This window comes from Mangrovihabitans endophyticus (genome assembly GCF_014646155.1).
GTDB lineage: Bacteria > Actinomycetota > Actinomycetes > Mycobacteriales > Micromonosporaceae > Actinoplanes > Actinoplanes endophyticus.
The window spans coordinates 31,100-146,442 of record NZ_BMMX01000001.1 but is presented as its reverse complement, the minus strand read 5'-3'; the positions used below and the strand labels follow the sequence as shown (position 1 = coordinate 146,442).

General features: G+C 71.6%; 90 protein-coding genes, 1 tRNA gene, 2 pseudogenes and 1 riboswitch (1 of these 94 cut by a window edge). Of the genes and pseudogenes, 23 read left to right on the top strand and 70 right to left on the bottom strand.

Translation table 11 applies throughout. The features are described 5' to 3' along the window. From IEY73_RS00605 to IEY73_RS00565, 9 genes are all read right to left on the bottom strand, one after another. Positions 1–193 carry the start of an amino acid ABC transporter ATP-binding protein gene (locus tag IEY73_RS00605; RefSeq protein WP_306661458.1) on the bottom strand. Its footprint begins 575 nt before the window's first position, so the window shows 193 of its 768 coding nt (coding positions 1–193); the start codon lies at positions 191–193; the stop codon falls past the left edge of the window. Further along, on the bottom strand, positions 190–1,173 hold the full coding sequence (locus IEY73_RS00600) for an amino acid ABC transporter permease (protein ID WP_189077031.1): 984 nt from the start codon (positions 1,171–1,173) through the stop codon (positions 190–192). Before IEY73_RS00600 ends, IEY73_RS00605 begins: the two co-directional genes overlap by 4 nt. A gap of 13 nt (positions 1,174–1,186) precedes the next feature. Continuing rightward, positions 1,187–2,092 carry an ABC transporter substrate-binding protein gene (locus IEY73_RS00595; protein WP_189077030.1) on the bottom strand — a complete coding sequence of 302 codons (906 nt, stop codon included), beginning with the start codon at positions 2,090–2,092 and terminating at the stop codon, positions 1,187–1,189. Between the two features lie 29 nt (positions 2,093–2,121). After that, a complete protein-coding gene (locus IEY73_RS00590) occupies positions 2,122–2,832 on the bottom strand; it encodes an ABC transporter ATP-binding protein (protein ID WP_189077029.1) in 711 nt (236 codons plus the stop codon). Beyond that, a complete protein-coding gene (locus IEY73_RS00585; RefSeq protein ID WP_189077751.1) occupies positions 2,822–3,577 on the bottom strand; it encodes an ABC transporter ATP-binding protein in 756 nt (251 codons plus the stop codon). The genes IEY73_RS00590 and IEY73_RS00585 overlap by 11 nt, the downstream gene beginning before the upstream one ends. 205 nt (positions 3,578–3,782) lie before the next feature. Then, the gene (locus tag IEY73_RS00580) at positions 3,783–4,910 is read right to left on the bottom strand and encodes a branched-chain amino acid ABC transporter permease (RefSeq protein WP_189077028.1); all 1,128 of its coding nucleotides are present in this window, start codon (positions 4,908–4,910) and stop codon (positions 3,783–3,785) included. A 13-nt stretch (positions 4,911–4,923) separates the two neighbouring features. After that, positions 4,924–5,874 (bottom strand): branched-chain amino acid ABC transporter permease, encoded by a 951-nt coding sequence (locus IEY73_RS00575; RefSeq protein ID WP_189077027.1) that lies wholly within the window; start codon positions 5,872–5,874, stop codon positions 4,924–4,926. An 83-nt stretch (positions 5,875–5,957) separates the two neighbouring features. Further along, entirely contained in the window at positions 5,958–7,124 is a 1,167-nt protein-coding gene (locus IEY73_RS00570) for a branched-chain amino acid ABC transporter substrate-binding protein (protein WP_189077026.1), read from the bottom strand. 226 nt (positions 7,125–7,350) lie between these two features. After that, positions 7,351–7,968 (bottom strand): ANTAR domain-containing response regulator, encoded by a 618-nt coding sequence (locus IEY73_RS00565; RefSeq protein WP_189077025.1) that lies wholly within the window; start codon positions 7,966–7,968, stop codon positions 7,351–7,353. A gap of 133 nt (positions 7,969–8,101) precedes the next feature. Between IEY73_RS00565 and IEY73_RS00560 the strand changes: the two genes are divergently transcribed. Further along, positions 8,102–8,176: transfer RNA gene (locus tag IEY73_RS00560), tRNA-Leu, on the top strand. 382 nt (positions 8,177–8,558) lie between these two features. After that, positions 8,559–9,656, top strand: a complete 1,098-nt coding sequence (locus IEY73_RS00555; protein ID WP_229715303.1) for a DUF308 domain-containing protein — start codon at positions 8,559–8,561, stop codon at positions 9,654–9,656. Here IEY73_RS00555 and IEY73_RS00550 read toward each other — a convergent pair. The 5 genes from IEY73_RS00550 to gltB form a co-directional block, all read right to left on the bottom strand. Next, a complete protein-coding gene (locus tag IEY73_RS00550; protein WP_189077024.1) occupies positions 9,628–10,536 on the bottom strand; it encodes an acyl-CoA thioesterase in 909 nt (302 codons plus the stop codon). The two genes, IEY73_RS00555 and IEY73_RS00550, sit on opposite strands and share 29 nt — an antisense overlap. After that, a complete protein-coding gene (gene pyk, locus IEY73_RS00545) occupies positions 10,533–11,969 on the bottom strand; it encodes a pyruvate kinase (RefSeq protein ID WP_189077023.1) in 1,437 nt (478 codons plus the stop codon). The genes IEY73_RS00550 and pyk overlap by 4 nt, the downstream gene beginning before the upstream one ends. 128 nt (positions 11,970–12,097) lie before the next feature. Further along, positions 12,098–16,135 (bottom strand): nSTAND1 domain-containing NTPase, encoded by a 4,038-nt coding sequence (locus tag IEY73_RS00540; protein WP_189077022.1) that lies wholly within the window; start codon positions 16,133–16,135, stop codon positions 12,098–12,100. Positions 16,136–16,173: 38 nt separating this feature from the next. Next, entirely contained in the window at positions 16,174–17,652 is a 1,479-nt protein-coding gene (locus tag IEY73_RS00535) for a glutamate synthase subunit beta (protein ID WP_189077021.1), read from the bottom strand. Positions 17,653–17,664: 12 nt separating this feature from the next. Further along, positions 17,665–22,251 carry a glutamate synthase large subunit gene (gltB, locus tag IEY73_RS00530; RefSeq protein ID WP_189077020.1) on the bottom strand — a complete coding sequence of 1,529 codons (4,587 nt, stop codon included), beginning with the start codon at positions 22,249–22,251 and terminating at the stop codon, positions 17,665–17,667. A 158-nt stretch (positions 22,252–22,409) separates the two neighbouring features. On the opposite strand from gltB, the gene IEY73_RS00525 reads away from it, so the two are divergent. Then, positions 22,410–23,297: a GNAT family N-acetyltransferase gene (locus tag IEY73_RS00525; protein ID WP_189077019.1), complete on the top strand. Its 888-nt coding sequence runs from the start codon at positions 22,410–22,412 to the stop codon at positions 23,295–23,297. 50 nt (positions 23,298–23,347) lie between these two features. Here the strand turns inward: IEY73_RS00525 and IEY73_RS00520 are convergent, their stop codons facing one another. The 5 genes from IEY73_RS00520 to trpC are packed head-to-tail and all read right to left on the bottom strand — an operon-like array spanning position 23,348 to position 28,574. Continuing rightward, positions 23,348–24,538, bottom strand: coding sequence for an FAD-dependent oxidoreductase (locus IEY73_RS00520; RefSeq protein ID WP_189077018.1), 1,191 nt, complete (start codon positions 24,536–24,538; stop codon positions 23,348–23,350). Between the two features lie 7 nt (positions 24,539–24,545). After that, entirely contained in the window at positions 24,546–25,700 is a 1,155-nt protein-coding gene (gene lgt, locus IEY73_RS00515) for a prolipoprotein diacylglyceryl transferase (RefSeq protein ID WP_189077017.1), read from the bottom strand. Between the two features lie 11 nt (positions 25,701–25,711). Further along, positions 25,712–26,542 carry a tryptophan synthase subunit alpha gene (gene trpA / locus IEY73_RS00510; protein WP_189077016.1) on the bottom strand — a complete coding sequence of 277 codons (831 nt, stop codon included), beginning with the start codon at positions 26,540–26,542 and terminating at the stop codon, positions 25,712–25,714. Further along, positions 26,539–27,774: a tryptophan synthase subunit beta gene (gene trpB / locus IEY73_RS00505; protein WP_189077015.1), complete on the bottom strand. Its 1,236-nt coding sequence runs from the start codon at positions 27,772–27,774 to the stop codon at positions 26,539–26,541. The genes trpA and trpB overlap by 4 nt, the downstream gene beginning before the upstream one ends. Further along, positions 27,771–28,574: an indole-3-glycerol phosphate synthase TrpC gene (gene trpC, locus IEY73_RS00500; protein WP_189077749.1), complete on the bottom strand. Its 804-nt coding sequence runs from the start codon at positions 28,572–28,574 to the stop codon at positions 27,771–27,773. The genes trpB and trpC overlap by 4 nt, the downstream gene beginning before the upstream one ends. 386 nt (positions 28,575–28,960) lie before the next feature. On the opposite strand from trpC, the gene IEY73_RS00495 reads away from it, so the two are divergent. Next, positions 28,961–29,302: a hypothetical protein gene (locus IEY73_RS00495; RefSeq protein ID WP_189077014.1), complete on the top strand. Its 342-nt coding sequence runs from the start codon at positions 28,961–28,963 to the stop codon at positions 29,300–29,302. On the opposite strand, the gene IEY73_RS00490 is transcribed toward IEY73_RS00495, so the two are convergent. The 3 genes from IEY73_RS00490 to hisI are packed head-to-tail and all read right to left on the bottom strand — an operon-like array spanning position 29,200 to position 31,765. After that, on the bottom strand, positions 29,200–29,841 hold the full coding sequence (locus tag IEY73_RS00490) for a Trp biosynthesis-associated membrane protein (protein WP_229715302.1): 642 nt from the start codon (positions 29,839–29,841) through the stop codon (positions 29,200–29,202). The two genes, IEY73_RS00495 and IEY73_RS00490, sit on opposite strands and share 103 nt — an antisense overlap. Positions 29,842–29,852: 11 nt before the next feature. Beyond that, on the bottom strand, positions 29,853–31,394 hold the full coding sequence (locus IEY73_RS00485; protein WP_189077012.1) for an anthranilate synthase component I: 1,542 nt from the start codon (positions 31,392–31,394) through the stop codon (positions 29,853–29,855). Next, positions 31,391–31,765: a phosphoribosyl-AMP cyclohydrolase gene (gene hisI, locus IEY73_RS00480; RefSeq protein WP_229715300.1), complete on the bottom strand. Its 375-nt coding sequence runs from the start codon at positions 31,763–31,765 to the stop codon at positions 31,391–31,393. Before hisI ends, IEY73_RS00485 begins: the two co-directional genes overlap by 4 nt. 1,586 nt (positions 31,766–33,351) lie before the next feature. On the opposite strand from hisI, the gene IEY73_RS00475 reads away from it, so the two are divergent. The 4 genes from IEY73_RS00475 (at position 33,352) to IEY73_RS00460 (ending at position 36,560) form a co-directional block, all read left to right on the top strand. Beyond that, complete coding sequence (locus IEY73_RS00475; RefSeq protein ID WP_189077011.1) at positions 33,352–34,266, top strand: hypothetical protein; 915 nt, start codon at positions 33,352–33,354, stop codon at positions 34,264–34,266. 218 nt (positions 34,267–34,484) lie between these two features. Then, positions 34,485–35,225 (top strand): ABC transporter ATP-binding protein, encoded by a 741-nt coding sequence (locus IEY73_RS00470; protein ID WP_189077010.1) that lies wholly within the window; start codon positions 34,485–34,487, stop codon positions 35,223–35,225. Continuing rightward, on the top strand, positions 35,222–35,959 hold the full coding sequence (locus IEY73_RS00465) for an ABC transporter permease (RefSeq protein WP_189077009.1): 738 nt from the start codon (positions 35,222–35,224) through the stop codon (positions 35,957–35,959). The genes IEY73_RS00470 and IEY73_RS00465 overlap by 4 nt, the downstream gene beginning before the upstream one ends. A 1-nt stretch (position 35,960) precedes the next feature. After that, positions 35,961–36,560: a TetR/AcrR family transcriptional regulator gene (locus IEY73_RS00460; protein WP_189077008.1), complete on the top strand. Its 600-nt coding sequence runs from the start codon at positions 35,961–35,963 to the stop codon at positions 36,558–36,560. Between the two features lie 73 nt (positions 36,561–36,633). Here the strand turns inward: IEY73_RS00460 and IEY73_RS00455 are convergent, their stop codons facing one another. Beyond that, on the bottom strand, positions 36,634–37,365 hold the full coding sequence (locus IEY73_RS00455; protein WP_189077007.1) for a DUF2470 domain-containing protein: 732 nt from the start codon (positions 37,363–37,365) through the stop codon (positions 36,634–36,636). Positions 37,366–37,432: 67 nt separating this feature from the next. Here IEY73_RS00455 and rpsD point away from each other — a divergent pair, with 67 nt between their 5' ends. After that, complete coding sequence (gene rpsD, locus IEY73_RS00450; protein ID WP_189077006.1) at positions 37,433–38,041, top strand: 30S ribosomal protein S4; 609 nt, start codon at positions 37,433–37,435, stop codon at positions 38,039–38,041. A 90-nt stretch (positions 38,042–38,131) separates the two neighbouring features. Here the strand turns inward: rpsD and IEY73_RS00445 are convergent, their stop codons facing one another. Both IEY73_RS00445 and IEY73_RS00440 read right to left on the bottom strand, forming a co-directional pair. Next, positions 38,132–39,901 carry an ABC transporter ATP-binding protein gene (locus tag IEY73_RS00445; protein ID WP_189077005.1) on the bottom strand — a complete coding sequence of 590 codons (1,770 nt, stop codon included), beginning with the start codon at positions 39,899–39,901 and terminating at the stop codon, positions 38,132–38,134. Continuing rightward, complete coding sequence (locus IEY73_RS00440) at positions 39,898–41,661, bottom strand: ABC transporter ATP-binding protein (RefSeq protein WP_189077747.1); 1,764 nt, start codon at positions 41,659–41,661, stop codon at positions 39,898–39,900. Before IEY73_RS00440 ends, IEY73_RS00445 begins: the two co-directional genes overlap by 4 nt. Between IEY73_RS00440 and IEY73_RS00435 the strand changes: the two genes are divergently transcribed. From IEY73_RS00435 to IEY73_RS00420, 4 genes are all read left to right on the top strand, one after another. After that, complete coding sequence (locus IEY73_RS00435) at positions 41,618–41,761, top strand: hypothetical protein (protein ID WP_189077855.1); 144 nt, start codon at positions 41,618–41,620, stop codon at positions 41,759–41,761. The genes IEY73_RS00440 and IEY73_RS00435 overlap by 44 nt on opposite strands. Positions 41,762–41,884: 123 nt before the next feature. Further along, positions 41,885–42,514 (top strand): TIGR03085 family metal-binding protein, encoded by a 630-nt coding sequence (locus IEY73_RS00430; protein ID WP_189077004.1) that lies wholly within the window; start codon positions 41,885–41,887, stop codon positions 42,512–42,514. 126 nt (positions 42,515–42,640) lie between these two features. Further along, entirely contained in the window at positions 42,641–43,267 is a 627-nt protein-coding gene (locus IEY73_RS00425; protein WP_189077003.1) for a winged helix-turn-helix domain-containing protein, read from the top strand. After that, entirely contained in the window at positions 43,264–44,508 is a 1,245-nt protein-coding gene (locus IEY73_RS00420; RefSeq protein WP_189077002.1) for an MFS transporter, read from the top strand. Before IEY73_RS00425 ends, IEY73_RS00420 begins: the two co-directional genes overlap by 4 nt. Here the strand turns inward: IEY73_RS00420 and IEY73_RS00415 are convergent. Then, positions 44,493–45,746 (bottom strand): HNH endonuclease signature motif containing protein, encoded by a 1,254-nt coding sequence (locus IEY73_RS00415; protein ID WP_189077001.1) that lies wholly within the window; start codon positions 45,744–45,746, stop codon positions 44,493–44,495. The two genes, IEY73_RS00420 and IEY73_RS00415, sit on opposite strands and share 16 nt — an antisense overlap. A gap of 337 nt (positions 45,747–46,083) precedes the next feature. Here IEY73_RS00415 and IEY73_RS00410 point away from each other — a divergent pair, with 337 nt between their 5' ends. Next, positions 46,084–47,907 carry an AMP-dependent synthetase/ligase gene (locus IEY73_RS00410; RefSeq protein ID WP_189077000.1) on the top strand — a complete coding sequence of 608 codons (1,824 nt, stop codon included), beginning with the start codon at positions 46,084–46,086 and terminating at the stop codon, positions 47,905–47,907. Between the two features lie 22 nt (positions 47,908–47,929). Here IEY73_RS00410 and yczR read toward each other — a convergent pair whose 3' ends face one another. Continuing rightward, a complete protein-coding gene (yczR, locus tag IEY73_RS00405; RefSeq protein WP_189076999.1) occupies positions 47,930–49,384 on the bottom strand; it encodes a MocR-like transcription factor YczR in 1,455 nt (484 codons plus the stop codon). 59 nt (positions 49,385–49,443) lie between these two features. Here yczR and yczE point away from each other — a divergent pair. Continuing rightward, a pseudogene (yczE, locus tag IEY73_RS00400) lies at positions 49,444–50,091 on the top strand (membrane protein YczE); the annotation flags it as partial. A gap of 193 nt (positions 50,092–50,284) precedes the next feature. Continuing rightward, positions 50,285–50,740, top strand: a complete 456-nt coding sequence (locus IEY73_RS00395) for a hypothetical protein (protein ID WP_189076998.1) — start codon at positions 50,285–50,287, stop codon at positions 50,738–50,740. Positions 50,741–50,865: 125 nt separating this feature from the next. On the opposite strand, the gene hisF is transcribed toward IEY73_RS00395, so the two are convergent. Genes hisF through hisD form a run of 8 tightly spaced genes read right to left on the bottom strand, consistent with a single transcriptional unit; the run spans position 50,866 to position 56,678 of the window. Beyond that, on the bottom strand, positions 50,866–51,744 hold the full coding sequence (gene hisF / locus IEY73_RS00390; RefSeq protein WP_189076997.1) for an imidazole glycerol phosphate synthase subunit HisF: 879 nt from the start codon (positions 51,742–51,744) through the stop codon (positions 50,866–50,868). Continuing rightward, a complete protein-coding gene (priA, locus tag IEY73_RS00385; RefSeq protein WP_189076996.1) occupies positions 51,741–52,466 on the bottom strand; it encodes a bifunctional 1-(5-phosphoribosyl)-5-((5-phosphoribosylamino)methylideneamino)imidazole-4-carboxamide isomerase/phosphoribosylanthranilate isomerase PriA in 726 nt (241 codons plus the stop codon). Before priA ends, hisF begins: the two co-directional genes overlap by 4 nt. A gap of 8 nt (positions 52,467–52,474) precedes the next feature. Next, the gene (locus IEY73_RS00380; RefSeq protein ID WP_189076995.1) at positions 52,475–52,867 is read right to left on the bottom strand and encodes a hypothetical protein; all 393 of its coding nucleotides are present in this window, start codon (positions 52,865–52,867) and stop codon (positions 52,475–52,477) included. Positions 52,868–52,869: 2 nt separating this feature from the next. Further along, positions 52,870–53,490 carry an imidazole glycerol phosphate synthase subunit HisH gene (hisH, locus tag IEY73_RS00375; protein WP_189076994.1) on the bottom strand — a complete coding sequence of 207 codons (621 nt, stop codon included), beginning with the start codon at positions 53,488–53,490 and terminating at the stop codon, positions 52,870–52,872. Further along, positions 53,490–53,648 (bottom strand): CG2302 family histidine operon protein, encoded by a 159-nt coding sequence (locus IEY73_RS00370; protein ID WP_189076993.1) that lies wholly within the window; start codon positions 53,646–53,648, stop codon positions 53,490–53,492. The genes hisH and IEY73_RS00370 overlap by 1 nt, the downstream gene beginning before the upstream one ends. After that, positions 53,648–54,259, bottom strand: a complete 612-nt coding sequence (gene hisB, locus IEY73_RS00365) for an imidazoleglycerol-phosphate dehydratase HisB (RefSeq protein WP_189076992.1) — start codon at positions 54,257–54,259, stop codon at positions 53,648–53,650. The genes IEY73_RS00370 and hisB overlap by 1 nt, the downstream gene beginning before the upstream one ends. Further along, positions 54,256–55,344: a histidinol-phosphate transaminase gene (locus tag IEY73_RS00360; RefSeq protein ID WP_189076991.1), complete on the bottom strand. Its 1,089-nt coding sequence runs from the start codon at positions 55,342–55,344 to the stop codon at positions 54,256–54,258. Before IEY73_RS00360 ends, hisB begins: the two co-directional genes overlap by 4 nt. Continuing rightward, positions 55,341–56,678, bottom strand: coding sequence for a histidinol dehydrogenase (hisD, locus tag IEY73_RS00355; RefSeq protein WP_189076990.1), 1,338 nt, complete (start codon positions 56,676–56,678; stop codon positions 55,341–55,343). The genes IEY73_RS00360 and hisD overlap by 4 nt, the downstream gene beginning before the upstream one ends. Positions 56,679–56,837: 159 nt before the next feature. On the opposite strand from hisD, the gene IEY73_RS00350 reads away from it, so the two are divergent. Beyond that, positions 56,838–57,560: an LON peptidase substrate-binding domain-containing protein gene (locus IEY73_RS00350; RefSeq protein ID WP_189076989.1), complete on the top strand. Its 723-nt coding sequence runs from the start codon at positions 56,838–56,840 to the stop codon at positions 57,558–57,560. On the opposite strand, the gene IEY73_RS00345 is transcribed toward IEY73_RS00350, so the two are convergent. From IEY73_RS00345 to IEY73_RS00225, 25 genes are all read right to left on the bottom strand, one after another. Further along, on the bottom strand, positions 57,475–58,194 hold the full coding sequence (locus IEY73_RS00345) for a hypothetical protein (RefSeq protein ID WP_189076988.1): 720 nt from the start codon (positions 58,192–58,194) through the stop codon (positions 57,475–57,477). The two genes, IEY73_RS00350 and IEY73_RS00345, sit on opposite strands and share 86 nt — an antisense overlap. Continuing rightward, complete coding sequence (gene dnaE / locus IEY73_RS00340; protein WP_189076987.1) at positions 58,187–61,723, bottom strand: DNA polymerase III subunit alpha; 3,537 nt, start codon at positions 61,721–61,723, stop codon at positions 58,187–58,189. Before dnaE ends, IEY73_RS00345 begins: the two co-directional genes overlap by 8 nt. Positions 61,724–61,825: 102 nt before the next feature. Then, complete coding sequence (locus tag IEY73_RS00335; protein WP_189076986.1) at positions 61,826–63,544, bottom strand: MinD/ParA family ATP-binding protein; 1,719 nt, start codon at positions 63,542–63,544, stop codon at positions 61,826–61,828. A gap of 398 nt (positions 63,545–63,942) precedes the next feature. Further along, positions 63,943–64,827, bottom strand: coding sequence for an RluA family pseudouridine synthase (locus tag IEY73_RS00330; RefSeq protein ID WP_189077746.1), 885 nt, complete (start codon positions 64,825–64,827; stop codon positions 63,943–63,945). 38 nt (positions 64,828–64,865) lie between these two features. Beyond that, positions 64,866–65,537 (bottom strand): signal peptidase II, encoded by a 672-nt coding sequence (gene lspA / locus IEY73_RS00325; protein ID WP_373292714.1) that lies wholly within the window; start codon positions 65,535–65,537, stop codon positions 64,866–64,868. Beyond that, positions 65,438–65,962 (bottom strand): TraR/DksA family transcriptional regulator, encoded by a 525-nt coding sequence (locus IEY73_RS00320; RefSeq protein ID WP_505744143.1) that lies wholly within the window; start codon positions 65,960–65,962, stop codon positions 65,438–65,440. Before IEY73_RS00320 ends, lspA begins: the two co-directional genes overlap by 100 nt. 366 nt (positions 65,963–66,328) lie before the next feature. Continuing rightward, entirely contained in the window at positions 66,329–67,891 is a 1,563-nt protein-coding gene (locus tag IEY73_RS00315) for a potassium/proton antiporter (RefSeq protein ID WP_189076984.1), read from the bottom strand. 113 nt (positions 67,892–68,004) lie between these two features. Beyond that, positions 68,005–68,853: a hypothetical protein gene (locus IEY73_RS00310; protein WP_189076983.1), complete on the bottom strand. Its 849-nt coding sequence runs from the start codon at positions 68,851–68,853 to the stop codon at positions 68,005–68,007. A 35-nt stretch (positions 68,854–68,888) separates the two neighbouring features. After that, on the bottom strand, positions 68,889–69,713 hold the full coding sequence (locus IEY73_RS00305; protein ID WP_189076982.1) for a DivIVA domain-containing protein: 825 nt from the start codon (positions 69,711–69,713) through the stop codon (positions 68,889–68,891). 42 nt (positions 69,714–69,755) lie between these two features. Continuing rightward, on the bottom strand, positions 69,756–70,064 hold the full coding sequence (locus tag IEY73_RS00300; RefSeq protein WP_189076981.1) for a YggT family protein: 309 nt from the start codon (positions 70,062–70,064) through the stop codon (positions 69,756–69,758). Positions 70,065–70,094: 30 nt separating this feature from the next. Beyond that, the gene (locus IEY73_RS00295; protein ID WP_189076980.1) at positions 70,095–70,778 is read right to left on the bottom strand and encodes a cell division protein SepF; all 684 of its coding nucleotides are present in this window, start codon (positions 70,776–70,778) and stop codon (positions 70,095–70,097) included. A 174-nt stretch (positions 70,779–70,952) separates the two neighbouring features. Continuing rightward, the gene (locus IEY73_RS00290; RefSeq protein WP_189076979.1) at positions 70,953–71,669 is read right to left on the bottom strand and encodes a YggS family pyridoxal phosphate-dependent enzyme; all 717 of its coding nucleotides are present in this window, start codon (positions 71,667–71,669) and stop codon (positions 70,953–70,955) included. Between the two features lie 28 nt (positions 71,670–71,697). Beyond that, the gene (gene ftsZ / locus IEY73_RS00285) at positions 71,698–72,840 is read right to left on the bottom strand and encodes a cell division protein FtsZ (RefSeq protein WP_189076978.1); all 1,143 of its coding nucleotides are present in this window, start codon (positions 72,838–72,840) and stop codon (positions 71,698–71,700) included. Positions 72,841–73,123: 283 nt separating this feature from the next. After that, complete coding sequence (locus IEY73_RS00280) at positions 73,124–73,891, bottom strand: cell division protein FtsQ/DivIB (protein WP_189076977.1); 768 nt, start codon at positions 73,889–73,891, stop codon at positions 73,124–73,126. Between the two features lie 7 nt (positions 73,892–73,898). After that, the gene (gene murC / locus IEY73_RS00275) at positions 73,899–75,377 is read right to left on the bottom strand and encodes a UDP-N-acetylmuramate--L-alanine ligase (protein ID WP_189076976.1); all 1,479 of its coding nucleotides are present in this window, start codon (positions 75,375–75,377) and stop codon (positions 73,899–73,901) included. Between the two features lie 55 nt (positions 75,378–75,432). Then, complete coding sequence (murG, locus tag IEY73_RS00270) at positions 75,433–76,542, bottom strand: undecaprenyldiphospho-muramoylpentapeptide beta-N-acetylglucosaminyltransferase (protein WP_189076975.1); 1,110 nt, start codon at positions 76,540–76,542, stop codon at positions 75,433–75,435. Continuing rightward, positions 76,542–77,927 (bottom strand): FtsW/RodA/SpoVE family cell cycle protein, encoded by a 1,386-nt coding sequence (locus IEY73_RS00265; protein ID WP_189076974.1) that lies wholly within the window; start codon positions 77,925–77,927, stop codon positions 76,542–76,544. The genes murG and IEY73_RS00265 overlap by 1 nt, the downstream gene beginning before the upstream one ends. A gap of 68 nt (positions 77,928–77,995) precedes the next feature. Then, the gene (mraY, locus tag IEY73_RS00260; RefSeq protein ID WP_189076973.1) at positions 77,996–79,099 is read right to left on the bottom strand and encodes a phospho-N-acetylmuramoyl-pentapeptide-transferase; all 1,104 of its coding nucleotides are present in this window, start codon (positions 79,097–79,099) and stop codon (positions 77,996–77,998) included. Beyond that, entirely contained in the window at positions 79,096–80,496 is a 1,401-nt protein-coding gene (locus IEY73_RS00255; RefSeq protein WP_189076972.1) for a UDP-N-acetylmuramoyl-tripeptide--D-alanyl-D-alanine ligase, read from the bottom strand. Before IEY73_RS00255 ends, mraY begins: the two co-directional genes overlap by 4 nt. After that, a complete protein-coding gene (locus IEY73_RS00250) occupies positions 80,493–81,953 on the bottom strand; it encodes a UDP-N-acetylmuramoyl-L-alanyl-D-glutamate--2,6-diaminopimelate ligase (RefSeq protein WP_373292729.1) in 1,461 nt (486 codons plus the stop codon). The genes IEY73_RS00255 and IEY73_RS00250 overlap by 4 nt, the downstream gene beginning before the upstream one ends. A gap of 96 nt (positions 81,954–82,049) precedes the next feature. Continuing rightward, the gene (locus IEY73_RS00245; RefSeq protein ID WP_189076970.1) at positions 82,050–84,488 is read right to left on the bottom strand and encodes a penicillin-binding transpeptidase domain-containing protein; all 2,439 of its coding nucleotides are present in this window, start codon (positions 84,486–84,488) and stop codon (positions 82,050–82,052) included. A 6-nt stretch (positions 84,489–84,494) separates the two neighbouring features. Continuing rightward, complete coding sequence (gene ftsL / locus IEY73_RS00240) at positions 84,495–85,097, bottom strand: cell division protein FtsL (RefSeq protein WP_189076969.1); 603 nt, start codon at positions 85,095–85,097, stop codon at positions 84,495–84,497. After that, complete coding sequence (rsmH, locus tag IEY73_RS00235) at positions 85,094–86,161, bottom strand: 16S rRNA (cytosine(1402)-N(4))-methyltransferase RsmH (protein WP_189076968.1); 1,068 nt, start codon at positions 86,159–86,161, stop codon at positions 85,094–85,096. The genes ftsL and rsmH overlap by 4 nt, the downstream gene beginning before the upstream one ends. Positions 86,162–86,366: 205 nt before the next feature. Further along, positions 86,367–86,798 carry a division/cell wall cluster transcriptional repressor MraZ gene (mraZ, locus tag IEY73_RS00230; RefSeq protein ID WP_189076967.1) on the bottom strand — a complete coding sequence of 144 codons (432 nt, stop codon included), beginning with the start codon at positions 86,796–86,798 and terminating at the stop codon, positions 86,367–86,369. Positions 86,799–87,214: 416 nt separating this feature from the next. Beyond that, complete coding sequence (locus IEY73_RS00225) at positions 87,215–88,036, bottom strand: C40 family peptidase (RefSeq protein WP_229715293.1); 822 nt, start codon at positions 88,034–88,036, stop codon at positions 87,215–87,217. Between the two features lie 6 nt (positions 88,037–88,042). Beyond that, positions 88,043–88,160, bottom strand: a riboswitch (cyclic di-AMP (ydaO/yuaA leader). Between the two features lie 563 nt (positions 88,161–88,723). Here IEY73_RS00225 and IEY73_RS00220 point away from each other — a divergent pair. From IEY73_RS00220 to IEY73_RS00210, 3 genes are read left to right on the top strand one after another with little or no spacing between them, the layout of a single operon-like run. Then, the gene (locus IEY73_RS00220) at positions 88,724–89,944 is read left to right on the top strand and encodes a Mur ligase family protein (protein ID WP_189077743.1); all 1,221 of its coding nucleotides are present in this window, start codon (positions 88,724–88,726) and stop codon (positions 89,942–89,944) included. Next, positions 89,934–90,659, top strand: coding sequence for a type 1 glutamine amidotransferase (locus IEY73_RS00215; protein ID WP_189076966.1), 726 nt, complete (start codon positions 89,934–89,936; stop codon positions 90,657–90,659). Before IEY73_RS00220 ends, IEY73_RS00215 begins: the two co-directional genes overlap by 11 nt. 49 nt (positions 90,660–90,708) lie before the next feature. Then, the gene (locus tag IEY73_RS00210) at positions 90,709–91,476 is read left to right on the top strand and encodes a TVP38/TMEM64 family protein (protein WP_189076965.1); all 768 of its coding nucleotides are present in this window, start codon (positions 90,709–90,711) and stop codon (positions 91,474–91,476) included. A 247-nt stretch (positions 91,477–91,723) separates the two neighbouring features. On the opposite strand, the gene leuS is transcribed toward IEY73_RS00210, so the two are convergent. Continuing rightward, on the bottom strand, positions 91,724–94,534 hold the full coding sequence (leuS, locus tag IEY73_RS00205) for a leucine--tRNA ligase (RefSeq protein ID WP_505744142.1): 2,811 nt from the start codon (positions 94,532–94,534) through the stop codon (positions 91,724–91,726). A gap of 226 nt (positions 94,535–94,760) precedes the next feature. Then, positions 94,761–97,610, bottom strand: a complete 2,850-nt coding sequence (locus IEY73_RS00200) for a M36 family metallopeptidase (RefSeq protein ID WP_189076963.1) — start codon at positions 97,608–97,610, stop codon at positions 94,761–94,763. 300 nt (positions 97,611–97,910) lie between these two features. On the opposite strand from IEY73_RS00200, the gene IEY73_RS00195 reads away from it, so the two are divergent. Genes IEY73_RS00195 through IEY73_RS00185 form a run of 3 tightly spaced genes read left to right on the top strand, consistent with a single transcriptional unit; the run spans position 97,911 to position 102,758 of the window. After that, positions 97,911–98,960: an AAA family ATPase gene (locus tag IEY73_RS00195; protein ID WP_189076962.1), complete on the top strand. Its 1,050-nt coding sequence runs from the start codon at positions 97,911–97,913 to the stop codon at positions 98,958–98,960. Between the two features lie 2 nt (positions 98,961–98,962). Continuing rightward, the gene (locus IEY73_RS00190) at positions 98,963–100,264 is read left to right on the top strand and encodes a DUF58 domain-containing protein (RefSeq protein WP_189076961.1); all 1,302 of its coding nucleotides are present in this window, start codon (positions 98,963–98,965) and stop codon (positions 100,262–100,264) included. Positions 100,265–100,283: 19 nt separating this feature from the next. Then, complete coding sequence (locus tag IEY73_RS00185) at positions 100,284–102,758, top strand: transglutaminase TgpA family protein (protein ID WP_189076960.1); 2,475 nt, start codon at positions 100,284–100,286, stop codon at positions 102,756–102,758. A gap of 401 nt (positions 102,759–103,159) precedes the next feature. Here IEY73_RS00185 and IEY73_RS00180 read toward each other — a convergent pair whose 3' ends face one another. From IEY73_RS00180 to IEY73_RS00145, 8 genes and pseudogenes are all read right to left on the bottom strand, one after another. Next, positions 103,160–103,549 (bottom strand): SCO2097 family morphological protein, encoded by a 390-nt coding sequence (locus IEY73_RS00180; RefSeq protein ID WP_189076959.1) that lies wholly within the window; start codon positions 103,547–103,549, stop codon positions 103,160–103,162. Between the two features lie 103 nt (positions 103,550–103,652). After that, positions 103,653–104,963, bottom strand: a complete 1,311-nt coding sequence (locus tag IEY73_RS00175) for a DNA polymerase IV (RefSeq protein ID WP_189076958.1) — start codon at positions 104,961–104,963, stop codon at positions 103,653–103,655. A 112-nt stretch (positions 104,964–105,075) separates the two neighbouring features. After that, positions 105,076–106,275 carry an alkaline phosphatase family protein gene (locus IEY73_RS00170; RefSeq protein ID WP_189076957.1) on the bottom strand — a complete coding sequence of 400 codons (1,200 nt, stop codon included), beginning with the start codon at positions 106,273–106,275 and terminating at the stop codon, positions 105,076–105,078. Continuing rightward, the gene (locus IEY73_RS00165; protein ID WP_189077742.1) at positions 106,272–107,003 is read right to left on the bottom strand and encodes a methyltransferase domain-containing protein; all 732 of its coding nucleotides are present in this window, start codon (positions 107,001–107,003) and stop codon (positions 106,272–106,274) included. Before IEY73_RS00165 ends, IEY73_RS00170 begins: the two co-directional genes overlap by 4 nt. A gap of 64 nt (positions 107,004–107,067) precedes the next feature. Then, on the bottom strand, positions 107,068–110,508 hold the full coding sequence (locus IEY73_RS00160; protein ID WP_189076956.1) for an error-prone DNA polymerase: 3,441 nt from the start codon (positions 110,506–110,508) through the stop codon (positions 107,068–107,070). 108 nt (positions 110,509–110,616) lie between these two features. Next, a complete protein-coding gene (locus IEY73_RS00155) occupies positions 110,617–112,551 on the bottom strand; it encodes a Y-family DNA polymerase (protein ID WP_373292713.1) in 1,935 nt (644 codons plus the stop codon). Positions 112,552–112,676: 125 nt separating this feature from the next. After that, positions 112,677–113,447: pseudogene (gene imuA' / locus IEY73_RS00150) on the bottom strand (DnaE2-dependent mutagenesis accessory factor ImuA'); the annotation flags it as partial. 94 nt (positions 113,448–113,541) lie between these two features. After that, entirely contained in the window at positions 113,542–114,060 is a 519-nt protein-coding gene (locus tag IEY73_RS00145) for an SAV_6107 family HEPN domain-containing protein (RefSeq protein WP_189076955.1), read from the bottom strand. Positions 114,061–115,343 lie beyond the last annotated feature (1,283 nt).

Genomic DNA, 115,343 nt, shown 5'->3' with positions numbered 1-115,343 from the left:
CGAAGATCCGGCCGGCGTTGAGCTTCTCCAGGTGGTTGATGCAGCGCAGGAACGTGGACTTGCCCGAGCCCGAGGGGCCCAGCACGCAGCACACCTCGCCGGGCTCGACGACCAGGTCGACGCCCTTGAGCACCTCCAGCGACCCGAACGACTTGTGCACGTCCTGCGCGCGGACCATCGCCGTCTCACTCATGGGTTGACCTCCTGCCGGCGTTGCGCGTTCCGGGTGCGGGTCCGGGTACGGGTACGGGCGCCGTAGCCCCGGCCGAAGTGCCGCTCCACGAAGAACTGCACCACCATCAGCACACTGCACAGGACCAGGTACCAGAGACAAGCGGCCACCAGCACCGGCAGCACGATGAAGGTCCGCGAGCTGATCGCCTGCAACTGGAAGAACAGCTCCGTGCTCACCGGCACGAAAGCCACCAGCGACGTGTCCTTGACCATGGCGATGGTCTCGTTGCCGGTCGGCGGCACGATCACCCGCATCGCCTGCGGGAGCACGATCCGCCGCAGCACCTGCCCACGGGACAGGCCGAGCGCCGCCGCGGCCTCGGACTGCCCGGAGTCGACGGACTGGATGCCAGCCCGCACGATCTCCGCCATGTACGCCGCCTCGGACAGCCCCAGCGCGAGCATGCCGGCCACAAAGCCGGACAGCAGGTCGGTGGCCTTGATGCTGAAGAACTGCGCGTTCAGGTCGGTGATCCCGAACAACCGGCCGATCTGCGCGTCGAACGGCAGACCGAAGCCGATGCGTTCCCACAGGATGCCCAGGTTGCCGAACAGGATCGCCAGCACCAGCCGGGGCACGGCGCGGAAGACCCAGGTGTACAGCCAGGCCACCCAGGACAGGAGGGGATTGGGCGACAGCCGCATCACCGCGATCACCACGCCCAGCGCCACCCCGATGATCATCGAGAGGACGGTGAGCAGGATGGTCCCGCGCAGGCCGGCAAGCACCGGCCCGGTGAACATCACGCCGCGCCGGCCCTCGCCGATGCTGACGAAGATGAAGCGCCAATTGAACTGGTCGTTGGTCACCACGAGGTGCACGAACATGGCGGCGAGCACCGCCAGCACGGCGATCGTGATCCAGCGGCCCGGGTGACGAACGGGCACGGCCTTGATGGCCTCCGGCCGTGCCCGTTCGGTAGGTGTCTGCTCGGTCATCGGCGGACGCCGGTCAGCCCTGCGGGTTGACCGTCGGATCGGAGATGCCGCCGGCTTCCACGCCCCACTTGGCCAGGATCGACTTGTAGGTGCCGTCCGCGATCAGGGCGTCCAGCGCGCCCTTGATGGCGTCCCCGAACTCGGTCTGGTCCTTGGGCAGCACGTACCCGTAGGGCGCCGAGTCGTAGATCTCCCCCAGCAGCGCGAGCTGGCCGTTGGTCTGCTTGACCGCGTACGCGCAGACCGGCGAGTCGGCGAGCATCGCGTCGTCCTTGCCGGACACGACGGCGTTGGTGGCGTCGCTCTGCGCCTGGTACTGGTCGATCGTGATGGCCGGCTTGCCGCCGTCCGTGCACGCCTTGGACTTGGCCTTGATGTCGTCCAACTGCACCGTGCCGACCTGCACCGCGACCTTCTTGCCGCAGGCGTTCTCCGGGTCGATGCTGGCGCCCTCCTTCGCCGCCCACTGGGTGCCGGCCGAGAAGTACGAGATCATCGTGGCCTGCTGCAGGCGCTCGGAGTTGACGGTGAACGACGAGACCCCGATGTTGTACTTGCCGGAGCTGACGCCGGGGATGATCGCGTCGAACTTGGCCGACTGCCACTGCGTGGTCAGCCCCAGCTTCTGTGCGACCGCGTCGAACAGGTCGACGTCGAAGCCGACGACGGTGCTGCCGTCGGTGTCCAGGAACTCGCTCGGCGCGTACGTGGAATCGGTGCCGATGGTGATCTTGCCGGCCGACTTGATGTCATCCGGGACCTTCTCGGCGAGCGTGCTGTCGGCCGACGCCGACGGCGCGGGGGCGGCGCCGCCGGTGTCGTCGCCGGTCTCCTCGCCGCAGGCGGACAGCGACACGGTCATCGCCGCCGCGACGGCCAGGCCGAGGATCGCCCGGCGGCCAGGGGTGAAGCGGTACATGCGGATACTCCTCAAGGGGTGGCGGATCTCTAAGCGACGCCGAGATAGGCGTCCTTGACCGAGGGGTCACTCAGCAGCTCACTGCCGGTGCCGGACTTCACGATCCGGCCGGTCTCCAGCACGTACGCACGGTGCGCGCGGGACAGCGCCTGCTGAGCGTTCTGCTCGACGAGCAGGATCGTCGTGCCCTGCTGGTTGATCTCCACGATGATGTCGAAGATCTGCTGGATGAGCATGGGCGCCAGGCCCATGGAGGGTTCGTCCAGCAGCAGCAGCTTCGGGCGGCTCATCAACGCGCGACCCACCGCCAGCATCTGCTGTTCGCCGCCGGACATGGTGCCGCCCATCTGCCGTTCCCGCTCCTTGAGCCGCGGGAACAGGCTGAAGGCCCGGTCGAGATCCTTGTTGATCTCGACCCGGTTGCGCCGGGTGTACGCGCCCATCTCCAGGTTGTCGCGCACCGTCATGCCGGGGAAGATGCCCCGGCCCTCCGGCGACTGCGACACGCCGCGCACCACCCGCAGGTCGGCGCGCAGCTTGGTGATGTCCTGGCCGTCAAAAATGATCTTGCCGTGGGACACCGGGCGCAGACCGGAGACGGCCCGCATGGTGGTCGACTTGCCCGCGCCGTTCGCGCCGATCAGCGCGACGATCTCGCCCTGGTCGACGGTGAGGCTGATCTCGTGCAGGGCCTGGATCCGGCCGTACGACAGCGAAATCTCCTGCAGCTCAAGCAGCATCGGAGGGCACCCCCAGGTACGCCGCGATCACCTTCGGGTCGTCCCGCACCTGGGCGGGCGTCCCCTCGGCGATCTTCTTGCCGAATTCCAGCACCACGATCCGGTCGGTCACGTTCATCACGAGGCGCATGTCGTGCTCGATCAGCAGGATGGTCACCCCGGTGTCCCGGATCCGGCGGATCAACTGCAGCAGATCCTCCTTCTCCGCCGGGTTGAATCCGGCCGCCGGCTCGTCCAGGCACAGCAGCGTCGGGTTGGTGGCCAGGGCCCGCGCGATCTCCAGACGCCGCTGCTCACCGTACGACAGGTTGCGTGCCACATCGCCGGCCCGCTTGCCGATCCCCACGAACTCCAGGAGTTCCAGCGACCGGCGCCGGCCCTCGTGCTCCTCGTGCCAGAACCGGGGCAGCCGGAACAGCGCGGCGATCACGCTGGTCTTGTGGTGCGCGTCGGCGCCCACCATGACGTTCTCCAGCGCGGTCATCTCCGGGAACAGTCGCACGTTCTGGAACGTCCGGGCGATGCCGCCGCGGGTGATCTGGTGCTTCTTGCGGCCCACGATGGACCGGCCCTGGAACCGGATCGCTCCGCTGGTCGGCCGGTACACGCCGGTCATCGCGTTGAAGCACGTCGTCTTGCCCGCGCCGTTCGGACCGATCAGGCCGAAGATCTCGCCCTTGCGCAGGACGAAACTGACATCGTTGAGGGCCACCACACCGCCGAAGCGCAGCGTCACGTTCTGCATCTCCAGCAGCGCGTCGCCCGCCGGACCGGTGGGCGCCGGCGCGGACTCCGCCGGACCGGTGGGCGCCGGCGCGTCCACCGGACGCGCGTTGGCGTCGTCCATCTCCTGCGGCGACTCGATGTGCGGTTCGCTCATGCCTGCCTCCGCTCCGCGGCTCGGCGATCAATTACCGTCGTGGTCCAGGCCGCAGCCTCCCCGCTCCCGCTCATGACGGCGCCGCCTCCTTCTCCCGGTCCTTGAGCTCCATCGCCCGGCGCCGGCTGGGAATCAGACCCTGCGGCCGGAAGATCATGATCAGGATGATCACCGCGCCGAAGATGGCGAACCGGAAGCCGAACAGGTCGGTGTGGAAGATCGGGTCCTGGATGCCCCGCAGCCGGTCCGGAATGTACGAGATCAGCGCGCCGCCCAGGATGGCGCCCGGGATGTTGCCGGAACCGCCCATCACCACGCCCGCCAGCACCAGGATCGAGAACTGCAGCACGAACGTGCCGGAGTTCATGAAGCCCTGCTGCCCGGCGAACATCACGCCGCCCAGGCCACCGATGCAGGCGCCGATCGCGAACGCCCACAGCTTGTACTTGATGGTCCGCACACCCATGATCTCCGCGGCTTCCTCGTCCTCGCGGATCGCCAGCCAGGAACGGCCCACCCGGGACCGGTCCAGGTTCCGCACCCCGAGCACGACCAGGATGATCACCGTGAGACCGAGCCAGTAGTACGGGGTCGCGTCCCGGACACCGAACAGTGCCGAGCCGTCGGTCTGCTGGCCCGGCGGGTGCGGGATGTCGGTGAAGCCCCGGTCACCCCGCAACGTCTCGGTGGACTGCGCGACGATCCGGATGATCTCCGCGAAGCCGAGCGTCACGATGGCCAGGTAGTCGCCGCGCAGCCGCAGCGTCGGCCAGCCGAGGATCAGGCCGGAGATCATCGCCACCGCGATCGCGAACGGCACCGCCGCCAGCCACGGCCACTCGGTGCCCAGCCGGCTGTCCGGCGAGGTCAGCAGGGCGACGGTGTAGGCGCCGACCGCGAAGAAGCCGACGTATCCGAGGTCCAGCAGGCCGGCGTAGCCGACCACCACGTTCAGGCCGAGAGCCAGCAGAACGTAGTAGGACATGTTGAACAGCGCGGACGGCCAGTCGATGCCCTCGGTGACGATCTGCGGTCCGATCAGCGGGATCTCCGCGGTGTACGGCAGCAGATAGGCCAGCGCGATGACGGCCAGCACGCCGACGATCCGCACCCAGACGGGCTGACGAGCGAACCAGCCGCGCAGATTGCCATTCAGTCGCCGGCCGTTCTTGCCCGGCGTGGCAGCAGTCGAGCTCATGCCAGATCTCCCCTCATGCCCGTGCTCGGCCAAGCGACTCGCCCAGCAACCCGGTCGGCCGGAACAGCAGGATCACCACGAGCAGGACGAACGAGACGGCGTGCAGCCATTCGGTGCCGAACAGTCCGGCGCCGTAGTTCTGCAACACGCCGAGCAGCAGTCCGCCCAGCAGCGCGCCGCGCAGGTTTCCGATGCCGCCCAGCACGGCGGCGGTGAACGCCTCGATGCCGAGCAGGAAGCCCGCGTCGAAGCGGGTGACCCCGATCTTGAGGTTGTACATCACCGCCGCGATGCCCGCCATCAGGCCGCCGAGCAGGAAGACCAGCGAGATCACCCGGCCCTGGTTGACGCCCATCAGAGCGGCGCTGTCCGGGTTCTGGGCCACCGCGCGGATGCCGCGGCCCAGCCGTGACCGGTTGATGAACCGGTCCAGAAGGAACATCATCACGAGCGCCAGCACGACGATCAGAATCTGCAGGTTGGTGATGTGCGTGTTGCCGATCACGACGACGTCGGTCTGGCGGATCAGCCGCGGCACGCCACGGATGTTGCGCCCGGTGATCACGCCGACGGTCTCCGAGATGGCCAGCGAGGCGCCGATGGCGGTGATCAGGAATGCCAGCTTCGGCGCGTTGCGGCGACGCAGCGGGCGGTAGGCGATCAGCTCAACCCCGATCGCGGTGACGCCCGAGGCGACCACCGCCGCGACCATGCCCAGGATGATCAGGCCGATCACCGCGAACATGCCCGGGGTGGGTGAGTTCTGGTCCAGCCCGAAGAAGCCCCACACGATGATCGACGCGTAGGTGCCGAGCAGGAAGACCTCGGAGTGAGCGAAGTTGATGAGCCGCAGCACGCCATAGACGAGGGTGTAGCCGAGGGCGAACAGCGCGATGATCGCGCCCTGGGCGAGCCCGGTGACGGTGAGCGGCCCGAAATTGTGGATCAGACCGGAGAAATTCACAGGGGGACTCCTGAAACGAAGAGGTCGGTGCGGCCGGAGATCATCCGGCCACACCGGCCCTGCAAAGAGTTACCAGTTTTCGATCAGGAAGTCTTGATCTCCTGGTCGGCGACCGCGTCGCCGCTGTCGTCGAACTTGAAGGCCCAGACCTTGATCAGGCTGGGGTCCAGCTCACCGGTCGCGGTGAACTTGTAGGTGTTCGCGATGCCCTGGTAGTTGACCGAGCCCAGGTAGTCGTTCATCTTCTCGATCGTGGTGTTGCCCTGATCGATGCCCTGCAGGAAGATGTTCGCCGCGTCGAACGCCACGTCCGAGTAGGTGCCGGCCGCGGTGTTCCACTCCGCCTGGTAGTCCTTGACGAACGAGCCGCCCGCCTTCTCCGGCGGCGAGCAGGGGCAGGTCACCACGGTGCCGATCGCGGCGGAGTTACCGGCCGCCTTGGTGAAGCCCGGGTCCTTCATGCCGTCGCCACCGACCAGCGTGCCCTTCCAGCCGGCCGAGGTCAGCTGCTTACGGATCAGGCCACCGTTCTGGTAGTAGCCGCCGTAGAACATCGCGGTCGCGCCGGACGCGATGACCTTCTGCACGGTCGCCGAGAAGTCGGTTTGCTTGCCGTCACCCTCGGTCTTGTCCGTGCCGACCACGGAGGAGCCGAGCGTCTGCTTGACGACATCGGCCAGACCGGCGCCGTACGCGGACTGGTCGTCGGCCACGAAGACCTTCTCGGCCTTCAGGACGTCCTTGATGTAGTTGCCCGCCGCGGGGCCCTGCGCGTCGTCGTTGGCGACCGCGCGGTGGAAGGTCTTCCAGTTGTTCGCCGACAGCGAGACCCGGGTGGCGGCCGGGGTGACCGTCGGGATGCCGGCCTCCTCGAAGATCGGGTCGGCGGCCTCCGACTCACCGGAGAACGGCGGGCCCACGATGCCCAGAATCTTCGTGTCCGAGACCAGGTTACGCGCGACACCCGGCGCGACACCGGGGTCACCCTGGGAGTCGAACTTCGCGACCTGGATGCAGTCGGAGCCCTTCTTGTCGTTGTACTGCTTGATCGCCAGCTCGTAGCCCTGCTCGATGTTCACACCGAGGTTGGCCGCCGGGCCGGTCAAGGCGCCGAAGTAGGCGATCTTGAATCCGCAGTTGCCGTCGGCCGAGTCGCCGCCGCTGCCGGAGTCGCTGTTGCAGGCGGCCGTGCCGGCGAGAAGCCCGACGAGGGCCACCCCACCGATGGCTCGTGCGAGAACCTGCCTCAAGGTTGGAACCCTCCTCCATACCGAACCACCGAGCCACGGCTGTGCGATTGGCACTTGCGCACCGGCACGGCACAGCTCAAGCCCGTTATGGGGCGGGACGCTATCCCAGTACTCGCGTTTGTCGTAAGACTCCGACCCGGCATTCACCGAACCGTTACGTGGGGTGATTTCGCGGGCGGCTGCGATGTCACAACGGGCATGACCGCTCCGGTCGCCCCCGCGCGGTTCAGGAGGCCGAAGCGGTCCCCGGCTCATCCGGCTCGGCGATGATCCGATCGGCCACTTCACGCATCGTCATCCGGTGGTCCATGGCGGTGCGCTGAATCCACTTGAACGCCTGTGGCTCGGTCATCGAATACTTGGTCATCAGCTCGCCCTTGGCACGCTCGACCGACTTGCGGGTCTCCAAGCGGTCGCTCAGCCCGGCCACCTCGGATTCGAGCGCGGACAACTCGGAATAGCGTGACAACGCGATTTCGATGGCCGGTACCAGGTCCGATTTTTGGAACGGCTTCACCAGATAGGCCATCGCGCCCGCGGCGCGGGCGCGCTCCACCAGGTCCCGCTGAGAAAATGCGGTGAGAATCACGACCGGGGCGATGCGCCCGCCGGCTATCCGCTCCGCGGCGGCCAGACCGTCCATGATCGGCATCTTGATGTCGAGAATCACCAGATCCGGAGTCAGGTCCTCGGCGAGCCGCACGGCGGTCTCGCCGTCACCGGCCTCGCCGACGACGTCGTACCCCTCCTCCACGAGCATCTCCGCCAGGTCCAACCGGATGAGGGCCTCGTCCTCGGCGATCAGTACCCGCCTGCGCTCGGCGCTCGCCTGCGTGTCGGCCACCAGCCCCTACCCCTCAACGCTCGAGAAGATGCGACACCCGGGTATGTGGGTGTCACCGCCCTCAGCGTAGTGGGTAGGCTGTCCGAGGATCAGCCTGGCGCGGTCGTTCGCGACCGGTGAACCGGGCAGGCCTGTCCCCGTAGCCCAATCGGCAGCAGGCAATGGACTCAAAATCCATACAGTGTGGGTTCGAATCCCACCGGGGACACTCTTTCCGCCCGCGGGCGCGCAGCGCCGCGTCGGCGGGTGCGGCGATGTTGTGAAACCGCAGCTCATCCTGCCCTCGACGAGCTGCTCGCCGGGTGGCCGTCCGGCAGCGGCCCGGGGCCGCGGCACGGCACCTCCCCTGGCACATCGGGCCGGGCGCGACCGCAGGCCCGGGCCCCGGCGTTACATCTTCGTTAAAGCCTCCGCCGGCACGACACGCCCGAAGGTGTGGCATCCACACCTCCGACGATGCCCGGCACCGGTCATGGGTCGCCCAAGATCGGTCAGGCGAATGCCCGAAGACGCCGGTATTTCCGGTAAAGCGCCGGTCGGCGCACCGACGTGATGTTGTGATGGGGAGACGGCTGTGCCCGGGAGGCTTGATGTTGTGGTCCGGTTCCTCGCCCCTGACCGTGGTGCGCAACGGCATGTGGGCGCTGTTGCTCTGCACCGGCGTGACCTGGTTGGCGATCGGATGGACCGTGCTTCGGCTGGGCCCGGCGGACGTGGTGCGCGTCGGCGGCGCGGTGCTGATCTTTGCCGCCGCGGCTGAGGCGGTGCGCGCGCTGGCCAAGGCCAAGGCGTGGTGGCTCAACGCCGGCTTGACGGTGCTGTTCGCACTGACCGGGGCGGTGCTGCTGACCGGCAACGACTCGTCGTTCGCCACACCGGCGGCGCTGGTCGGCTGGTACCTCGTCGTCCGGGGTGCCGCGGACATCGCGGTGTCGATGATGGTGCGGGAGACCGACCGTACGTGGGGCATGCTGATGGTGGCGGGCGTGCTGGAAACCGGCCTCGGATTCTTCGCCTCGGGACCGTTCGGCCGCACCGGCGAGTTGCTCGTGGTGGTGCTCGGCGCGCTGGGCCTCTGCCGCGGCATCGTGGACCTGGTCGCCGCCCTGCGGCTGCACGAGTTGTCGGCGTTCCGCGCCGAGATCCTGAACCTGCCATCGGAGCGCGCCGTCGGTCTCACCGGCTATTCGGCCGGGCATCTCGACTTCGAGACCGGTCACACCGGCACCCCGGCCGGCAGCACCCCGGCCGGCAGCACCCCGGCCGGCAGCACCCCGGCAGACGGCACCCCGGCCGGCAGCACCCCGGCAGACGACGCCTCGGCAGCCAGCACCCCGGCGGCGGGCACCCCGGCAGCCAGCACCCCGTCGGACGACACCGGCGCGGACAGCTTCCACCAGGAAGTCCTGCGCACCACCGCCGACCTCGACGCGATGCTGGCCATGGCCGGCCTGACCGCACCGGCACCGGACGCGCACACCGGCGACGTCGACCTTCCCCCGGTGCCGGACACGCCGGAGGGCGTCGACCAGGGCGAGACCATCCCGCAGACGACGCCTGCGAGGGAGACGGATCAGACGAGCCGGGCGCGGCACCGGGCACCCGAGGCCGCAGACGACGAGGCGGACGCCACGCGGCCGGAACCGGACGAGACGTCCCTCACCGCCCGCGATCGTCGGGCCGACTGACCGGCGCGCCGACGCGGCGCAGCAAACCCTCCTGGGCCGCACTGGCGATGTGCAGACCGTTGCGGGTGAACATCCGACCCTGGGCGAAGCCCCGCGAGCCGCTCGCGGACGGGCTGGTGGAGTCGTAGAGGAACCACTCGTCGGCGCGGAACGGCCGGTGCAACCACAACGCGTGGTCGAGGCTGGCGCCGATGACCCCGCCCGGCCCCCACACCTCGCCGTGCATGGAGAGCACCGCGTCCAGCAGTGACAGGTCACTCGCGTACGTGAGGGCGCAGGCGTGCAGCAGCGGATCGTCCGGAAGCTCGCCGGCCACGCGCATCCACACCCGTTGCTGCGGTTCGGGACGGCGGTCGCCGGCCGGCACCCAGCCGGGCACGCCGACGTAGCGCACATCGACCGCCCGCGGGGAGCTGGCGAAGGCGCCGGCGCGGTCCGGGTACCGCGACAGCCAATCGGCCATGGTGGGCACCTCGTCCGGGCCGGGCACGTCCAACGGCGCCGGGGCGTGGTGGTCCAGGCCCTGCTCGGCCACCTGGAACGAGGCCGACATGAAGAAGATCGTCCGGCCGTGCTGTTCCGCGGTGGACCGGCGGACCGAGAACGAGCGGCCGTCGCGGATCGTCTCCACCCGAAAGTCGATCGGCACGCTGGGATCCCCCGGCCGCACGAAATAACCGTGCAGCGAATGCACCCGCCGGGCCCGGTCCACGGTGCGGCCGGCCGCCACCAGGGCCTGCCCGGCCACCTGGCCGCCGAAGACGCGCTGCGCGCCGACCTGGGGGCTCTCCCCCTGGAACGTGGCCTCGTCCAGTTGCTTGAGGTCCAACACCTCAAGCAACTGGTCGACGGCCGCCTGCCCGCGCAGCGGCGACGTCACACCAGGTCCGGCGCGGCCAGCGAGCCCAACTGATGAACCCGCAGCGTGTTGGTCGACCCCGGCGCGTTCGGCGGGCTGCCGGCCACCACCACCACGTATTCGCCCGGCTTGGCCAGGCCCAGACCCAGCATCTTGGCGTCCACCTGGCGGAACATGTCGTCGGTGTGGTGCACGAAGTCGGTCAGGAACGTCTCCACGCCCCACGAGAGGGCGAGCTGGTCGCGCACCTCGGGCACCGGGGTGAAGGCGAACAGCGGAAGCTCGCAGTGCAGGCGGGACAGGCGCCGGACGGTGTCGCCGGTCTGCGAGAAGGCCACCATCGCCTTGGCGCCGATGTTGCGGGCGATCTGCGAGGCGGCGACGGTCAGCGCGCCGCCGTGCGTACGCGGATCGTGCTGCAGGCGCGGCACGCCCAGCGAGCCGCCCTCCGTGGTGCTGATGATCCGCGCCATGGTGCTGACCGTGAGCACCGGGTATTTCCCGACGCTCGTCTCGCCGGACAGCATCACCGCGTCGGTGCCGTCGAGCACGGCGTTGGCGACGTCGGAGGCCTCGGCGCGGGTGGGCCGCGAGTTCTCAATCATCGAGTCGAGCATCTGGGTGGCCACGATGACCGGCTTCGCGTTCTCCCGGCAGAGCTGCACGGCCCGCTTCTGCACCAGCGGCACCTGGTCGAGGGCGAGCTCGACGCCGAGGTCGCCGCGCGCCACCATGACGCCGTCGAACGCCATCACGATGGCCTCCAGGTGGTCCACCGCCTCGGGCTTCTCCACCTTGGCCAGCACCGGGCGGGTCACGCCCTCCTCGCTCATGATCTGCTGCACGAGCTTCATGTCGTCGGGCGACCGGACGAAGGACAGCGCGATCAGATCCACGCCCATCCGCAGCGCGAAGCGCAGGTCCTCCTCGTCCTTGTCGCTCATCGCGGGCACGCTCACCGCGACGTTGGGTAGCGACACGCCCTTGTTGTTGGAGACCGGCCCGCCCTCCACCACCAGGCACCCGATGTCGTTGCCCGCGACGGCGGAGACCTCCACGGCGACCTTGCCGTCGTCGATCAGGAGCCGGTCGCCGACCTTCACCTCCTGCGGAAGCTTGCGATAGGTGCAGGCCACCCGCTCCGCGGTGCCGACGATGTCGTCGCCGGTGATGGTGACGGCGTCACCGGTGCGCCACTCGTGCGGCCCGTCGGCGAACCGGCCCAGGCGGATCTTGGGGCCTTGCAGGTCGGCCAGGATCGCGACGGCGCGGCCACTGTCCTGGGCGGCCGCCCGGACCAGATCGAAGACCTTCCGGTGGTCCTCATGGCTGCCGTGGCTGAAATTCAGACGGGCCACATCCATGCCGGCCTCGACGAGCCCGCGAACGCGCTCGGGTGACGAAGTGGCGGGACCCATGGTGCAAACGATCTTTACGCGGCGTGTCACGGCCATCAGGCTAGTCCCTCTTTCGGATCGGCCGGGCGGCCGACCCCTCCTCTGCGTGGAATCGTTCGCGGGCGTCGACGACCGCGCCGCTGAAGCCTATCGGCCGCGGAAGAGGACCGGGGGCAGGGCCGGGCTCATCCGCAGACCTCCGGCAGACCCTCCCCCGAAACGTGCGCCGAGGGCGCGAGCCGCTCGCACAGCAGCGACACGGCGACCGCCGGATCGAGCCGCCACTGCACCGCGGTCCAGTCGTTGGAGCCGGACGCCAGCACCGGCGCGTCCGGGGCGAACCGCAGATCCCCGGTGCGGCTGCTCTCCCCGCGCAACTCGGTGACCAGATCGCCGGTGCCGGTGTCCCAGACCCGGATCAGGTCGGTGTCGGAGTCGGTGCCGGTGGCGAGCAGGTGGCCGTCGGCGGAGAAGGCGACCTCGCTCACGTCGAACGGATGGTGGCCGAGGACGCCAGCCGGGGTGAGCCCGTCAACGCGCACCAGGTCGGCGCCCTGCCCACGCGGCAGGGCAACGGTGGCGGAGTCCGGGCTGACCGCGAAATGGTGCACCGCGCCGCCGAACGCCCGCGAATCGACCAGTGTCAGGCCGGGTGCCCGGAACCGCCACACGGCACCCTGCTGGGGCAGCGGATCCCGACTCCGGTTCGACGAGATCAACAGGTAACGCCCGTCCGGGGTGAACGCCGTGTCGATCGAGAGGTGCCCGGGAAGCCGCACCGGCGGCCGGGCCGCCCACGTCCGCGTGTCCCACACATAGGCGTCCGGGTCGTCGCGTTCCTGCACCGGGGCCCGGTCCTGGCCGGGGTCGAGCTGGGCGGTCGGGTTGGCGACGGCGACCAGCAGGGATCCGTCCGGAGAGAAGGCCACGGCGCTGGGGAACAGATCGGAGGCCATCCGCAGCGTGCGGCGCAGGCCGCCGTCGGGGCCGAACACCAGCACCCGGCTGCCCTGACGGACCGAGACAGCGAGCGAGCCGTCCGGGCCGTACGCCAGGCCGAGCGGCCCGTCGTCGGCGGCCAGCGGGAGGGTGTCGAGCAATCCACCGGTGTGCGCGTCCCAAATCCGGACCACCGGATCGCTGGAGCCGGTGGCCAGCCGCGCGCCGGCCGGGCCGTAGGCCAGCCGCCCGACCACCTGCGGGTGCGGCATGATCCGGTCCCGCCGGAACAGGGTGGGCGCCTCGCCGAGCCCGGCGACGGCCAGCAGGCCGCCGTCCGCGGACGTCGCGGCATCCGTCAACAAGCCGCGGAAGCCGGCGAGCGTCGGCCGCGGGCCACCGGCCGTCAGGCGGAGCACCTCGCCGGGGTCGTCGCCGGAAATGATCACGGTGCCGTCCGGGGTCACCCCGAAGCGGCTGCCCGCGTCGTCCAGCAGCGGGTCCGGCCCGTCGTACGCGGTGACCGGCGCCCAGTCGTCTGCCGCACGTCGCACCTGGACCAGCCCGTCCAGCCGCACGGTGAACAGCGTCCCGTCGGCGGCGAATCCCACGTCGGTCGCCTTGCCGAGCGTGGTCAGCAGATGGCCGTCCGACCAGCGCAGCAGCGCGCCGTCACCGCCGGTGGCCGCCGCCACATACCGGCCGTCCGGGCTGACCGCCAGGCTGGTCACCGAGGGCCGGTCCAGTTGCCGTGCCCCGATCGGGCGGCCGGTGGCCGGGTCCCAGGCGACCAGGCGCAGCGGTTCCTCGGTGCGCACCGCGAGCACCGCGCTGGAATCCGGCAGCCATGCCACCGCACCGAAGGCCGGCAGGTTCCGCAGCGGACGGCCGGTGATCCCGTCCCACAGGGCCAGGCCGTCCACCACGGTGACCGCGCCGGTGGCCAGGTAACGGCCGTCCGGCGAGAAGGCCACCGAGATCAGGTTCTCGCCCGGCGACCGGCGCGCCGGGCCGACCGGGCGCAGCGTCATCGCGTCGAACAGCCGGAGCTCGTTGGTGTCCCGGTAGCCCACGGCCACCCGGCGGCCGTCCGGGCTGACCGCCACGCTCGCTTCCGCGGCGCGCGCGCCGAGACGGCCCACCAATGAGGTCTGCTGGGCGAACATCAGCGCGTCCCGGGCCTCCCGGGTCGGCGCGGCCTGCCAGGCCAGCAGTGCCTTACGGACCGAGCCGAGCTGGTCCGGGAAGTGATCGGTACGCGACTCGGCCGCGAGCTGACGCGACAGGGCTTCCTGCCGCTGGTGGCGGGCTTCGGAGCCCTGCTGCACGGCGATCAGCGCGCCGGCCACGACGAGCAGCAAAGCCACCGCGAGCCCGCCGACCAGCCGGCGCAGCCGCCGCGTGGTGCGCAGCCTGGTCCGCTTCCGGGCCTGCGCGGCCTCCTGCGAGGCGGCCAGGAAGCGGCGCTGCTCGGCCGTGATGTCCGGGTTGTCGGCGGCCCACTCGCGGGCGGCGTCCAGCCGGGAACCGCGGTAGAGCACGTCCGGGTCGTCCCCGGACGCGGCCCACTCGGCCGCCGCCTGGCTCAGGCGTTGCCGCAGCAGGATCTCCTCACGGGCCTCCTCCATCCAGCCGGCGAGCCGCGGCCAGCCGATGAGCAACGCCTCGTGGGTGATTTCGACGAGGTCCTCACCGGCGGTGACCAGCCGAGCGTCGATCAGCGGTCGCAGCGCCTCGAGGTGCACCTCCGCCGGCGACCCGCGGCGGCGCACGGCCAGACCGTCGACCACGGTCACCAAGCCGAGCAGCGCGCGGCGCAGTCCGGCCCGGGTGCGCTCGTCCAGGTCCACATAGACGCGTTCGGCCGTCTCGGCGACCGCCCGTTGGATGCCCCCGGTGCGGCGGTAACCGGCCACCGTCAGGGTGCGGGCGTCCCGCCGCTCCCAGGTGGCTCGCAGGGCGTGCGCCAGCAGCGGCAGCGCCCCCGGCTCGTACCCGGGTGCGCCGAGGTCGGTGAGCAGCAGCTCGACCAGGCCGGGCTGGACGGTGAGACCGGCTTCGGCGGCCGGTTCCAGCACCGCCCGGCGCAGGTCGTCGGAGTCCAGCGGCCCGACCACGAACTGGCCCGCGCCGAGCATCGGCACCATCGGCGCGATCTCGGTGCAGTGCGCGTAGAAACCGGCCCGTAGCGCGACGATCACCAGGGCGGGGCGGACCGCGGCCAGCGCGGAGACGAACGCGACCCGTTCCCTCGGGTCGGCGCACTGGGTGAACAACTCCTCGAACTGGTCGACCAGGATGACGATCCGGTCGGTGCCCAGCGCGGCCATGCGCGTGGTGAACTCGGCCAGCGGGCGCGGCCCCGGCGTCATCACCAGCCACGGCCACCCGGCGACGTCCGAGCCGAGGCCGCCGTCCGCGATCGCCGGCAGCACCCCGGCCCGCAGCAGCGAGGATTTGCCGACCCCGGAGACGCCGACCACGACCAGCGGCGGACCGCCCACCTGCTGTTCGCTCAGCCGGCCCATCAGCTCCGCGACCAGGGTTTCGCGCCCGCGGAAGAACCGGACATCCAGGGCGTCGAAGCCGGCCAGCCCGGGATAGGGCGAGACGTCGTCGTCCGCGCCGCCGGACGGCGGTGCGGCAGCCGGTCCGGATTCGGATTCGGAGGTACGCCGCCCGTCCTGCACCGCCTGCCGCAACTGGACGGTGAGCACCAGGGACTGCCGCAGCAGGTCGGTCTGCTGACGCTGCTCCCGGCTCTGCTCGGCCAGGTGCCGCTGGATCTCGGTGAGCGAGACGGCGGCGTCCTCCGCGAGCAGGTGCAACCGGCCCATGTCGTGGCGGAAGGAGCCGAAGGCGGTGGCCAGTTCGAGCCGCAGGCTCTCGTCGGCGGCCTGCAGCGCGGCGTCCACCGCGCCGACCGCGTGCAACACCGCGGAGACCTCGTCGCGCAACGCGGCGTCGCCGCTCTCCAGCCGGGCCAGCAGCTCCTCGGCGACCGCGTCGCGCCAGGTCTGCTCGTCGGTGCCGCGCACCCGCTCCGCGGTCTGCGCCAGCAGACCGGCCAGGTAGTTGGAGCCGAGCTCGCCGATCTGGTCCAGCGCGGCGGCGTACTCCCCGGTCAGCCCCAGGCCCGCGCCGGCGACCGGCGCCACCGCCGAGGCGGTCAGGAAGGCGACGATGCCGTACGGCGTGGCCCGGCGCAGGCCGGAGCGGGCCGAGCGCACCCAGGCACGCACGCCGGAACGGGCGCGCTCGGCGGGCTCGGTCGTGACATCCATAGACCACTATGGTGTCACGTGCCGTCCACAGTGGGACCTCAGCGAGTAGCGGCCAAGGGTTGTGATGAGGGCTCCACCGGAGCCGGCAGGTCGCCGTGCGATCCGAGGTAGGTGTGCACCGCCGCGGCGGCTGCCCGCCCCTCGGCGATCGCCCAGACGATCAGTGACGCGCCGCGGTGCATGTCACCGGCCACGAAAACCCCGGGCGCGGAGGTCTGCCATCCGTCGTCGGTGTCCAGCACGCCGCGTCCGTTACGCCGCACGCCGAACTGCTCAAGCAACGGGGATTCCTCGGTGCCGTCGAAGCCGATGGCCAACAGCACCAGGTCCGCGCGGATGTCCCGCTCGGTGCCCTCGGCGACGGTCACGGTGCGCCGGCCGTCGACCCGCTCCACCATGACGTCGGCGACGCGGACGGCACTCACCTGACCGGACCCGTCGTCGACGAACTCCTGGACGGCGACGCCGAACACCCGGTCGCCGCCTTCCTCGTGGGCCGGGTAGTTGCGCAGGATGACCGGCCACGTCGGCCACGGGTGCACGGCGCCGGCGCGCGCCGAGGGCGGCAGCGGGTACTGGTCGAGCTGGACCACCGCGGCCGCGCCCTGCCGGTGTGCCACGCCGAGGCAGTCCGCCCCGGTGTCGCCGCCGCCGATGATGACCACGTGCTTGCCGGCGGCGTCCACCGGGGTGCCGTCCTGCAGCCCGGCCACCATCCGGTTCGCCGGTACCAGATGGTCCATCGCCAGGTGCACGCCGCGCAGCGCCCGGCCCGGGGTCTCCGGCGCGTCCCGGCCCGCCAGCGCCCCGCAGGCCAGCAGTACCGCGTCGAACCGTTCCCGCAGATCATCCGCGGTGACGTCGACGCCGACGTGCACACCGGTCTGGAAGATCACGCCCTCGGCCTCCATCTGGGCCAGGCGGGCGTCGATCACATGCTTTTCGATCTTGAAGTCGGGGATGCCGTAGCGCATCAGGCCGCCGATGCGGTCGTCCCGCTCGAACACGGTCACCGCGTGTCCGGCCCGGGCCAGTTGCTGCGCGGCGGCCAGACCGGCCGGTCCGGAGCCGACCACCGCGACGGACTTCCCGGACGACGAGGTGGCCCGCTGCGGCCGGACATATCCGAGATCGAACGCGTGGTTGGCGATCTCCACCTCGACCTGTTTGATGGTGACCGGGTCGTCGCCGATGCCGAGCACGCAGGCGGCCTCGCAGGGCGCCGGGCAGAGCCGTCCGGTGAACTCCGGGAAGTTGTTGGTGGCGTGCAGGCTCTCCGCCGCCGCCTCCCACGCCCCGGTGCGCACCAGGTCGTTCCAGTCCGGGATGCGGTTGCCGAGCGGGCAGCCGTCGTGGCAGAACGGGATGCCGCAGTCCATGCAGCGGGTGGCCTGGTCGCGGATCAGGTCCTCGCCGGCCGGGGGGTAGACCTCCCGCCAGTCCATGATCCGCACCGGCACCGGGCGCCGCTGCGGCAACTGCCGCTCGTAGCGCAGGAAACCGTTGGGGTCAGGCACGTCGCACCTCAGTCAACTCTGCACTCCCATAACCGCTTCGTCCACGTTGCGACCGGCAGCCTCGGCGGTCTTGATCAGTTCCATCACGCGCTTGTAGTCGCGCGGCACCACCGCGGTGAACTCCTCGGCCGCCGCGGGCCAGTCCTTGAGCAGCCGCCCGGCGACCGCCGAGTCCGTCTCGGCGAAGTGCCGCTGCACCATGTCGTGCAGGATGTCGCGTTCCGCGTCGGTCAGCGGCGCCAGGTCCACCAGCTCCGGGTTGACCCGGGACGGGTCGAGATCCAGCACGAACGCGGTGCCGCCGGACATCCCCGCGGCGAAGTTGCGGCCGGTCGAGCCGAGCACCGCCACCACGCCGCCGGTCATGTATTCGCAGCCGTGGTCGCCGACTCCTTCGACGACCGCCCGCGCCCCGGAGTTGCGTACCGCGAACCGCTCGCCGGCCCGGCCCCGCAGATAGAGCTCGCCGCCGGTGGCGCCGTAGAGGATGGTGTTGCCGGCGATGATGTTCTCCTCCGCGACGAAGGCCGCGTTCTCGTCCGGGCGCACGATCACCCGGCCGCCGGACAGGCCCTTTGCCACGTAGTCGTTGACGTCGCCGATCAGCCGCAGGGTCACGCCGCGCGGCAGGAACGCGCCGAACGACTGCCCGCCGGTGCCGCGCAGGGTGACGGCGATGGTGTCGTCGGGCAGTCCCTCGCCGCCGTGCCGCCGGGTGACCTGGCCGCCGAGCATCGCGCCCACGCTGCGGTGGTCGTTGCGCACCGCGACCTCGGCGCGGACCGGCGTGCCGTCAGCCAGGGCCGGCGCGGCCAGCTCGATCAGGCGGTTGTCCAGCGCCGTGTCCAGGCCGTGGTCCTGCTCGACGATCCCGCGGCGGGCGGTGCCCTCGGGCAGTTCGGGAACGTACAGCACGGAGCTCAGGTCGAGCCCGTGGGCCTTCCAGTGGTCCACGGCCGGCATCACGTCCAGCACCTCGGCGTGGCCGATCGCCTCGTCCATCGACCGGAAGCCCAGTTCGGCGAGGTACCCGCGGACCTCCTCGGCGAGGAACAGGAAGAAGTTCTCCACGAACTCCGGCTTGCCGGTAAAGCGCTCACGCAGTACCGGGTTCTGCGTGGCGATGCCGACCGGGCAGGTGTCCAGGTGGCAGACCCGCATCATGATGCACCCGGAGACGATCAACGGCGCGGTCGCGAAGCCGAACTCCTCGGCGCCCAGCAGGGCGGCCACGATCACGTCGCGGCCGGTCTTCATCTGCCCGTCCACCTGCACGGTGACCCGGTCGCGGAGCCGGTTCAGCAGCAGCGTCTGCTGCGCCTCGGCCAGGCCCAACTCCCACGGTGAGCCGGCGTGCTTGAGCGAGTTCAGCGGGGACGCTCCGGTGCCGCCGTCGTGGCCGGAGATCAGGATGACGTCGGCCTTCAGCTTGGCGACGCCCGCGGCGACCGTGCCGACGCCGATCTCGGACACCAGCTTGACGTGCACCCGCGCGTCCGGGTTGACCATCTTGAGGTCGTGTACGAGCTGGGCCAGGTCCTCGATGGAGTAGATGTCGTGGTGCGGCGGCGGAGAGATGAGCCCGACGCCGGGCGTGGCGTGCCGGGTCTTGGCGATCCACGGCCACACCTTGTTGCCGGGTAGCTGGCCGCCCTCTCCGGGCTTCGCCCCCTGCGCCATTTTGATCTGCAGGTCGTCCGCGTTCACCAGGTATTCGGTGGTGACGCCGAACCGGCCGGACGCGATCTGCTTGACCGCCGAGCGGCGCTGCGGGTCGTAGAGGCGCTCCACGTCCTCGCCGCCCTCGCCGGTGTTGGACCGGCCGCCGAGGCGGTTCATCGCCACGGCCAGCGTCTCGTGCGACTCCGCGGAGATGGAGCCGTACGACATGGCACCGGTGGCGAACCGCTTGACGATCTCCGAGGCCGGCTCGACCTCGGAGAGCGCGATCGGGGTGCGCCCGGAGGCGAAACGGAACAGCCCGCGCAGCGATCCGGTCCGCGCCGCCAGCTCGTCCACCTTCGCGGTGTACCGGCGGAACACGTCGTACTGCTTGCTGCGGGTGGCGTGCTGGAGCAGGAAAACCGTCTCCGGGTTGAACAGGTGCAGTTCACCCTCGCGGCGCCACTGGTATTCGCCGCCGACCTCCAGGCGCCGGTGGCTGCGCTCGGCCGGGTTGCTCGGGTACGCCTTGGCGTGCCGCGCCGCGATCTCGGCGTGGATCTCGGCCAGCCCGGAACCGCCGATCCGCCCGCTGGTGCCCACGAAGTAGCGCTGCAGCAGCTTGTTCTCCAGCCCCACGGCCTCGAAGACCTGCGCGCCGCAGTACGACGAGACGGTGGAGATGCCCATCTTGGACATGATCTTGAGGACGCCCTTGCCGAGCGCCTTGACGTAGTTGCGCACCGCGACCGACGGCTCCATCCCGGCCAGCGGGCCGGTGGCGATCAGGTCGTCCACGGTCTCGAACGCGAGGTACGGGTTGACCGCGGCGGCGCCGTACCCGATCAGCACCGCGGCGTGGTGCACCTCGCGGCAGTCGCCGGACTCCACCACCAGCGCCACCTGGGTGCGGGTCTGCTCGCGCACCAGGTGCTGGTGCACCGCCGCGGTCAGCAGCAGCGACGGGATCGGCGCCAGGTCGGCGTTGCTGTCCCGGTCGGAGAGCACCAGGACGCGTACGCCGTCCTCGATCGCCTCGGACACATGCCGGCAGATCTGGGTGAGGCGGGCCTTGATGCCCGCGGCGCCGTCCCGCAACGGGTAGAGGCCGGAGACCCGCACCGCCTTGAAGCCGTGCATGTCGCCGTCGTCGTCGATGGACAGCAGCTTCGCCAGCTCGTCGTTGTCGATGACCGGGTACGGCATGACGATCTGCCGGCAACTGGCCGGTCCCGGATCGAGCAGGTTGCCCTCCGGTCCCAGGGTCATCGCCAGGCTGGTCACCAGCTCTTCTCGGATGGCGTCCAGCGGCGGGTTGGTGACCTGGGCGAACAACTGGTGGAAGTAGTCGAACAGCAGCCGCGGGCGCTGCGACAGCGGCGAGATGGGGGTGTCGGTGCCCATCGAGCCGAGCGGCTCGGCGCCGTTGCGGGCCATCGGCGCCACGAGGATCTTCAGTTCCTCCTCGGTGTACCCGAACACCTGCTGACGCCGGGTCACCGAGTCGTGGGTGTAGACCACGTGCTCGCGCTTCGGCAGGTCGGCCAGGTCGATCAGGCCGGCGTGCAGCCACTCGTCGTACGGCTGCGCGGCGGCCAGCCCCGCCTTGATCTCGTCGTCGTGCACGATCCGCCCGGCGGCGGTGTCGACCATGAACATGCGGCCCGGCTGCAACCGGCCCTTGGCCACCACGGACGCCGGGTCGACGTCCAGCACGCCCGCCTCGGAGCCGAGCACCACCAAGCCGTCGCTGGTGTGCCACCAGCGGCCCGGCCGCAGGCCGTTGCGGTCCAGCACCGCGCCGATCAGGGTGCCGTCGGTGAACGCCACGCTGGCCGGGCCGTCCCACGGCTCCATCAGGCTGGCGTGGAAGCGGTAGAAGGCCCGCCGGGCGGGCTCCATGGCCGGGTCGTTCTCCCACGCTTCCGGGATCATCATCAGCACCGCGTGCGGCAGGCTGCGCCCGGCCAGGTGCAGCAGCTCCAGCACCTCGTCGAAGCCGGCCGAGTCGGACGCCTCCGGGGTGATCACCGGGAACAGCCGCTTGATGCTGCCCGGCAGGGCGGCGGACTGCAGCAGTGCCTCACGCGCCTGCATCCAGTTCCGGTTGCCGCGGATGGTGTTGAACTCGCCGTTGTGCGCGATGAACCGGTAGGGGTGGGCCAGCGGCCAGGACGGGAAGGTGTTGGTGGAGAACCGCGAGTGCACCAGGGCGATCGCGCTGTCCACCCGGTCGTCGGTGAGATCCGGGAAGAACGCCGGGAGCTGATCCGGGGTGAGCATGCCCTTGTAGGTGATGGTCCGCGAGGACAGCGTCGGGAAGTAGGCCGCCACCTGGCGCTGCGAGGTCTCCCGCTCGGCCTGCTTGCGGATGCAGAACGCGATGCGGTCCAGTTCCAGGCCGGACAGCGCCTCGCCGGCCGGCCCGTCGGCGGTGCCGGTCAGCCGGTGCGCGGCCAGGAACACCTGCTTGATCCAGGGCCGGGCCAGTTCCGCGGTCTCGCCCAGCTCCGCCGGATCCACCGGGACGTCCCGCCAGCCCAGCACCTCGCCACCCTCGACCAGCGCGTACTTCTCGAACACCGCGATCGCGCGGGCCCGTGCGTCCGGGTCGTTCGGCAGGAAGCACAGCCCGGTCGCGTACGACCCGGCGGGCGGCAGGGCGAAGTCGGTGACCGAGCGGTAGAACGCGTCCGGAACCTGGATCATGATGCCGGCGCCGTCGCCGGTGTTGTACTCGGCGCCCCGGGCACCGCGATGGTCCAGCCGGATCAGCGCCGAAAGGCCCTTGGCGACCACGTCGTGGGAGCGGCGTCCGTGCACGTCGGCCACGAACGCCACACCGCAGGCGTCATGCTCCTGCTCCGGGTCGTACAAGCCGAGCTGCCGCTCTCGGCCGTCTGCCGCGGGCAAGTGCTGCGGGTGCGGAAGAGCCACCGGGCCTCCTGTCGTCACGGCGTTTCACATCAAGGTCGGGACGACGTCGGCCCTGCAAAGTCTCTCGATACTACGTTAAGGGCGGCTGATCTCCACCAGGCTAGCGGGGGATCACATCACCCGAAGCGGGCTCCGCGCCGGTCCGATAGTGTCGCGCCGTGGCACACGTGCACAGCGAGGTCTTTGCCCGGCTCGAAGAGTTCTCCGACGCCGTGCCTCGCACCGACGCACGGGTGGAGGAGTTCGGCGGCCTCGTCCTTTTCGTCCGGGAAGGTGCCGGTTGGCCGTTCTACGCACGGCCTCGTCCGGGAGCGGACCCGCCGTCTGCCGCCGATATTACTGCTGTTCGTGCGCGTCAACGAGAACTGGGCATGCCGGAGGCGTTCGAGTGGATCCACGACCTCCGGCCGGATCTGCTCGCCGTTGCCCGCTCGGCCAGCCTCGACGTGCTGCTCGCTCCGCTGCTCGTGCTGGACCCGCACGCGCTGGTGCCGGACCTGCCGGTGCCGGACGCCACCATCCGGCTGCTCGACCCCGACGCCAGTTCCTTCGCCGCCGATCTGCGCGCGTCGCGGGCGGTGGCGTCCCTAGGGTTCGGCACGCCCGCGACGGTGGCGGCCGGGCTGTCCACCGACGTGCTGGCCGCCGGCACGCTGTCCACGGACGTGGCCGGGCCGCGGGAACGGGATGCGGCCGGGCCCCTCGACCCGGAGCTGATCACGGCGAGCCGCGCCAAGGCGACCACCGGGCAGGTGGTCTCCGCGGTGGTCCACGCGCCGTCCGAGGGCATCCTGGCGACCGGCCTCTATCAGCGCGTCGGCGACGTCGCGGAGATCGCCGGGGTGGCCACGCTGCCGTCGGCCCGCCAGCGCGGGTACGCGTCCCAGCTCACCGCGACGCTGGCCCGCCACGCCCTGCAGAACGGGGTCACCCTGGTGTTCCTGTCGGCTGGCGACGACGACGTCGCCCGGCTGTACGCGCGCATCGGATTCCGCCGCGTCGGCACCGCCTGCATCGCCGAGCCGCACTCGGCCCCGCCGCTCTGACGGATTCCCGCTCTGACGGACTCCCGCTCTGACGGATCAGGCCGCGCGGGTCACTGCGGCGGATGCCAGTCCGCGGCCAGGTCGCCCGCATGGCCCAGCAGACGCGGGCGCAACTGCTGCAACGCCGCGTCCCGGGCGCGCAGCGCCAGGCGCCCGCGCGCCTGCACCACCGCCGACATCCGCCGGGTCTGCCGGATCATGCTGGCGGTCCGCGGGCGGCGACTGCGGTGATAGGTCTCGATCGCCTCGCCCAACTGCCGGCCGGGCGACGCCTCGGCGGTCAGCGCCAGCAACGTGGCCACGTCCTCGAAGGCCAGGCAGGCACCCTGCCCGAGATGGTGCGGCATGGCATGCGCGGCGTCGCCGAGCAACACCACGCCGCCGGGGCCGGACCGGAAACACGACGAGCGGGGCAACGGCCGCAGCTCCCGCACCTGCTGCGGGATCAGGTCGTCCGCTCGGGTGGCCGCCAGCAGCGAACCGACCGGCGCATGCCACCCGGCGAACCAGCGCTGCAACAGGCCGAGCTGGGTCGCCGGGGATTCCGGCCGGGCGGCGCCGGCCGCGGTGGCCACCCAGTAAACGCCGCCCCGGCCGCCGACGTGCTCGCCCAGCGGCAACCAGACGAAGCGGTAACCCGCGCCCAGCATCTCCCCGCCGAGCGCGGCACCCTCGGACAGCGACGGTGCCCGGAACCCGGGCACCACGGCCTGCCAGGCCGCGAAGCCGGACGGCACCACCGCCGCCTCCGGTGCCAGCGCACGCCGGACCGCGCTGTCCACGCCGTCCGCGGCGACCACCAGGTCGGCCTCCAGGTGCAGGTCGCCGGCGCCCACCACGGGACGCGACCGGGCGCCCACCCGGACGGTGCCGACCTCGACGCCGGTGCGGATGACGACACGCTCCCCCAGACCGGCCATCAGCGCGTCGTGCAGATCCTCCATGAGCACCACGGACAGGGCCGGATCCGCGCCCGGCCGGGTGCGCGGCGGCACCAGCCACTGCCCGTCCGGCCGGCGCACGCCGCGGTCGGGCAGCGGCATGGCGATGGCCGACCAGCCACCGTCCGGGTCGAGCGCCTCCAACGCGCGCCGGCCACCCGGCCAGAGCACCAACGCCGACGTGCGGGCGGTCAGACGCTCACCGCGTTCCAGGAGGGTGACCTGCCACCCGGTCCGGGCCAGGGCACCGGCCGCGGCCAGCCCGGCCACCCCGGCGCCCACCACCACGGCCGTGCGCATCGCGGTCTCAGCGCTCGTCGGCGGACCGGGCGGCGGATCCGGCCGTCTCGTTCGGGCCCGCACCGGCGTCACCCGCAGCAGCGTCACCCGCACCAACGTCACCCGGATCGGTGTCACCCGCACCGGCGCCGCCGTCAGCGACGGCGGACGGCAACGCACCCGACTCCTGGTACGCCCGGAACTCCTCCTCGCCGACCACCCGGTAGGCCCGCGACCGTTCCCCGCCCGGTTTGCCACCGCCCGGCTCGCCGGCATCGGCGCCGGAGGCCTCAGCAGTGCCGGAGGCCTCAGTGCCGGGTCCGTCCGGGGCGGTGCCGGCACCGACCGGAACGACGTACTGCCGCGGCCCACGGACCAGCAGAAAGTAGGCCAGCGCGGCGAGGAACACGATGATCGAGGTGAACACGTTCAGCCGGATGCCGAAGAAGTGCGTCGCCTGGTCGGTGCGCAGCATCTCGATCCAGCACCGGCCGAGCGTGTACGCCATCACGTACAGCGCGAACGCCCGCCCCCGCCCGAACCGGAACCGGCGGTCCAGCGCCCACACCACGCCGGCCACGCCGACGTCCCAGAGCGCCTCATAGAGGAACGTCGGGTGGTAGAGGCCGGGCAGATCCACCGGCTGACCGTCGATCACCGTCGCGTGGCCGGGGTTCGAGCGGTCCATGTCGTGCACCCGCAGCCCCCACGGCAGGGTGGTGGGGCGCCCGTACAGCTCGTTGTTGAACCAGTTGCCGAACCGGCCGATCGCCTGCGCCAGCGGCAGTCCCGGCGCCAGCGCGTCGGCGAAGACGGTCAGCGGCAGGCCCATCTGCCGTGCGGCCAGCCAAGCGCCCAGCGCGCCGCCGGCCACCGCGCCCCAGATGCCCAGGCCGCCCTCCCAGATGAAGAAGGCACGCACCGGATCGCCGCCCGCGCCGAAGTAGTCACCCGGCGAGGTGATGACGTGGTAGATCCGCGCGCCGACGATGCCGCACGGCACCGCCCAGACGGCCAGGTCGAGCGAGGCCCAGGGCGCCACCCCGCGGCGGCGCAGTCGCGCCTCCATCACCAGCACAGCGGCGACGATGCCGAGCACGATGCAGATCGCGTACGCGCGGATCGGCAGGCCGAGCACGTGCCACACGGACGTCGTGGGGCTGGGGATCGCGGCGAGGTTCACGAATGCACACGCTACCGCCGCGGCGGGGTTTCCGTTCCGGCGGGAGCCGCCGCGCGGACGCCGTCGGCCAGTTCCGTGCTCAGGGCGCCCAGCCGGCGCAGGCCGGTGGCCCGGTCCGGGGCATCCAGCACGCACCGGATGAGGGCGCTGCCCACGATGACCCCGTCCGCGAACGCGGCCACCTGCGCCGCCTGCGCGCCGGTGCCGACGCCGAGCCCGACGCCCACCGGGAGTTCCGGGTCGGCCGCTCGCACGCGGGCCACCAGCTCGGACGCCTGCGAGGACACCGACGTGCGCGCGCCGGTGACACCCATCAGGGCGGTGGCGTAGACGAATCCGCGGCACTGCCCGACGGTCATCGCGATCCGCGCGTCGGTGGACGACGGCGAAACCAGAAACGTCCGGTCCAGCCGGTGCCGGTCCGCCGCGGCGATCCACTCCGCCGCCTCGTCCGGGATCAGGTCGGGTGTGATCATGCCGGTGGCGCCCGCGGCGGCCAGGTCGCGGGCGAACGCGTCCACGCCGTACTTCTCGATCGGGTTCCAGTACGTCATCAGCACGACCGTGGCACCGGTGCCGGCGACCGCTTCGATGATCCGCAGGGTGTCCCGGGTACGCACCCCGCCGGCCAGGGCGATGTCGCTGGCCCGCTGGATCACCGGACCGTCCATGACCGGGTCGGAGTACGGCAGCTCCACCTCGATCACGTCGCATCCGGACTCGGCCATGGCAACCATCGAGGTGATGCTGTCGTCCACCGTTGGGAACCCGGCCGGCATGCAGCCGACCAGCAGGCCGCGGTTCTCCGCGCGAGCCTTGGCGAACACGTCGGCGATGGTCACGTCTGCTCCCCGGCCGCGAGTTGCTCGCGTTCGTCGAGAATCCCGAAGTAGGCGCCCGCGGTGTGCACGTCCTTGTCGCCGCGGCCGGACAGGTTGACCACGATTACCGGCGGCCGGCCCAGCTCCGCGCGCAGCATCGGGGCGATGCGGGCGGCGCCCGCCAGCGCATGCGCGCTCTCGATCGCCGGGATGATCCCCTCGGTGCGGCAGAGGAGCTGGAACGCGGCCATCGCGTCGGCGTCGGTCACCGGTTCGTAGACGGCCCGGCCGCTGTCGTGCAGCCAGGCGTGCTCCGGGCCGACACCCGGATAGTCCAAGCCGGCCGAGATGGAATGCGACGCCACCGTCTGACCGTCGTCGTCCTGCAACACGTACGTACGGGCGCCGTGCAGCACACCGGCCGAGCCACCGGTGATCGACGCCGCGTGCCGTCCGGTCTGCACGCCCTCGCCGCCCGCCTCGAAGCCGTACAGGCGCACCGACTCGTCGCCGACGAACGCGTGGAAGATGCCTATCGCATTGGAGCCGCCGCCCACGCAGGCGGCCACCGCGTCCGGCAGCCGGCCGAGCCGGTCCAGGCACTGCGCGCGCGCCTCGGCGCCGATGCCGCCCACGAAGTCCCGCACGATCTCCGGGAACGGGTGCGGGCCGGCCGCGGTGCCGAGCAGGTAGTGCGTGGTGCCCACGGAGGAGACCCAGTCGCGCAGCGCCTCGTTCAGCGCGTCCTTGAGGGTGCGCGACCCGGTGGCGACCGGAACCACGGTGGCACCCAGCATCCGCATCCGGGCCACGTTCAGGGCCTGCCGCTGCGTGTCGGTCTCCCCCATGTAGACCACGCACTCAAGGTCCAGCAGCGCCGCGGCGGTGGCGCTGGCCACGCCGTGCTGGCCGGCACCGGTCTCCGCGATCACCCGGTGCTTACCCATCCGCTGGGCGAGCAGCGCCTGCCCGAGCACGTTACGCACCTTGTGCGCCCCGGTGTGGTTCAGATCCTCCCGCTTGAGCAGGATCTCCGCGCCCAGCCGCTCGGACAGCCGCTCCGCGCGGTACAGCAGCGACGGGGTGCCCGCGTACCCGGTCATCAGGTCGTGCAGCCGCCGCTGGAAATCGGCGTCCTGCTTCGCGCTGCGGTAGGCCTCGTCCAGTTCGTCCAGGGCCTTGACCAGAGCCTCCGGGACGAATCGTCCGCCGTACCGGCCGAAGTGACCGGCGAGATCCGGCAGGTCGCTCATCGCACCGGCCTCGGCGTGGCCGGATGGTTGCCCGCGTTCACCAGCTCGGCGACCGCGTCGCGGGGACTCTTCTGGGTGACAAGCCCCTCGCCCACCAGCACCGCGTCGGCGCCCGCGGACGCGTACCGGATCAGGTCGTGCGGGCCGCGCACCCCGGACTCGGCGATCTTCACGACGTTGTTCGGCAGGCCGGGGGCGATGCGCTCGAACACCGACCGGTCCACCTGAAGGGTCCGCAGATCACGGGCGTTCACCCCGATCACCTGGGCGCCCGCGTCCAGTGCCCGGTCGGCCTCTTCCTCGTTGTGCACCTCGACCAGCGCGGTCATGCCCAGCGACTCGATCCGCTCCAGGAGGCCCACCAGCACGTTCTGCTCCAGCGCGGCCACGATCAGCAGCACCAGGTCGGCGCCGTGGGCCCGCGCCTCATGCACCTGATAGCTGGAGACCACGAAGTCCTTGCGCAGCACCGGCACGCCCACCGCGGCACGCACCGCGGCCAGATCCGCCAGCGAACCGCCGAACCAGCGCCCCTCGGTGAGCACGCTGATGCAGCGTGCGCCGCCCGCGGCGTACTGCTCGGCCAGGTCCGCGGGGTCGGGGATGTCTGCCAGCGCTCCGCGCGACGGCGACGAACGCTTCACCTCGGCGATCACCGCCACCCCCGGCTTGCGCAACGCGGCGTACGCGTCGATCGCCGCCGGCGTGGCCGCCGCCCGTGCTCGCACCTCTTCCAACGGCGTCCGTTCCTGCCGCGCCGCTACCTCCTCGCGAACCCCGGCCAGAATCTCCTCCAGCACGTTCGCGTGTCCCGGACCGTGCCCCGCCGAGCCGCCGCCTGCTCCCGCCTGATCGGATGTCACGTAATGACTCCCCTCTCCGGGTGTCTTCCGCCCGATGCTAGGTGGCCGGTGGCATCGACGACCGGCCGGGGTGCGGCGGCGTGTGCCGTGGCCTGGGGCATAATGCGCCGCCTCGGGACATCCTGTCACGTCGATCACATTCGCGTTTGCCCGGTCGCCGACGAGCGACTGGGGAGTGACGCATCCACCCAGCCCAGCGGCGGTGTGACGATGACTTCACGGTGCGGAAACACGTCTCGGTCATCATCGGACGCGGGCAGACTGGTCAGCGGTCCACTCGCACGAGCGCCTGCCCCGCCCGCAGCCGGAAGGAGAGCCCCCGCATGAGCACGTCGCCCCGCGGATTTGTCGCCGGTGTGTGCGCCACCGTCCGCGCCGCCGCCGACCTCGTCACGGGTGTCGAGCGCGCGCTGCATCCGGACGGCCGGATTGTCACCGCGCGCGGCAACGCCTGGGACGCCGTCCAGGCCAACCGGGCACGGGCGCGGGCACGCGACGACATGGACCAGTTCGTCCGCGCGCTGCTGGTCAGCGGGCCGGGCCACGCGCGCGGCGGAGACGGTCAGGTGTCGGTCGGGTCGTCGCCGCGATCCAGCGCATCCCAGGCCGCCCTGGTGTCCACCGGCCCCGCCGACGGCCGCGACACGCGCGCACCGGCCGCCTGAGCGTCCCCCCGGCCACCGGCCTCACCGGCGCCCGGGGCGACGCGACCGGCTGGGCGACCCGATGGGCGACCGGCGGAGCGACCGGCTGGGCGACGCTCGTACCGCGACCCCATGGACGGCCACCGGTGCCCACGCCACGCCGCCGCCAGACCACCGGCCGCCACCAGCAGACCACCGGCCACGCACACCACCGGCCACGCAACCGCTCCCGCACCGGCCGCGCCGGCGTGCATGCCGGCGCGGGCGACCACCGCCCCGGCCGCACTCGCGGCACCGCACGAGGCCACCAGCACGCCCAGGCCACGCCGCACCACACCGCGGGTGGCCGGCAGCGCGCCGGCCCCGGCCAGCGCGACCAGCGCGAGACCGATCAGCCACGGGTAGGCGGCCGCTCCGGTGGTGGCGGTCCGCAGATCGGTCAGCCCCGGTCGTTCCACCACCACGAGCGACCAGGTGCGCGTCGAGCCGTACGCCACCAGACCGGCCCCGGCAAGGCACGCCACCAGGGCCGTCAGGAACGGCCTGCGCTCCCCCGGCACGCCCGCCCTCATCACCGAGCCGCGCGCAGGGTCTCCGCGGCCGCGATCGCAGCCAGCACGGCGGCGGCCTTGTTGCGGGTCTCCTGCTCCTCCGCCGCGGGGTCGGAGTCCGCGACGATGCCCGCGCCGGCACCCACGTACGCCGTTCCGTGACGCATCAGCGCGGTCCGGATGGCGATCGCCATGTCCATGCCACCGGCGAACCCGAAGTAGCCGACCGTCCCGCCGTGCAGGCCACGCCGCGTCGGCTCCAGCTCCTCGATGATCTCCATGGCACGCACCTTGGGCGCGCCGGACAGCGTGCCCGCCGGGAAGGTGGCGGCCAGCGCATCGAACGCGGACCGGTCGTCCCGCAACTCGCCGACAACCGTGGACACGATGTGCATGACGTGGCTGTATCGCTCGATGCGCGCGAAGTCCGGCACCTCGACCGACCCGGCCCGGCACACCCGGCCCAGATCGTTGCGGCCCAGGTCGACGAGCATCACGTGCTCGGCACGTTCCTTGGGATCGGCCAGCAACTCGGCGGCCAGCGCGTTGTCCTGCTCCGGGGTGGTGCCGCGCCACCGCGTGCCGGCAATCGGGTGCAGCAGCGCGCGGCGCACCCCGTCGGCGTCGGCGGACACCTTCAGATGCGCCTCCGGCGACGACCCGACGATGTCGAAATCGTCGAAGCGCAGAAGGTACATGTACGGGCTGGGGTTGGTGGCCCGAAGCACCCGGTAGACGTCGAGCGGGTTGGCGTCGGTGGCGCGCTCGAACCGCTGGGCCACCACGATCTGGAAGCATTCGCCCGCCCGGATCGCCTCCTTGGCCTGCTCCACCGCCTTCTGATATTCCCCCGCAGGGGTGCGGCTGACCACCTCTCCGGGCGCCGCACGCTCCACAGTGGAGATCATCGGTGGGGTGGGCCGGGACAGCGCGGTGGTCATCGCGTCGAGCCGGCCCACGGCGTGGTGGTAGGCCGCGCGCCGGGCGCCGTCGTCCGCGTCCTCGGCGAGCACGGCGTTGGCCACCAGGATCGCGGAGCCGTCGTAGTGGTCCAGCACCACCAGGTCGGTGGCCAGCATCATGCCCAGCTCCGGCAGCGGCACATCGTCAGCCGCCGAGGCGGGCAGCCGCTCGAACCGCCGCACCAGGTCGTACGCCAGATAGCCGACCATCCCGCCGGTCAGCGGCGGCATCTCCCCGGCGGCCTCGCCATGCGCCGGCGAGGTGAGCGCGGCGACCGTCTCCCGCAGCGCGGTCACCGGGTCCCCGCCATCGGGCACGCCGACGGGCGGGGTGCCCAGCCAGTGCGCCTGGCCGTCGCGCGCGACGAGCGTGGCGGCGCTGCGCACGCCGACGAACGAATAGCGCGACCAGGCGGCCCCGGACGGCCCGGCCCCCTGCTCGGCGGACTCCAGCAGAAACGTGCCCGGCCCACCGGCGAGTTTCGTGTAGACCCCGACCGGGGTCTCGCCATCGGCGAGCAGCCGGCGGACCACCGGCACCACCCGGCGACGCTGAGCGACGAAGTCGGCCTCGCTGGGCGTCACGGCCCCGCTGGTCATCGGTCACCTCCGGGGGTCAGCGACAGCTCATCGGTGAAGCAGGTGTGCGTGCCGGTGTGGCAGGCGGCGCCGTCCTGCTCGACGGTGACCAGCACGGCATCGCCGTCGCAGTCCAGCGCCACATGACGCACATGCTGGTAGTGGCCGGACGTCGCGCCCTTCACCCAGAGCTCGCGGCGGCTGCGCGACCAGTACGTCGCCAGGCCCGTGGTCAAGGTGCGATGCAACGCCTCATCGTCCATCCACGCCATCATCAGCACGTCGCCGCTGCCGTGCTCGCGCACGATCGCGGCGACCAGCCCGTCGGCGTTGCGTTTCAACCGCGCCGCGATGGCCGGATCCAGCCGGGTCTCAAGGTCAGGAGTGGACACGCCGACATTCTCTCTCAGCCCTCCCGAGCCCGTGGGGGCGGCTTCGCGAGCCTGTGGACAACCCACCATCCGGGCATGGGTTACGCACAGGGGGATGTGTGCGGACGCATCAGACGGTACGGTCGTCAGGCGCTGCGCCACCCTCGGTGACCCTGCGGCGGCACACCGCCGTCGCACGCTTCGCCAGCCGCACGTCGCCACAGGTGCGTACCCCTCCGACGGGAGCCCGGATCATGGAGCCGACGCCCAATACCGAAGACGCCCGTCAATCCCGCGGGCTGGCCAGGTTCTGGCACAGCCACGGGATGCCGTCGCAGCACCTCGCCGACGAGGACGCGGCAGACCGGGACGACGCGGACCGGCACGTGTCGGAGCGCCTGCCGATCGACCGGTCGCCATTCGATCCGATGACCTCTCACTCCGGCTCGACGCAGGCCGCGGCGGCGGCCCGGCTGGCAGGCGAGACGGCCGGTACGGACGCGGCCACCCCCGGCTCGCTGTTCACCCCCGGCGGCGTGGGCGCCTCCGGGGGCACCGCTTTCCCCGCGGAAGCGTCCCCCTCGCAGGGTTCGTTCCGCCCGGTCGGCCCGACTCCCGGGGGCGGTGGTTCGCTCTCCTTCCCCCTCGGCGGTCCGGGAGCGCCCTCGCCGTTCGCCCTCCCGAGCCCGGATCCTGAGCCCGCGCCAGCACAGTCCGCGCCAGCCCAGTCCGCGCCAGCCCAGTCCAGGCCGGCATCGTCGGGTGGCTCGGCCTCGTCGGATGGCCCGGCAACGGATCGGCCGGGCTCGGCCGGAGCGACCTCGGCAGGTCCCACACCCGCAGGTCCCAGCTCGGGCGGCCCTGGCTCGGGCGGCCCTGGCTCGGGCGGCCCTGGCTCGGGCGGGCCTGGCTCCGTTGGCGGGCCGGCTGGCGCACCGGGCCGTGGCGCACCGAGAGCAGGCACCCCGAGCGGACCCCAGCCGTCCCGGCCGGAACCATCCGGCCCGCAACCATCCGGCCCGCAGAAGGCGACGCCCCGAACGAGCCTGCCACCGCCCGGCGCGCAACGGGACGCGGCGGCGCCGACGGGCTCGCCTTGGGCACCGTCCGCCCAGGCAGGCACCCGCCAGTTCGGCCCGGCCGAGCCGAACTCATCGCAGACCAGTCCATCGCAGACCAGTCCATCGCAGACCGGCCCGGCACGGCCCACCCCGGCACAGCCCGGGAGCGCACAGCCCGGGGCCACACAGCCCGGGGCCACACAGCCCGGAGGCACACAGCCCGGAGGCACACAGCCCGGGGGCACACAGCCCGGCCCGAGCCCGGCCACCGAGGCCCCGGGCAACGGGCGCCTCGCCGACGGCGGCCTGGCCGGCAAGGCGCCGTTCGCATTCGAGCCGTCCGTCCCTCATCAGGCGGACCCCAACGCGGAGCCCCCGAAGGCGGCATCCCCAACCCCGGCGTCTCCCCATCCGGCCTCCCCGCCTTCGGCCTCCCCGCATCCGGCCTCCCCGCATCCGGCACCTGCCCCTCCGGCGTCCCCGAATCCGGCATCGACGACGGCGGAATCCTCGGATTCGGCGTCGGCGGAACAGGTGTCCCGGAAGATGGCGATCCGGGACACGGCGGACCCGAAGGCGGAGAACCCGAAGGCGGAGATGACTGAATCGGATATGGCGAAGCCGGACATGCCGACCGCGGAAGTGGCGAGTACGCCTGCGCAACCGGCCGGTGCACGCGCGAACACCCCGGACGCCTCCGGATCCCCGAGGGCGGGATCCGGCCGGTCGGGCGCTCCGGCCGTCTCTGCCTGGGCATCGGTGCCCACCTCGGGCGTGCCCACCTTGGCCGACCAGACGCCGCCGGCCGCCGGCCGCTACCCGGTGTCCGCACCGGAAGCTCCGTGGCCGGGTTCCTCAACCAACCCGGCAGCGGATGCCGCACCGCGCTCCGCGCCGCCCACCGGCACGGCCGCCGCCGACAAGACTGCTGACGCGGGCGCCGACGCTCCCGTGACCGAGGAGCCCGCGGAAGACCCCGGTAGGCGCACCGCCGCGGGGCCGGACCGGCCGATGCGCCCCGGCGACGTGGGCCAGACGTTCATCGCGTTCTGGGACGACGCCGCCGTCAAGCGGTACCGCACCGCCTGGCACGAGGTGAAGGCGGACTTCGTCGACGATCCGGTGACCGCACTGACCAAGGCGCACGAGTTGCTGACCGACGCGGTCGACGAGCTCACCCAGTCCTTGCTGGCGGAACGCGACCAGTTGGATCCGTTGCACCACCGCTCCGGCAGGCCCGGCTCCGGCAGGCCCGGCTCCGGCAGGCCCAGCAGCGGCAGGCCCAGCGCCGACAGGCCCAGCAGCGAGAGGCCCAGCAGCGAGAGGCCCAGCGCAGGCTCCGGTCCGGGAGGCGAAGGCCCCGGCGACGAGACTCCGGATGCCCGTACTCCGGACACGGAGAGCATGCGGATGGCCATGGGCGCATACCGCGAGTTCCTGGAACGTCTCCTCTCCCTCTGACCCGCCGCCACGCCCAACAGAGCCGCCACGCCCAACAGGGCCGCGACGGCCCGTTCAGCATGCGCCAAAACAGGGGGCATGCCGCGGGACCGGCTGCCATGGACGCGTACGAGAAATTCATCTAGCGTTGAAATCAACAGACGATGAGTTTTCCGGGGTGCGCGTCCGGATCCGTGGGCGAAGCCGCGGCTGCGGGCCACACCGAGGGAGGGATGACCATGGAGGACGCCATCCAGGTTCGCGACCTGGTGGTCGACCGCGGCGGGCGGCGGGTGCTGCACGGCATCTCGTGCGCGGTGCCGGCCGGTTGCGTCGCCGGGCTGCTCGGGCCGAGCGGCAGCGGCAAGACCACCCTGATCCGCGCCGTCGTCGGCGTGCAGATCGTCGTGTCCGGCACGGTGACCGTGCTCGGCCGAGCGGCCGGCGCGGCGGAGTTGCGTCACGCGGTCGGCTACGTGACTCAGGCACCCAGCGTCTACGCGGATCTGTCGGTGCGGGAGAACGTGCGCTACTTCGCGGCGCTGCACGGCCTCGGCGCCGCCGAGGCGGGCCGAGCGATCGACGACGTCGGCCTCAAGCCCGCCGCGAGTCAACTGGTCGGCAACCTGTCCGGCGGTCAGCGCAGCCGCGCCTCGCTGGCCTGCGCCATGCTCGGCCGGCCCGGGGTGCTGGTGCTGGACGAGCCGACGGTGGGCCAGGACCCGGTGCTGCGGGCCGACCTGTGGGGGAAGTTCCACGACCTCGCCGACGCCGGAACCACATTGCTGGTCTCCAGCCACGTCATGGACGAGGCCGGACGGTGCGACCGGCTGCTGCTGATCCGGGAGGGCCGGCTGGTGGCCGACGACACTCCGGCAGCGATCCGGGCAGCCACCGCCACCGACGACCTCGAAGCCGCCTTCCTGCAGATGATCCGCGAGCAGGAGACCGAACACGCACCGCAGGAGGCGACCCGATGAGCGTACGCATCACCCTGGCCACGGCCGGACGGATCCTGCGCCAGTTGCGCCACGACCGCCGTACCGTCGCCCTGCTGCTGGTGGTCCCGGCGGCGTTGCTCTCGCTGCTCTATTTCATGTACGACAACGCCGGGCCCACCTTCGACCGGATCGCCCTGATCATGCTCGGGGTGTTCCCCTTCGTGATCATGTTCTTGGTGACCAGCATCGCGATGCTCCGCGAACGCACCACTGGAACGCTGGAACGGTTGCTCACCACCCCGCTGGCCAAGCTCGATCTGCTGTTCGGGTACGGGCTGGCCTTCAGCCTCGCCGCGGCCGTTCAGGCGTCGGTGGCGGTCGGTGCGGCGTACTGGCTGCTCGGTCTCTCCACCAACGGCGGCGCCGGCATCGTGGTCGTGATCGCGGTGGTCAACGCGGTGCTGGGGGTCGCCCTCGGCTTGTTCTGCAGTGCCTTCGCACACACCGAATTCCAGGCCGTACAGTTTCTCCCGGTGGTGGTCGTGCCGCAGCTTTTGCTGTGCGGGCTGTTCGTGCCCCGCGGGCAGATGTCGGGATGGCTTCAGGGCGTCAGCGACGCGCTGCCGCTGTCCTACGCGGTGGAGGCGCTGATGCAGGTCGGGGCTCACCCAAACCCCACCATGACGATGTGGCGGGACCTGTTGGTGGTGGCTGGCGCGGCGGTGCTCGCCCTGGTCATGGCCGCGGCGACGTTACGGCGAAGGACGGGCTGACGTGGTACGGCGCACCGGGCGGCGACCGGGTAACCAGGACACCCGGCAGTCCATCCTGCACGCTGCCCGCGCCGTGTTCGCCGAGCGCGGATACGACAAGGCGTCGATCCGCGCCATCGCGGGCGCCGCGGAGGTGGATCCAGCGCTGGTGCACCACTATTTCGGCACCAAGGACAAGCTCTTCCTGGCCAGCATGAACATGCCGATCGACCCGTCGAAGCTGCTGCCCGAGGCGCTGGCCGGCCCGCGCGAGTCGGCGGGTGTGCGCCTGGTCGGGCTGGTGCTGCGCATCTGGGACAGCCCGGCGGGCGCGGCCGCCCTCGCTGTCTTCCGCTCCGCGCTGTCCAACGAGTGGACCGCCCGCCTCATGCGCGAGTTCGTGGTCACCCAGGTGCTGCGCCGCGCGGTGACCGAGTTGAGCCTGGATCCGGCGGAGGCGCCGATCCGGTCCGCGCTGACGGCCACGCAGATCGCCGGCCTGCTGTTCGTCCGGTACGTGCTGCGGATTGAGCCGGTGGCGAGCATGCCGGCCGAGGCGCTGACCCGAGCGGTCGGCCCCAGCGTGCAGCACTATCTGACCGGTGATCTGCCGCAGCTTTGATCCCCCGGCGGCCGTGATCCCGGCCGCTGCCGTCCCCGCCGCTGCCGTCCCCGCCGCTGCGCCGCCGAGGCGATCAGTCGGTGGCGCAGCGCGGGCAGAGCATCGGGTGCAGCAGGTGTGCCAGGTCGTGCCGGTCCCGCACCGGCCGGGCGAAGGCCAGACGCGCCAGCCGTTCACCCAGCCGCAGGACCACGCCGTACCGGTCGAGACGCACCGGCACGATGTCGCCGGCTGCGGCACGGGCGGCCGGGCCCAGGTGCCGGCGCACCGCCGCGTCCAGCTCCGCCCGGTGATGACCCACCAGGTCGGCGAGCAGATCGAACTCGACGATGCGCAACGGGTCGGGGGTGGCTGCGGCGTACTCGTCCGGGTCGACGGGGAACGTCTCGCCGTCCCGGTCGCAGCGGATCTCGGCGACGTGCATCCGATGCAGCAGCCGGGTGTCGCCGACGTCGAGCAGGTCCGGAGCGGCGTCGACGTCGGCGTAGTCGAGGGCTGCGGCGCGCGCCTGGTCGCCGTCGAGCCGGGCCGCCCAGCCGGCGAGGTACACCCGGCCCGTCGACGGACCGCCCGTGGTCGGCGGCACGTCGGCGATGTCCAGCACGAGCGCGACGTCGCCGGAACCGTCGACCGGCGTCAGGGCGGCGGCGAGGGTGCCGTCGCGCGGGGTGAGCAGCAGCACACGCCCGTGCGTGTCAGTGACGTGCCGAACCGGGAACCGCCCGGCCCGGCAGGCTATCTGCGCCGTGGCGGGCAGGTGACCGGCCGCGAGGGTGCGGGCGACCTCGGCGTGGGTGGGCTGCATGTCACGAACCTCCGGGGACCGGTTAGGCTTACCTTAGTTAGGCAAGGCTAACCATACAGGAGTGTCGGTGAACAACCCCCGTCCCAAGGCGAAACTGTCGCGGGCCCTCGGCATCCCGCTCACCCGCAAATGCGTGAAGTACTTCGAGCGGCGTCCCTTCCCACCGGGCGTGCACGGCCGGAGCCGCCGCAAACAGTCCGACTACCAGGTGCGCCTGCTGGAGAAGCAGCGCCTGCGGCATCAGTACAACATCAGCGAGGCGCAGATGCGCCGGGCGTACGACGACGCACACCGCGGACCCGGCAAGACCGGCGAGACGATGGTCGCGCTCCTGGAGAGCCGCCTCGACGCCACCGTCGCCCGCGCCGGGCTGGCCCGCACCATCTATCAGGCGCGTCAGCTCGTGTCGCACGGCCACTTCGCGGTGGACGGCCGGAAGGTGGACCGGCCGTCGTACCGGTTGCGCCCCGGCCAGGTGGTGGCGGTGCGCGAACGCAGCCGGCAGAAACCGCCGTTCCGTATCGCGGCCGCGGGCGCACACGCCGACGGGCGGTCCGCGCCGTACCTGTCCACCGTGCTGGACGAGCTGCGCACCACCGTGCTGCGCCGGGCGGAGCGCACCGAGATCCCGGTGACGTGCGATGAGCAACTGGTCGTCGAGTTCTACGCGCGGTGATCTTCTACGCGCGGTGATCTTCTCCGCGCAGTGAGCCTCTCCGCGCAGTGAGCCTCTCCGCGCGGTGAGCCTCGCAGCGCGGGGCCCGGTTCAGCGGGTCTGCTCCAGCCATGAGGCGTACAACTTGGCGTAAATGCCGTCGGTCTCGGTGACCAGCCGGGCATGCGGGCCGCGCTGCACCACGCGGCCCGCGTCCACCACGATCACCTCGTCGGCGGACTCGGCAGTGGACAGCCGGTGCGCGATCGCCACGGTGGTGCGTCCCCGGGTCACCGCATCCAAGGCGCGCTGCAGGCGCACCTCGGTGGCCGGGTCGACGGCGCTGGTCGCCTCGTCCAGCACGAGCAGGTCCGGGTCCGCGACGTACGCGCGTACCAGGGCGACCAACTGCCGCTCTCCGACGCTGAGCGCCTCGCCGCGCTCGCCCACCGGGGTGTCCGTGCCGTGCGGCAGCCCGGCCGCCCAGTCGGCGAGTCCCAGTTCGGCGAACGCCCCGCGCAGTTCGTCGTCGGACAGGCCGGGCCGGGCGAAACGCACGTTCTCCGCCACGGTGGCGTCGAACAGGAACCCGTCCTGCGGCACCATCACCACCCGTGCGCGCAGCGATACGAACGGCACCGCGGTCAGCGCCGCTCCGGACAGCGTGACCTCGCCGGAGACCGGGTCCATCAGGCGCGTGAGCAGCTTCGCGAACGTGGTCTTGCCGCTGCCGGTCTCCCCCACCACGGCGACCTTGGTGCGCGCCGGGATCTCCAGGTCGACCCCGGACAGCACGATCGGACCGCCGGGATAGCGGTACGCGACGTCGTGGAACCGCACCGACAGCGGACCCGGCGGCAACGGCACACCGTGCTCGCCCGGATCGGCCACGTCCGGTTCGATGTCGAGCACGTCCAGCACCCGGCGCCAGCCGGCCACCGCGTTCTGCGCCTCGTTGAGCACCTCGGTGGCGATCTGCACCGGCTGGATGAAGAGCGTAACCAGGAACAGGAACGCGGTCAGCTCGCCCACGGTCAGCCCGCCGTCCACGCCGAGCAGCACCCCGACGACCACCACCGCGGCCAGCGCCAGCCCGGCGGCCAGCTCGCCGGTGGAGAAGCTGATCACGCTGGTGCGCAGGGCGCGCTGCTGGGCGACGCGCAAGCCGTCGATGGCGGCGTCCTGCCGTTTCTCGGTGCGCCCGGCCACCCCGTACGCCCGGATGACTGTCGCACCGACGACGCTCTCGCCGATGGTGCCGAGCATGACGCCGGTCCGTTCGCGGACCGTGCGGTAGGCCGCCGCGAGTCTGCGCTGGAACAGCCGTATCACCACCGCGGCGGGCAGGAACGCAGCGAACACGACCAGGGTGAGCTGCCAGGAGTAGACCGCCATGACAACGGTGGTCACCACGAGCTGACCCGAGGTGAGCAGCAGCATGATGCCGCCGGTCTGCAGGAACTGGCTGATCTGGTCGACGTCGCCGGTGACCCGGGAGACCAGCGAGCCGCGCCGTTCGGACTGCTGGTGCAGCGTGGACAGGTCGTGGATGTGCCGGAAGGTACGCGACCGCAGCGCCCCGAGCGCGGTCTCGCTGACCGTGAACAGGCGGCGGGTCATCCAGTATCCGCACGTGGTGGACACCACCAGGACCGACGCGGTGATCGCCACGATGATGACCACGATGCTCAGGTCCGGGCCGCCGGGGGCGCGGATGCCCCGGTCGATGCCCTGCTGGACGGCGATCGGCACGGCGACCCGGCCGGCCATGGAGACGGTCGCCAGGGCCAGCGTGCCGGCCAGGCCGGGTCGCAGCTCGGGCGAGAGCACCAGACCGCGGCGCACGGTGGCGAGGGCGCCCTCCTCGCGTACGGCTGTCACGCGCTCACCGGGTCCGCGTCCTCCGCCTGCTCGTACGCGGTGACCAGGTCGGCGTACCCGGGAACGCGGGCGAGCAGCTCGGCGTGCGTGCCGCGGGCGGCGACACGGCCGTGGTCCAGATAGACCACCTGGTCGGCGAGCGCGATGGTCGCCCGGCGGTACGCGACCACGAGGATCGAGGCGGCCGTGTCCCGCCCGCGCAGCGACGACAGGATGGCCGATTCCACCCGCGGGTCGACCGCGCTGGTGGCGTCGTCGAGTACCAGCAGCCGGGGACGCCCGGCCAGCGCCCGGGCGAGGGTGAGCCGCTGCCGCTGGCCACCGGACAGCGACGCGCCGCGCTCGCCGACGGCGGTGTCCAGGCCGTCTGGCAGCCGGTCGACGAACGTGTCGGCCTGGGCGAGCCGCAGCGCCGACCAGGCGTCGCCGTCGTCCAGACCGTCCCGGTCCAGCAGCACGTTGCCACGCACCGTGTCGTCGAAGACGAACGGCACCTGAGGCACCAGGGCGGACGTGGCGGCCAGCGCCGTCCCGGACAGGTGCGGCAGCTCATGCCCGTCGACCTGCACCGTCCCGGAGGTCGGGTCGACCAGGCGGACCGCGAGCGAGGCGATCGTCGACTTGCCCGAGCCGGTGGAGCCGACCAGGGCCACGGTCCGCCCGGCGGGCACCGTGAAGGTGACGTCGTGCAGCACCTGCGGCCCGTCGGCGTACCGGTAACAGACGCGCTCGAAGCTCAGCTCGCCGGCGCCGGTGCCGGACGGCCGGGTGGTGCCGTAGCGGAGGTCGCCTTCGGCCGCGAGCACCGCGGACACCCGTTCCCACCCGGCCACGCTGCGCGGCATCTCGGCGACCACCCAGCCGATCGCGCGTACCGGGAAGGCCAGCACGGTGAACAGGAACGCGACGCTGACCAGCTCGGCGACACTGACCGCGCCGGACTGCAGCCGGATGGCGCCGAGCAGCAGCACGGACAACGTGCCGATGCTGGGCAGGGCGTCCATCAGCGGATCGAACAGGCCGCGCAGGCGGCCCACGGAGATCAGCGCGTCGCGCAGTTCGGAGACGATCACCGAGAAGCGCCCGGCCTCGTCGGCCTCGCGGCCCATCGTCTTGACCACGAGCGCGCCGTCGAAGCTCTCGTGCGCGACAGCGCTCACCCGTGCACGCAGCCGCTGGGCCCGGATCTGCCGCGGCGACATCCGCCGGGAATAGATGAGGTTGAGGCCGAACAGCGCCGGGAACAGCGTCACGCCGACCAGCGCCAGCACGACATCGGTGGCGAACAGCGAGATCATGGCGCCGAGGATCATCACGATGGTGCCGACGGCGAACGGCAACGGTGCGATCGGCACGAACGCGGCCTCGACGTCGGAGTTGGCGTTGGACAGCAGTGTGCCGGTGGCGTGCCGTTGGTGCCAGGACGGCGGCAGGGCGAGGTAACGCCGGGTGACGGCGCGGCGATACCGCGCCTGCAACCGGAACTGCATCCAGCCGGCGCCCAGCCGCCGGCCGAAGATGCTGGCGACCCGCAGCACACTGAGCCCGAGGAAGGCGCTGGCGATCAGCATGGTCCCGCCGAGAGCTGCCCGGCCCTCGGTGAACGCGGGCACCACGACATGCCCGATGACGTAGCCGACGACGTAGGAATTAGCGATGATCAACAGGCCGAAGAGGCTGCTGCCCACCACCCCGACGGCGAACACGCGGGGTTCCGTGCGGATCGCCTGGGCCAGCACCCGCAGCCCGCGGGCCACCACGTCCCGGCTGGCCCTCGTCGTCCGGCTGGCCCTCGTCGTCCGGCTGGCCCTCGTCGTCCGGCTGGCCCTCGTCGTCCGGCTGGCACTCGTGGTCAAGTGATCCACCCTGTTGTAAGTGTCTGCCGAAGCTCCCGGCCTTACCGCTATCCATCCTGCCGAACCGGCGACGCGCGACGACACCCGAAACCGTGTGTCTGCCGACACACCCCATACGATCGGCGGCATGACTGCCTACGCGCGCCGTGAACGCAGCGGCCTCGCAGACCTGCTGCTGGAGACCGGCCCGGACGCCCCGACATTGTGCGCCGGATGGCGGACGCGGGACCTGGCCGCGCACCTCGTCGTACGTGAGCGCCGGCCGGACGCGGCGATCGGCATGCTGGTCCCGCCGCTGGCGGGACACGGCGAGCACGTACGGCAGGCGCTGGCCGACCGCGCCTATCCGGACCTGATCGAGCTGGTACGCAACCCGCCCTGGTGGAGCCCGCTGAGCAATCCGCTGACCGATGAACTGGCCAACGCGATGGAATTCTTCATCCACCACGAGGACGTCCGTCGCGCCGGTACGGCCTGGGCGCCGCGCGTCCTGGACGAGGGCCAGCAGAAAGCGCTATGGGGCGCGGTCCGCATGATCGGCCGTTTCGCCCTGCGGCGGGCCGGAGTGCCGCTGCTGGTGCGCGCGCCGGGTCACGGCGAAGTCCGCATCGGCGACGGCGAACCGCACGCGACGCTGAGCGGCGAACCGGGCGAGCTGGTGCTGTTCGCCTCGGGCAGGCAACGCGCGGCGCGGGTCGACATCGACGGCCCGGAGGATCTGGCAGAACGGCTGCAGGACGCCGACTTCGGCATGTGAACCGGCAGCAGCGGCGCGGCGAGGCCGGCCCGGATCGGTCTCCCCCGCCGTTGGCGGCGCCGCTGCGCCGGGACGTGACCGCGACCATCTATTGCATAGATTCTCTGCGATAGATACGTTGAGGTGATGGATGCTGATCCCCCGGCCCCGGCAACGTCCGATGAACCCACCGCGGGACGACTGCGGCTCACCGATCCGGGCCGGATGCGCGCCATGGCCCATCCCTTGCGCATGCTGATCATGGGGTCACTTCGCATCGACGGCCCCGCCACGGCCGCCATCCTCGCCCGCCGCCTCGACACCGACTCCGGCCAGACCAGCCACCACCTGCGGACGCTGGCGCGACACGGATTCGTGATCGATGCCCCGGAGCTCGGCAAGGGGCTCCGAGGCCGGGAACGCTGGTGGAAGGCCGCCAGCACGACGACGGTGTTCTCCGACGACGGCGACGATCCGCGCTCGTTGCAAGCAGCGGCTGTCGGCGCTTTGGACCGCGCCGCTTTGCAGACGTGGGACAGCCTCGCGGCCGCCTACCGGGAGCAAGTCGCACGGGGAGAATGGAGCGCCCCCTGGCGCCGCGCGGCCGGAGCCGGTGACTCCATTGTTCGCCTCACGCCCGGCCGGTTGTCCGCCCTGCGCGGCGAGATCGGCGAGGTCATCGCGCGCCATGAGGAGGCGGGACGCGCCGAGGACGACGACGCGGCAACGGTGGTCATCGCGCTGTTGGCCTACCCACGGAGAGTCGCCGAGTGAACGCACCCGCGCCGTCGACATCCTTGTGGCGCAATCGCGACTTCGCTCTGCTGTGGACCAGCCAGTCTCTCTCCGATCTGGGCGCCTCGATCAGCGCGTTGGCGATGCCACTGTTGGTATTGACGTACACCCGCTCACCGGTGCAAGCCGGCCTGGTCGGTACGGTCGGGCTCATCGCCCGGCTCGTCTCCCGGCTGCCTGCTGGCGTCCTTGCAGACCGGGTGAACCGGCGCCGCGCGCTGATCGCCTGCGACGCATTCCGGCTTGCCGCACTCGTCGGCCTGGCAGCGAGTGTCGCGACCGGGCACGCGGGCATCACCGTCATCCTGGCTGTCACGGTCTTCGACGCCGGCGGCAGCACCGTCTTCAGCACCGTCGAGCACGCCTCCTTGCGCAGCATCGTCCCGGCATCGCACCTGGCCACGGCGGTGGCGCGCAACGAGGCGCGCACCTACGCGGCGGGCCTCGCCGGCCCACCGCTCGGCGGCCTCCTCTTTGGTCTCGCCCACGCACTGCCGTTCGCGGGCAACGCCCTCACCAGCATCCTCTCGATCACCGGCGTGGCGTTGATCCGCAAACCGATGCAGGCCGTCCGTGATCAGCCGACGTCAGGACACGCCGCGGCCCTGACCGAGGGCATCCACTTCACGATCTCGCATCCATTCCTGCGCGCTGTCCTGCTCATTGCTGCACCGCTGAACTTCGCGCTGAGCGGCGCCATCTTCGCGATCATCATCTCGCTGCAGCGGACCGGTACCGAGCCTGCAGTCATCGGCCTGGTCGAGACGATCGCCGCGGTCGGCGGCCTCGCCGGCGCGCTGGCGTGCCCGCCGCTGCAGCGCAGGCTGCCGCTGTCCACGCTCTCCCGGATGATCTGCTGGGCGTCCATCGGCCTCCTGGCGCTGTCTGCGGCGTTCGCCGGAGGCATCGCCATGGCGTTCCCTCTGGCGGCGGCGCTTTTTCTAGGTCCAGCTTGCAATGCAGCCTTGTTCGGGCATCAGGCCGCCATCACGCCAGATCATCTGCAGGGCAGGGTGTTGAGCGTCATCTTTCTCTGCGCAAACTCCGCGTCCGCTGCCTCGCCGATCCTGGCCGGCGTCTTGGTGGCGCAATGGAACGGGGCGACGGCGCTGCTCCTGTTCGCCGCAGCAGTCGGCATATCGGCGGCCGCAGCGACGATGAGCCGCGGCATCCGCACAGCACGCCCGGTCACCGCGCCCGACGCTCATGTCAGCCGATGAAAGCGATTGCGCCGCGTCCGGCCAAGCGCGTGCCCGCGCGGCGGCACGAACTCCGGAACGCCGTCCGGCCCCGCCCGTACCGTCCACTCGCCCTCATGAACCACACGGTGATGCCGCCGGCAGAGCAGCACTCCGTTGCGGACGCTCGTCTCACCCCCGTCGAGCCAGGAAACGATGTGATGGACGTCGGTCCAGCGCGCCGGGCGGTCGCAGTCGGGGAACGCGCAGCCGCGGTCCCGTGTCACCACGGCTCGCCGCAGCGCCCCGGTGAACGCCCGGCGTGCGCGGCCGACGTCGAGCGGCTGACCTGCCCCGCCGAGCACCATCGGAAGGATGCCGGCATCGCACGCCAGCCTGCGCACCGATGCGGCGCTGATGCGCTCTCCGGCGTCCAAGTGGCCCCGGCCGAATTCACCGGCCAACACGTCGTAGGGCGCGGTGACCACGAGCTGGGCGGGCCCGGCGGTCGACGACGGCAGTTCGCCGGTGCGCAGCGCGAGGTTGCACACCTCGACGAGCGCGTCGGCCCGGGACTGCGGCGGTGTTCGTTCGTCGGAGGCGACCGGCGAGCGGGACGGCCGGCACAACGGATCGAGGGCCGCGCGTACGACGGCGGCATCCTCCACGCTCAGCGTCCCCCGCAGCGAGACCTGACCGTCGGCGGGCGCGGACAGGCTGAACGCGCGACGTCGGCGCGCCCGCCGCTCCTGCCGCTCCAGCAGGCTCTTCCCCAGCCGTTTCGCTTCGTCGGGGGCCACGTGCTCGAGCACTCGGGCACCGATCCTGCGCATCTGGGAGGGGGCGAATTCCTCGGCGAGGCCGGTCAGCATCGACTCCGCCGCGGCGACGGTTGCCGTCGAGACCTCGGGCGGCAGCTCGTCCAGCGCGGCCAGCACGCTCCCGGCGCGGCGCTGGTCCAGCGCGCCCATGCTCAGCGCGTGGTCGACCAGCGGATGACGCGCGACCGCGCCGGCCTGAGCGACGAGGTCACGGGCCGTACGCGGATCGAGTCGAAGGTGATCGCGCAACCACGACGCCGTGGTGCGCCATGCCCGGGTTTGCTCCGGATCTCGCAGGTCGATCTGGCGTATCAGGTGCAGTTTTACCGCCGCGGCAGCCTGTTCCACGCGATGCGCGGTGTCCAACGCGTCGATCAACTGTTCATCGGTCAACGACCATGCGGGTGCCAGGGCGCACTTCTGTGTCCGGGCCCGCGCTTGCTCAAGCTCTTCGATCATGCGAGCATCTTCGAACATGTGTACGACAATTTCCGTGAGCCACCAAGCACCTGACCCCGACCCCCGAGCACCCGACCCGAGCACTCAGTCAATCCCAGGCAGGGCCGCCTGCATCCGAGCCGCCTCGGCCGCAACGGCTAAGATCTGGGGTCGACGCCGCCACCGGGAGGCGGCGTTCGCCGCGGCACGCTGGCCTCCGAGACGCTGGCCTCCGAGCCACGCCCGCAATACCCTTCGGTAACACGGACACCCTCCGGTAACACCGACGTAACGCACCCTGGCACCCGCAACGCAACCCGGCGCAGTCACTGGCCGGCACAGTCATAAGGCGGCCCGCATGGCTCTCGATGTCCCGTACCGGTCGATTCCCGACATGCTCCTCAAAAGGGTGGCCGCCACACCCAGCGGCAAGGCCTTCGCGGTGCCGACCGCGGACGACACCGACATCAAGTGGCTGACCTGGGCGGAGATCGGTGAGCGCGTACGCGCGGTGGCAGCCGGCATGCGCGAGCTGGGGGTCGGCCTGGAGGATCGGGTGGCGATCCTCTCCGGCACCCGGCTGGAGTGGATCCTGGCCGATCTCGGGGTCAACGTCGCCGGCGGCGCCACCACAACCGTCTATCCGACGACCGAGCCGGAGGACGCGGCGTACATCGTGGCCGATTCCGGCTCCAAGGTGCTGGTGGCGGAGAACCCGCAACAAGCACTCAAGCTCGCCGGCGCGGACACCTCGGTGACGCACGTGGTGCTGATCGACGGGCTGGCCGACGCCTCGGCGCTTCCGCCCCAGGTCACCCTGGCGGACTTGGAGGAGCGCGGTCGCGCGGCCCTGGCCCGCGACCCGGGGGCGATCGAGCGGTACGTCAAGGAGATCACCCCGGAGCACATCGCCACCCTGATTTACACCTCGGGCACCACCGGCCGGCCCAAGGGCGTGCAGCTCCTGCACGGCGGCTGGACCTGGGAGGGCGTGGCGCAGGAGGATCTCGGCCTGTTCGAGTCGACCGACCTGCAATACCTGTGGCTTCCGCTGTCGCATTCCTTCGGCAAGAGCCTGCTGTGCGGCATCCTGCACGTCGGCGTGCCGACCTACGTGGACGGCCGGGTGGACAAGCTGGTCGACATGCTCGCTTTGGTGCGCCCGACGCTGATGTGCGCGGCGCCGCGCATCTTCGAGAAGGTATACAACAAGACCGTCACCACCGCCGTCGGCGAGGGCGGCCCCAAGGCGAAGATCTTCTCTTGGGCGGTCGCGACCGGCAAGGAGAAGGTCCGGCGCGAGCAGGACGGCCGTCCGGTCGGCTTGGCCCTCAAGGCCCGGTACGCGATTGCCGAGCGCCTGGTGTTCCGCAAGCTCCAGGATCGTCTCGGTGGTCGGCTCCGGGTGCTGGTCAGCGGGTCGGCGCCGTTGAGCCGGGACATCGCGGAGTTCTTCGCCGCCGCCAACCTGCCCATCATGGAGGGTTACGGGCTGACCGAGTCCAGCGCGGCCAACTTCGTCAACCGGATGGGCAAGCTCAAGATCGGCACGGTCGGGCAGCCGCTCGGCGACCTGGAATGCCGCATCGACGAGGACGGTGAGGTGTTGCTGCGCGGAGCCCCGGTCATGCGCGGCTACCACAACCTGGACGCCGAGACGGCCCAAGTGTTCACCTCGGACGGGTTCTTCCGCACCGGTGACATCGGCGAGCTCGACAGCGACGGCTACCTCACCATCACCGACCGCAAGAAGGACCTGGTCAAGACCTCCGGCGGCAAATACATCGCGCCCAGCCGCATCGAGGGCATGTTCAAGGCCGTGTGCCCGTACACGTCGCAGGTGGTGGTCGTGGGGCAATCGCGCAATTACGTCACCATGCTGATCTCACTGGACGAGGACGCGATCACCGCATGGGCCGCCGGCGGCCCGGCCGGCGGCAAGAGCTACGAGGAGATCTGCTGCAGTTCGGAGGCGGAGAAGCTCATCGCCGGGTACGTCGAGGAGCTGAACCAGAAGCTGAACCGCTGGGAGACGATCAAGAAGTTCACGATCCTCCCGCGGGACCTCAGCATCGAAGCCGGCGAGATGACCCCGTCGATGAAGATCAAACGGCGCAACGTCGAGACCAACTTCGCGAAGCAGATCGACGAGATGTACTCGGGCACCCTCGTCCAGATGTGACACCCGCCGGTTCCGGCATCCGTCAGGCGATGACCGTCGGCGTACGCCACGACGGGCGCGCCGCCCGGTCCAGGTCATGGCGCACGGAGGCGATGCGGCGTACCGCGTCTTCCAGGTCGGCTTCCGGGAGGCTGAACGGCAAGCGCAAGAACCTCTCCAGCGTGCCGTCCAGGCCGAAGCGTGGTCCCGGGGCGAGCCGGACACCGACCTCCTCGGCGGCCCGGGCAAGCGCGCTGGAAATCGGCCCGTCCAGCTCGGCCCAGAGCATCACGCCGCCGGTCGGCACCCGGAAGCTCCACTCCGGCAGCTCCTCCCGCAACGCCCGCACGAGTGCGGCACGCCGGACGGCGAGCTGCGCGCGGCGTGCCGACACGATGGCCGGAGCCTGACGCAGCAGCCGCACGGCGACGAGTTGCTCGATGACCGGGCTGGCCATGTCGACGCCGACCCGGAGCGCGGCCAGCCGCTGCACCAGCGGCGCCGAGGCGCGGACCCAGCCGATGCGCAGGCCACCCCAGTACGGCTTGCTCATCCCGCCGATCGACACCACCCGGGAACGCCTGTCGAACAGCGCCACCGGGGGCGGCACCCCCGCGCCGTCCAGCGGCAGTTCGACGAATGACTCGTCGACGACGAGATCGGCGCCCGCGGTGTGCGCCGCGGCGACCAGTTGCTCGCGCAGGGCGGCCGACATGAGGTGGCCGGTGGGGTTCTGGAATTCGGGGATCAGGTAGACCAGCCGCGGCCGTAGCTGCCGGATCGTCCCGAGCAGCATCTCCCCGTCCCACCCGCTCGCCGCGTCCACCCCGTGCGTGCTGATTCGCGCCCGGCGCGCGGCGAGTGCCGCCAACGCGTTCGGATAGGTGGGCGACTCCACCAGGACGCTGGCGCCCACCGGCACATTCAACCGCAGCACCAGGTCGAGGGCCTGCTGGGTGCCGCTGGTGATGAGGATCTGGTCGGCAGCGGTCGGCACGCCCCGGGCTGTGTAGCCGTCGGCGACCGCCTCGCGCAACTCGATCAAACCGGTCGGATGATAGCCCGCGCTGCCCAGGTAACACGGCAGGTCGTCGGCCGCCGCGCGCGCCGCCTCGACCAGCTCGACCGGCGCCGCGGACGCCGCCACGCCCAAGTCGATCATGTCGAGGTCGTCGGCAGGCGTCCACAGGCCGGAGGTCGCCACCCGGTGCCCGTTCGGCAGTGTGGAGAAGCTTCCGGCGCCGCGCCGGCTGATCAGGTGGCCGCTCTCTCGCAGGGACCGGTACGCCGCGGTCACCGTGGTACGACTCACACCGAGCGACTCGGCCAGTTCACGCTCGGCGGGCAGCCGCATGCCCAGGGCGAGTCGGCCGTCGGAGAGCAGGCCGCGGATCGCGCCCGCCAGGGCGACGTAGTCGGGACTCCTGCGCCGACCCGGCAAGGCATGCCACTGACCCAGAAGCCGACTCAATTGGCCTCCACGGACCGATGCCGCCACGACCACCTCCGCGAAATTGGCACTACTGGGGCGAAGAATTGGCATCCAGAGTGGCAGTCATGGGATCAACCGGCAACTCCGATCGCCGCCTCGTCCGCCGCACCGGCCAGCTCCTCGTCGGCGTCGTTCTGTACGGACTCGGCATGGCCCTCATGGTCAGGTCGCGTCTCGGGCTCACCTCCTGGGACGTCCTCCACCAGGGCCTGGCGACGGTGACCGGATGGCCGATCGGAACCGTGGTGATCCTGGTCGGTGTGCCGCTGCTCGCGCTCTGGATTCCGCTGCGGCAACGGCCGGGAGTCGGCACGGTGGCCAACCTGGTGGTGATCGGATTGGTCCTCGACGGCGCGCTCGCCCTGTTGCCGCACACCGCGCCGCTGTGGTTGCGCACCGGATATCTGGCCGCCGGCATCGGCGCGATCAGCATCGGCACCGGCCTGTACGTCGGCGCCGGCTTCGGCCCTGGGCCGCGAGACGGGTTGATGACCGGACTGGTCAACCGCTTTCCGCGGCTGTCGATCCGCTCGGTGCGTACGGTCATCGAACTGATCGTGCTCGGCACCGGCTGGCTGCTCGGCGGCACTGTCGGGATCGGCACGCTCGCGTTCGCGCTGAGCATCGGCCCGCTCGCCCAGCTCTTCCTCGGGCTTTTCTCGGTGGCCCCGCCCGCCGCCGCGGCCCCGCCCGCCTCGGTGGCCCCGCCCGCCGTGGCCCCGCCCGCCGCCGCGGAAGCCGGCACTTCGGCGACCACCGCCGCGGAAGCCGGGACCGTGCAGACCGCCGCCGGGCTCACCGGCGATGCCGACGAATCCCGGATTTCGCCCGCTCGGGACACATCTTGGTGATCATCACGACACATTCGCTTTCCGGTACGTGCACCCGCGCGGCATCATGGCCACCATGGCGGCGGGGCGGTGGCAGTGGAACGACGCATGGATATTCGTGAGCGCGGTCATCGCCGAGCGTCTGGAACGCGATCGCGCGATGCATGCCGCGCTGCCTGTCACCGGTGCCAGCCTGGCCGATCTGCTCGCCGCCGCTGACTTCCTCAACCACAGCATCCCGGACCGCGCCGAGCTGGAGGATTCGATGCGCAAACTGGTCGGGGCCGGGCTGCTGGAGGTCGATGACGATTTCGTCGAGGTGGCCCCGGCCGGGGAGCAATTGTGGCGCACCCGCCCATTCAGCGGCCTGTCCTCGGCGGTGCTGACTTTGCAGACCCAGCTAAACCGATTCGGAGAGCCGACCGATCCGACCGATCCGGCTGGGCCCGGCGGGCCCGACTGGAGCCTGGACGAGGAGACCTACGCCGCCGCCGTCCGGGAGTACTCGCTGCGGCTCGCCGACGGGCGATGAACGGCACCCCGCCGACCGGCGACGAGCGGCGGCTCGCCGACCGGCGACGAGCGGCGGCTCGCCGACCGGCGATGAACGGCACCCCCGCCGAGGGCGGTGAACGGCGAGCCAGGTCGAGAGCCGGGTCAGCGGATCGGGTTGCCCGCCTCGCGTAGGCTGGCCTTGACCTCGCCGATGGTCAACTCGCCGAAATGGAAGACGCTCGCTGCCAGCACCGCGTCCGCCCCGGCCGCCACCGCTGGGACGAAATGCTCCACCCGGCCCGCTCCCCCGCTGGCGATGACCGGAATGTCCACCACCGCCCGCACCGCCTCGATCAGCGCGAGGTCGAAACCGGCCTTGGTTCCGTCCGCGTCCATCGAGTTGAGCAGGATCTCGCCCGCGCCCAGTTCGGCCACTCGGCGCGCCCACGCCACCGCGTCAAGCCCGGTACCCCGACGACCGCCGTGCGTGGTCACCTCCCACCCACCCGGCACGCCGGCACCCCCCGACACACCGGCACCCCCCGACACACCGGCACCATCGGCACCACCGGGCACGCCGGCACCACCGGGCACGGTCGGCGCGCTGGGAACGGTCGGCGCGCTGGGAACGGTCCGCGACCGCCGCACGTCCAGCGACAGCACCAGCACCTGGTTGCCGAAATGCTCGGCGATCTCCCCGATCAGTTCCGGCCGGGCGATCGCCGCCGTGTTCACGCCCACCTTGTCCGCGCCCGCGCGCAACAGCACGTCGACGTCGCTCACTGAGCGCACGCCGCCGCCCACCGTCAACGGGATGAACACCGATTCGGCCGTGCGTCGGACCACGTCCAGGGTGGTGCCCCGGTCGTCCGAGGACGCCGTGACGTCCAGGAACGTCAGCTCATCGGCGCCCGCCGCGTCGTAGGCGGCGGCCAGCTCCACCGGATCGCCCGCGTCCCGCAGGTCGGCGAAGTTCACGCCCTTCACCACGCGTCCCGCGTCCACGTCCAGACACGGAATCACCCGCACCGCGACCGTCATGCCGCGGCCAGCACGTCGAGCGCCTGCCGGACGGTGAACGCGCCGGCGTACAGCGACTTGCCGGCGATCACGCCCTCAACGCCGTCGCCCTCCAGCCCCGCCAGCGCGCGCAGGTCGTCGAGGGTGGACACGCCGCCGCTGGCGATCACCGGCGCCGGCGTGTGCGCGCACACCTCGCGCAGCAGATCCAGGTTCGGTCCGCGCATCGTCCCGTCCTTGGTGATGTCGGTGACCACGTAACGCGCCGCGCCCGCCTTGTCCAGCCGTTCCAGCACCTCGTACAGGTCGCCCCCGTCGCGGGTCCAGCCACGCGCCGACAGCGTACGGCCGCGCACGTCGAGCCCGATGGCGATCCGGTCGCCGTGCTCGCCGCACACCCGGTCGCACCACTGCGGATCCTCCAGGGCCGCGGTGCCGATGTTGACCCGCGCCGCGCCGGTGTCCAGCGCCCGGCGCAGCGACTCGTCGTCGCGGATTCCGCCGGACAGTTCCACCTTCACGTCCAGCCGGCCGACCACGCCGGCCAGCAGCTCCGCGTTGGATCCGCGGCCGAAGGCGGCGTCCAGGTCGACCAGGTGCACCCACTCGGCACCGTCGTTCTGCCACGCCAGGGCGGCGTCCAGCGGGTCGCCGTAGCCGGTCTCCGTTCCGGCGGCGCCCTGGACCAGGCGTACCGCCTGACCGTCGGCGACGTCGACGGCGGGCAGCAGGGTGAGCGACATCGAATCTCCTAAAGACGGCGGCCGAGCGCGACCACCACGAGAGCGGGCAGAACGAGAATGATCATGATGGTGAGCAGGATCCGCAGCGCCAGTTCCGGCACCAGGTACCAGACCGCACCCGCCGCCAGCAGCGGAACCACGACGATCCCGGTCCGCTGCGCGCGGGTGAACCGGGTCAGCCGTCCGGCGCCGCGGCGACGCGGCCGCAACCGGGCCGGCCGAAAGGGGGCCGGCCGGAAGGGGGCCGACCGAAAGGGGGCCGACCGGAAGGGGGCCGGCCGCAACCGCCGGATCAGGGCGCGACGCCGCTCCCGGCGCTGCACCACGCGGGCACGGGCGGCCTTCTCCCGTTCCAGCACGGCGAGACGCTCCGCCCGCCGCCGGGCGCGTTCCTTGACCACCGTTACAGCCCGGCGACCCAGTTACACAGCAGCGCGTACCCGGCGTCGCCGGACTTCTCCGGGTGGAACTGGGCCGCGCACAGCGAGCCGAGTTCCACCGCCGCCGCGAACGGCTCGTCGTGCACGGCGGTGGTCACCTGCGCCCCTGCCGCGCGCAACGCCTCCAGGTCACCCGCCGCGTACGAGTGCACGAAGTAGAACCGCGACTCGGCGGCCAGCCCGGCCATCAGCGTCGAGGAGTCCGGCGCCTGCACGGTGTTCCAACCCATGTGCGGGATGCGCCGTGCGGTCAGCCGGCTCACCACCCCCGGCAGCAGGCCGAGACCCTCGGTCTGCACGCCGTGTTCGACTCCGGAGTCGAACAGGATCTGCATGCCGACGCAGATGCCCAGCACCGGACGCCCGGCGGCGACCCGCTGGGCGATGACCGGTCCGGCGCCCAGTTTCTCGATGCCCGCCATGCAGGCCGCGTACGCGCCGACGCCGGGCACCACCAGGCCGTCCGCGGCGGCCGCGGCGGCCAGGTCGGCGGTCACCGTCACGTCCGCGCCGGTACGCGCCACCGCCCGTTCCGCCGATCGCAGGTTGCCCGATCCGTAGTCGAGCACCACCACCGACGCCATCAACTGTCCCCGGGCAGCAGCCAGGCCACGCCGCCCGCCGCGGCGAGCAGGGCCAGCGCGCCCACCAGACCGATGCTGAACTTGGTGGCGCCGGACTTGACGAGCTGGATCGTCCCGCCGATCAGGAAACCGGCGAGCAGGAACAGCACGATCGCCATCACAGCACGCCCTTGGTGGACGGCAGCGCGCCCGCGGCCCGCGGATCGATCTCGACCGCCTCGCGCAGCGCCCGGGAGAACGCCTTGAACTGCGCCTCCACCACGTGGTGGGCGTCCGGGTGCCCGCCGTCGCGGGCCGCGCGCAGCACGCTCACGTGCAGCGTGATCCGGGCGGCGAAGCCGAACGACTCGAAGATGTGCCGGGTCATGCTGGTCGGGTACACCGGCCCGATGTACGGCGCCAGGGCCGGCTCGTCGTGCACCACGTAGGGGCGGCCGGACAGGTCCACGGCGGCCCGGCAGAGCACTTCGTCCATCGGGATGGTCGCCGACCCGTACCGGCGAATCCCGGCCTTGTCCCCCAACGCCCGCGCGAACGCCTCACCCAGCGCGATCGCGGTGTCCTCCATGGTGTGGTGCGCATCGATCTCCAGGTCGCCCTCGGTGCGTACGGTCAGGTCGAAACCGCCGTGCTTGGCGAGCTGGTTCAGCATGTGGTCGTAGAAGCCGACACCGGTGGACAGGTCGCCACGGCCGGTGCCGTCCAGGTCGATCTCGACGGAAACCTTGGTCTCCTTGGTGACGCGCTCCACGCGCGCGGTGCGGCTCATGCCGTCGACTCCTTCAAGGGGCATGTGAGGGCGTTCAGGAAGGCGGTGGTCTCGGACTCGGTGCCGGCGGTCACCCGCAGCCAGCCGGGCAGCCCCACATCGCGTACCAGAACGCCCCGGTCCAGCAGCTCCTGCCAGGCCGTACGCTGGTCGCCGCCGACCTGGAAGAGGACGAAGTTGGCGTCGCTGTCGGCCACCGCGATGCCGCGCTCGCGCAGCGTCGCGACGATCCGGTCACGTTGCTGCTTGATGGCGTCCACGGTGGACAGCAGGGCCGCCCGGTGGGCCAGCGCGGCACGGGCGGCCGCCTGGGTGAGCGCGGACAGGTGGTACGGCAAACGGACTAGCTGCACCGCGTCGACCACCGCGGGGTCGGCGGCGAGATAGCCGAGCCGGCCCCCGGCGAAACCGAACGCCTTGCTCATGGTGCGGGTCACCACCAGGCGCGGATGCCCGCTCAGCAGGCTCAGCGCGCTGGGCGTGCCGGGCCGGGCGAATTCCGCGTACGCCTCGTCCACCACCACCATGCCCGGCGCCGCGGCCAGCACGGCGTCGATCACCGCCGGTTCGAGCGCGGTGCCGGTCGGGTTGTTCGGCGAGCAGAGGAACACCACGTCCGGGTCGTGCGCGCGGATCTGCTCGGTCGCCGCGTCGGGCGTCAGCCCGAAATCCGGGTCGCGCAGCGCGCCGATCCACCGGGTTCCGGTGCCGGCGGCGAGCAGCGGATGCATCGAATAGGACGGCCCGAAGCCCAGCGCCGTACGGCCCGGCCCGGCGAACGCCTGCAGCAGTTGCTGCTGCACCTCGTTGGAACCGTTGGCCGCCCACAGGTTCGCGGTGCCCAGCCCGTGGCCCAGATAGTCTGCGAGGTCCGCGCGCAAGGCTCGCGCGTCGCGGTCCGGGTAGCGGTTGAGGTCGCGCAGCTCGGCCTGCACCGCCTTGCCGATCGCCGCGGTCACCTCGTCGGGCACCGGGTACGAGTTCTCGTTGGTGTTCAGCCGCACCGCCACATCCAGTTGCGGAGCGCCGTACGCCGTCAGGCCGCGCAGGTCGTCGCGCAGCGGCAGGTCGTCGAGCGTGGTCACGGCGTGAACCTCGCGGTCACCGCCTGGCCGTGCGCCGGCAGGTCCTCCACCCCGGCGAGCGTCACCACGTGCGGCGCGACGTCGCGCAGCGCGTCCTGGTCGTACTCGACGACGTGGATGCCACGCAGGAACGACTGCACGGACAGGCCGGAGGAGTGCCGCGCGCAGCCGCCGGTGGGCAGCACATGGTTGGAGCCGGCCGCGTAGTCGCCCAGCGACACCGGCGACCACGGCCCGACGAACACCGCTCCGGCATTGCGCACCCGCATCGCCCACGACCGTGCGTCCCGGGTCTGGATTTCCAGGTGCTCCGCCGCGTACGCGTCCACCACCTGAAGTCCCTGCTCCAGGTCGTCGACCAGCACCACGCCCGACTGGGCGCCGGTGAGCGCCTCCCGGATGCGTGCCTCGTGTTTGGTCGCCGGCACCTGGCGCACCAGTTCGGCGTCCACCGCGTCGGCGAGTGCGGGCGCGTCGGTGACCAGGATCGAAGCCGCCAGCGGGTCGTGCTCGGCCTGGCTGATCAGGTCGGCCGCGACGTGCACCGGATCCGCGGTGTCGTCGGCCAGCACCGCGATCTCGGTCGGTCCCGCCTCGGCGTCGATGCCGACATGACCGCGCAGCAGCCGCTTCGCGGCGGTGACCCAGATGTTTCCGGGCCCGGTGATGACGTCCACCGGGGCGCACTGGTCGGCCTGGTCGTGACCGTCCGCCTCGGCCGCGCCGTCGCGGCCCGCGGAGCCGTAGCCCAGCATTGCGACGGCCTGGGCGCCGCCGACCGCGTAGACCTCGTCCACGCCGAGCAGGGCGCACGCGGCGAGCACCCGGGCGTCCGGCAGGCCACCGTTCTCCTTCTGCGGCGGGCTCGCCACCACCAGCGCGCCGACTCCGGCGATCTGCGCCGGCACCACGTTCATCACCACGGTCGACGGGTACATCGCCAGGCCGCCCGGGACGTAGAGCCCGACCCGGCCCACCGGCACCCACCGCTCGGTGACCGTGCCGCCCGGCACCACCTGCGTGGTGACGTCGGCGCGCCGCTGGTCGGCGTGCACCTTGCGGGCACGGGCGATGGATTCCAGCAGCGCCGCGCGCACCTGCGGGTCCAGCTCGCCCGCCGCGGCGGCGATCTCGTCGGCCGGCACCCGCAGACGCGACAATTCCACCCCGTCGAAGGTGCGGGTCGCCTCCGCGATGGCGCGGAAGCCGTGGGCATGGACCGCCTCCACCACCGGGCGGATCCGCTCGACGGCTTCGGAGACGTCGAGCTGGGCGCGGGGCAGCAGGTCGCGCGGGTCCCAGCGGGAGCCGCGCAGGTCGATCCGTTTCAGCACCCGACCAGTTTAGGCTGCGTGTCCGGCGGCCGATCGGGGCTGTACCAGGGGCTGAGAACGCCTCGGGCGGCGAGCCGCCGGGATTGCCACGGCAAGCCGCTCAGATTGCCGGGGTATGCGGTCCGGCGCGCCGCGCCACCGGGCGGATACGCTGCTGACGTGGGCGACGTACTGCCAGTCTTTCCGTTGGGCACCGTGCTGTTTCCGGGCCTGGTGCTTCCGCTGCACATCTTCGAGGAGCGTTACCGCACCCTGGTGCGCGAGCTGGTCGCCGACACGGCCGACGGGCCACACGAGTTCGGCGTGGTCACGCTGCGCCGGGGTGCCGAGGTGCTGAACGCGATCGAGTCCGGTGACGATCCGGCGCCCGAGGAGGTGCAGATCACCGCGGGGTCGCTCTACGAGGTCGGGTGCACGGCGGAGCTGCGCCAGGTCACCGAGTTGCCGGACGGCCGGTTCGACATCGTCACGGTGGGACGGCGCCGGTTCCGTGTGCTGCGTCTGGGGCAGGGCACGCCGGCGACGGCGTACCTGACCGCCGAGGTGGAGTGGCTGGACGACGCCGAGGACGACGCCGGCGACACCGCCGAGATACTTGCCGCGCGAGTGCTGGCGGCGTTCCGCGCCTACCTCGACCTGCTGCGCCCGGAGACCGAGGTGCTCGACCAGGTGCCGGACGACCCGACCGTGTTGTCCCATCTGGTCGCCGCGACCACGCAGCTCACCACGGAGGAGCGTCAGTTGCTGCTGGCCGCCCCGGACACCACCACCCGGCTGCGCACCGAGCTGAAGCTGCTCAACCGTGAGGCGGGGTTGCTGGCCCGGGTCCGGGCGGTGCCGGTTCCGCTGTCGGACTTGGCGCGGCCGGCAAGTCCGAACTGATCGGGTCCGGGTCGGCGGGCTGATTGGCCGCGTAGCCGGGCTTGGCGCCGGGGCGGTCCAGGTCTGGGTCGTTGGACCAGCCGGCCATCAAGGTCAGAGTGATCACCGCCACGAACGCCGGGACCAGCAGCACGCCGTAGGCCCGCAGGTCCGGCGGCGCCGCATAGGTGTCGCCCGCCGCGGAGCTGCCCTGCCAGTCCTGGTAGGCGCTCAGCCCGATCATGTGGCCGGCCTGCCAGGCGGCCAGCGGCGCCAGCAGGTTGCCGAGCGTGACGCCGGCCAGCAGCAGCGGACCGCGATGGCGGCGCAGCAGCATCCAGGAGGTGACCGCGGTGGCCACGCCGAACGCCAGGAACATCAGGGTGAACCAGCCGTCGGCCGCGATGTACTCCTCCGGCGACGGGTCGCTGACCACGATCACCTGACCGGTGTTGATCACCGGCACCGTGGGCGCGACGACGTGCCACAACACGCCCACCGGGGCGCCCGCCACGGCAATCACCGCGGCGGCCACGCCCGCGGACGCCAGCGACCGCCGCAGGGATCGCCCGTGCCCGTCGGCGCCGCCGACCGGCGGCGACAGGGGCATCTCGGCGTCGTACACACCCCGAGTCTGCCAGGCCGGCTCAGCCAACTGCGGAGGGTCCCAGAATCATCTTCAGATCCGCGCGCAGCGCCGGGGTCGGCGCCACCTTGAACCCGCCCAGGCGCATCACCGTGGTGCGGCTGCCGTTCTGCAGGTGCACATGCACCTCGGCATCGCCGGGGTGGCTGACCAGGATGTCCTTGAGTTCGCTCACCAGCGGCGGCGTGCAGCGGGTGATCGGCATGGTCAGGGTGACCGGTTTGGCGTCCGGGTTGTGGCTGACATCCGGCATCGACATGTCCATCGCCATGATCCGTGGCGTGTCGTCACGCCGGTCCACCCGGCCCTTGACCACGACGATGGCGTCCTCGGCGATGTACTGACCGATCACCTCGTAGGTGTTCGGGAAGAACAACGTCTCCACACCACCGGCCAGATCCTCCAGTGTGGCCGAGGCCCAGGCGCGGCCCTGCTTGGTGATCCGGCGTTGCACGCCGGTGAGGATGCCGGCCAGGGTGACGACCTGGCCGTCCGGGACGGAGCCCTCCTCGTTGAGCGCGGCGATGGTGGTGTCGGCCGCGTTCTGCAGCACCTGTTCCAGCCCGGCCAGCGGATGGTCGGACACGTACAGCCCGAGCATCTCCCGTTCGAAGGCAAGCTTGTCCCGCTTGTCCCACTCGTCGTCGCCGATGGGCGGCATGGCCACCGTCGCCGAGCCGCCCGGGCCGTCGACGTCGCCGAACGCGCCGAACAGGTCGAACTGCCCGGCCGCCTCGTTGCGCTTCACGTCGGCGTACGCGTCGATGGCCTCGGCGTGCACCGCGAGCAGACTCCGCCGGGAATGCCCCAGGGAATCGAAGGCACCCGCTTTGATCAGCGATTCCACCGTCTTCTTGTTGCAGGCGATGGCGTCCACCTTGGACAGGAAGTCGTAGAAGTCGGTGTAGGCGCCCTTCGCCTCCCGGCACCGGGCGATCGCGTCGACCACGTTGTTGCCCACGTTGCGCACCGCGGCCAGGCCGAACCGGATGTCGTCGCCGACCGGGGTGAACGGACCGGAGGACTCGTTGACGTCCGGCGGCAGCACCTGGATGCCCATCCGCCGGCACTCGGCGAGGTACATCGCCATCTTGTCCTTGTCGTCGCCGACGCTCGTCAGCAGACCCGACATGTATTCGGCCGGGTAGTTGGCCTTCAGGTAGCCGGTCCAGTAGGACACCAGGCCGTACCCGGCGGTGTGCGCCTTGTTGAAGGCGTAGTCGGCGAACGGGACCAGCACGTCCCACAACGCCTGGATGGCCTGGTCGGAGAATTTGTTGGCGCGCATCCCGTCGCGGAACGGGATGAACTCCTTGTCCAGGACCTCTTTCTTCTTCTTGCCCATCGCGCGGCGCAGCAGGTCCGCCTGCCCCAGGCTGTAGCCGGCCAGTTTCTGCGCGGCGCGCTGCACCTGCTCCTGGTAGACGATCAGCCCGTGGGTCGGCCCGAGAATCTCCCGCAGCGGCTCCTCCAGCTCCGGGTGGATCGGCGTGATCTCCTGCTGGCCGTTCTTGCGCAACGCGTAGTTGGTGTGCGAGTTGGCGCCCATCGGGCCGGGCCGGTACAGCGCCAGCACCGCGGAGATGTCCTCGAAGTTGTCTGGCTTCATCATCCGCAGCAGCGAACGCATCGGGCCGCCGTCGAGCTGGAACACGCCCAGGGTGTCGCCGCGGGCGAGCAACTCGTAGGTCGCCTTGTCGTCCAGCGGCAGGCTCAGCAGGTCGAGTTTCTTGCTGTGGTTCAGTTCGATGTTCTTGACCGCGTCGGTCATGATCGTCAGGTTGCGCAGGCCGAGGAAGTCCATCTTCAGCAGGCCCAGCGTCTCGCAGGTCGGATAGTCGAACTGCGTGATGATCGCGCCGTCCGCCTCCCGGCGCATGAGCGGGATGTGGTCGATGATCGGTTCCGCGCTCATGATCACGCCGGCGGCGTGCACGCCGGTCTGCCGGATCAGCCCCTCGATGCCGCGCGCCGTGTCGATGACCTTCTTGACATCCGGGTCCTGCTCGTACAGCGCGCGGATCTCGCCGGCCTCGTTGTAGCGCTTGTGGCTCGGGTCGAAGATGCCGGACAGCGGGATGTCCTTGCCCATCACCGCGGGCGGCATCGCCTTGGTGATCCGGTCACCGACCGCGTACGGATAGCCCAGCACCCGGGCCGAGTCCTTGATCGCGGCCTTCGCCTTGATCGTGCCGAACGTCGCGATCTGCGCGACCTTGTCGTCGCCCCAGCGCTCGGTAACATAGCGGATGACCTCGCCACGCCGACGCTCGTCGAAGTCGATGTCGACGTCGGGCATGGAGACGCGTTCCGGGTTGAGGAACCGCTCGAAGATCAGGCCGTGCGGGAGCGGGTCCAGGTCGGTGATGCCCATCGCGTACGCCACCAGGGACCCCGCCGCGGAGCCACGCCCCGGGCCGACCGCGATCCCATTGCGCTTGGACCACTGGATGAAGTCGGCCACCACCAGGAAGTACGACGGGAAGCCCATCTGAATGATGATCTGGCACTCGTACTCTGCCTGCTTGACGTGCGTCTCCGGCACACCATCGGGGAAGCGTCGCTGGAGACCCTCGAACGCCTCATGCCGGAACCAGGACTCCTCGGTGTGCCCCTCCGGGACCTCGAACCGGGGCATCAGGTTGCGATAGGTGAACATCCCCTCGGTGTCCACCCGCTCGGCGATCAGCAACGTGTTGCGACAGCCCTCCAGCCACAGGTCGGAGGAGTCGACCGCGCGCATCTGATCGGCCGACTTGATGAAGTAGCCGCCGCCCTCCAGCCGGAACCGGTTCGGATCCGCGATGTTGCTGGCGGTCTGCACGCAGAGCAGCACATCGTGCGCCTCGGCCTGGGCCTCGTGCGTGTAGTGGGAGTCGTTGGTGACCAGTGGAGGGATGTTCAGTTTGCGGCCGACCTCAATCAGGCCGTCGCGAACCCGCTTCTCGATGTCGAGCCCATGGTCCATGATCTCCAGGAAGTAGTTCTCCTTGCCCAGCGCGTCCTGGTAGGCCGCGGCCGCCTTGAGCGCCTCGTCGAACTGTCCCAGTCGCAGACGGGTCTGCACCGCGCCGGAGGGGCAGCCGGTGGTGCCCATGATGCCCTGGGCGTGCTCCGCGATGAGATCGAGATCCATCCGCGGCCACTTGCCCATCTGACCCTCGATGGAGGCCCGCGAGTTGAGCCGGAAGAGGTTTTTGAGCCCGGTCGCGTTGCGCGCCCACATGGTCATGTGGGTGATCGCGCCGTTGCCGGAGACGTCGTCCCGCTTCTGCTCCGGCCGTCCCCACTTGACCCGGCCCTTGTGCAGCCGGGACTCCGGCGCGACGTAGGCCTCGACGCCGATCACCGGCGTGATGCCCGCCGCGGTGGCCTGCTTGTAGAAGTCGTAGGCCCCGTGCATGTTGCCGTGGTCGGTGATCGCCACGGCGGGCATGCCCTGCCGGCCGGCCTCGGCGATCAGATCCTTGAGCCGGGCGGCCCCGTCGAGCATCGAATACTCGGAGTGCACATGCAGGTGCACGAACGGGTCAGACACCCGAATCCCCTTCCGCTGCTGTGGCGAGCCGAGCCTAGTCCGCGGGTCCGACAAGAACCATGGACGACACCCCGGTGATCGCCGAGGCCGGCGGGCCGGCGGTTACTGGGCGAACGGCTCGATCATCGTCGACGCGGCACGCATCCACGCCTGCCGGGTCTCCGGCTGCAGATCGCCGTACTCGATCGACGAGCCGACTTCGAGCGCCGGATCGTACGGCACCACCACGACGTCGCGGGTGCGGGTGCGGAAGTGCTTGGTCAAATCGGGCAGCAGGGGCAGATCGCCGGGCGACGGGCAGGAGATCAACGTCACCGCGTTCGCCACCAGGTCCGCCATGCCGGTGTCGTTCAGCAGATCCAGCATCCAGTCCGCGGTGAACGCCGCGTCCTCGCGCGGCACGGTCGTGATGACGAGCTGGTCGGCCGCGCGCATCACCGTCTGCCAGTTGACGCTCTCCACGTTGTTGCCGGTGTCCACGCAGATCACGTCGTGGGTCCGGCGCAGCAGGTCCATCACCCGGCGCACGGTGTGCTGGTCGAGCCGCTGGGCGAAGCGCGGGTTCTCCTCACCGGCCAGCACGTCGTACGACCCGTCGGAGGCGTGCCGCAGGTACCCGTCGAGCTCCTGCAGCAGGGCGTCGCCGTGCAGATTCTCGATCTGCATCAGGGAGCTGAGCAGATGCCGGATCGTGCGGGCGTGCCGCGCACTGCCCGCACGCAGGCCGAGCGTGCCGCGCAGCTCGTTGTCGTCCCAGGCCAGCACGCCCCGGCCGCGGACGCTGCCGATGGTCGCCGCGGCCAGCACGGTCGCCGTGGTCTTGTGCACGCCGCCCTTCGGATTGGCGAATGCCAGCACCCGCGGCTTGCCCAGCTTGCGGCGCATGACCGCGATCGCCCGATCGGTGTCCTCCGGTGGGGCCTGCCGCCACTCGATGCGGGCCGCGGCCGGCGACATCGGGGCGGGGGCGGGCGCAGCCGACGGCGGGGCAGCCGACGGCGGGGCGGTCGCGGGCGGGGGCGGGGGCGGGAGCACCGAGGCGGATCCGACGGAGGCCGCCGCCCGCGCCGGCGGGGCCTGGCCCGAGCGCGACGGTGGCGGGGTGGACACCGGACGGCTGGGCGGGTTGAAGAAGTTGTGCGGCTGCTCCGGCTCGGGGCTGCGGGTGTGGAAGCCCTCCGCGAGGCGGGAGTGGCGGCGCTGCTCCAGCGGGTTCACCGGGCGCGATTCGGCCGGCGGGGGCGTGCCGTTGCGCTGGGACGTGCGGCGGTCCAGCGGGTTCACCGGCCGGCGGTCCAGCGGGTTCGCCGGGCGGGAGTCGAAATGCTGGTCCGGTGGCAGCCCGCGGGACGGCGGGACGGCGGCACCGTGCGGGTCGAGACCGCCGCGGGGATCAAAGCCTCGGGGGTCCGCACCGCGCTGATCAAGACCATGCTGATCAAGACCGCGCTGATCAAGACCACGCGGATCAAGACCACGCGGGTCGAGGCCCCGCGGATCCAAGCCCCGCTGGTCATAGCCGCGCTGGTCGTACCCGCGCTGATCCACACCGCGCTGATCCACACCGCGCTCGTCGTAGCCGCGGGGGTCATACGCCCCGGCGCGCTGATCCAGGGGGGCGCGCTGGTCCAGAGGGTTGGCCGGGCGGCGCTCCAACGGACGCGAGGGCGGGCGACGCGTGTCGGCCGGCTGCTCGTCGGTGGACGGACCATCGGCCGTCTCGTCAGCGCCGCGAGACCCGTGCCGCGCCCGGTCGAGCAGCGCCCGCCAGCGCGGGGCTGGTTCCGCAGGCCGGCCCCAGCCGGTCTCGGTCCCCTCCACGGCGCGTCCTCCCTGCTCTCCGCTCGACGTTCCGCTCCACGGGCACGTGTGCCCGGGAACAGGCTACGGAGGTGAACCCGGTTCGGGCCACTCCCCCCGAACGAACACCTCGCTCGGTCTCGGTGCCGGCCACAGACGGGCCGACCGACTATCAACGCGCGGGAACGCCGTCAGGATGCTCCCGAAGCCCCGGCGACGAGGCCCGGCGGGGTCGCGACTGGTGCAGAGCGTACGGCAGATCGGTCCTGGGACATCGGGGAAGAACGGGCGGACCTGTTGGCACGTTTATCGGGTGAGGCAGATGTCACAACGACCCCGGCCGATCAGGTTAGCCGCGTCGCACACTCCGGAGCAAGACCGGATGTGCCACCCCGTGGGCACATGATCACGGGGTGTGCTCAGCCCGCGTCGCGGAGCACGCGCAGCGCGTACTCCAAGTCCTCCGGATAGGCACTGGTGAACCGGACCTCGTCCGCCGTGCGCGGATGCCGGAAGGCCAGCTCCCGAGCGTGCAGCCACTGCCGCTGCAGCCGCACCCGGGCGGCCAGGGTGGGATCCGCGCCGTACGTCAGATCGCCGACGCACGGATGCCGCAGCGCGGAGAAGTGCACCCGGATCTGGTGGGTGCGTCCCGTCTCCAGTCGCACGTCCACCAGGCTGGCGGCGCGGAACGCCTCCAGGGTGTCGTAGTGCGTGACACTCGGCTTGCCGCCGGCCACCACGGCGTACCGGTAGTCGGCGCTGGGATGCCGGTCGATCGGCGCGTCCACGGTGCCCCGCAGCGGATCCAGGTGGCCCTGAACCACGGCGTGATAGCGCTTGTCCACCTCGCGCTCCTTGAAGGCACGCTTGAGCACCGAGTAGGCCGATTCGCTCTTGGCCACCACCATCAGTCCCGACGTGCCCACGTCGAGCCGGTGCACCACGCCCTGCCGCTCGGCCGCGCCACTGGTGGCGATCCGCTGACCCATGGCCGCCAGCCCGCCGATCACGGTCGGGCCGGTCCATCCCGGGCTGGGGTGCGCGGCCACCCCTACCGGCTTGTCCACCACCACGATGTCGTCGTCGTCGAACACGACGGACAGGCCGGGCACCGGTTCCGGCGCCGCGGTCACCGGCGCGGGGGGCGGCGGCAGCGTCACCTCCAGCCAGGAACCGGCCGCGACCTTGTCCGATTTGGGTCGCGGGAAGCCGTCCACCAGTGCGTCACCCGCCTCCACCAGGGCCGCGGCGGCGGTGCGGGACAGCCCGAACAACCGGGACACCGCCTGGTCGAGCCGCATGCCGTCGAGGCCGTCGGGCACCGGCAACGACCGTGCCGTCACGACGTCTCCTGCGCCGGCTTGCGAGCGGTGCGGGTGCCGTCGCGCTGTCGCCCGGCGAGTTCGAGCAGCACCGCCAGCGCCACGCCGACCGTCAGGCAACTGTCCGCGATGTTGAACACCGGGAACTTCTCCGCGTACGGCGCGAAGACGCTGATCATGTCCACCACGTGCCCGCGCATCGGGCCGGGCGCGCGGAACAGCCGGTCGATCAGGTTGCCGAGCGCCCCGCCGAGCACCAGTCCCAGGGCGATCGCCCAGGGCACCGAGCGCAGCCGCCGGGTCATCCACCCGATCCAGCCGATGACGGCAACGGTGATCAGCGGGAAGACCCACGTGTAACCGCTGCCCATGCTGAAGGCGGCGCCGCTGTTGCGCATCAGCGACAGATAAATCAGGCCACCCAGGATGCGCACCGGCTCACCCTCGGTCAGATGTTCCGTGGACAGATGCTTGACCACCTGGTCCAGCACCGTCGCAGCGACGGCCGTGCCGGCCAGCACCGACACGGCCGTACGCGTGAAGCCGGGCCGGCCGGACACCGCCGCCTCGCCCGGAGCCTCGTCGACGTTCAGCGCCGCTCCTCCAGTTGCTTGCAGGACACGCACAGTGTCGCGGAGGGGAACGCCGCCAGCCGCTCGACCGGGATGGCGTTGCCGCACCGTTCGCAATAACCGTAGTTGCCTTCGCCGAGCCGCTCGATGGCGCGCTCCACCTGTGTGATCCGTTCGAGCAGATTGTTCGCCAGGGTGATCTCCTGCTCACGCTCGAACGTCTTGGTGCCGGTGTCGGCCTGGTCGTCGCCGGCCGAATCGGTGAAGCGTTCCCGCTGCAGCTCGGTGATCTCACTCAACGTCTGGTCGTATTCCGCCTGCAACTCGTCGCGGCGCTGCGTGAGGGCCGACGTCAACTCCTCGATCTCCGCGGCGCTGCGGGCCCGCTTCTTGGCCGCGGCGGCGGATCCGGTCTCGGTTGTCTTGGCCATCGTCCCTCCCTGTGCCGCTGTTGGTGTGCGGCGATCGACGGTCTGCGGGACGCGGTGCGTGCGGCCGATGCCGGCCGTCCTCACCTGCCCTCCTCCTGAAGCTCCGGTCATGCCCGGAACCCCGTGGGGGCAACCGCGGCCGAGGTTCCGGCGCGGTCGCCTGGTGCTGGTGCGTGGTCGGTGCCCACGCGGTGGTGCTACCCCCTGCGCGCCGGTCCAAGCGCGCTCGCCGAAACCCCCTCCGACGTGCACCGCGCGGATGCCGGTGTGCCGCGCCGCCGGCGATGTCACCCACGCGTCCCTCCCGCGCAAACCGGCCCCACGTGCACAAACGGCGCGGTCATCCACGACCGCGCACTCCAGAGGGTGGCAAGGATACGGACTGTGAAGGGTCTGGACAACACGGCACTCCGCACCTATAGCCCGAAGGGGGCGTAAACCGTCGCGATCCACGGTCGGTTTGCCGACGCCCGCCCGTCATGATCTTTTGTCGGGCCGCCCGGAGGCGCGGCGGCGCCGGCGCGGGCGGCCCGGCGGCGCCTCGCGTCCGTCCTCACCGAACCAGCCGGCCAGCCGCCCGCGCCGGCTGATCGCCCGCATTCGCCGCTCCGCGAGGTCGCGGACCTGCGCGGTGGCGACGATCAGCAACGAGTCGCCGGTGCGCAGCCGGGTGTCCGGCCCGGGCACGAATCCGGCGCCGTCGCGGACCACCAGGGTCACCGACGCGCCGACCGGCAGGCGCAGCTCGTCGATGTGCACGCCGGACAGCCGCGACCCCTGGGCCACATCGAGTTGCAGCAGGTCCGCGTGCATGCGTTCGAGGGGTGCCGTCTCCACGTGAATTTCCGTCGCCTCGGTCGGGGCGGTGATGCCCAGCAGCCGAGCGACCTGCGCCAGGGTGCCCGCCTGAACCAGGGTGAAGACCACCACCAGCACGAACACCACGTTGAAGAGGCGGCCCGCGCCGGGTGCCGCCCGGGCCATCGGGATGGTGGCGAGCACGATCGGCACCGCCCCGCGCAGCCCGGCCCAGGACAGGAATGCCTGCCCGCGCCAGCCCAGCCCGCGGCCGGCGCGGCTCGGCAACGCCGAGATCCAGACCGACAGCGGGCGCGCCAGCAGCGCCAACGCACCCCCCACGACCAGCGCGGGCGCCCACGCGTCGCCCAATTCGCCCGGCGACACCAGCAGCCCCAGCAACACGAACAGGCCGATCTGCGCCACCCAGGCCAGCCCGTCGGCGAAGCCGAGGATCGCCCGCCGGTGCGGCAGCCGGGCGTTGCCCAGCACCACTCCGGCCACGTAGACCGCCAGGAACCCGGAGGCGTGCACCGCCGCGCCCGCCGCGTACGCGAGGACGGTGAGGGCGACAGCCGCGATCGGATAGAGACCAGCGGCGGGCAGCGCGGCCCGGCGCAGCAGCATCCGCCCGGCGCCGCCCACGAGCAGGCCCACGACCACGCCCGCGACCAGTTCGTACGCGACGATCACCGGCTCGTGCCACCAGGATCGCCCGGAGGCCTCGGCGGACAGCAGGACCACCAGCAGGACCACCGGGGCGTCGTTCATGCCGGACTCCGCCTCCAGGGTGGCCACCAGCCGGGGAGGCAGCCGCAGGCGCCGCAGCGTGGCGAAGACCGCCGCAGCGTCGGTGGAGCTCAGCACCGCGCCGTAGAGCAGCGCCAGCCGCCAGTCCAGATCGAGCGCCAGGTGCACGAGCACGCCGACGACCGCCACGCTGACCGCCACGCCCGCGGTCGCCAGCGTGGCGGACAGCGCGAGCACCGGACGCAGCGCACTCCACCGTGAGGTCAGACCACCCTCCGCGATGATCACGATGAGGGCGCAGAACCCGAGGGTGCGCGTCAGGTTGGCGTCGTCGAACGGGATGCCCAGCCCGGATTCGCCGATCACCACCCCGATCAGCAGATAGACCAGCAGGGACGGCAGACCCAGCCGGGTGGAGAGGCGGACCGCGGCCACCGCGACCAGCAGCACGGCCGTCCCGATCAGCAGGGCACGGTCGAGGTCTCCGGTCATCGCTGCCCGTCGGATGGGCGGCGGCGCATGCCGCGCTCGCTTCCGGCGGACGCGGATGCTCGCCGTATGACCATCCGCTCATTGTGCCGACCGGTCGCCGGGGCCGGGACGGCTCAGTGCCGACCGGCCTCCGCGGCGGACATCAACCGGTCCACCGGACGGCACAGGCCGCAGGGGCTGAATCCCAGTTCCACGGCTTCGGCCGCGGGCAGCGGCTCGCCGGCCCGGCCATCCAGGTGCGGACAACCGGCCACGTGGTATCGAGGACGCCCGTCGACGACCAGCACCTCGGCGTCCATCCGGGCCACCCGCACCGCGTCGTTGGGCTGCACCACCTGCGGCGACGGCTCGTCGTCCGGGTCTTCGCCGGTCACCGCCGCGAACTCTCCCGTGGTCGGAGAGGACGACGCGGCGCGACCCTCGTCGACGTTCTCACCCTCGGGTGACGGCTCGGCCTCCGCAGCGTCGGCGGTCGGCTCGTCGCTGCGGGCGGAACCGATGAATTCGGTCGCTCGTGCGTAGTCCGGCGCCGCCCGATCGGCGTCGGCACGACGATCGGCCTCATCCGGGTAATCATCACTATCGCCACTATCAGCGTCAGAGTGGGACAAATCGCCCGCAGGCTGATCCGTCTCAGCGATCGGCACCGCCTGCTCCGCGCCGACGCTCTCGTCGCCCCGGTAAGCGGCCGGATCGAACGACTGCGTGACGTCGGGTTCCCGCACCGCGGGCGGCGCCTCGTCCGCCGCGGGGAAGGTGGCGAACCCGTCCTCACCGGCGGGCGTCGGCGCGCTCCGCCGATCGCTCGCCGCAGCGGCCTGCCGGGCACCCACGACCAGCGCGACCGCGGCGAGCAGACTCGCCACGATCGAGCTGATCAGAAGAGCGCTGGAGCCGCCGGCCAAGCCGAGCACAAGCAAGCCCACCGCGACGAGGATGAGCAGCAAACTAACAACGATCATGGCTCATCCTCGCCGAGGTGCAGCCGGGCGCCGGATCAGCGACCGGACTCGATGGAGTTGGCGCGGCCACCGCCGTACGAGCCGGCGAGGCCCGCGGCGGCCAGACCGCCGGAGCCGCCGACGGCGCGGCCGGAGTCGGCCCGCGTCATCTCGGCCTCCAGGCCCTGCCCACGGCCGTCCAGGTCGCGTAGCTGGCTCTCCAGGTAGGCCTTCAGGCGCGTGCGGTACTCGCGCTCGAACTGCTTGAGCTCCTCGATGTGCTTCTGCAGCGCCGACCGCTTGGCGTCCAGGCCGCCCATGGCCTCCTGGTGCCGCTGACGCGCGTCGCGCTCCAGAGCATCCGCCTTGGCCCGCGCCTCGCGGGTGACCTCCTCGGCCTTGGAGCGCGCGTCGGACAGCAGCTTGTCGGCCTCGCGACGCGCGTCGGCGACGTGGTCGTCCGCGGTGCGCTGGGCCATCATCAGCACACGCAGCGCCTGCTGCTCACCGTCGCCGCCACCGGCCGCCGCGGCACCGGCGCCGACGCCCGGCCCCTGCGCACGCACCTGCTCAAGCTCGGCCTGCATCGACCGCGCGGCCTGCTCGGCCGCCGCCTTGTCACGCTGGACCCGGTCAAGCTGGGCCTTGATGTCGTTGAGCTCCGCCGCCAGACGCGGGTCGGCACCCGGACCGGCTGGTGCGCCACCCCGGCCGCCGCGCTCCACCTGGGCACGCAGCTCGTTGTTCTCCTCGATCAGACGGGCGAGCTCGCGCTCGACCTCATCCAGGAAGGCGTCGACCTCCTCCTCGTCATACCCCCGCTTGCCGATCGGGGGCTTCTTGAAGGCGACGTTGTGCACGTCGGCCGGGGTCAGCGGCATCGAAACTCCTCGGGTCAGTTGCGGCCGCGTGGGGCGAGTCCGTCAGACGCTGAAGGCGATGATCAGACGCGCTAACACGAAGTTCAAAAGCACGAACAGAATAACCAGCAGAACCAGGGATGCCAGGTCCAAGCTCACGTTACCAATTCGCAGTGGCGGGATCACACGCCTCAACGCCTTCAGGGGTGGATCAGTGACGCTCCACACCGATTCCAGCGCAGCGGACGCACCCCGTCCCGGTTGCCACCGGCGGCCGTACTGCAACACCGCGCCCAGCACGAACCGGGCGAGCAACGTCAGGAAGAAGACGTAGACCAGCAAGTAGAGGATTTGGAAGACGATCGACAGCACGTTCGGCGGATCCCTCGTTCGGGTCAACTCTTACTTGAAGAAACCGCCCTCAGCGATCTTGGCCTTGTCCTCCGCGGTGACCTGGACATTTGCCGGCGAGAGCAGGAACACCCGGTTGGTCACGCGCTCGATCGTACCGCGTAGACCGAACGCCAGACCGGCCGCGAAGTCGACCAGGCGACGCGCGTCACCCTCATCCATCTCGGTGAGGTTGATGATCACCGGCACACCGTCGCGGAAGTGCTCGCCGATGGTTCGCGCCTCCCGGTACGTGGTGGGGTGCAGCGTGGTGATCTGATAGCGCTGTTCCTCCTCCGGCAGCCGCGGATGCGGCTGGACCTGCGGAGCCAGTGCCAGGTTGTCACGCGTCTGGTAGCCATGGGCGCTCGACGAGTCGCCGGGAGTCGTCCGGGTGATCGACCGCACGCTGCCGGCACGCTCCGCGCGCTCGCGCTCCTCCTCGCGTTCCAGCGCGGCCGCCGCCCGCTCCAGCCGGCCGCTGCCCCGGTCGGAGGTGCGGGCGCGCGGCAGCGACGGCGCCTCCTCGACGTCGTCGTCCTCGTCTGCGAAGTCGTCGGCGTAGCGATATCCAGCATCCCGGTCACGGTCACGGTCACGGTAGCCGTTGTCGCGGTATCCCCGGTCGTCGTAGCCGCGGTCGTCGTCCTCCTCGACGAGGCCCAGCCAGACCCCCGCCTTGCGAAGAGCGCTCATGCAGTCACCATCTCCTCCGCTGTGCGGCCCGCGCCCCCTCGGCGTGCCGCGTCCCCCCTTGGCCCGATCCCGGGAGGCCCGGAACCGCAGCGACGCCGTGCCGTCGGGCGCGCTGGCCGGGAAAGGCACGACGCGCGTGAACAACACCTATGTAGTTTGCTGCCCGCCGCAAGGCTACCGCAGCGTCTTTCGCATCCCGAGCAAAGAAGTGCCGATCCGCACGTGTGTCGCTCCGTGCGCAACGGCCTGTTCCAAGTCCCCACTCATGCCCGCGGAGATCGCGTCGGCGCCCGGATGATGCCCGTTCAGTCGCGAAGCCACATCATGCAGAATCGCAAATGCGCGATCCGGATCCGCATTCATCGGCGCTACCGCCATGACACCGCGCAGACGCAAGGTCTCCGATGCGGCGACCGCCTCCGCCACCCGCCAGAGATCACGCTCCGGGTCCGCGCCGTCGATCACCGCGCCGCCCCGCTGCGCGTCGCCGTCCAGGCTTACCTGCACCAGCACGTCGAGCGGTGTGGTCCGGTGTCGTCCGGCCGCACGGTCCAGCGCACCCGCCAACCGGACCGAGTCCACGGACTGCACCACATCGGCGTACCGCACCACCGAGCCGGCCTTGTTGCGTTGCAACCGGCCGACATAGTGCCAGCGCAGCGGCGCGGTGACCGCCGACCACTTGGCGGCGGCCTCCTGATCCTTGTTCTCCCCGACGTCGGTGACGCCGAGTTCGGCGAGCGCCTGGACGTCCGCGGCGGGATAGTTCTTGGTCACCGCCACCAGCGTGACGTCGTCCGGCCGACGGCCGGCGTCCGCGCAGGCACGAGCGATCCGCCGCCGCACCGCGTCGAGTGCGGCGGCGAGCTGCGCGCGCCGTTCGTCAGTCACCGGCCGTGCCGAATCCCGCCGGTGCGGTTCAGGAGCCGTTCTTCAGGAAGTCCGGCACGTCCACGTCGTCGAACAGCACCCGGCGCGGCGGCGGCGTGGCCGGCGCGGCGGACGTGGGCGCCGGGCTGACCGGCGGCGCCGCCGGGCTCGCCGGCGCGGTCGCCGGTGGCGCCGACGCCTGCTGCACGACCTTGCGTCCCTGCTCCACGGGCTTGTACGACGGAGCACCGCCGTCGAATCCCGCCGCGATCACGGTGACCCGCACCTCGTCGCCGAGGGCGTCGTCGATGACCGCGCCGAAGATGATGTTCGCGTCCGGGTGCGCCGCATCCGTGACGAGCTGCGCGGCGTCGTTGATCTCGAACAGGCCCAGGTCGGAACCGCCGGCGATGGACAGCAGCACACCCCGCGCACCGTCCATGCTCTGCTCCAGCAGCGGACTGGAGATCGCCCGCTCCGCGGCTTCCACCGCGCGGTTGTCGCCGCGCGCGCTGCCGATGCCCATGAGCGCGCTGCCCGCGCCGCTCATCACGCTCTTCACGTCGGCGAAGTCCAGGTTGATCAGACCCGGCGTGGTGATCAGGTCGGTGATGCCCTGCACACCGGAGAGCAGCACCTGGTCGGCCTGGCGGAAGGCGTCCATCATGCTGATGCCGCGGTCCCCCAGCGCCAGCAACCGGTCGTTGGGAATGACGATCAGCGTGTCGCACTGGTTACGCAGCTCGTCGATCCCCGTCTCGGCCTGCACCTGCCGCCGCTTGCCCTCGAACGAGAACGGCCGGGTGACCACGCCGATGGTGAGTGCACCCAGCTTGCGGGCGATGTTGGCGACCACCGGGGCACCGCCGGTGCCGGTGCCACCGCCCTCACCGCACGTCACGAACACCATGTCGGCGCCCTTGAGCACCTCTTCGATCTCGTCGCGATGGTCCTCGGCGGCGTTCTTGCCGACTTCCGGCTGCGCGCCGGCGCCCAGCCCACGGGTCAGTTCCCGGCCGACGTCAAGCTTCACGTCGGCGTCGCTCATCAGCAGCGCCTGGGCATCCGTGTTGATCGCGATGAATTCGACTCCCTTGAGCCCAACCTCGATCATGCGGTTCACGGCGTTCACACCGCCACCACCGATGCCGACGACCTTGATGACCGCAAGATAATTGTGCGGAGGTGTCAACGGGCTCAGCCTTCCCTTCCGGGGTTGGCGACCGCCGAAGGCCCCTGCGGATCCGATCGGGAACCGCACTTCGACAGCCGCTGCCGTACAAGGGAGGGCGAGGAAACCCTCACCCTCTACTAGAGGCTTAGGTTTATGTCAACCATCTGGCCTCTGGGGCAACGTAAGCGGCCACCAGGCCACATCCAAGGACCTACGCGGCGTGTCGGCGTCCGCTTACGTGGTGACTATCCGACTCAGCCGTAACCTCGAACGTAATGCGACGTTTGGTGCCGATGTCCGTTTAGCGGATGGTGACCACGGACGGTGCGCTGACGTCGATCGTCGCTCCCTCACGGCGCAGCAAAGCGGTCGCGACCTCGGCTTTCGTCCCGCTCTGGGTGTCGTCGCCCCAGATCACGATGCGCTCGTCGCGCAACTGGAGCCGGATCCGCGCGGGCGCCGTGACGGTGATCGACGCGAGCTGGTCGCGCAGCTCGCCGGTGAGCGCGGCGAGCACCGTCAGCGCCGCGCGGGTGTTCACGTCGTGCGGGCCGGGTCTGCTCAGCCGGGCCACCGGCACCCCCACCGGCCGGTCCGGCGTCTGCCGGTACGCGACGCCGTCGTCATCCACGAGCGTCCACAACCGGCCGGTCACCACCGCCATCACCGGTTCCCGCTCCACGATCTCGATCCGGAGGGTGGCCGGCCACGACCGCGACACCACCGCATGGTCCACGGCGGGCAGGCGCTGCACCCGGTCCCGTACCGCATCCAGATCGACCCGGGCCAGCGGCTCCCGCATGGCCACCTCGGCCGACCGCTCGACCATCTGCGGCGTGATGGTGCGCGTCCCGGCCACCTGGACCGTGCGCACCCCGAGCAGCGACGTGCCGTACACCATCCAGGTCAGGCCGCCCAGCACGAGCAGCACCCCGGCGCCCACCCCCCAGGGCAGCGCCGCCCGCAGCCGCCGGTGGCGGGCACGGGCCATGAACCGCCGCACCGACGACGGCACCGCGTCGGTATCCGCGCGCACCAACCGCCAGTTCCGTCCGCCCCCGCTGGACATCCCGCCGTCACTCCTTCTCGTGCGCCGCGACCTCCCCGGTCACGGTTTCCCCGGATGCCTCGTCCGCGCCGACCGCGGCCAGCGCCGCCAGCAACTCGTCGCCCATCAGCGAGATCGGCGGCGCACCCATGGTGACCACGACATCACCGGGTCGGCTGCGCCGGACCACCTCGACCGCCACGTCCGCCCAGGACGGCACGAAGACCTTCTGGTCATCCGGCAGCGCGATCACCGCGGTCAGCGCGACCCCACCCTCACCCGGCCCGCGCACCTCGCCCGGGGCGAACACCTCCATGACGATGACCTCGTCCGCGACCGCCAGCGCCTCGGCCAACTCCGCCTGCAGGTCACGGGTGCGATACAGCCGGTACGGCTGGAACACCACCAGCAGACGACCGTCGCCGGCCACCTCGCGCAGGGTGCGCAGCGCCGCCTTCACCGAGGTCGGGTGGTACGCGTACTCGTCGTAGACCCGGACCCCGGCCGCGATGCCCTTGCGCTCGAACCGGCGCCGGACGCCCGGGAACGAGGCCAGTGCCTCGGCGATCGTGGACAGCGGGATGCCCAGCTTCAGCGCGGTCAGCACCGCGGCCGAGCTGTTCAGACCCATGTGCGTGCCGGGCAGCGCGAGCTTGATCTCGCCCAGCTCCTCGCCGTGCAGGGCGGCGTCGTAACGCACCCCGCTCACCGAGGAGGCAACGCCGGTGATCCGCAGGTCCGCCGCCGGCGATTCGCCGTACGTGTAGACGGTGCGCCCGGCCGCGCGCAGCGTCGCGATCAGATCCTGCACCCCGGGGTCGTCGGCGCAGGTGACCACGAAACCGTCCGCGTGGGCGAGCTCGGCGAACTCCAGGAAACCCGCCTTCAGCCCATCCAGGTCACCCCAGTTGTTCAGGTGGTCCGCCTCGATGTTGGTCACGATCGCGACGTGCGGGCGGTAGATCAGAAACGACTTGTCGCTCTCGTCCGCCTCGGCCACGAAGTAGGGCCCGGTGCCGTGGTGACCGTTCGAGCCCGCCTCGGAGATCTCGCCGCCGATCACGAACGACGGGTCCTGCCCGGCGTGCTGCAGGATCACCGTCATGATCGACGTCGTGGTGGTCTTGCCGTGGGTGCCCGCCACCGCGATGGTCTGCCGGTTCGTCATCGCGGCGGCCAGCGCCTCGGCGCGGTGCATGACCCGCAGACCGCGACGGCGCGCCTCGACCAGTTCCAGGTGGTCCTGCGGGATGGCGGTGGAGTAGACCACCGTGTCCACCCCGTCGAGGTTGGACGCGACGTGCGTCATGTGCACCGTGCCGCCGAGCGCGCGCAACGCCGCCAGCGCCGGCCATTCCCGCAGCTCGCTGCCGGACACCGGGACGCCCCGGGTGAGCAGCAACCGGGCCAGCCCACCCATGCCGACCCCGCCGATCCCGATCAGGTGCACACTGCCCAGGTCCTCGGCGGTCAACTCGCCGGCCGGGGTCAGCTCCGCCGTGTTCACTGTTCTGCTCCTCTGTCCTGCTCGTCAGCTCCGATGGTGCCCCGCTCAGCAGACCTCATCGCTGGGCCACCGCCTCGCACACGAAGTCCAGCAACGCCTCGTCGCCATCCGGCCGGCCGTACGCGGCAGCCGCGGCGCTCATCTGCCGCAGCCGCTGGCCGTCGCGGGCCAGCGGGATCACCGTACGCTCGATCCATTCGCTGGTGAGCTCCGCGTTGTCCACCAGGAGTCCGCCGCCGGCCTCGACCACCGGCAGCGCGTTGCGCTTCTGCTCCTGATTGCTGTGCGGGTACGGCACGTAGATCGCGGGCATGCCGATCGCCGTGGTCTCGGCCACCGTGATCGCGCCGCCGCGGCACAGCATCAAGTCCGCCGCCGCGTAGCCGAGCTGCATGTCCGACAGGTACGGCACCACCACGTAGGGCACGGGCAGGTCGCTGGGCACCTCGAACTCCTCGTTGCGCCCGCCCCGCACGTGCAGCACCTGGATGCCGGCGTGCGCCAGCTTCTTGGCCGCGGACGCCACCGCCAGATTGATGGTGCGCGCGCCGGACGACCCGCCGGAGACGAACAGCACCGGCAGGTCCGGACGCAGGCCGAACTGCGCCAGCGCCTGCGGGCGCACCGCCGCGCGGTCCATCCGGGCGATCGCGGTGCGCAACGGCACGCCGACCACCCGCGCGTCGCGCAGCGACTCCGCCTGCTTCGGCTGGTGCGGGAAGCCCACCGCGACGTTCTTGGTGAACTTCATGCCCATCCGGTTGGCCACGCCGGGGGGCACGTTCACCTCGTGGATCACGATCGGCATCTCGCGCCGCCACGCGGCGAGATAGGCCGGGACGGACACATAGCCGCCGAAGCCGACCACCACGTTCGCCTGCACCTCGTCGATCACCTTGCCGGCCGCGTGGGCGGACCGGTACATCCGGTCCGGCGTGCGGATCAGGTCCAGGTTGACGGTGCGCGGCAACTGGAACGCCGGTATCACGCGCAGGTCGTATCCGGCCGGCGGGATCAGGTCGTTCTCCATGCCCTTCGGGCTGCCCAGCGTGGTGATGCGCACCTCGGGGAAGGTGCGGCGCAACGCGTCGGCGAAGGCGAGCAGCGGGTAGATGTGTCCGCCGGTGCCTCCTCCGGCGAGCACGACCGACCGCAGCAGAGCCATCACCGTCTCCTCTCGTCCCCCGCCGGGACGGGTGTGCGGGCGGGTTTCGCCCGGCCATTCGGTGGCCGCCGCGACGGGGGAAGCGGCGGCAGCGGGGCCCAGACTAGCCGTACCCATCGGGCGGGCGGACGGGCGTGCAGGGCTCGGGCCGCATCCGGTTCGGCACGGGCGAAGGATGCCAGGATGCCGATCGCGGCGAGGGTCACCACCAGCGCGCTGCCACCCGTGCTGATGAACGGCAGCGGCACGCCGGTGATCGGCAGCAGGCCCACCACCACGCCCATGTTGATCACGGCTTGGGCGACCAGCCAGACGGTGATCCCGGCGGCGGCCAGCCGACGGAACGGATCCTGGCTGCGCCGGGCGATCCGGAACCCGGTGTACGCCAGCACCGAGAACAGGGCCAGCACCACGGCGCAGCCGACCACCCCGAGTTCCTCGGCGACCACGGCGAAGATGAAGTCGTTCTTGGCCTCCGGCAGCCAGTCCCATTTCAACGCGCCCTTGCCCAGGCCCACGCCGAACCAGCCGCCCTCGAAGATCGCCGAGCGAGCCTGGATGATCTGGTAGCACGGCCCGTCCAGATCGCACTTGTCCAGCGGGGTGAGGAAGCTGGTGAGGCGCTCCAGCCGATAGTTGGGCGCACCGGCGGTGCCCGAGCCGGCCCCGCGGGAGGCCGCCGCGACCAGCAGGCCGACGCCGGCCAGCCCGAGCACGCCGAGCGGGGCGAAGAACCGCAGCCGGATCCCGGCGGTCCAGAGCAGCCCGACGATCAGCGCGATGAGTACCAGCATGGTGCCCAGGTCGTTGTAGCCCACCAGGACGAACAGCAGTCCGATCACCGGGAACAACGGCATGGCCAGTTCCCGCCAGTGCGCCAGGGCGGCGCCCTTGCGCGCGATGATGTCGGCGCCCCACAGCACCATGCCCAGCTTGGCCAGCTCGGACGGCTGCACGCCGAGCGGCCCGATGTAGAGCCAGAGCTGATAGGCGTGCACCGGCCCGATCCGCGCATCGTCCAGCGCACCCACCGATTTCAACGCCACCAGCAGGTCCAGCACCGACAGCAGCACCACCGCCACGCCGAGCACGTACGTGCCGAGGGTGCGCAAGGTGCCGGCGGGCAGGCGCTGGCAGACCCAGAAGCCGAGCACGCCGAGCGCCGCGTAGGCCGCCTGCTGGCTGATCTCGGCGAACGCGCTGCCGTCCTTCGCGTACGCCTGCACGCTCGTCGCCGAGAAGACCATGGTGAGGCCGATGAGCAGCAGCAGCCCGGCGGCGGCGATCAGCAGGTAGTACGAGGACAGCGGCCGGGCCAGCAGCCCATGCAGTCCGGGCAGGAGCTGCCGGCTCAGCGACGGACGGTTCCCGCGGTCCTCCACCATGGGCTCATCATGGTCGCCACCACACGTGAGACGGTGTCACAGACGTGGCGTGTCGCGGGAGATATCCATTACCCCATGACCGCCAGGAAGTCGGAGTAGAAGAGTCCCAGCCCGATCGCCACGCAGATGCCGGCCACGATCCAGAACCGCACCACGATGTTGACCTCGCTCCATCCGGCGAGTTCGAAGTGATGCTGCAGCGGCGACATCCGGAAGACACGTTTGCCGGTGGTCTTGAACGAGATGATCTGAATGACCACGGACATCGTGATGATCACGAACAGGCCGCCGATGATGATCGACAGCAGCGTGGTGCGGGTGGCCATGGCCAGGCCGCCGATCAGGCCGCCGAGCCCGAGGGCCCCGGTGTCACCCATGAAGATCCGGGCGGGCGAGGTGTTCCACCAGAGGAAGCCGACACACGCACCGGCCGCCGCCGCCGAGATCAGCGCCACTTCGAGCGGGTCGCGCACCTCGTAGCAGTACTTCGCCGCGTTGGCATAGTCCAGGTCGCCGCACCAGTGCCGGTACTGCCAGAACCCGATCAGCGTATACGCGCCGAGCACCAGGATGGACGCGCCGGTGGCCAATCCGTCCAGGCCGTCGGTGAGGTTGACGCCGTTGGACATCGACATGATGACGAAGACGAACACGATGACCGAGCCGACCTTGCCGACGTCCAGGAAGCTGATGTCTCGGATGAAGGAGATGTGCTCGCTGGCCACCGTCTGGCCGTTGGTGCTGGGCACATAGAGGGCGGCGACCGCCAGCCCGCCGCCGACGAGGAGCTGTCCGAGCAGCTTGCCCTTGGCGCTCAGGCCGTCGGAGTTGCGCTTGCGGACCTTGAGGAAGTCGTCCAGGAAGCCGACCGCGCCGCAGAACACGAACAGCCCGAGCAGCACCAGCGCGGTCATCGTCGGACCGACCTGAGCGATCTGCGCCGAGGGCAGGGTGGTCAACGCGACGTGCCCGGCCACGTACGCCAGCACGGTGGCCACCACGAAGGCCACGCCACCCATCGTGGGCGTGCCCTTCTTGCCCTGGTGGGTGCTGGGACCGAGGGAGCGGATCGGCTGGCCCGCCTTCATGGCGGTGAAGACCCGGATGGCGACCGGGGTGCCGAACAGCGAGATGATGAACGCGACCGCCGCCGCGACGATGACGGCCCTCACCGGCGACCCCCCTGCGCTCCGGACACGGTCGTCTCACCGGGAGCCGACGGGCGCAGCGCGTCCGCCACCTCCCAGGTGCGATAGCGAGAGCCCTTGACCAGCACGATGTCCCCCGGTTCGACGGCGATCGCGGCGATCGCGGCGGCCTGGTCGGCGGCGAAGATCGCCGTACCGGTCCAGCCGACGACCGCTCGCGCGCCGTCCAAGATCGGTGCGGCGTTGTCCGCGACCGCGACCAGCCGTTCGACGCCCAGTTCCGCGGCCAACCGCCCGACCTCCTCATGTCCTGACTTTTCGTATTCGCCGAGTTCGGCCATGTAGCCCAGCACCGCGACCGTGCGCCGGTCACCCGCCATCGCGGCGAGCGCCCGCAGCGCCGCCGCCGTCGACGACGGGTTCGCGTTGTACGAGTCGTCGATCACCGTCACGCCGTCCGGCCGGTCGAACACGTCCATCCGGCGGCTCGACACCACGCTCAGCTCGGTCAGCGCCGCCGCCACCTGTGCCGCGGGCATGCCCGCCTCCAGCGCGACCGCCGCCGCGGCCAGGGTGTTGCTGACCTGGTGACGCCCGGTGACGCCGAGCCGGACCGGGTGCCCGCGCAGCAGATAGGCGGCGCGACCCCGGTCGTCCAGCGTCACCTCCTCGGCGCGGACCTGCGCCGCGGCCGACTCGCCGAACGTCACCACCCGGCCGGACGCGCGCCCGGCCATCCCGGCGACCAGCGGATCGTCCGCGTTGAGGATCGCCGCCCCGTCCGCCGGCACCGCCTCGACCAGCTCGCCCTTGGCCCGCGCGGTGCCCTCGACCGAGCCGAACTCGCCGAGGTGCGCGGCGCCCACGTTGAGCACCAGCCCGATGCGCGGGGGCGCGATCTGCGCCAGATGCCGGATGTGCCCGATGCCCCGGGCACCCATCTCCAGCACCAGGAAACGGGTTTGCGGCGTCGCCTTCAGCACCGTGTACGGATGGCCCAGCTCGTTGTTCAGCGAGCCGGGCGGAGCGATGGTCGGGCCCAGCCGGGACAGTAGCTGACCGATGTAGTCCTTGGTGGTGGTCTTGCCGGAGGAACCGGTCAGTCCCACCACGGTCAGCTCCGGCAACCGGTCCAGCACCGCGCGGGCCAGCGCCGCCAGCGCGGCCAGTTGATCGCCGACCACCAGGCCGGGTTCGCCGGTGTCCCGGTCGCCCAGCACGGCCGCGGCTCCGGCCCGGACGGCCCCGGCGGCGAACGCGTGACCGTCCACCTTCTCCCCGTCGAAGGCGACGAACAGGCCGCCCGGCTCCACCCGGCGCGAGTCGAACTCGACCGGCCCGGTGACCGCGGCGTCCTCGTCGGCGTTGACGAGACGGCCGCCGGTGACGGCGGCGATCTCGCCCAGCGTCATGCGGATCACGCGGCGCCCGCCAGGGACGCGGCCAGCTCGATCCGATCGTCGAACGGCAGCATCCGGCCGTCCACCTCCTGGCCCCGCTCGTGTCCCTTGCCCAGCACCGCGACCACGTCACCGGCGGCGGCGAGGCGAACCGCCTCGTCGATCGCGGCACGACGCCCGGCCACTTCGATGATCTTCGCACCGGTGGCCGCGGCCTCCGCGCCGCCGCGCACCGCCGCCCGGATCGCCTCCGGGTCCTCCGTGCGCGGGTTGTCGTCGGTCACCACCACCAGGTCCGCGCCGCGAGCCGCCGCCGCGCCCATCAACGGACGCTTCCCGCGATCCCGGTCACCGCCGGCCCCGATCACGCAGAGCAGCCGTCCGCCGCGGGCGGTGGCCAGCTCGCGCAGCGCGGCCAGCGCGGCCACGATGGCGTCCGGCTTGTGCGCGTAGTCGACCACCCCGAGCACCTCGCCCGGCGCGCTGACCTGCTCCAGCCGTCCCGGCACGCCGGGGCAGGCCGCGACGCCGCTAGCCGCGGTCGGCGCGTCCACCCCGGCCAGGGTCAGCGACGCCAGCGCGAGCAGCGCATTGGCCACGTTGTGCCGGCCCGGCAGGGAGACTCCACACTCCACCGCACCGCCCGGCCCGTACGCGACGAACCGCTGCCCGAACGCCGACGGGCGCACGTCGGCGGCGCGCCAGGTGGCCTCCGCAGCACCGGCCGCGGAATAGCTGACGGTCGCGTCGGTGAACAGCGGGCGCAGTGCCGGATCGTCGTGATTGAGCACCTCGTGCGCGCACCGGCCGTCGAACAGCAGGGCCTTGGCCGCGAAGTAGTCCGCGGAGCTGGTGTGGAAGTCCAGGTGATCCTGCCCGAAGTTGGTGTAGCCACCGACGTCGAAGCGCACCCCGCCGACCCGGCCCAACGCCAGGGCGTGGCTGGAGACCTCCATGACCACCGCCTGCACGCCGCGGTGCCGCGCGGTGGCCAGCAGCGCGTGCAGATCGGTCGCCTCCGGAGTGGTCCGGGCGCTGTCGATCACCATGTCGCCGAGCCTGGTCTCCACCGTGCCGATCAGGCCGGTGGTCAGCCCGGCGGCGCGCAACCCGGACTCCACCAGGTATGCCGTGGAGGTCTTGCCGGCGGTTCCGGTGATGCCGATGACCCTCAGGTCCGCGGACGGGTCACCGTAGATCAGCGACGCCGCCGTGCCGAGCACCGCGCGCGGGTCGTCGGCGATCAGCGCGGGCAGGCCGGCGCGCTCGGCGGCGGCGCGGCCCGCCGCGTCGGTGAGCACGGCGACCGCACCGGCGTCGGCGGCGACGCCGACGAATTCGGCGCCGTGTCGCCGGGCACCGGGCAACGCCGCGTAGAGATCACCGGGTCGCACCTCGGCGCTCGCGTGCGTCACGCCGCTGACCTGGACGTCCGCGTCGGCGGCTGCGAGATGCAGCGCCGCGGCGAGTCGGGACAGGCCGGTCGGCGTGACCGTGGGGGGACGGGGAATGCCGGACACGGCGTCAGACCCTACCCGGTGCGCACCGCGTGATCGGCAACGCCACAGCGCGACTCAGGGATGGATCTTGAAGGTCGGCTTGGGCGTGCCCGTCGGTGGCACTCGGTAGTGGCGCAGTGCCAGCGACATGATCTCGCTGAACGCCGGCGCCGACACGTCACCGCCGCCGCCCCTCGGCACGATGGCGGACACCGCCACCACGAAGCGCGGGTTGTCGGCCGGTGCCATGCCGATGAACGACGCCGTGTTGTAGCTGGTGTACTGCCCGTCGATCCATCGCGGGGCGGTGCCGGTCTTGCCGGCCACCCGGTAGCCGTCCACCGCCGCCTGGGTGCCCGTCGCGTCCTTCTCGTCGACCACCGCTTCCATGAGCGTGCGCAGCTCACTCGCCACGGCCGGGCTGAGCACGCGATGCGTCTCCGGCGCGATGGCGGGCACCGGCGTGCCGTCCGGGTCGATCGTCGCCTTGATCAGGTGCGGCTGGATGTAGGTGCCGTCGTTGGCGATGGCGCCGTAACCGGCGGCCATCTGGATCAGCGTCGCGTTGACGCTCAACCCGATCGGGATCGAGCCGCTCGCCGAGGCGCTCCACTGGTCCGGTGCCAGCAGCTTGCCGGACGCCTCTGCGGGCATGCCCTCGCCGGTGGCCTGCCCGAGGCCGAACTTCTGCTGATATTCGTAGAGCCGCTCCGGGCCGAGCTTGTCGCCGATCAGGATGGTGCCCACGTTGGACGAGTACGCGAGCACTCCGGCCATGGTCAGTTTGGTGCCGCGGGGCTGCGGGTGGGTGTCCGGGAACGGGTACCCGCCGCGCTCCAGCGCCGGGCCCACCGTGATGGTGGATTCCGGCGTGATCACGCCCTCCTGCAGCGCCGCCCCGAAGACGAACGCCTTGTGCGTCGAGCCGGGGTCGGCGATGACCGTGCTGGGCACGTCCTCCCGCTCCGACGGCTTGTAGTCGAACGGCTTGGCCGCGTTGTACGTCGGGAAGCTCGCCTGCGCCAGCACCTCGCCGGTGCGCACGTCCAGCACCACCGCGCCACCCTTGGTGGCGTTCATCTTCTTGTCCTGCTCGGTGAGGATGCGCTGCACCTCGAACTGGAGGTCGCGGTTGATGGTCAACTGCAGCGAGGTGCCCGGCTGCGCCGGCGTGTACTTGTGGTAGCCGCCGGGGATCTCCTTGGCGAGCTCGCCCTTGCCGGCGTTCGGGTTGCCGATCTCGAAGACACGCTTGCCGTCGGTGCCGCGCAGCAGGTCGTCGTACCGGGCCTCCAAGCCTTCCAGCCCGGTGTGGTCCTCACCGGTGAAGCCGATCAGGTTCGCCGCCAGGTCCGCGCCCGGCACGTCGCGCCGCTCGTCGCGACCCTCGCCGATGCCGGCCAGGTCCATCGCGGCGATCTTGTCGGCCACCTGGATGTCCACGCCACGTGCGAGGTATTCGAAGCGGGACTGGCCGCCACCGGGCCGCTTCTTGGGTGCCATCAGCGACACCAGCTTGGACGCCGGCACGCCGAGCAACGGCGACAGCTTCGCGGCCACCGCGCGGCCGTTCTCCACCAGCACCGGGTCGGCGTAGATGTAGCGCGCCTCCACGCTCTGCGCGAGCACCGCCCCGGAGCTGTCCAGGATGCTGCCGCGCGGGGCCGGCAGGATCACTTCGGTGAGGCGGTTCTGCCGCTGCTGCATCAGGCTCTGCACCGCGTCCGGCGACACCGCGACCTGGAGCACGATCAGCCGCACGCCGATGGTCGCGAACAGCACCAGGACAAGCACCGTGCTCAGGCGCAGCCGACGGCCGCTGCTGGCCAGCCGGGGCGGCGCGGCCGGCGCGGCGGCCCGCCGGGATTCCGCACCCGGCCGGGCGCCGGAGGCGCGCTGCGGAGCGGGTCGCGACCGCGACGAGGAAGCACGTGCCCGGTCCGCCCGGGCGCCGGCCCCGTCGGATCCGGTGCGACCGCGGTCCGGGCGGCCGGTGGCGGTACGCCGCGGTTCGGGCGCCGCGGCCACGGTGCGCCCGCGTTCCGGACCCGCCGCCGGACGCCCGGCGCGTCGGGGGTTGCGGGTCTCCCGACCGCCCCGGGTCGCGCCGTCGGCACGCCCCGCGCCCCCGGCATCCGCGCCGGAACGCCGCCCGGCACGGTCCCGCTCCCGGGACCTGTCCTGTTCGTCCCGCGCGCCATCCCGGCGACCGCGCCGGTCGGCACCCTCGTCCGGCTGACCGCCGTCGAGCACCTTCAGCGGCGGCCGGAACGGATCGCTGGTGCGCGCCGCCCGTGGCGACCGGGTGCGCTGGTCCCGCTCGGCCACGGTGCGCCCGCGCGGGGTGTAGGCACGGGCCTCGCCGATGCCGCCGAAGCCCCGCCGCGCCGCACCGTCGGCGTCCGGGTCGCCGCGGCGACCCGGACGCTCCTGCGCAGGCACGTCACGAGACGCGCCGCGCCGGGCCTGCGAGGCCCGGCGCGGCGGCTGGTCGTCGTCGGAGCGCGGCGACACGGCCGGCTAGCCGTTCTGTGCGGTCACCGCGGGCGCGCCCTCGCCCGGCCGCGGCACCCCGATGATCTTGCCGTCCGGGAGCCGGATGTAGGCCGGCGCGCCCGCCTTCACCAGGCCGAGCCGGCGAGCGGCCGCGTCCAGGTTGCCCGCGCTCTCGTACGTGGCGATCTGGTTCTCCAGCTCCTGCTGCTGGGTGTCCAGCTTGGCCTGCTGATCCTCCAGGTTGCTGATCTTGAAGGAGTTCTCGTTCGTCTTCGTGTTGACCAGCAAGATGCCCAGCACGCCGGCCACCACCAAACCGATGACCAGCACCATGAAGGGTGCCCGAGGAGCGCTCACCGGTGCCGGCGGCGCCACCCGCAGCGACGGCTCCGGCGCGTCCGCAGCACGCGTCGGCTGCACCGAAAGCTGCAGCGCAGCGGTTCCCTCGACGGGCGCCTGCACCGGGTCCCCCGCCCGGGCGCGTCCTCCGGCGCGCGCACCGGTCCGGCGCGTGCCGGGCACCGGGATGTCGGCCTCGCCGCGCCCCCCGGCACGACGGTTCTGCCCGGCACTGCGCTGCTCCGCGATCCGGCCCCCCGACCGCGGCACGTACGTGCGCTCGCTCATCTGTCCTCCCCCTCTTGCTGCCTCGCCGGACGTGTCCGTCCGGTCCCCCCGTTCGCCGACATCCGGGGCCGTTCGCGGGCGCCCCCGGATGTCGAATCCGGCCCGTGCCTCCGTTCCACCGCGCGCAGCCGGACCGATGCCGCACGCGGGTTCACCGCTACCTCCGCCGCGCTCGCCGTCTCCGATCCGCGGGTCAGCAACCGCAGTTGCGGACCTGTCCCGGGCAGTTCGACCGGCAGGTCGACAGGCCCGGTGCTGCGCGCCCTCGCGGCGAGGGCACGCTTCACGATCCGGTCCTCCAACGACTGATAACTCATCACCACCAGGCGCCCTTGCGGGGCCAATGAGTCCACAGCAGCCGGTACGGCCGACTCAAGCGCGACGAGTTCGCCATTTACCTCAATACGTAGCGCCTGAAACGTTCTTTTCGCGGGATTTCCACCCGTTCGTCGTGCGGCGGCCGGAATGGCACCCCGGATCAGCTCCACGAGCAGGGCGGACGAGGTGATTCGCGCCCTCGTGCGCTCCCGCTCGATCGCCTTCGCGATCCGCGACGCGAACTTCTCCTCGCCGTAGTTCCGCAGCACCCGGACCAGGTCGGCGACCGGGTACTCGTTGACGACCTCCTCCGCGGTGCGACCGCCGGTCTGATCCATCCGCATGTCCAGCGGAGCGTCCTGGGCGTACGAGAACCCGCGATCCGCCTCGTCCAGTTGCAGCGAGGACACCCCGAGATCGAACAGTCCGCTGTGGAAGGCGGGGAACCCCAGCTCGCGCAGCACCGCGGGCAGCTCGTCGTAGACCGCGTGCACCAGGTGCGTACGCCCGGCGAACCGGGCCAGCCGCTGCCGGCCGTGTGCCAGCGCCTCCGGGTCCCGGTCGAGTCCGACGAGGACCACGTCCGGAAACCGCTCCAGCACGGCCTCGGCGTGCCCACCCAGCCCGAGCGTGAAGTCGATGTGCACCGCGCCGGGCAGCCGACACGCGGGGGCGAGCAGCTCGAGACATCGCTCGAGCAGCACCGGCACGTGCGTGCCGCGAAGCTCCCCCATGTCGACCCCCATAGCCCACCCGCGCCGTCCCGGTCACCCGATCGTCGTTTCCGTACCGCCAGATCCCCATCCGCTCGTGCCCGTGAGGGCGCGCCCTTGCCGGACACGCGCCTGGCGCCGGGGAAGAGGCGTCAGGAGCGCAGAGCGGCTGGAGATCTCGCAGTACGGCGGCAGCGACGTCCGGACCGCCGCGCGGTCCCGTGCCGGTGTCACGCCTTTACAGCCCGCCGGGCAGCACCCCCTCCTCGATGTCGGCGAAGTCGTCCTCGCTCGCCGAGAGGTACTGCTCCCAGGACTGCTTGTCCCAGATCTCCACCCGTGTGCTCGCTCCGATGACGACCAGCTCCCGATCCAGCGCGGCGTACTCCCGCAGATGCACGGGAATGGTGACCCGCCCCTGCTTGTCCGGGATCTCGTCGTGCGCGCTGGCGAAGAACACCCGGCTGTATGCCCGGGCGGCCTTGTGCGTCACCGGCTGCTCACGCAACTGCCCCGCGATCCGCTGGAACTCGGGCATCGGAAAGACGTAGAGGCAGCGCTCCTGCCCTTTAGTGATCACGACACCTCCCGCCAGCTCGTCTCGGAACTTGGCCGGGAGGATCAGCCGGCCCTTGTCGTCGAGGCGCGGGGTGTGCGTGCCGAGAAACATCGGCGTGCCCCCCTTGCCCCTTGGCGGTTCGCGGTCCGCCTGTCAACCGGGCCGACAGGTCCGCGATCGGCCCTGCCACTGCGCTCCACTCTACTCCACTTCCCTCCACCTGCAACCGGAATCGAGCCGCAACAGAAGCGAGAACGTTTGCGTATCAGCACGTCAGCGGCGGTGCGTGCCGGGTGGAGCGGATCGGCACCAGTACGCCCGTCCGGTTTCCGACATGCCGCCCAAGCGGGCATGAAATTCCGCGCAATTCGGGCTTGACGCGGCGCTACGAGACGCGCCGGGGAGGAAAGTGGAGGACGACCGGAAAGCGCGAGGGCGCGGCCCGGAGAACCTCCGGGCCGCGCCCTCGCGCTTAGCGCGCCGCCGCCCCCACGGATCTGCTCCGCGCGGGCGGCGGCGTCACGGGATCAGGCGGGTGTCAGCCGCCGCACCACGTAACTCTTGCTGAATATCTTGTGCTTGCCGACCCGGGCACCCGAGTGCGGCGAGTCGTACATGTACCCGCCGCCCGCGTACACCGCGGCGTGATACCCGTGCGACCCGGAACGGAAGACGATCAGGTCGCCGATCCGCTTCTTGCTCTTGCTCACTGCCTTGCCGTACCGCTGCTGCGAGTTCGCCTTGTGCGGAAGCTTGCGCCCCGCCGCCTTCTTGTAGACGTACTTGGTGAACCCGGAGCAGTCGAAGCGCTTGGGACCCGACGCGCCGTACTTGTACAGCGCGCCGGTGTGCCTCCGCGCCTCGGCGAGCACCTCGCGCCCACTCGGCACCACCTTGACGTGCAGCGTCTTGCCGTACGCCCGGGTGTACTTGCTCGTGCCGTACGTGAAGGTACGCAGGTACCCACTGATCAGCGGCATGGTGTAGAAGCGCACCGTGCCGCTGGCCGGAACTTTCTTGACCTGCCAGGTGTGCCACGCGCCGTTGCGCCAGGCCTGAAGCCTGATGTATCCGGCGCCGACCGCCTTGCCGGTCTTCGCGTCCCGCAGCTTCGCGGTCACCCGGACCTTCGACCCCCACCCGAGAGTGGTGGTGTTGACCGAGTCGAGAAGCGTCGTCTTCACCGTCGAGCTCGTCGCCGCCTGCAGGACAGGTGCGGCGGACGCGGCCGGGGTGGCGACCAGTTGGCCGGCGCCGAGGCCGAGACCGAGGGCCAGACTCAGGGACGTCGCGGTGCGGCCGGTGCCGGCGAACGTCGCCCGGACCCGACCCGAACTGCTGTGGTGCACGGTGGAGATATCCCTCCGGCACGCCTGCGAGGTTAGCTGTCGGGTTCGGGCGCAGAAGGTTGCCCGGCCGCAGGCGCGGCTTCACCCCGAGGCTCCCCGGCGGTCCGCCGAGCGGATCGCCGACGCGGGAACCGGAAAATCGGGTCCCCCGTCCCTGCCCCCACTGCCTTGTGGTCGAACGGTGCGATGGTCGCAGCGACCGGACCGGGGCAGGGCTCGGCGTGATCCGGATCGACGCGAGCGGCGAGCGGGTGCTCGCCAGCGGAACCTTCATAACCGAAAACATCCAGGCGCCGCCGCCGGGCAATTCGTCACGGAGCGTGTTTGGCACAGCCCTCACTGCCCGATTTGGATGTGCGCCGCGGAAAATGCCACCCCAGTGCGTGGTCAAGCAATCACGCCTGGTCCATCAGCACCGGTGAATCACCTCACAATAATTCCGGCATCAAGGTCGATCACCGCCGCATTCGGATTCGGCCGATCATCCGGCCAAACGTCACAGACGGTGCGCAAGCACCGGCCGACCGGCCGCCCCTGATCGGCCGAAAAGCGGAGCTCCACCGCCGCCGCGGCGGCCGTCCCGGGCACCTCCGCCCGACGCTGCGGAACCGGTGCGCGGAGCGCGTCGCGCGGGCGACGGAACCGCGCCTCGGGTCCGGTACCCTCGCTCGCGTGACTGACCCGAGAATGCCCATCCGCGCCAAGGTCGCGAGCTCCGTCTCGCGCACTGCGGCTGCTCTCTCCCGAGCCGCCGGACGCGGCGACGGCTCGGTCATCGGCGGGTGGATCGGCCTCAAAATCGATCCGGACCTGCTCCGCAACCTGGCCCACGGCCGCGCCATTGCGCTGGTCTCCGGCACCAACGGCAAGACCACCACGACCCGGCTCGCCGCCGCCGCCGTCGGCGTGCTCGGCCCGGTCGCCACCAACTCGTTCGGCGCGAACATGCCCACCGGGCACACCTCCGCGCTGGCCAAGGCGGGCACCACGCCGTACGCGGTGCTCGAAGTGGACGAGCACTACCTGCCCCGGGTGATCGAGGACACCACCCCGCACGTGGTCGCCTTGCTCAACCTCAGCCGCGACCAGCTAGACCGGGCGAAGGAGGTGGCGATGATGGCCCAGATGTGGCGCACCGCCCTCGCCGCCCACCCCGACGTGCACGTGGTCGCCAACGCGGACGATCCGATGGTGGTATGGGCGGCGGCGCACGCGCCGCACGTGCGGTGGTTCAGCGCCGGGCAACGGTGGCACGACGACTCCTGGGTCTGCCCGGAGAGCGGCGATCCGATCGAGCGCTCCGGCGGCGACTGGTGGTGCACCGGCTGCTGGCTGCGCCGGCCCGCGCCGCAGTGGCAGGTGGAAGACGACGGCGTGGTCGACCCCGGCGGCGACTGGCACCTGATCAAGCTGCAACTGCCCGGCCGGGTCAACCTGGGCAACGCGGCCACCGCCCTGGCGCTGGCCGCCGAGTTCGGCGTGCGCCCCATCGAAGCGGTGTCCCGTCTGTCCACGGTCGCCTCGGTGGCCGGCCGCTACGCGCAGGTGGAGCGGGACGGGCGGCTGATCCGGCTGCTGCTGGCCAAGAACCCGGCGAGCTGGCTGGAGGCCTTCGACATGGCCGAGCTGGCACCCACACTGTTGTCCATCAACGCGCGCGACCCCGACGGATTCGACACCTCCTGGCTGTACGACGTCGACTTCTCCCCACTGCGCGGACGTCCGGTGCTGATCACCGGCGAACGCGCGTACGACCTCGCGGTGCGGCTGGAAGTGAACGATGTGCCGTTCCGGCACGTACGTACCTTCGACGAGGCCATCGCATCCACCCCCGCTGGACGCCTCGAAGTCATCGCGAACTACACCGCGTTCCAGGACATCCGAGCGGAGTTGAACCGTGTCAACTGAGCGCACCACGGAGAGCTGCCTGCGCATCGTCTGGATCTACCCGGACCTGCTATCCACCTACGGCGACCGGGGCAACCTGCTGATCCTGGCCCGCCGGGCAGCCATGCGCGGCATCCCGGTGGAGACCCTCCAGGTGCGCTCCGACCAGCCGATGCCCGCCAACGCCGACATCTACCTCATCGGCGGCGGCGAGGACGGCCCGCAGGCGCTGGCCGCGCAACGCCTGATCGCCGACGGCGGCCTGCACCGCGCGGTGAACCAGGGCGCGTCCGTGCTCGCCATCTGCGCCGGATATCAACTGTTCGGGCACTCGTTCTTCGCCAAGGGCGCGAAGTGCGCCGGCCTGGGCCTGCTGGACATCGGCTCGGACCGGGGCGAGACACGCGCCGTCGGTGAGCTGCGCGGCGACATCGACCCGCGGCTCGGTCTGCCGCCGCTGAGCGGATTCGAAAATCACGGCGGGCGCACCCACCTGGGTGCCGACGTCGCACCGCTGGCCCGGGTGACCGCCGGCATCGGCAACGACGGGCAAACCGAGGGTGCTTGGCACGGCAAGATCATCGGAACCTACTCCCACGGGCCCGCACTCGCTCGCAACCCGGATATAGCCGATCTGCTACTGCGTTGGGCAATCGGCGTGGATAGTCTTGCAACTCTCGACGACACCTGGGCCGACCGGCTACGCAGCGAACGACTGGCTGCGGCAGGTGTGTGAGCAGCACCGATCTGGTCTGGACCGACGAGCGTTGGGGCGGTAATCCTGCATGACCGACATCCTGATCGCCCCGCGGGGCGCGAACCCCGCCGCGGACCCTCAGGCCGATCGGCCCACTCCGACCCCGGCGCTCGCGCAACCGTCCGGCAACCGGACGAGCCGCACCAAGCGGATCGTCCGGTTCGGGGTCCTCGCCCTGGCCGTCGTCGGCCTCGGCGCGGCCGCGTCCACGCTGCCGCTGCGGGAGCTTGCCAACGCGGTGGTCGCCCTCGGACCCGCCGCCGCGGTGGCCATCGCCGTCCTGGGCGGCCTGCTGCTGTCCGTTCTGGTTCCGCGCACGGCCATCACGCTGGCGTGCGGCGCCCTGCTCGGACCGGCCACCGGCGCGGCAACGGCGCTCGCCGCGGCCGTGATCGCGGCGATCGCCACCTACTACGCCGGGCGCTGGGCCGGACGGGGCGCGCTGAGTGCCCGGCACGGCAGCCGGATGCAGCGTCTGGACGGCTGGCTCAACCGCCGCGGCCTGGCCGCCGTGCTTCTGGTGCGGTTCCTGCCCCTGGCTCCGTACGGCCTGATCGGATACGCCTACGGCACCACCTCGGTGTGCCGGGTGCGCTATCTGCTGGGCACCACGCTGGCGGCGGTGCCGTCCGCGGTGTCCTACGCGGTGATCGGCGCGGCGGTGACCGCACCCGATTCGATGAGCCCGCTGACCCTGGCGCCGGCCGTCGTCGGCTTCGCCCTGACCTGCGCGATCGTGCTGCGCTGGCGGTGGGCGAACCGGCGCGAGGCGGCGGCGCTGCGCGAGGCTCCCTAAGCGCAGAACCCGCCCCCCTCGCACCCCGGTAGATCCAGTGTGCGCGCCGATCTTGGACAAAGCGGGCGGAATTTGCACGGATATGACCGACTTGTCGGACCACGAAGTCCATGATCGACGCGCTCGCTCCGGGCGGGCGGCCCCGGCGGGCGCCCCGGCGGGGCGGGCGCCCCGGCGGGGCGGCGGCGGGACGGGCGGGGCGACGGCGGGACGGGCGCGGCGGCGGCGGGGCGGGCGGGGCGGCGGGTTAGACCACCACGCTGACCAGGCGTCCCGGCACCACGATCACCTTTTTCGGTTCCCGTCCGGACAGCGCCTCGCCCACCTCGGCCAGCGCCGCGGCTCGTACGTCCGCATCGCCGGTGTCCGGCGCCACCGAGATCCGTCCCCGGACCTTGCCGTTCACCTGGACCGGATAGGTGACCGACTCCGCCACCAGTTGGGCGGGGTCCGCCACCGGGAACTCGGCGTACGCCAGTGTCTCCGGGTGGCCCAGCTTGCGCCACAGCTCCTCGGCCATGTGCGGGGCGAACGGCGAGATCATCAGCACCAGCGGCTCCACCGCCTCGCGTGACGTCACCGCCAGCGGGGTCAGCGCGTTCGTCAGCTCGATCAGCTTGGCGATCGCGGTGTTGAAGCGCAGCTCCTCCATCTCGCCCCGGACGGCGTCGATGACCCGGTGCAGCGTCTTGCGCACCTTCGGGTCCAGCGGCTCATCGGTGACCCGGACGGCCCCCGATTCCTCGTCCACCACCAGGCGCCACACGCGCTGCAGGAAACGCTGCGAGCCCACCACGGCACGGGTCTCCCACGGGCGCGAGACGTCCAACGGTCCCATCGCCATCTCGTACACCCGGAAGGTGTCCGCGCCGTACTGCTCGCACATCTCGTCCGGCGTCACCACGTTCTTCAGCGATTTGCCCATTTTGCCGTACTCGCGGGTGACCTGCTGTTCGCCGTAGTAGTAGGCGCCGTCGCGCTCCACGACCTCCTCGGCGGGCACCACCACGCCGCGCGCGTCACGGAACGCGTACGCCTGGATGTAGCCCTGGTTGAACAGCTTGCGGAACGGCTCGGACGAGGACACGTGTCCCAGGTCGTGCAGCACCTTGTGCCAGAACCGGGCGTACAGCAGGTGCAGCACCGCGTGCTCGACGCCACCGACGTACAGGTCGACCCCGCCGCAGTCGCCGGCGCCCCGCGGGCCCATCCAGTAGGCCTCGTTCTCCGGATCGACCAGCACCTTGTCGTTGTGCGGGTCCAGGTAGCGCAGTTCGTACCAGCAGGAACCGGCCCACTGCGGCATGGTGTTGGTCTCCCGGGTGTAACGCCGCGGCCCGTCCCCCAGGTCCAGTTCGACCTCGACCCAGTCCTTCTTGCGCGACAGCGGCGTCTCCGGCTCGCTGTCCGCGTCGTCCGCGTCGAAGGTGCGCGGCGAGAAGTCGTCCACGTCGGGCAGCACCACGGGCAGCATCGACTCGGGCAGCGCCACCGGCATGCCGGTCTCGTCGTAGACGATCGGGAACGGCTCGCCCCAGTAGCGCTGCCGGCTGAACAGCCAGTCACGCAGGCGGTAGGTGGTCGCGCCGCGGCCGTGGCCGTGCTCCTCCAGCCAACCGATCATGGCGGCCTTGGCCTCGGTCACGCTCTTGCCGTTCAGCCAGTCGGAGTTGATCGCCGGCCCGTCGCCGGTGAACGCTCCGGCAAAGCCGTCGGGGGCCTGCACCGTACGGATGATCGGCAGGTCGAAGACCTCGGCGAAGTCCCAGTCCCGCTCGTCCTGGCCGGGCACCGCCATGATCGCGCCGGTGCCGTATCCGGCCAGCACGTAGTCGGCGATGAACACCGGGATGCGGGCGCCGTTGACCGGGTTGATCGCGTACGCCCCGGTGAAGACGCCGGTCTTCACCTTGCTCTCGGCGGTCCGCTCCTGCTCGGTCTTGGCCGCGGCTTCTTCCCGGTACGCGGTGACGGCTTCCACCGGCGTCACGTGACCCGCGGTCCACGACGGCTGGGTGCCCTGCGGCCACGCCTGCGGAACGATTCCGTCGACCAGGTCGTGCTCGGGCGCCAGCACCATGTAGGTCGCCCCGAACAGGGTGTCCGGCCGGGTGGTGAACACGGAGATCACCGCGTCGCCGGCGGCGTCCACCCGGAAGTCGACGTGGGCGCCGGAGGAACGGCCGATCCAGTTGCGCTGCATCAGCTTGACCTTGTCCGGCCAGTCCAGGCCGTCCAGGTCCGCCAGCAGCCGGTCGCCGTACTCGGTGATGCGCATCATCCACTGCTTCAGGCTGCGCTGGAAGACCGGATAGTTGCCGCGTTCGCTGCGGCCGTCCGGGGTGACCTCCTCGTTGGCCAGCACGGTGCCCAGGCCGGGACACCAGTTCACCGGCGCCTCGCTGACGTAGGCCAGCCGGTACGAGTCGATGACCTCGCGCCGCTGCACCGCCGACATGGTGGCCCAGGCGCCGTCCTTCGGCTGCCGCTCCCCCGACTCGAACGCGGCGATCAGGTCGTCGATCGGACGGGCCGTGCGCGCCTGCGGGTCGTACCAGGAGTTGAAGATCTGCAGGAAGATCCACTGAGTCCAGCGGTAGTAGTCCGGGTCGGTGGTGGCGAACGAACGGCGGTCGTCGTAGGCCAGGCCCAGCCGGCTCAGTTGCGCGCGGTACCGCGCCACGTTGGCCTCGGTGGTGGTGCGCGGATGCGTGCCGGTCTGCACCGCATACTGCTCGGCGGGCAGGCCGAACGCGTCGAACCCCATCGGGTGCAGCACATTGAAGCCGGCCATCCGCTTGAAGCGGGTGTAGCAGTCGGTGCCGATGTAGCCCAGCGGGTGTCCGACGTGCAGGCCGGCGCCGGACGGGTACGGGAACATGTCCTGCACGTGCAGCTTCGGCGCACCGGCCCGGGGGTGGCTCGGATCGGCCAGGTCGCCGCTCGGGTTGGGTGCGTGGAACGTGCCGTTCTCCGCCCAGTGACGCTGCCATCGTGGCTCGATCTCACCGGCCATCGCCGCGGTGTAGCGGAACGGTGGGGTGTCGGACTCGCTCATCGTCATCATCTCGTTCGTCGACGTCTCGGACGGGGGTCGGCCTGCCTCAGGGCATAAAAAAGCCCCTCTCGCAGGAGGGGGCGCCGCGCTGGGCCGGTGACCGACGGGCCTCGTCGGCCCCTGGTCAGGAACTCAGCACGGCCGGCTAAGAAGCAGGAAGGACCGGGCCATGGAGGCATGATACCGGTCGCCGCCACGTGGCGGCGACCGGTATCACCGAGGTGGGTCAGCTCCCGGCGGGCGCGCCGTAGACGGCGAGTTCCGTCGAGTCCATGAACACGCAGCCGCTGTACTGCGGCGCCTGACCGGCCGGGCACAGGCCCGCGTCCTGGCCCTGCGTGGTCAGCATGGTCCAGCGCAGGAACTGCACGCCGGTGGTGGCGCCGGACAGCTCCACCGTGGTCGGCGTGTCGGTGCCGTTCGGGAACGTGCCTTCCGACAGGGTGCTCCAGGACGAGCCGTCCGCCGAGCCCTCCAGCCGGTAGCCGCCGGTCCCGGCGGTCTCGTCGTCACCACACGTGGCCGACGGGTTGATCACCACTTCGCCGATGTCCACCGCGACCGGCAGGCGGACCACCGCGTTCTGGCCGCCCTGCGCCACATCGGAACCCCAGCCGGAGGCCTGCGACTGGTCAATCAACTGGGGCGGCCCGCAGCCGTACGGCGTGTAGTCCGGCCCGGTCGCGCTGACCACCTCGCCGCCGCCGGACAGCGCCGCCCAGTCACGACGGAGCTGCCAGTCTGCGGTGGTCGGGCGGGAGTTGACGGACACCGTCCGGGTCACCGGGTCGTACCCGTTGCCGCGGGCGAAGACCTTCGCGTACGTGCCGGGGATGATGTCGGAGATGGTGTACGTCCCGTCGGCCGCCGTGGTGGCGGCGTAGTCGCCGGCGAAGCCGGAGGCGTGGCCGCCGAACCCGACGTCGACGCCGCCGATCGGCTCGCCGGTGTCGGCGTCGGTGACCGTGCCGGTCAGCGAGCCACGCGGGGTGCTCGCCGACGGCGGCATGGAGAAGTTCTCCACCGGCTGGGCGTCGTCGCCGTCCAGGGACGCGGCGAAGAAGCCCATGCCCCGCTTGGCGAACACCTGCCAGATCTTCTTCTGCAGCTTGCCGTCGTTGACCACCAGGTCGGCCTGCAGGATCGAGTTGCGCTCGTCCAGGAAGGACGGGTTCGCCGGGGACAGCTCCATGGCCCGGGTGATCAGCGACTCGGCCTTGCCGCTGCCGATCGCGGTGCGCAGATCCCAGAGCGTCTGCGCCCAGATCTCACCGTCCGCGTGCACCTCCGGCCCGAGCCGGTAGATGTGCCCGAAGTCCCCGTACGTGTATCCGCCCGGCCCGGTGCCCGCGACGCCGGGGCAGTCCGGCGAGGTGTCGCCGACCTGGCAGTCCATCGGTTCGGTGCGGATGGTGCCGCCGGCCGTCACGTACTTGCCGACGCGCACGTCCCGAGCCGCCTTGGTGTCCTTCTCCAGGCCCTCGGCGACCAGGTAGTCCAGCGCGTACCAGTCGCTCCACGCCTCGCCCATCGACCCGGCCTGCACGTCGCCCAGCGTGGAGACGCCATTCGCGTCCACCACCAGGCGGTTGGACAGGCCGTGGGTGTACTCGTGGTAGACGATGTCCGACTCGTCGCCCGAGTTGCCGGCGATGAACGGGTCGGTCGCGCTACCCGGGCTGTGGAACAGGTACATCTGCATGCGCGGCGGGGTGCCGTCCGGCGGGGTGCTCATGTTGGCGTTGTCGTCGTGACCGGCGTCCGGCAGGCCGTTCGCGGTGTCCGCGCCGTCCAGCGCCTGCCCCTGCACGGCGTCGCCGTCCACGGCTTCGAAGTTGCCCGCCTCACGGGTGAAGCCGATCGGCTTGTTGCGCAGGTGATCGTGCCAGGTGCCGAGGAAGTAGTACATCTGCACCGCGTTCTGCTCCCGGTTGGCCTCCCAGGAGTACGGCACCTTGGGGTCCCAGGAGCACTGGTAGTCCTCGGTGCAGCCGGTCTCCGCCGCCTGCGCGGTGAAGTCGGTGAACGGGTAGCTGAAGTCGCGCTTCGACCGCGGCGCCACCTCTTCGGCCGGGTTCGCCACGTCGTCGTCGTTGACGTCGGTGTAGACGTGCGCCACGTTGCCGGCCAGGTTGGGCGAGTTGACCGGCAGCCAGCGGGTCAGGTTGACCGCGCGCTGCACGCCGCCCTTGGGCGCGCCCGGGTAGTTGGGGAACGCGATGGCGGTGTCGTTGTCGATCGTGCTCTGCCGCAGCAGCACCGTGCCGTTCGCCGCGTCCACCACGTGCAGGTAGCCCTCGGCCATGTTCAGGACCTGCCACGCCAGGCGCGGGCCGGCGGCGGTCTGGAAGATCACCTGGGTGGCGTTGCCGCCGTCGGCGAACGTGGTGACGCCGGCCTTGCTGCCGGTCACCTTCGCCGCGGAGTCGCCGAACACGTCCTTGACCGCCGCCGCGCGGGCCTTGGCCGCGCTCAGCGCCGGGCTGCCCGCGGTGGCGGGCAGGTCCGCCAGCGGCGAGCCGTCGATCTGGATCAGCCGGCCGTCCTTGGCCACGTGCGCCTTGACGCCGTTGCCGAACACCGACACGCCGCTCACCGTCTGCACGAAGCTCAGGTGGTGGGTGCCCGCGATGTCGACGTAGTCCTGGCGCAGCGTGAGCCGGTCCACCGCGGCGGAGCCGAGGCCGAAGACGTCGGCGTGCGACGTCAGGTAGTCGCGGGCGATCGCTTCCGGCTCGCGGGCGCTGGCGGCGGTCAGGAAGCCGTCGGTCCGGGCGACCCGCCGCGGCGTGCCGGTGGCCTTGTCGATCTCGACGATGCCCTGCACGCCGAGCGCCTGGCGCAGCTTGCGCACCGCGCTGCCGGGCTGCGCGGCGATGGCGGCGCGCTGCGCCGCGGGCCCGGCGGACGGCTTGCTGATCTGATCACGGGAGTCATAGTCGGCGGCCCGGTCCGGACGGCTTGCCTTCTCCGCCGCGGCACCCGGTCGGGGTGCCGCTTGCGCGGCGGCGGGGAGCAGTCCGGCGAGCAGGACGGCGCCTGCGGCAGCCGCCCCCCACCTGGATAACGGGTTCACTCAAAAGCCCCTCTCGGCGGGGCTCGGGTGTCCCCGCCCGTCAATGCGTGATGTTGGAGCGTATCGGTATAGGCGAAAAGATTGATGTCCGATTCGTTACTCATCCGATATACATGAGCCGTTGATCATGGTCTTTCGGATCCGCCGCCGCGCGCTCGGCACCCGCCTGTGACGGGGTTAACCTGTGGGGACGGGCGGCGGAGCGCCGGAGGCCCCACGCGACCGCCGGCCGCCCGCTGACCTGCGGTGTCCCGCCGTCCTCGGCCGTCGGCGGAGCACGAAGCGAACTGAAGGAGGCCCGTGACAACGCCAACCTGGGACGAGCCCGGCGGACCGCTGCCGAGCGAGGAGTTCCGAGCCGCGACCGACGCCATCATGGCCAATATCGAGCGGGTCATCGAGGGCAAGGAAGCGACCGTCCGGCTGGCGCTCGCCGTGCTGCTCTCCGAAGGCCACCTGCTGATCGAGGATGTGCCGGGAGTCGGCAAGACCAAGCTGGCCAAGGCGCTGGCCCGGTCGATCGACTGCTCGGTGCGGCGCATCCAGTTCACCCCCGACCTGCTGCCCAGCGACGTGACCGGAGTCAGCGTCTACAACCAGGAGACCCGCGACTTCGAGTTCAAGCCGGGGGCGGTGTTCGCCAACCTGGTGGTCGGCGACGAGATCAACCGCGCGTCGCCGAAGACCCAGTCGGCGCTCCTGGAATGCATGGAGGAGCGCCAGGTCACCGTCGACGGCACCACCTATGAACTGCAGGCGCCGTTCATGGTGATCGCCACCCAGAACCCGATCGAGATGGAGGGCACCTACCCTCTGCCGGAGGCGCAGCGCGACCGTTTCACCGCGCGGATCGCGATGGGCTACCCGGACCCGCGCGCCGAGCTGGCGATGCTGGGCGCGCACGGCTCCCTCGACCCGCTGAGCACGCTGCGGGCGGTCTCCGACGCGTCGCTGGTCCGCCGGCTGATCGCCACGGTCCGCGACGTGCACGCCGCAGACGCCGTGCAGCAGTACGCGATCGCCCTGGTCACCGCGACGCGGGAAGCGCCGGAGATACGCCTCGGCGCGTCGCCGCGGTCGACCCTGCAACTGCTGCGCACCGCCAAGGCGGTGGCCGCCCTGGAGGGCCGGGACTACGTGCTCCCCGACGACCTGCAGACGCTCGCCGTGCCGGTGCTGGCCCACCGGATCATCCCGACCACCGACGCGCAGATGAACCGCCGCACCACCGACGCGATCGTGGCGGAGATCGTGCACCGGCTGCCGCTGCCCCACGAACGCAGCCGCTCGCCGTACGACACCCGTCCCAGCGGTGACGGACGGGCCCGCTACGAGCCGCGGGGGCACTGACGATGCGGGAGGCCATGCGGGGACTCACCACCCGCGGCCGTTCGTTCCTGGCCGCCGCGGCCGCGGCCGGGCTGTCCGCCATCATCCTCGGCGAGCGTGACCTGCTGCGGGTGGCCGTGCTGCTCGCCGCGCTGCCGCTGCTCGCCGCCGCGTACGTCGGACGGAGCCGGTACAAGCTCGCCTGCACCCGGTCGCTGGAGCCCGGCCGCGCCCCGGTCGGGTCCACCGCCCGCGTCGTGCTGCGCTTGCAAAACCTGTCCCGGCTGCCCACCGGCACCCTGATGCTGGAAGACCGTTTGCCGTACGCGCTGGGCAGCCGGCCGCGGGTGGTGCTGGAACGGCTGGCCCCGCATCAGGCCAGCTCGGTCGGATACACGGTGCGGGCGGACGTGCGGGGCCGCTACCCGGTCGGCCCGCTGGTGATCCGGCTGACCGACCCGTTCGGCCTGTGCGAGCTGAACCGCTCGTTCCCCAGCGTCGACCGGCTCACCGTGATCCCGCAGGTCGTCGAGCTCCCCATGGTTCGGCTGACCGGCGAGTTCGCGGGCGCCGGCGACAGTCGCGCCCGTTCGGTGGCGGTGCACGGCGAGGACGACGCTGCCACCCGCGAATATCGCCGCGGCGACGACCTGCGCCGGGTGCACTGGCGGTCCACCGCCCGCACCGGCGACCTCATGGTCCGGCGTGAGGAACAGCCGTGGGAGAGCCGGGCTACCGTGGTGCTGGACACGCGGCAGTACGCCCACCAGGGCGAGGGCCCGGCCGCCAGCTTCGAGTGGGCGGTGTCCGCCGCGGCCAGCGTCGCCATGCATCTGCGCCGCGCGGGATACAAGCTGCGGCTGGTCACCGGCACCGGGGTGGACATCGACGGAAGTGAGATCGCCGGTGACGGGCTCATCCTGGATACCCTGGCCGACGTGAAACCGGCGCAGAACGGCGACATCTCGGTGTTGGTCGAGCATGTCCGGCGTCGGTCCGACGGCGGGCTGATCATCGGTCTGTTCGGTGCGCTGACCGTGCCGGAGGCCGAGGCGCTCAGCGGGCTGCGCGGCAACGGGGCGACCTGCATCGGCTTCGCCCTCGACACCTCCACCTGGATCGACGTGACCGAGGCCGACCGGGTGGCGGCCGACCAGGCGCGGGAGGCGACGACGCTGTCGCTGATCCGCAGCGGCTGGCGGGCGCTGCCGGTCGTGCACGGCGAGACCCTGCCCGCCCTCTGGCCAGCGGCCGGACGCGGCTCGCAGGGATTCGCGTGGCGGGCCGCGATGGCCGAGACGGTGGCCGGCGGCGGGCGCCGATGAGCACCACCGGAGGTAACGGATGATCGGGCGCAGGCGACTGGGCCTGGTGGCGGCGAGCGCCACCCTGCTGGCCTCGGCGCCGCTGTCGGCCATCTTCGAGAGCTGGACCTGGCTGCTGGAGTGCATCCTGGCCGTGGGGCTGGTGGCCGGCGCCGCCATGCTGGCCCGGACCGCACGGCTGCCCGACTGGGCTCAGGTGGCCAGCATGGTCGTGATGCTGCTGGTGGTGCTGACCTGGATCTTCCCCAGCGGCGACGAGGTCATGTCGCTGCTCCCCTCCACCCGCACGTTCGAGTACTTCGGCGACCTGTTCACCCAGGCGTCCGCGGACACCCGCTCGTACGGCGTGCCGGTCCCGGACCGCGACGGGCTGCTGTTCGTCACCGTCCTCGGGGTGGGCGGCTGTGCCGTGCTGGTGGACACGCTGACCGTGATCTTGCGCCGCCCCGCCCTGGCCGGCCTGCCCATGCTGGCCATCTACTCGGTGCCGGTGGCGGTCTACATCGACAGCGTCCCGGCGCTGCCGTTCGTCATCGGCGCGGCCGGCTTCCTGTGGTTGCTGGTCGCCGACAACGTCGACCGGGTGCGCCGGTTCGGCCGCCGGTTCACCGGCGATGGCCGCGACGTCGACGTCTGGGAGCCGTCCCCGCTGGGCGCGGCCGGGCGCCGGCTCGCGGTGGTCGGCGTGGTGGCCGCGGTGATCCTGCCGCTGGCCGTGCCGAGCGTCACCGGTGGCCTGCTGTCCCGGCTCACCCAGGTGGGGACCGGCTCCGGCGCGGGCGGCTTCGGCCCCGGCGCGGGCGGGCGGGTCAACCTGTTCGCCTCGCTCAGCGGCCAACTCACCCAGAACGACACCCGCGAGATGCTGCGGGTGACCACCACCGAACGCAGCCCCTTCTATCTGCGCCTCGGCGTGGCGGACGCGGTCACCGTGGAAGGCTTCAGCAACCGGACACCCACCGGCAACTCGCTGTCCCGCGGTCTGCCCGACCCGCGCCGCGACTCGGGAACCAACGAGGCGACGTACCGTCCCTACCACGCCAACGTGGAGATCAAGGATCTCAACATGGCGCTGGCGCCGATCTACAACTCGGTCGTCGACACCGACGGGCTGGACGGCGGCTGGTCCTACGACAGCAACCAGGACGTGGTGTTCTCCACCCGGACCACCACCCGCAATCGGCAGTACTCGTTCGACTACCTGCGCGCCACCTACACCCCGCAGCAACTGCGCACCGCCCGGTCGCTGCCGCGCAACGACGAGTTCCGGGTGCGATACACCAGCGTGCCCAAGGACAAGGTGGTCGACGACCTGGTGGCCACGCTGACCGGCGGAGAACGCACCGACTACGACAAGGTGCGCGCGATCTATGACTACTTCTCCGCGGACAACGGCTTCTCCTACCAACTGCAAACCGCCGGCACCTCCGGCTCCGACATCGCCGCGTTCCTGACCAACAAGGCCGGCTTCTGCCAGCAGTACGCGGCGGCGATGGCCTGGATGTCCCGGGCGGCCGGGGTGCCGGCGCGGGTCGCGTTCGGCTTCACCCGCGGCAGTTCGCGCGACGGGGACGCCTGGATCATCACCAACCGCAACGCGCACGCCTGGGCCGAGGTATATCTGGACGGCTTCGGCTGGGTGCCGTTCGACGCCACCCCCGCCGCCGGAGTGGCCGGGTCGACCCGCTCGCAGTGGGCCCCGGACACCGACGCGGTCGACCCGCTGCCGTCCGCGTCCGCGGGCGGCGCAGCGCCGGGGGCCGGCCCGTCCGCCGACGCCGGTGGGGCGGATCGTCCGGACCGCGCGTTCGACGACCCCAGCCTCGGCGCGGGAGGCGCCTCGCTGAGTAGCGGCCCGAGCGCCACCACGCTCTGGATCATCGGCATCGCGGCCCTGATCCTGGCCCTTCTGCTGGTGCCCGCGCTGCGGCGGGTGCTGGTCCGCCGCCGACGCCACGCCGCGACGGACACGCACACCACGACCCGGACAGTGACCCGGGCCGCGGACGACCCGGAGGCGCCGGGCGACTCGCGGGCGGTCACCATCACCACCGAGAGCGCGCGGGCGCGGGCGGACGCGCATGCCGCCTGGGACGAACTCATCGACACAATGATCGACTACCGGGTGACGGTCGACCCGACCGAGACGCCCCGGCACACCGCGCAGCGGCTGGTCCGCGAGGCGGAACTGAGCGGCTCGCCGGCGGCGGACTCGGCGGCGTTGCTGGGCCGCGCGGAGGAACGTGCCCGGTACGCCCGAGAACCGTTGCGTGGCGGCGAGCTCACCCGGGCACTCGCCCTGGTGCGCAAGGGACTGTCCCGCACGGCGACGCGACGGGACCGGCTGGTGGCAGCATTGATGCCGCCGTCGGTGATGCTGCGCTGGAGGCTGGGTGCGGCAGACGCCTCGGCCCGATGGATAGGCACCTTCGGCCGGGCGCGAGACGCGATGAGCCGCTGGAGCCCGCGCCGCCTGCTGGCACGAGCCCGCTGACGCCCCCCGGCGTCACCCGCGGCGCCCCCGGCGTCACCCGCGGACGCCCCCCGGCGTCACCCGCAGCGCCCGCAGCGCCCGCAGCGCCCGCAGCGCCCGCAGCGCCCCCGGCGCCCGGCCGCCGGGGGCGATCTTGAAGTTTCTGCGCCAGGCTTGCCCGGATACGAATCGATATGTCCGACCACTAACCTCAAGATCGACCGTCTTGGCACACCCCGTCGCGAATCGGGCGCACGATCTTGGAGATTGTGTGCCCGATTCGTGATGGCGAATCCGTCTTATCCGACCGGAAACTCCAAGATCGACGCACCCCGGGGCGTGGCGGGGTGGGGGCGGCCCGTGCGCGGATACGACGATGGCGGCCTGTTCGGCCGCCATCGGTCATCACTCGGGTCGCTCGGTCAGCGGTGCCCCTCGGGGCGTCCGCGCCATCGCTCCTCAAGCCGGTCGACGATGCCCGACTTGCGCGTGGACTGCCGGGTGCGGCGGGTGGCGTTGCCGCCGACCGCGTGCAGGTCGGTGGCCTGGCCCTTGCGACGGCTCTGCATGGCGAAGGCCGCGGCACCGAGCATCACGACGAAGCCGGCGACGCCGAGCGGCGTGTTGCTGCTCACCGTGCCATAGACCACCAGCGCTAGACCGGCGACGATGACGAAAGCGGCGACGACCAGTCGGCGCCGTGCATGGAAACGCGGGTCGCTGGCCCGCACAGCCGAGGCGAACTTGGGGTCCTCGGCAAGCGACCGCTCGATCTGATCGAACAGCCGCTGCTCGTGCTCCGAGAGCGGCACGGCATTCCTCCCCGGGCGCATCTCCGGCCCCGAGGTTGGGGTCGGTGTGAAGCAAGTGTGACCGATGACGCTAGACAGCCGTAGGGCTGCCTTAGAGGCAAGTTTACGAGCGGCTCGGCGGGTCGGAAAGCGGGACGACGGTCGAGTGCGGGTGATTTTCGGTTCGCCGCAGGTCACGAGAGCCCAGAAGGCTCGCGGGACCGACCACGGAACGGCCAAAACGGGCGGCCACCGCGTCGGCGGCCGCTTCGGCGTCCCGCCAACCGCGTTCCGGCTCGCCCAAGGTGAGCTGCCGGGACGCCGTGGCGGCGGTGAGGAGACCTTCCACCCGTACGCCGATAAGTCGGATTTGCCCGGTTGGCTGGAGGGCGAGGAACAACGCCCAGGCGATCTCGAAGATCTCCCGGGCCACATCGGTGGTCGTCGAGATGGTCTTGGACCGGTTCACGGTGCGGAAGTCCGCCGACCGCACCTTGATGGCGACCGTCCGTCCGGCGTGTCCGCCGGCCCGCAGCCGGGCGCCGACCTTCTCCGCCAGGGCGAGCAGGCTGCGCCGCAGGAGCCGCGGGTCGGACACGTCGGTGTCGAAGGTCATCTCCGCGCCGATCGATTTCTCCACCTGCTCGGCGACCACCCGGCGGGGATCCCGGCCCCAGGACAACTCGTGCAGATGGGCGGCGGAGGACTCACCGACCGCGCGGCGGAGCATGCCCAGCGGCGCCTGGGCCAGATCTCCCACGGTGCGCAGGCCCAGACGCTGCAGGGACTCGGCGGCGCGCTCGCCGACGCCCCAGAGCGCGGCCACCGGCAGCGGATGCAGAAACTCGATCACTCGCTTCTCCGGGATGACCAGCAAGCCGTCCGGTTTGGCCCGGGTGGAACCGAGCTTGGCGACGAACTTGCTCGGCGCCACCCCGACGGAACAGGTCAACTGCTGCTCCTCCCGCACACGGCGACGGATGTCACGGGCGATCACGGCGGGCCGGCCCAGCAGGCGCAACGCCCCGGACACGTCGAGGAACGCCTCGTCCAGCGAGAGCGGCTCGACCAGCGGGGTGACGTCCCGGAAGATCCGCATCATGGTCTCGGAGGCGGCCGAATATTCGGTGAAGTCGGGCGGCAGGAACACCGCTCGCGGGCACAGCGCGCGGGCGCGGGCGGCGGGCATCGCGCTGCGCACCCCGTAGCGCCGCGCCTCGTAGCTGGCCGAGCTGACCACGCCGCGCGGGCCGGTCCCGCCGACCACGACGGGCTTGCCCCGCAGCTCAGGTCGGCGGCGCACCTCGACGGAGGCGAAGAACGCGTCCATGTCGACGTGCAGAACGGTGCAGTCGGTGTCGTCGGCGTCCGCCGCAAAACCCGGACCGTTCCCCGGCGTCCGGCCCGCCGGACCGATCTGCTGACTGCGCCCCATGCGTTGCTCCCGTGTCAAGCCGTTGCCGGCAGGGCCCCTAGTCAAGCCGTTGCCGGCTGGGCCCCCCAGTCAAGCCGTTGCCGGTAGGCTAACCCCACCCACCGACAAAAACTCAGCGCACGATCAGCAGCAGCGGGATGGTCATCTCGGCGGCGGTCGAGGAGCCGTGGTAAGCCACGAGCCGGCCCACCGCGGGCGGCTCCCAGCCGGAGGCGAGCAGCACCGCCCGGTCCCGGCACAGCACCACCACCTCACCGATCCGGTCGCGATGCCCGGCCGGCACCGGACCGAACCATCCGTCGTCGATCGCCTCGTCGCGGGTCATCACCCGGGCGTCGGCGCCGAGCACCTCCCGGTACGCGGCGAGCACGTCGTCCCGGGCACCCGCCGCGGGGTACAGGTAACGGAGCCGCGGCTCACCCGCCACGGCGCTCAATCCGGCCGCCAGCGCCGGATCCGTGCCCAGGTCGTAGCGTCGGCCGGACGGCACGTTGAGCTGCCCGTGATCGGCCGTGACCAGCACCGCCGACCCGGGTGGCAGACCGAGCGCCAAACGGTCGAGCAGCCGGTCCACCCCGGCCGCGGCGGCGCGCCACGGCGGCGAGTCGATCCCGTCCTCGTGGCCGCAGCGGTCCAGGTCCGGGTGGTACCCGTAGACCAGCGCCGGGCCGGTGCCGGCCGACAGCGCGGCCAGCATCTGCCCGGCCAACCGGTCCGGGTCGGGTGCGCCACGGAAGCCGTCCCGGCCGTACGCGGACACGGTCAACCCGCTGCCCTCGAACTCCGGCCGGGTCACCGTGGTGACCGTGACACCGGCCGCCGCCGCGACGGCGAGCCGGCTCGGCACCGGCTGCCAGTCCCGCGGATCCGGGTCGTCACCCCACCGGATGTGGTTGAGGATCGCCCCGCTGGGCGTACGCACGGTGAAGCCCAGCACGCCGTGCGCACCCGGCGGCGTACCGGTGCCGAGGGTGACCAGGCTGACCGGTGTGGTGGACGGAAAGCCGGAGGTCAGGGTGCGACCGCCGGCCGCCAGACCGGCCAGCACCGGCGCGTGCGGCGCCATCAGCGGCAGTTGGTACGCGCCCATCCCGTCCACCAGCAGCACCGCGATCCGGTCCACGCCGTCCAGCGGTTCGCGCAGGCCGATGACGTCGGCCGTGCCCGGCACCCCGAGATGCGCGCACACGCTGGGCAGCAGGTCGGCCAGGCTGCCCACGCCGTACGCCGGACGCCGCTCGCGGAAGGCCTCGGACGGCAGGTGGTCCGGTGGCACCCGGGGCAGCTCGGACGGTGACGCGGGCGCGGTCACGGACGCCGGGCGAACAGGTGTAGCTGCGCGGCGATGTCCCGGAACGGTGGCCGCGCGGACAACTCCCTTTCCAGATCGAGCAGGGCCTGCGGATCGGACTCCACCATCGCCGCGGGCAGCAAATCGGCCAGCACCCGTACGCCGTGGGTCTCCTCGACCGTGAGACCCGCCTCGTCGAGCAGCCGGGTCGCGGTCTGCGCGTCGTACCGCCGCCGCAACGTGTCCCGCGGCCCGGCGCACCCGTCCGGGTCCGCCAGCAGCGCCCCGGCTGCCGCGAGCTGACCGTTCACCGCCCGGCCGAGCACCGCCGCCGCCCGGCCGGCCACCAGCACGCTGACCGCCCCGCCCGGACGCAACGCCCCGGCGATCGCCGCGACCACCTCGGCCGGGTCGTCCACCACCTCCAGGACGGCGTGGCACAGGATGAGATCCACGCTGCCCGGCGCGACCAGCCCGGCCAGCGCGTCCCCGTCGCCCTGCACCGCGCGCACCCGGTCCGGCACGCCCGCGTCGGCGGCCCGCCGGGTCAGCGCGGCCAGCGCATCCGGGCTGGCGTCCACCACGGTCACCCGATGCCCGGCCTCGGCCAGCGGCACCGCGAATCCGCCGGTGCCGCCGCCCACGTCCAGCACCGTCATCGGCCGGTCGGCGTGCCGTTGCAGCTCACGCCGTAACACCGCCCAGACCGCGGCGGTGCGGGCGGTGACGAGCGGCCGGGCGGTTCGCATCGGTGTGGTCTCCACAACCGCAGCGTATCGGTCACCGGGGCGGGCGAGGGATCGGTGGGCGACGTCAGCGGAAGTCGCGGGATGCCGGACTGATCGGCGGGGTGAGCGCCGTCAACCGGTCCGCCACCAGGTTCAGCACGCCCTCGGCCTTCTCCAGCCGCCCCCGCACCACCAGCGCCGCGCTGGTCCGGGCCACCCGCCGGTACTTCTGCCACAGTCCCGGCGAGCAGGTCACGTTGAGCATCCCTGTCTCGTCCTCCAGGTTGACGAACGTGACCCCGCCCGCGGTGGCCGGCCGCTGCCGGTGGGTGACGATGCCGCCCACCCGGATCCGGGTTCCCGCCTCGACCCGGCCGAGGCGGGCGATCGGCAGCGCCCCGGCACGGTCCAGTTGGTCGCGCAGGAACTGCGCCGGGTGAGCGTCCGGGGACAGCCCGGTGGCCCAGACGTCCGCCACCAGGCGGTCCACGTCCGCCAGGCCGGGCAGGGCAGGCGCGTCGGCACGCACCGCGGTGCCCGGCAACCGGTCCGGTTTGTCCTGCGCCGCGGCGCCGGCCGCCCACAGCGCCTCACGCCGGCTCAGCCCGAAGCTCGCGAAGGCGTCCGCGGTCGCCAGCGCCTCCAGGTGGGTGCCGCGGCACCCGGTCCGCCGGGCCAGGTCGGACAGGTCCCGGTACGGGCCATGGGCGCGGCGTTCCCGCTCGATCTCCCCGGCCAGGTCGGCTCCGAGGGTGCGCACGCTCGACAACCCCATCCGCACCGCCGGACCGCCCAGCCCCCAGGCGTGCGGCGGCTCCCCCGCCGGGGCGCCCCACCGGGTCCGCGCGGTCGATTCCAGGGTGGCCGCCGCGTCGCTGGCGTTGATGTCCGGGCGGCGCACCTCCACCCCATGCCGACGGGCGTCGTCGACAAGCGACTGCGGCGAATAGAAGCCCATCGGCTGGGCGTTCAGCAGCGCCGCGCAGAACGCCGCCGGGTGGTACCGCTTGAGCCAGGCGCTCGCGTACACCAGATAGGCGAAGCTCATCGCGTGGCTCTCCGGGAACCCGTAGCTGGCGAACGCGGACAGCTTGACGAACAGGTCGTCGGCCAGTTCGCCGGTGATGCCACGGTCGGCCATCCCGGCGTACAGGCGGCTCTTGATCCGTTCCATCTTCTCCGCCGACCGTTTGGACCCCATCGCCCGGCGCAGTTGATCCGCCTCGGCCGGATCGAACCCGGCCACGTCGATCGCCAGTTGCATGAGCTGCTCCTGGAACAGCGGCACGCCCAGCGTCTTCTCCAGCGCGCCCCGCATCAACGGGTGCGGGTAGGTCACCGGCTCGCGGCCGTTCTTGCGCCGGATGAACGGATGCACCGAGCCGCCCTGGATCGGTCCCGGCCGGATCAGCGCCACCTCGACCACCAGGTCGTAGAAGCGTTCCGGTTTGAGCCGCGGCAGGGTGGCCATCTGCGCGCGGCTCTCCACCTGGAACACCCCGATCGAGTCGGCTCGGCACAGCATCGCGTAGACCTCCGGATCGTCCAGGCGCATGGCGCTGATGTCCAGGTCGGACTCGATCAGGTCGTACGCGTAATGCAGCGCGGACAGCATGCCCAGTCCCAGCAGGTCGAACTTGACCAGCTCGATGGCCGCGCAGTCGTCCTTGTCCCACTGCAACACGGTCCGTCCCGGCATCCGCCCCCACTCCACCGGGCACACCTCGATGATCGGGCGGTCGCAGATCACCATGCCGCCGGAATGGATGCCCAGGTGGCGAGGGAAGTTCTGCACCGCGTTCGCGAAGTGCACCACCTGCTCGGGGATGTCCTCCGCGTCGATCGCCGCGACACTCCCCCAGCGGTCGATCTGCTTGCTCCAGGCATCCTGCTGGCCGGGTGCGAAGCCGAAGGCCTTGGCCATGTCCCGGACGGCCGAACGCGGCCGGTACGAGATGACGTTGGCGACCTGAGCGGTGTGCTCCCGCCCGTACTTGCGGTACACGTACTGGATGACCTCTTCGCGCCGATCCGACTCGATGTCCACGTCGATGTCCGGCGGGCCGTCCCGTTCCGGTGCCAGGAACCGTTCGAAGAGCAGGTCGTACTCGACCGCGTCGACGTTGGTGATCCACAGCGCGTAGCAGACCGCCGAGTTCGCCGCCGACCCGCGGCCCTGGCAGTAGACGCGTTCCCGGCGGCAGAAGTCGACGATGTCGTAGACGACCAGGAAGTAGCCGGGAAAGTCCAGCTCCTCGATCATCCGCAGCTCGCGATCGATCTGCTCGTACGCTCGGGGGTGCGCCTGCCGCGGCCCGTAGCGTTCCCGGGCGCCACGCAGGGTCAGCTCCCGCAGCCAGGTCATCTCGGTGTGCCCGGCCGGCACCGGATAGTCGGGCAGCCGGGGCGCCACCAGGTTCAGGTCGAAGGCCAGGTCCTCGCCGAACATGGCGGCGTTGGGCACCGCGGACGGGTACGCGGCGAACCGGCGGGCCATCTCCGCGCCGCTGCGCAGATGCGCGGCGCCCGCCGCGGGCAGCCAGCCGTCCATCTCGTCCAGGCTGCGCCGGGCCCGCACGGCGGCCAGCGCGGTGGCCAGCTTCCGCCGCGCCGGCACCGCGTAGTGCACGTTGTTGGTCGCCACCACCTCCAGTCCCCGGCTGCCCGCCAGCGCCGCCAGCGCGTCGTTGCGGTCGTCGTCGTACGGGTCACCATGATCGGTCAGCTCCACCGCGACGTTGCCGCGCCCGAACAGGGCGATCAGCCGGTCCAGCTCCCGTGCCGCGCCGGGCACCCCCTCGGCCGCCAGCGCGTACGGGACCACACCCTTGCGGCAGCCGGTGAGGATCAGCACGTGGTCGCGCAGCACCGCGGCGATCTCCTCCAGATCCCCGTACTGCGGCTTGCCCTTCTCCCCACCGCGTAACTGTCCACGGGCGACGGTGCGGGCCAGCCGCGCGTACCCCTCCGGCCCGTGCGCCAGCGCCAGCAGATGCCGGCCCTGCGGATCCGGCTCGCCGTTCTGCGGCATGGTGAGGTCGAGCGACAGCTCGGCGCCGAAGACCGTGGGCAGGTCCAGCTCCCGTGCGGCCTGGGAGAACCGGACCACGCCGTAGAACCCGTCGTGGTCGGTCACGGCCAGCGCGGTGAGCCCCAGCCGGGCGGCCTCTTCGGCGAGTTCCTCCGGGTGGCTGGCGCCGTCCAGGAAGCTGAAGTTGCTGTGGCTGTGCAGTTCCGCGTACGCCACCTCGCCGACGGAACGGACCAGGCCGGGCGCCGCATAGGGTTGTCGTTTGCGGCTCCAGGCGGGCGAGTCCCCGCCGTCCCCGTCCACCGCGAGCGGGTCGACCGTGTACCGCTGGCCCGGCGCGAGCGGACGCGGCCAGCCGTCCCGGCTGCTCTGGTCTCCTGGGCCGCTCTGTCCGCCTGGGCCGCTCTGGTCGCCTGGGCCGCTGGCCTGCTGGTCCGGGCCGGACAGCGCGCTTTCCAGCCGGGACCACGAGATCCGGGGGTTGTGGAAACTCACCGCCGCTCCTCACCGCCCCCGGCCACCGATGCCCCGGGCGCCGGCCTGTCCGGCACCGACCCGTCCGGCACCGGCCCGTCCGGCACCGGCCCATCCGGCACCGACGCCTCAGTCATAGACGGCCTCCACTCGCCAGTGGCCGTCGGCCAGCGACAGCAGAAACGCACGGCCGTCGGCGAGGGCGACCTGGAAGCGTGCCCGCCGCCGCGCCTCGGCCGGCGCCCACCACCGCTCGTCGACCGGCCACGGCCCGGCCCAGCCCGCAATCTCGACCGGGGCGGCCCGGTCGATGACGAGCCGGGCCGGTATCCCGCTGAGCTCCAACCGGGCGCTCACCCCGACCAGCACGCCGGCCGCGTCCGTCACCACGGCCGCCATCGGCTGGTCCAGCACCACCGCGGGCGCCGGGCGGGGAAGCCGTCCCGGCCACGGCGGCGACGCCGGCGGCGTCCCGGCCCGACGACTCGACCGCCGGGACCGCTGCGACCCGGCACCGGGCAGCCCGTCCCCCTCCGGCCCGGCACCACCTGACGGCGCGCCGTCGCCACCGGGCCCCTCGGCGCCACCGGCGATCGGGTGCAGGGCGGGGCGCTTGCGGCGTACCGGAACCGGCGAACCGCGCCCTGCAACGATCCGCAACCGTGTCGCGGGCGGGACCGGCTCCGCGGCTTCCCCCGCCGGACGCACGGCTCCCGGCGGCGGGTCCGGCATCGGTGCGCCGTCTGGGGGCGGAATCGGGGGGACGGTACGCAGCGGATCCGTGGTGATCGCCGCGACCGGGACGCTCGCCGGGCCCGGATAGGCTTCGCGGCGTTCCGCGGACGCCTTGGCCGCGGAGCGTTCGTCGCCCCAGGGCACATATCGCACCTGGTCGTCCGCGCTGCGACCGCCGTCCAGCACCGGGGACACCACCGCCTCCGGGCCGAGCAGACCTTGCACCCGGCTCAGTGCCCGGTGCGCCCGATCCCGCTCGGCGCCCGCGTCACCCCACAGGCCGGGTTGCAGTCCTAGGCGGACGATCACTCCGTCGGGCACCAGCCGCAGCCGCACCAGTCCCGCGGTCGGCCGGGCCGGGGCGCCGCGCCGGCCTCCGGTCAACCAGCCGTCCAGTTGCCAGCGCACCCGGTCCGCGATGGCCGACGGGGTGAGCAACCCGTCGTGCCGCCACACCCGGTGCAGTTCCTGCCCGTTCGCGGTGACCGCTTCGATGCCCAGCCGGGTGCAGGCGAGACCGTGCGCCGCCAGCCCGTCGTGCAGACGTTCGGCCAGCACCCGCCCGGCGAAGGCGGCCACGTCCACGCGGTCCAGCGGCTCGTCGTACGTGTCGGACACGTCCAAGTCGACCGGGGGTTTCCGGACCGCCAACGGCCGATCGTCCCGGCCGGCCGCCAGCCGGTGCGCCAGCGCCCCGTCCGGGCCGAACCGGGTCAGCACGTCCGCGTCGGGCAACGCCGCGAAGTCGCCCAGGGTCTGCACCCCGAGCCGGCGTAACAGATCGGTCAGGTCCGGCCGGTCCAACGCCTCGACCGGTATCGCGGCCAGGAAACCGGGCGTCTCCCCCGGCGGCACGATGCGACCCGCCCGCGCCGCGAGCCCGGCGGCGAACACGCCGTCCGCAATGCCCACCTGACTTTCCACCGCGCAGTTCTGGGCCACCTGTTCGACGATCCGCTCGGCGGCGGCCTCCTCTCCACCGAAGTATCGAGCCGGACCACGGGCGACCACCGCACACGCGCCCGGCCGGACGATCTCCACCCCCACGGCCAGGTCCTCGACTGCCGCCACCACCGGTTCGAAAGCGGCCGCATCCCGCCCCGGATCGTGCTCCACGACGATCAGGCGCGGGCACAACCGTTGCGCCTCACGCCGCCGCAGCCCACGCCGCACGCCTTCGGCCCGCGCGGCCTCGGAGCAGGCGAGTACCCGGTTGGCGTGCAGCACCACGACCGTCTCGGCAGCGGGCACCCCGGCGGCGATCTCCGCCGCGACGACCGGCCAATCCGGGCACCAGAGCATCAGCGTCCGCAGGTCCGGCGCGCTCACGACGACCCCCGAACCGCCGGGAAGGCGACAACTCGCGGTGTGACAGCACCGCCCGGCGTGACAGCACCCGGTGTGACAGCACCGCCCGGCGTGACAGCACCCGGTGTGACAGCGCCGCCCGGCATGATAGCGACGCCCGGCATGACAGCACCCGGTGTGACAGCACCGCCCGGCATGACAGCACCCGGCATGACGACAGCGCCCGGCATGACGGCACCCGGCATGACAGCGACGCCCGGCATCCACACGGTGAGCTCACGCGGCCGGGCGGCCGCGCCGCGCCCGCGGGCCAGGACGGTGACTCGACGGCGACGCAGCCGGCCCCGCCCCGCGCCCAGGCCCTCCCATCTGCTGTGGCCCACTTGCAGGGTGACGTCGGCGCCGTCCCAGCGGACGTCGGCACCGTCCCAGCGTCCGAAGGGGACCAGAACGCTTCCCCGCTGCCGCGCGCGAGCGGCGAGCCGGTTCGCCACCGACGCGGAGACCGGCCCGGGAACGGCGGCGACCACCATGTCCAGTCCGTCGATGAGGGCGGCGACCACGGTGGGCCATTCCGGGCCGGGATTGGGCACCAGCGCGAGGCGATCGAGCGCGATGCCGCTCTCTGCGGCCGCGATCGCGCCCAGCGTGGGCACACCGACCACGGCGCACCAGGAACCGGAACGTGATGCCGCGGACAGCAACGCCAGCAGCAGCGAGGTCCCGCCGCTCGCCGGAGCGGCCCGGCCGACCGCCACCGCCACGGTGCTCCCCCGCCGCAGGCCCCGTCCGGGAAGCAGTCCGCTCAACTCGGGCGCCACAGGCAGCACCCGGCGCAAGCCGGCTTCGGTGGTTTCCTCGGCCGTCCGGATCATTTCGGCCAGCGCGGCGGCCCCGTTGATCATCCGCCCCGCCATGGTGTTGCTCCTGTCGCCATTTCCGCACGAGCGGCACTCCGGGCCTCGTGCCTGCCAGCCAGTCCGCCTCCGTGTCCGGCTGGTATCGCTGCCCTTACGCCGCTGCTGGGGCTCGTTGCGCGGGCAGGCTCATCGTGTGGTCCAGTGGCGGCTGGTAGCTCAACCCCAGCGCCGACTCGACCACCGAGACGAACTGCTCCGCCGCTCGGAGCAGGTCATCCGCCTCGCGAGGGCTCACCACGCGGGGGATGCCGGCCTCCGCGGCAGCGCGCTTGCCCGCACCCAGGGCGAAGTAGCTCGCCCACTCACTGAACTCGGGAGCGACCATGACGAGCAGGGACCATGCGCTGGTCACCCGGCTGCGGCGCGACGGAGCAGCCGGGCGGGCACGGGCGGCGAGGACCGCGGCCGCCGCGCGCAGGGCAGCCAGATGGGCGGTCGCATAACGCAGGCCGTCGGGACCGGTCTGCGCCGCCTCGGCCAAGCCCTGGTGAGCGATGGTCAGCAGTTGGGCGGGAGTGCGGTGCGGCAGCATGTGCGCCGGCACCGTGGGCGCGTCGGGCCCGGGAATGAGGGCAGCAGCGGTCGGCGCGTGCGCCGTGTTGCTCGCCATGGTCATGTCTCCTCGCGTGTGTCGTATCCGACGTGCCGGGTCGAACCGATCCGCTGCGGAGGAAGACACAGCGGGGATGCCGAAAACGGCTGAGGCTTGCCGGCCGGGCGCAGAGCTTCCCCACGCCACGCCCGGCCGGGCCAGCCGGCGGGTCCGTCGTCCGCCGCCCGGGGGTCAAAGGGCGGCGGACGACGGTCCTGCCTGGTGCACAGGCCCGGATCCGCGAAAATCCGAGCCTCGTCTGCGGCGCTTCGCGGGTGCCGCACCCGGGAGCTGCGCCGCGAATCGCCACTCCCGGATCGTTAGCACGAAGGTTCGAATCAATCGAACACTCGTTCTAACTACCCAGAGACTAGCACTCACCTCCGACAAAAACGCAACGCCAACGTTCGCGCAGCTCAGAAGGGGTAAAGACGACCTTGGAGGACGCGGGTCAGCCCTTCGGCCACGCTCGAACACATACGAAGCCAATGGCAACCGGAGGGCAGACCGGGTGCCCCTCGACTTTGGCCAGTTCCTCCCGGAAGCCCCGAGGTCGACGCCGACCCGGTTCACGCCTCATATCTGTTTTGTCGGCTTCGGTGGCGGCGGGGCGGTGGGCGGCGTGGCCGCGGGGGCGGTGCCCGAGGAGGTTCGCCGACGTACGCGGGCGCCCGCGGCGAGGTCTGGCCGTAGCCGACGGCTGTCATCGCGCGCTCGGCCGTCGTTCCCGGACGTCATGCGCCTCGCGTGACAGCCCTGCACTACGGCCGACCAGAAGACGGCAGCCACCAGCAACGGCCGAGCAATACCCGAGCCAGGGTGACAACCACGAGCTACGGCCGGGCGGGTACCCGGGCCCAGGCTGACAACCACCAGCAACGGCCGGGCGGGTCAGGGCAGGCCGAGTCGGCCAACCGCGACGGCTGGACGCCGCGCCGTGGGCGGTCCGGCCGCCGACGGCCGGCCTACCGGTCACGGATCACACGGACCAGCACGACGGCGAAGTCGAGGTGACCGACTCGACATGGCATTTCCGACCTGTCCGACCACAGAGTCCAAGATCGGCGGGCTAGCGGCGTGACGCCGCATCGATCTTGAACATCGCGGTCGGACAAGTCGGTTATGCCAACCCAGAAAGGGCACCGAATCTTCAAGATCGACGGCCAGGGCGCGACCGGGCGGGACGCGACGGGCCAGGGCGGGACGCGACCGGCAGGGCGCGACCGGCAGGGCGCGACCGGCCAGGACGGGACGCGACGGGCCAGGACGCGACCGGCCAAGGCGCGACCGGGCGGGACGGG

Coding starts and splice junctions, on each gene's coding strand:
- IEY73_RS00585 (WP_189077751.1), bottom strand. CDS start 3,577: ATGCAGAACGTGACGCTGCGCTTCGGCGGTGTGGTGGCCCTCAACGAT.
- IEY73_RS00475 (WP_189077011.1), top strand. CDS start 33,352: ATGGCGATCCGGGACACGGCGGACCCGAAGGCGGAGAACCCGAAGGCG.
- IEY73_RS00470 (WP_189077010.1), top strand. CDS start 34,485: ATGGAGGACGCCATCCAGGTTCGCGACCTGGTGGTCGACCGCGGCGGG.
- IEY73_RS00595 (WP_189077030.1), bottom strand. CDS start 2,092: ATGTACCGCTTCACCCCTGGCCGCCGGGCGATCCTCGGCCTGGCCGTC.
- rsmH (WP_189076968.1), bottom strand. CDS start 86,161: ATGGGGGTCGACATGGGGGAGCTTCGCGGCACGCACGTGCCGGTGCTG.
- IEY73_RS00295 (WP_189076980.1), bottom strand. CDS start 70,778: ATGAGCGCTCTTCGCAAGGCGGGGGTCTGGCTGGGCCTCGTCGAGGAG.
- IEY73_RS00430 (WP_189077004.1), top strand. CDS start 41,885: ATGACTGCCTACGCGCGCCGTGAACGCAGCGGCCTCGCAGACCTGCTG.
- IEY73_RS00395 (WP_189076998.1), top strand. CDS start 50,285: ATGGCGGCGGGGCGGTGGCAGTGGAACGACGCATGGATATTCGTGAGC.
- IEY73_RS00370 (WP_189076993.1), bottom strand. CDS start 53,648: ATGGCGATCGTGCTGTTCCTGCTCGCCGGTTTCCTGATCGGCGGGACG.
- IEY73_RS00320 (WP_505744143.1), bottom strand. CDS start 65,962: ATGACCGGAGCTTCAGGAGGAGGGCAGGTGAGGACGGCCGGCATCGGC.
- trpB (WP_189077015.1), bottom strand. CDS start 27,774: ATGAGCGACCTGCCGGATCTCGCCGGTCACTTCGGCCGGTACGGCGGA.
- priA (WP_189076996.1), bottom strand. CDS start 52,466: ATGTCGCTCACCCTGCTGCCCGCCGTCGACGTCGCCGACGGTCAGGCG.
- hisH (WP_189076994.1), bottom strand. CDS start 53,490: ATGGCGTCGGTGGTGGTGCTCGACTACGGATCGGGCAACCTGCGATCG.
- ftsL (WP_189076969.1), bottom strand. CDS start 85,097: ATGAGCGAGCGCACGTACGTGCCGCGGTCGGGGGGCCGGATCGCGGAG.
- IEY73_RS00495 (WP_189077014.1), top strand. CDS start 28,961: ATGAGCACGTCGCCCCGCGGATTTGTCGCCGGTGTGTGCGCCACCGTC.
- hisB (WP_189076992.1), bottom strand. CDS start 54,259: ATGAGCCGCACCGCGCGCGTGGAGCGCGTCACCAAGGAGACCAAGGTT.
- IEY73_RS00590 (WP_189077029.1), bottom strand. CDS start 2,832: ATGCTGCTTGAGCTGCAGGAGATTTCGCTGTCGTACGGCCGGATCCAG.
- pyk (WP_189077023.1), bottom strand. CDS start 11,969: ATGGCCGTGACACGCCGCGTAAAGATCGTTTGCACCATGGGTCCCGCC.
- IEY73_RS00410 (WP_189077000.1), top strand. CDS start 46,084: ATGGCTCTCGATGTCCCGTACCGGTCGATTCCCGACATGCTCCTCAAA.
- IEY73_RS00175 (WP_189076958.1), bottom strand. CDS start 104,963: ATGGGGCGCAGTCAGCAGATCGGTCCGGCGGGCCGGACGCCGGGGAAC.
- murG (WP_189076975.1), bottom strand. CDS start 76,542: ATGGCTCTGCTGCGGTCGGTCGTGCTCGCCGGAGGAGGCACCGGCGGA.
- IEY73_RS00315 (WP_189076984.1), bottom strand. CDS start 67,891: ATGACCGGAGACCTCGACCGTGCCCTGCTGATCGGGACGGCCGTGCTG.
- hisF (WP_189076997.1), bottom strand. CDS start 51,744: ATGACGGTCGCGGTGCGGGTGATTCCGTGTCTGGACGTGGACGCGGGA.
- IEY73_RS00600 (WP_189077031.1), bottom strand. CDS start 1,173: ATGACCGAGCAGACACCTACCGAACGGGCACGGCCGGAGGCCATCAAG.
- IEY73_RS00165 (WP_189077742.1), bottom strand. CDS start 107,003: ATGCGAACCGCCCGGCCGCTCGTCACCGCCCGCACCGCCGCGGTCTGG.
- IEY73_RS00145 (WP_189076955.1), bottom strand. CDS start 114,060: ATGGCGAGCAACACGGCGCACGCGCCGACCGCTGCTGCCCTCATTCCC.
- IEY73_RS00555 (WP_229715303.1), top strand. CDS start 8,559: ATGTTGTGGTCCGGTTCCTCGCCCCTGACCGTGGTGCGCAACGGCATG.
- IEY73_RS00580 (WP_189077028.1), bottom strand. CDS start 4,910: ATGAGCTCGACTGCTGCCACGCCGGGCAAGAACGGCCGGCGACTGAAT.
- IEY73_RS00305 (WP_189076982.1), bottom strand. CDS start 69,713: ATGCCGCTGACCCCGGCCGACGTGCACAACGTCGCCTTCAAGAAGCCC.
- IEY73_RS00455 (WP_189077007.1), bottom strand. CDS start 37,365: ATGCAGCCCACCCACGCCGAGGTCGCCCGCACCCTCGCGGCCGGTCAC.
- IEY73_RS00190 (WP_189076961.1), top strand. CDS start 98,963: ATGCGGGAGGCCATGCGGGGACTCACCACCCGCGGCCGTTCGTTCCTG.
- IEY73_RS00520 (WP_189077018.1), bottom strand. CDS start 24,538: ATGCGCACGGCCGTGGTGGTGGGCGCCGGGGTGGCCGGGCTGGCCGCG.
- IEY73_RS00485 (WP_189077012.1), bottom strand. CDS start 31,394: ATGACCAGCGGGGCCGTGACGCCCAGCGAGGCCGACTTCGTCGCTCAG.
- IEY73_RS00425 (WP_189077003.1), top strand. CDS start 42,641: ATGGATGCTGATCCCCCGGCCCCGGCAACGTCCGATGAACCCACCGCG.
- IEY73_RS00540 (WP_189077022.1), bottom strand. CDS start 16,135: ATGGATGTCACGACCGAGCCCGCCGAGCGCGCCCGTTCCGGCGTGCGT.
- IEY73_RS00330 (WP_189077746.1), bottom strand. CDS start 64,827: ATGCGGCTCGACCAGGCGGTGTCCCGGTTGTTCGGGCTGTCCCGCACC.
- IEY73_RS00210 (WP_189076965.1), top strand. CDS start 90,709: ATGACCGACATCCTGATCGCCCCGCGGGGCGCGAACCCCGCCGCGGAC.
- leuS (WP_505744142.1), bottom strand. CDS start 94,534: ATGAGCGAGTCCGACACCCCACCGTTCCGCTACACCGCGGCGATGGCC.
- IEY73_RS00280 (WP_189076977.1), bottom strand. CDS start 73,891: ATGTCCAGCGGGGGCGGACGGAACTGGCGGTTGGTGCGCGCGGATACC.
- IEY73_RS00310 (WP_189076983.1), bottom strand. CDS start 68,853: ATGATCGTTGTTAGTTTGCTGCTCATCCTCGTCGCGGTGGGCTTGCTT.
- mraZ (WP_189076967.1), bottom strand. CDS start 86,798: ATGTTTCTCGGCACGCACACCCCGCGCCTCGACGACAAGGGCCGGCTG.
- IEY73_RS00220 (WP_189077743.1), top strand. CDS start 88,724: ATGCCCATCCGCGCCAAGGTCGCGAGCTCCGTCTCGCGCACTGCGGCT.
- IEY73_RS00265 (WP_189076974.1), bottom strand. CDS start 77,927: ATGGTGGAGGACCGCGGGAACCGTCCGTCGCTGAGCCGGCAGCTCCTG.
- IEY73_RS00465 (WP_189077009.1), top strand. CDS start 35,222: ATGAGCGTACGCATCACCCTGGCCACGGCCGGACGGATCCTGCGCCAG.
- IEY73_RS00185 (WP_189076960.1), top strand. CDS start 100,284: ATGATCGGGCGCAGGCGACTGGGCCTGGTGGCGGCGAGCGCCACCCTG.
- IEY73_RS00415 (WP_189077001.1), bottom strand. CDS start 45,746: ATGATCGAAGAGCTTGAGCAAGCGCGGGCCCGGACACAGAAGTGCGCC.